This is a genomic window from Kinneretia sp. DJ1R-11, from assembly GCF_025717595.1.
Lineage (GTDB): Bacteria > Pseudomonadota > Gammaproteobacteria > Burkholderiales > Burkholderiaceae_C > Paucibacter_A.
Window position 1 is genome coordinate 455,883 of record NZ_JAJIRR010000001.1, and the last position, 112,486, is coordinate 568,368.

The window sequence follows — 112,486 nt, forward strand, 5'->3', positions numbered from 1 at the left end:
CATGCTGCCGTTCCTCGATCGCGGGGTCAAAAAACTCCTCCACGCGACCACAGGTCAAACAGACCAGATGGTCGTGGTGATGGCCTTCGTTGAGTTCGAACACCGACTTGCCGGATTCGAAATGGTTGCGCGACAAGAGCCCGGCTTGCTCGAATTGGGTGAGTACCCGGTACACCGTGGCCAAGCCGATGTCAGCGTCCTCCACCAGCAAGGCTTTGTAGACGTCTTCAGCCGTCATGTGGCGCTGCGTCGTCTTCTGGAAAATCTCCAGAATCTTGATGCGCGGCAGGGTGGCTTTCAGGCCACTGTTCTTGATCTCGTCGGTGCGGTTCATGACACTGCTGGGGCCGGCGCGGCCCACCATGGGCCTGCCGCTAGAATGGGCCGATCATAGCCAGCTCCGGGCCCAGACCAGCCCAAGCCCCCACAGAATCACGCCATGCGCAGCCCCAAAACACTTGCAATCCCAGCCCGATCCGGTCTTTTGGCGCTGATCGTTGGCGCTGCCAGCGCCCTGAGTGCCTGCTCCAGCATGCCGTCCTTGGACATGCTCAATGCCTCGAATGGCGCGACGGTGCTGGAACGCATCACGCCCTACAAGCTCGAGGTTGTCCAGGGCAATGTGCTGACCAAGGAACTGGTGGCCCGCGTCAAACCCGGCATGCCGCGCGCCCAGGTGCGCGATCTGCTCGGCTCGCCCTTGCTGACCGACCCCTTCCATGCCGAGCGCTGGGACTATGTCTTCACCATCAAGCGTCAAGGCACGATTTACCAGCAGCGCAAGGTCGTGGCACTGTTCGACGGTGAAACCTTGAAGTCACTGGAAGTGCCCGAGGACCTGCCGAGCGAAAACGAATTCGTGGCCGCCATCAGCTCCAAGGCCGAGCGCCGCGAGCCGCCCAAGCTGGAACTCAGCGAGGCCGAGCGCAAGGCCCTGCCAGTGCCGGTCAAGCCGGCCGCCGCTGCCGCCGAAGCCATCGGGCCGGTGCGCGCCTACCCGCCGCTGGAGAACAAGTCTTGACCAGCCGGGCCGCCCCTTTGCGCATCGCCATCGCCGGCAGTTCGGGCCGCATGGGCCGCATGCTGATCGAAGCCGTGGTGCAAGCACCGGATTGCCAACTCAGTGCCGCCCTGGACCGCCCGGGCAGCCCCGCGCTGGGCCAGGATGCCAGCGCTTTCCTGGGCCAGCCCAGCGGTGTTCTGATCAGCGATGACGTGCGCAGCGCGCTGCAGGGCAGCGATGTACTGATCGATTTCACCCGCCCCGAGGGCACCCTGGCCCACCTGGCCATTTGCGCCGAGCTCGGCGTCAAACTGGTGATCGGCACCACCGGCTTCGATGCCCAGCAGAAGGCCCAGATCGGCGCGCTTGCAGGCCGCGTCGGCGTGATGATGGCGCCCAATATGAGCGTCGGCGTCAATGTCGTGCTGGGCCTGCTGGACCGCGCCGCGCGCGCGTTGAACGAAGGATTCGACATCGAGATCATCGAAGCCCACCACCGCCACAAGGTCGATGCCCCCAGCGGCACCGCCCTGGCCATGGGCGAGGCCGTGGCCCACGCTCTGGGTCGCGACCTGAAGGCCTGCGCCGTCTACGGCCGCGAAGGCGTCACCGGCGAGCGGGATCCCTCGACCATCGGCTTCGCCACCGTGCGCGGCGGCGACATCATCGGTGACCACACCGTGCTGTTCGCCGGCATCGGTGAGCGCATCGAAATCAGCCACAAGGCCAGCAGCCGCGCCACTTTTGCCCAGGGCAGCCTGCGCGCCGCGCGCTTCCTGGCCAGCCAAGGCCCGGGCCTCTACGACATGAACGACGTGTTGGGGCTGAAGGGATCATGAGCAATTTCGAAGGTTTCTGGGCCCAGGGCGATGCAGTCACGCGAGGCGTAGCGCTGCTGCTCTTGCTGATGTCGGTCAGCGCCTGGGTGCTGATCCTCTGGAAGAGCTGGACGCTGCGTGGCGCACGCCGCAGCATCGCCCGTGCCGTGCCGGCCTTCTGGGATGCGGCCGACTTGGCCTCGGGCCGTGCTGCCCTGCAGAACTTTGACACCGAAGGCCTGCTCCTGCCCCTGCTGGACGCAGCCACCAGCGACACCCGCAGCGGCACCCTGGACGCCGCCGGCCATGCCCATTCGCGCTTGACCCGCCGCCTGCGCGACGCCTTGCACGGCGTGCTGCAGCGCCTGCAATTCGGCCAGGTGCTGCTGGCCTCGATCGGCAGCACCGCGCCCTTCGTCGGCCTGTTCGGCACCGTCTGGGGCATCTACCACGCTCTGGTCAGCATCTCGGCCAGCGGCAATCTGAGCATGGACCGGGTCTCCGGCCCCGTGGGCGAGGCCTTGATCATGACCGCCGCAGGCCTGGCCGTGGCGATTCCGGCCGTGCTGGCTTACAACGTCTTCGGCAAGCAGGTCGGCGTCTGCGAAGCCGAGCTGGAAGGCTTTGCGCACGACCTGCGCGAGATGTTCAGCGATGCGCCTCAAGCGTCGTGAGCGCCCGCGCGCCACACCCTCCCGGAGCCTGAGATGAGCTTCGGCCGCCTGGAACGACGCGACAGCCCCAAGCCCATGGGCGACATCAACATGACGCCGTTGATCGACGTCATGCTGGTGCTGCTGGTGATCTTCATGATCGCGGCACCGCTGATGAGCAACTCCCTGCGCCTGGACCTGCCCAAGAGCGAGGCCGCCACGCCGGGCGACACGCCGCAGTTCATCGCCCTGGCCGTGGCACCCGACGGCTCGCTCTACCTGGGCGAAGAAAAACTCGACGCCGCCACCTTGCAGCAACGCCTGAAGACCCTGGGCGCCGGCCGGCCCGAGCTGGAGGTGCAGCTGCGTGCCGATCAGGCCGCGCCCTACGGTGCAGTGGCCCAGCTGATCGGCTGGTGCCAAGCCGCCGGCCTGCACCGCATGGCCTTCGTCACCGACGCTGACACCGCCACAGCGCCCACGCACACGCCTACGCCCCTACCGAAGCAGCCCTGAGCGGCAGCCCGGCCCACGACTTTTACAATCGGCGCACTTCGCACCGAGCCCACCATGAACGAAAAGTACACCCCTTCCGAGGTCGAACAGGCCGCACGCTCCCACTGGCAAGCCCGTGACGCTTACCGCGTGGTCGAGGACCAGAGCAAGCCCAAGTTCTACGCCTGCTCCATGCTGCCCTACCCCAGCGGCAAGCTGCACATGGGCCATGTGCGCAACTACACGATCAACGACATGCTCACGCGCCAGCTGCGCATGAAGGGCTACAACGTGCTCATGCCCATGGGCTGGGACGCCTTCGGCCTGCCGGCCGAGAACGCCGCGATGAAGAACAAGGTGCCGCCCGCGCAGTGGACCTACGACAACATCGCGTACATGAAGAAGCAGATGCAGGCCATGGGTCTGGCGATCGACTGGTCGCGCGAAATCGCCACCTGCACGCCCGAGTACTACAAGTGGAACCAGTGGCTGTTCCTGAAGATGCTGGAAGCCGGCATCGCCGAGCGCCGCACCCAGGTCGTGAACTGGGACCCGGTCGACCAGACCGTGCTGGCCAATGAGCAGGTGGTCGACGGCAAGGGCTGGCGCTCGGGCGCCGTGGTCGAGAAGCGCGAGATCCCCGGCTACTACCTGAACATCGTCAAGTACGCCGACGAGCTGCTCTCGGCCGTGGCCAACCCCGAAGACAAGAGCTATCTGAGCGGCTGGCCCGAGCGCGTGCGCCTGATGCAGGAGAACTGGATCGGCAAGAGCGAGGGCGTGCGCTTCGCCTTCCCGCACCAGATCGCCGGCGCCGACGGTCAGCTGATCCAGGACGGCAAGCTCTACGTCTTCACCACCCGTGCTGACACCCTCATGGGCGTGACCTTCTGCGCCGTGGCGCCGGAGCACCCGCTGGCCACGCACGCGGCCGCGTCCAACCCAGAGCTGGCCGCCTTCATCGAAGAGTGCAAGCGCGGCGGCACGACCGAAGCCGAACTGGCCACGCAGGAGAAGAAGGGCAAGCCCACCGGCCTGTTCGTCAACCACCCGCTGACCGGCGCGCAAGTCGAGGTCTGGATCGGCAACTATGTGCTGATCAGCTATGGCGACGGCGCCGTAATGGGGGTGCCGGCGCATGACGAGCGCGATTTCGAATTCGCCAACAAATACGGCCTGGCCATCAAGCAGGTGGTGGCGGTCGAGGGCGAGAGCTTCAACGACAAGGTCTGGGCCGACTGGTACGGCGACAAGCAAAAAGGCGTCTGCATCGCCTCGGGCGAACTCGACGGCCTGGGCCACAAGGTCGCCGTCACCAAGGTCGCCGAGCTGATGGCCGCCCGCGGCCTGGGCGAAAAGAAAACCACCTGGCGCCTGCGTGACTGGGGCATCAGCCGCCAGCGCTACTGGGGCACGCCGATTCCCATCATCCACTGCGATGACTGCGGCGCCGTGCCCGTGCCGACGCAAGACCTGCCCGTGGTGCTGCCGGAAGAGTGCATCCCCGACGGCAGCGGCAACCCACTCAAAAAACACGCCGGTTTCCTGAACGTGGCCTGCCCGAAATGCGGCAAGCCGGCCCAGCGTGAAACCGACACCATGGACACCTTCGTGGATTCGTCCTGGTATTTCATGCGTTATTGCGACGCCAAGAACAGCGAGGCCATGGTCGGCGAAGGCAGCCAGTACTGGATGCCCATGGACCAGTACATCGGCGGCATCGAACACGCGATTCTGCACCTGCTCTACGCCCGCTTCTGGACCAAGGTGATGCGCGACCTGAAGCTGATCAGCTTCGACGAGCCCTTCAAGAACCTGCTGACCCAGGGCATGGTGCTCAAGGGCGCGTTCTCGCACAAGCCCGCAGACGCCGGCAAGAACTACTACTGGGAGCACGAGGTCAAGGTCCAGACCAACGAGCATGGCCAGGTCATCGGCGGCACGCTGAAGGCCGACGGCACGCCGCTCGAGTACGAGATGACGACCATGTCCAAGTCCAAGAACAATGGCGTGGACCCGCAAGAGCTGATCAACCAGTACGGCGCCGACACGGCCCGCCTGTTCGTGATGTTCGCTTCGCCGCCGGAGCAGACCCTGGAGTGGAACGACGCCGGCGTTGAAGGCGCGCACCGCTTCCTCAAGCGCGTCTGGGGCTTTGGCGCCAAGAACGAGGCCGCCATCCAGGTCGGCGGCCGCGACTACGCGGCCCTGAACGGCGACGGCAAGGCCCTGCGTCGCGACGTGCATCTGGTGCTCAAGCAGATCAGCTACGACTACGAGCGCATGCAGTACAACACCGTGGTCTCGGGCGCCATGAAGATGTTGAATGCACTGGAAGGCTTCAAGGCCCAAGGCCAGGACGCGGCCGTGCGTGAAGGCTTCTCGGTGCTGCTGCGCGTGCTCTACCCCGCCTGCCCGCACCTGACCCACGCCCTCTGGCAAGACCTGGGCTATGCCGCCGAGCTGGGTGACCTGCTCGACGCGCCCTGGCCGAGTGTGGACGAGGCCGCCCTGGTGCAGGACGAGATCGAGCTGATGCTGCAAGTCAACGGCAAGCTGCGCGGCGCCATCAAGGTGCCCGCCGCGGCCGACAAGGCGGCCATCGAGGCCCTGGCCCTGGCCAGCGAAGACTTCGCCAAGTTCAGCGAAGGCAAGGCGCCCAAGAAGGTCATCATCGTGCCGGGCCGCCTGGTCAATCTGGTCGTCTGACGATGAGCACCCTGCTGCAGCGCCGCCACCTGCTCCTGGCCGCCGCCACCGCCCCGCTGGTGGGCTGCGGCTTTGAGCTGCGCCGCGAGCCGGAGTTCCTGTTCCGCAGCCTGGCGCTGAGCGGCTTCAAGCCGGGCTCGCCGCTGGCCGCCGACCTGAAGCGGCAGCTCTCGCGCACCGCGCTGCTGCTGGTGGAGGACGCCAACCGCGCCGAGCTCGTGCTGGAGGCGCTGCGCGATGTGCGCGAGCGCTCGGTGGTGGTGTCCACCAGCGCCGGCCAGGTGCGGGAGTGGCAGCTGCGCGTCAACTTCGACTACCTGCTGCGCACGCCCTCGGGTGAGCTGCTGCTGCCACGCACCGAGCTGCGCATGACGCGCGAAATGAACTACACCGAGAGCACGGCCTTGGCCAAAGAGCAGGAAGAAGCGCAGCTCTACCGGGCCATGCAATCCGATGCGGTGGCGCAGATCATGCGCCGCCTCTCGGCCGTGCGCCTGCCTGCCTGACCTCGGCTGACCCAGGCTCTACGCATGCAACTGCGCTCCGACGCCCTCAAGCCCCAGCTCGCCAAAGCGCTGCGGCCGATCTATACCGTCTACGGCGATGAGCCCCTGCTCGCCCAGGAGGCGGCTGACGCCATCCGCGCCGCGGCACGCGCCCAGGGCTATGGCGAGCGCAAGGTCTTCACCGTTGCCGGCGCCTACTTTGACTGGGGCCCAGTGCTGGGTGCAGCCCAGGCCATGAGCTTGTTTGCCGAGCGCCAGCTGATCGAGATCCGCATTCCCAATGGCAAACCGGGCAAGGATGGCTCCGAGGCGCTGCAGCGTTACTGCGCCCAGCTGCCCGAGGATGTGGTGACCCTGGTCACCCTGCCCAAGCTGGACAAGACGCAGATGAACAGCGCCTGGTTCCAAGCCCTGGACGGCGCCGGGGTCTGCGTGCGCGTGGACCCGGTCGAGCGCCGCGCCCTGCCGCAGTGGATCGCCCAGCGCCTGGTCCAGCAAGGCCAGCGCGTCGAGGACGGCGAAGCCGGCCAGCGCACCCTGGCTTTTTTTGCCGACCGGGTCGAGGGCAATCTGCTCGCCGCCCACCAGGAATTGCAGAAACTCGCCCTGCTGCACCCGCCGGGCCTGCTGAGCTTTGAGCAAATCGAGGCGGCCGTGCTCAATGTCGCCCGCTACGATGTGTTCAAGCTCAGCGAAGCCGTGCTGGGCGGCCAGGTCGCCCGCGTGCTGCGCATGCTGGAAGGCCTGGAGGCCGAGGGCGAAGCCGCCGTGCTGGTGCACTGGAGCCTGGCCGAGGACATCCGCGCGCTCAAGCGCGTGCGCGACGCCGTCGATGCCGGCAAGCCTCTGCCCATGGCCATGCGCGAAGCGCGTGTCTGGGGGCCCAAGGAACGCTTGTTCGAGCGCATCGTGCCCAGCCTGCACAGCGGCGACCTGAGCCGGCTGGTGGCCGCCGCACAAATCTGCGACGGACTGGTCAAAGGCCTGCGCCACCCCGACTGGCCGCTGGAGCCCTGGGCCGGCCTGCGCCGCCTGGCCCTGATGCTGGTGGAGACCACGGCCACACGCGCGCCGCGCCTGGCCTTGCGGGGCTGAGCGGCCTACGAAGTTTCAAAACTGCGCCTGCAGCGACAGGTAGCTGCTGCGCTGCGCCGTCTTGTTGGCGATCTGGCCCAGGTCCAGGTAAGCCAGCGTCAAGCTCAGGCCCGGATAGGGCCACCAGGCCAGGAAGACATCGAGGGCGCGCGTTTCAGGCGCCGCGCTGAGCAGGCTGGGCTTGGCTCGCCACTCCACACCCAGGGCCAGCGCATCATGCGGCAGCACGGCCAAGGAGAGCTCGGGCTGCAGGCGCAAGCGATCGCCACGATCGCCGCCAAAACCGAGCAGGCCCATCTGGTTGGCCCGGGTGCCGCGCAGGGTGATATTGCCCAGCAGGTTGTAGCCACCGGCAGCGCCCAACCAGAGCTTGGTGGCTGAGACGTAGGGCTCGATGTCGCTGCCGCGTCTGGCGCCCAGCAGCTCGGGCACCGCCAGGCTGCGGTTGCGCTTGTGCTGCAGACCCAGCGCGATCTGTGGCCAGGGCCGGTCGGCGTCGTAGACGGCGTCGCCGAACACCCGCCATTTGAGACCCAGCACGTCCAGCTTGAGGCTCTGCCCCGGCACCGTGTCCGAAAGGCCAAAGCGCCAACGCGCGGCCGACAGCTCCAGCGTGTCGTACAAGCCCAGGGCCGCACCGGCCGCCTCCAGCACATAGCCGCCCCGGGTCTGCACCCGGGTGGCGAAGGCCGAGGCGCCGATCTCGTCGCGGCTGCCGCCGCCGGCGATCAAGGCCCAGGGGCTGAGGCCACCACCGGCCGCGCCTTCGACCTGGCTGACGCCGGACGTGGCCGGCAGGCGACTGCCCGCGCAGACCGGGTGGGCCGCCGCGGCACCGGCCAAACACAGTGCCAGATGCGCGATCCAAGTGGGGAGCAGTTTTTTCTTCATGAGCAAGCCAGCAATGTTTCAAGTCGGGCCGGGTGGGAGCCGATACAGTCTTTGAGCCGCGAGATCGCAGGCTCGGCCCTGCGCCGACGCAGTGAGTTCTGCTTGTAGACCCAATCGAGAAACCCGGACGCATGAAAACAAGGCTGTTGCGTGGAGTTTTTCTCCTGGCCCTGAGTGCCGCGGGGCTGGCAGCCTGTGCGCCCATGGCCCCCAACAGCAGCTTGTTCGAGCGCCTGGGTGGCACAGCCGGCATCGCCACCGTGGTGGACCGAACCCTGGAGCGCAGCGCCAGCGACCCGCGCACCCGGCGCAGCTTTGCCGGCATCAAGCTGGCCACCATCAAGACCAGCCTGGCCCAGCAGCTCTGCGCGCTCAGCGGCGGCGGCTGCGTCTACGAGGGCGAAACCATGGCCCGCTCGCACCAGGATGCGCGCATCCAGGCCTCGGAATTCGATGTGCTCGTGCAAATCCTTCGCGAAGAGCTGGACCGTGCCGGCGTTTCGGCCGGCGCCAAGAACGAATTGCTGCGCCTGCTGGCGCCGATGAAGCGTGACATCGTCAGCCACGCCGCTCCGACCGCCGCGCCCGGCAACACCCAGGACCGCCCCCGATGAACCCATGCTTCAGTCCGGCCGCCCGGCCCCTCTCCCTCATTCTTTCGGCCCTGAGCGCCCTGTTGTGCGCCACGGCAGCCCAGGCGGCAAGCTGGACCCTCCGGGTGCAGAACGCAGCCGGCCAGCCCCTGGCCGATGCGGTGATCGCCGTCGAAGTGAAAGGGCAGACGGGTCAGGCGCCCGCAGGCACGCTGGCCCAGATGGAGCAACGCTCGCGACAGTTCTCGCCCCCGATCCTGATCGTGCAGACCGGAACAGCCGTCAACTTCCCGAACTTCGACACGGTGCGTCACCATGTCTACTCCTTCTCCGCGACCAAGAAGTTCGACCTCAAGCTCTACACCGGCACCCCGACCGCGCCGGTGCTGTTCGACAAAGCCGGCGTGGCCGCCCTGGGCTGCAATATCCACGACGATATGAGCGCCCACATCATCGTGGTCGACACGCCGCATTTCGCCAAGTCCGACGCCCAAGGCCTGCTGCGCCTGGAGCTGCCGGCCGGCGAGCATGTGCTCAAGGCATGGCACCCCAAGCTGGGCAGCCCGCTGCTGAGCAGCTTCACCCTGCGCCTGGTAGTCGGCAATGAGCCGGCGCCGGTGCAATTGCCGCTGCGCTGAGCCCTCATCATGAAACGACCCGCCTTTCTCAATCTGCGTCGGCTCGAGGGCCGCATCGTCGCGCTCTTTCTGGCCTTGCTGGTGCTGGTGCAGCTGACCAGCTGGCTGATCACCTATGCCAATATCCGTCGCAGCACCGAGGTGGCGGTGGAGGCCGAGTTGAAGACCGGCCAGCGCATGCTCGCTCACCTGCTTGCACAGGGCGCGCTGCAGCAAGTGGCCGTGCTGCGCCAGCTGGAGAACAACCACGGCATTCGCAGCGTGCTGGCCGAGGCCTCCGGCATGGCGCCGACCGAGTTTGCCGAGACTCTGTTCAGCGCCCTCGACTCCAAGAACAACCATCTGGTTGACGCCAGCGTGATCGCCTATGTGGCGGCCGACTTCCACCTGGTCACCGCCACCCGCCCGCAGGCGGAGGCCTTCGCCGCCCTGCTGCCGGCGTTGATCCAGGCCAAGGAAGACGAAGACGCAGGCAACAACGCCGCCGGCCGCTCCAGCCTAGCGCTGGTCGGCGGGCGGGCCTACCAGCTGGTCTTCGTGCCGGTGAAGGCGGCCGGCCTGGGCGGCTGGCTGCTGATGGCCGTGGACCTGCAGGCCGAACCGCTGCGCGAGCTGCAGACCCTATCCGGCCTGAGCAGCGCCTTCCTGCTGCGCCAGGGCCAACAGGCCTGGGCACCGCTGGGCAGCGTGCTGGACCAGAAAGCCGCCGCCACTGTGGCTGGCCAGGTGCAGGTCGGCGAGCCCGCCTTTGCCCTGCAACTGGGCGAGGAAGAAATGCGCGGGCTCTATGTGCCGCTGCTGCGCTCGGGCGAGCAGCAACTGTCGGTGCTGCTGCTGCGTTCCTTCGATCAAGCCTTTGAGTCCTACCGCACCCTGCGCCAGACCCAGGGCTCGCTGACCGTGCTGGGCATCCTGGTCTTTGCCCTGGGCAGCGTGTTGACGGCGCGCCGCATCAGCCGGCCGATCAAGACCCTGGCCGACTCGGCCGAGCGATTGGGCGCCGGCGACTACGACACGCCGGTGGCGCAGGACGGCAACGCCGACGAGGTGGGCGATCTGGCACGCGCCTTTGAGGCCATGCGCCACGGCATTCAGGAGCGCGATGCCAGCCTCAATGAACTCGCCTTCAAAGACCAACTGACCGGTCTGCCCAACCGCGCTGGCTTTGTGCAGCAGCTGGAGCTCTGGCTCAGCGGCCATGCCGAGCAGCCTTGTGCGGTGCTGACCCTGGGCCTGGACCGCTTCAAGCATGTCAACGACGTGCAAGGCCATGAGTTCGGCGACCTGCTGCTGCACAAGGTGGCCCGGCGCCTGCAGGAGCTGCTGCCCTCGACCGAGGACAGCCTGGCCCGCTTGAGCGGCGACGAGTTCGCCGTGCTGCTCAGTGACGCTGACGAGACTTCGGCCCTGGCCCTGGCTGACGCCATCCACCGCGATTTCGAACGCCCCCTGCGCCTCAAGGACCAGACCGTGGACCTGAGCGCCGGCATCGGCATGGCGCTCTCACCACCCCATGGTCGGGACGCCAAGCAGCTGCTGAGCCGCGCCTCCCTCGCCATGTTCGAGGCCAAGAAGCGGCAAAGCGGCAGCGTGCTCTACAGCGCCAGCTTGGACGCGGGCAGCCAGGAATCGCTGTCACTGCTGAGTGAGCTGCGCCACGCTGTGGAGGCCGGCGAACTGCGCCTCTTCCTGCAACCCAAGGTTGACCTGCAAAGCGGCCGCATCATCAGCGCCGAAGCCCTGGTGCGTTGGCAACATCCGCAGCGCGGTCTGGTGCCGCCCATGCTCTTCATTCCTTTTGCCGAGCAGACCGGCTTCATCCGCACGCTGACACGCTGGGTCATCGAGGCCTCTGCCGCCGCCTGGGCGCAAGCGCATGCCCAAGGCCTGGCCTTGCGCATCAGCGTCAATCTGTCGACCCGCGACCTGCTCGACCAGGACCTGCCCGCCAAGATCCAGACCTTGCTCGACGCACATGGCGCGCGCAGCGATGCCCTGTGCCTGGAGATCACCGAGAGCGCCATCATGGACGACCCGCAGCGCGCTCTGCACACCCTGGAACAGTTGCACGCCCGCGGCTTCAAGCTGTCCATCGATGACTTCGGAACCGGCTACTCCTCGCTGGCTTACCTCAAGCGCCTGCCGGTGCATGAACTGAAGATCGACAAGAGCTTCGTCATGGCCATGGAGACCGATCTGGGTGACGCCAAGATCGTGCGATCAACTGTTGAGCTGGCCCACAACCTGGGCCTCAGCGTGGTGGCCGAGGGCGTCGAGACCGCCAAGGCCTGGCGCCTGTTGAGCGCACTCGGCTGCGATGAAGGTCAAGGTTACTTCATTGCCAAGCCCATGCCGCATGAGCAGTTCATCGCCTGGTTGCAGGCCTGGCGCGCGCCGGACCTGAGCGACAGCGACGCCGACACCATGCTGGACCAACTCGGCTGAACAGCAAGGCCCATCAGGGCGCTCGGCGCGGCAGCTCCATCAAGAAACGACTGCCCTGGTCGGGCGTGCTGCTGACGCTGATGCGGCCGCCCAGCAGGGTGCTGACGATGTTGTGGGCAATGCTCAAGCCCAGGCCGCTGCCGCCCCGGCCGAACTTGGTGGTGAAGAAGGGCTCGAAGATGCGAGCGCAGACCTCGGCCACCATGCCCGTGCCATTGTCCTGAACCCAAAGCTGGACACGCTCCCCATCCAAAGCCTGGCCGCCAATCTCGACCTGCCCCCCGGAGCGGCCCTCGAAGGCATGGGCCATGGCATTGTTGACCAGGATGATCAGCACCTGCCCGAGCGGGCCGGGGAAGCTGTCGATGCTCAGTTCGGGGCCCAGCGTCAGCCGCGTCTCCAGCCCGGCCTGACGCAGCTGCATGGCTAGAGTCTGCAAGCATTGTTCGCCCAGCTCGCGCAGACTGAACTCGCGCCGCTGCTCCGAGCTGCGGTCCACCGCCACCTGCTTGAAGCTGCTGACCAGCGAGGCCGCCGTCTGCATGCTGCGGTTGATGACCTCCAGGCCGTCGCGCGTGCGGTCGGCGTACTGCACCCAGTCCGAACGCTTGAGCGCGCGCTGCTCCACCTGTTGGGAGAACTCTTCGGTGGCGCCGAGCAAGGTGCTGGCGATCAAGAGGCTGTTGCCGATCGGCGTGTTCAGCTCATGGGCCACACCGGCCACCATGGCGCCCAGCGCGGCCAGCTTCTCCTGGGCCATCAGCTGGCGCTGCAACTCGCTGACGCGCAGATAGGCACCGGCGTTGTCCAGAGCGATGGCAATGTAGGAACACAGGGTGCGGAAGATCACCTGCTGGCGCTCGCCATAGGCCTCGGCGCGCGGCGACTGGATGGTCATCACGCCGATCGCCCGCTCTCCCACCACCAAGGGCGCGAACAGCAGGCTTTTCAGCTCGCTGGTGCCCGGCACCTGCTCGCCGAGGCTCTCACCGGGCGGCTGATTCATCAGGTACTCGCGCCGCTCACGCAGGCAGCGCACCGTCAGCGAGCGCTCCGAGCTCATGGCAATCGGCGGGTCAATGAAGGGCTGGCCGTCCTCCATGCCGAAAGCGCAGTAGAGCTGCGTGCCCCCTTCGTCGAGCACATAGACCGACATGCAGGGGGCATCCAGCAAGGCATGGATATGGCGCTCCATGACATGGAAGACGCGGTCGGCTTCCAGCTCGTTGGTGATCTCCTGGCCGATGCTGCCCAGGCGCTGCAAGACCTCGTGCGAATCTCGCAACAGCTGGAAACGTGCCGCCTCAGACTCGGCCAGGCGGCGCAGGTGTTCGCTCTCGGCGCGGGCCCGCTCGATCTGATGATGCACCTGCAAGGCACTGGAGCGGCGCGAGGTCTCCTCGCTGAAGCTGCGCTGGCGCAGCTCATTGGCCCGCTGCGCCCAGTGGTAGGCCTGCTCGAAACCACCCTGGGCCGCGCTGGCCTTGGCGGCCGCATCGAGCAGGCGCACCTGGGGCGTGTAAGCCTCAAGGCTGCCAGCGCGCTGCAAGGCGCGCTCGTACCAGGCCAGGGCCGTCCCGGCCTCGCTCGGGCGTTGCAAGGCTTGGTCCTCGGCCTGCTGGATCTCGGCTCGGGCCCAGAGCAGATCCACTTCCTTGTCAGGCTCTTGCTGCTGCATGGCCATGGCCAGGCCAAGCTCGGCCTGGCGCCGCGCGGCGGGCAGATCACCCAGCTGCAGGGCCGCGCGGGCCAGGCCCAAGCGGGCATCGGTGAGCAAGTCTTGCGAACCCGAGGCTTCGGCCAGGGGCTGCAGCTGCGCAAAGGCGGATTGAGCGGCGGCACCCTGCCGGGAATCGAGCTCGGTACGGCCCAGATAGGACAGGGCCAGGGCGCGCGTGCGCGCCTCGGGCGGCAAGGCCGGCAACTGCAGGCATTCCTGCAGCAGCTCACGCGCATCGCCAAGCTGGCCCAGGCGGCGCAGGGCTTCGCCTGTGTGAGCCAAGCAAAGTGCGATCAGATTCGGCCAGCGCGAGGCACGCGCCAGGTCCAGGCCGCGACGCAGCCATTCCATGGCCGTTTGGAAGTCGCTCATCTTGGTGTAAGTGTGGCCAAGATTGGTGGCCAGGGTGATGGCGCGACGGATCTGCCCAGTGTGCAGGGCCAGCTCGAAGGCCTTGGAGTGGGCCTGGATAGAGGCCAGGTAATGCCCGCTCATGGCCGCCAGCAGGCCACGGAAATCTTCCAGCGCCGCGCCCTCCATGCGGGGCATGTCGGCGCTGTCGAGCGGCAGACGCGCACCCCACTCACGCTCGGCCGCCACCGGATCACCGAACACCTCGGCCCGGGCCAGATTGGCCTCCAACAAGGCCAGGCGATGCGGATCGCGGGCCTGGCGGGCGCAGGCAATGGCGCGCCTGAGTTCGTCCTTGAGGCCGCTGGCGTCACCGCGGTCGGCGGCCAGGTAGTGGCGCAGCCAATGCAGATCGGCCAGGCCGCTGCCATCGGCCAGACCCGCGAAGACCTGGCCGGCCTGCTTCATATGCAGTTGCGCCTCGTCCAGTTCGGCGAACAGCAGATGGGCTTCGGCGCGCAGCAGACTGAGCCGGCCGCGCACCGCCATGCGTTGCGGCTCGCGCCAGTCACTGGCGGTGATCAGTCCTTCGACATCCTGGGCCAACTCAAGTGCGCGCAAGGTGTCGCGCTGGCGCAGGGCCCAGGCCAGGAGCAGGCGCTCGGGCAGGGTATCGAGGACCGCGCCCTGCGCCAAGGTCTGCTCCAGGGCAGACACACTGGCATCGGTGGCGAAGAACTCCATGATGGCCCGCGCCTCGCCTCAGTAGCCCTGGCCGCGATCAACGCGGTGCATCAGCGGCTGACCGGCCCGCAGCGCCACCAGATTGGCCCGCACCTGGGGCACGGCCGTGCGCGGGTCGGTCTGCGCCGCGCAATGCGGCAGCACCGTCACGCGCGGATGGCGCCAGAACCCATGCTCGGGCGGCAGCGGCTCCTGCTGGAACACATCGAGCACCGCATGGCGCAGCTGGCCGCGGTCCAGGGCCGCCAGCAGTGCGTCCTCGTCGACATGGGCGCCGCGCGCCAGATTCACCAGGCAGGCCCCGGGCCGCATCTGAGCCAGGCGGGCCGCATCGAAAAATCCGCGTGTTTGCGGCGTCAGCGGCAAAAGGTTGATGACGATATCGGCCGCGGCCAGAGCCGGTGCCAGCTCGACCTCCCCGTGCCAGCGCTGCATGCCGGCCAGCTCACTGGGCCGCCGGCTCCAGCCATGCACGGCGAAGCCCAGGCCGGCCAGGGTCCGGGCCGTGCGCCCGCCCAACTCGCCCAGGCCCAAGACCAGCACCGCGCATTCGGCCGCACGGCGCTGCGGCGGTGCCTGCCAGAGCGCCTCGCGCTGCTGCGCCTGCAGCTCGAAAAACTGTCGGTGCAGAGACAGCACCGCCCACAGCGCCGTGTGCACCATGGCCTCGTTCATGGCCGGGTCCACCATGCGCGCCACGGGCACATCGGCCGGCAGGGTCGGGTCTTGCAGCAGGCGATCGACGCCGGCCCAGAGCGACTGGATCAGGCGCAGATTCGGCAGCCCACTCAAGGCGCCCGGCTCGGGGTTGGCCACCACGGCCACCTCGACCGCGGCCGCCTCCGCGGCATCGCGCGGCGGCTGCAGCAGCCACTGCTCCTCGGGCATGGCCTCGTGCAAGAGCCGCGCCCAGCGCTCGCCCTCGGCGGCCGACCAGCGCCCGCTCAGCAGCACGGTCATTGATCCTTGTCCTCCAGTGCCTCGCACAAGGCCATCAGGCCGGCGCGCAAGGTGGCAATGCGCACGGCATGACGGTCACCTGCGAAATGCTCGCGCCAGACCCGGGTGACGCTGCGGCCATGAACCAAGGCCAGCCAGACCGTGCCGACCGGCTTGTCGGTGCTGCCGCCGGTGGGGCCGGCGATGCCGGTCACGGCCAGGGCCCAGTCGATCGGCGCATGGGCCAGCAGGCCATGCGCCATGTGCAGGGCCACCTCGCCGCTGACAGAGCCATGCAGGCCGATCAAGGCCGCCGGCACGCCGAGCAGCTCGGTCTTCGATTCATTGCTGTAGCTGACCACGCCGCGCTCGAACCACTGGCTGGAGCCCGACAGGCTGGTGCAGGCGGCGGCGATCAAGCCGCCGGTGCAGGACTCGGCCGTGCCCAGGCGCTCACGGCGCTGGATCAGGGCGACGGCAATGCGGTCGATCAGCTCTTGCTCTTCGGGAAACAGCATGGGGGACCTCCGACAGGTTCAAGCCAGACTCAGGCCGAACTCAGGCCATGAGCGCGCGCCACAGCGCAATCACCACAAGCGTACATCCGGCGGCGACGAAATCATCAAACATGATGCCGAAACCCTGGGCCCAGCCGACAGGTTTGCCACGCTCGCCCTTGAACAGTTGGTCGGCCCAGCGCACCGGCCCCGGCTTGGCGGCGTCGAAGTAGCGGAACAGCGCAAAAGCCACGGCCTGGCCCCAGAAGCCGGCCGGCGTCACCAGCCAGAGGATGAGCCAGAAGGCCAGCACCTCGTCCCAGACGATGGCGCCGGGGTCAGGTGTTGCCAGATGGCGCGCGGTCATCGTGCAAGCCCACCAGCCGACCAGGGTGCCGCCGGCCAGCAGCCAGGCCCAGCTGCGGTCCGTCATCCAGGGGTTGAGGGCCAGAAAAGACACCCAGGCCCAGAGCGTGCCGACCGTGCCCGGCGCCTTGGGCGAGAGGCCGCTGCCGAAACCCAGGGCAATCCAATGCGCCGGATGCGGAAACATGAAGCGGGCCGTGGCGCGGCGCGGCACCAAGGGCGCCGTGGTGGGGGGTGAGGCGTCGCTCATGGAGATTTGAAATGGTCAAAACTGTTGAACTGCAGGGCCAGCGCCTGACCGGCGCCGTCATACAGGCGCAGGCCGGGCTCGGCCTCGATGCTGCCGATGCGCTGCACCGGCGTGCCGCTGGCCGCCGCGGCCGCCGCGACCGCCGCGCGCCCGGCCGCATCGCCCGGCGCGCTGAAGACCAGCTCGTAGTCGTCGCCCCCGGCCAGGCCGCATTCGCGCTGCAGGGTCAGGTCTTGCGCTGCCAGCACCGCGCTGCGCGGCAGGGCATCGACATCGAGCCGTGCGCCGACGCCCGAGGCCTTGAGGATGTGGCCCAGGTCACCGAGCAAGCCGTCCGAAACATCGATGGCACTGTGCGCCAAGCCGCGCAAGGCCAGGCCCAGCTGAACACGAGGCTGCGGGCATTCCATGGCCCGGCGCACCCGTTCGAAATCCTGGCCGCTGGCCAGGCTCGCTGTGCCGCGAAAGACCTCGAGCGCCAGGCGCGCATCGCCCAAGGTCTGGCCCGAAACATAGATGTCGTCGCCGACCCGCGCGCCACTGCGCAGCAAGGCCTGACCCCGCGGCACTTCGCCCATCACCGTGATGCAAATATTCATCGGCCCGGCGGTCGTGTCACCACCGACCAGGGCGATGCCATGGGCCTGCGCCAGCGCGAACAAGCCATGGGCGAAGCCGCTCAGAAAGGTTTCGTCCACGCGCGGCAGGCTCAGCGCCAGCGTGAAGGCGCGCGGCGTGGCGCCGCACGCGGCCAGATCACTGAGGTTGACCGCCAAGGCCTTGTGGCCCAGGCGCTCCGGCGCGACCGTGGAGAGGAAATGCCGGCCCTCGACCAGCATGTCGGAGGACACCAGCCATTGCATGCCCGGCGTTGGGTTGATGACGGCGCAGTCATCGCCAATGCCCACGGGTACTGCTTCGGCCGCGGGGTGGCTCTGGCTCTTGAAATAGCGCTGGATCAGATCGAATTCGCCCATGGGGGGAGATTGTGTCAGTGAGCCAGACCGCCGGCACTGCAGGCGCGCGATTCCTAGCGCGCAGCGTGCCCGAGACTCAAGCCCATGGCCGCTCGGACGATAAGATCTTCAGGAGTCGGGTTGATGGGCGTCCCGCCCCAAGCTGTCCCTTTCGTTGGACTCCCTTTGATGCGCGCAATCGAGACCGAAACGCGTGGAGGCCCAGACGCAATGCCTGTGACCGAGGCCGGCGCTGGCCCCGCCGCCCACCTGCCGCTGCAACTACTGCTGCGCTTTGCCGATGCCGCCTTCGAACAGCGCTTCATCGAGCACTACGTCGCTTTCTACTTTCGTTATGCCCAGCTGAGCCTGCTGCTGGGGGCGCTGCTGATCACGGGCGACTACCTGGTCGACCGCTTCGCCCACATCCACGGGCCGGCCAATCTGCTGCGCCTGACGCTGGCCGTGCCGGTGCTGCTGCTGGGCCTGGGCTTTTCGCTGCTGCCCAAGGCGCGCCAGCATTGGCAGCCGGTGATGGCCAGCTTCATCGTCACGGTGGCCCTGTGCCTGATGCTGATCCTGCTGCGCATCGATCAGGAGGGCGGCGCCGGGCTGAAGAGCTGGGTCGGCGTGCTGAACTTCACCTTTCTGGAGTTCTACTGCTTTGTGATCCTGGGCGTGCAGTTTCGCCATGCCCTGGCTTCGGGCGCGCTGATCATGGCGGCCTTTCTCTACGCGCTGGGGTGGCATGCAGGCCTGCCCGCCCAGGAGGCCGGCTACTGGTCCTATCACGTGCTCACGGTCTTCATCCTCGCGGCCGGCATCGGCTGGTGGCGCGAGTACCTGCTGCGCAAGGAGTTCATGGCGCGCGCCGCCCTGGACGACTCCTTGCGCGCGGCCGAACAGCGGGCCCTGCGTCTGGCCCACTATGACGAGGTCACGGGCTTGCCCAACCGCCGCCTGTTCGCCGAGCTGGCCGCGCCGGCGCTGGAACGCGCACGGCACGGCGCCGGCGGCTGCGCCGTGCTGCATGTCGAGATCGACCGCTTCGGCGGCGTCCATGAGCTCTACGGCCATGGCCAGGGCGAGCTGGTGTTGGCCACCATCGCCCGGCGCTTGCGCGCCTGCCTGCGCGGCGGCAGCGACCTGGCGGCCGTACCGGTGGTGGCCCAGGAGCCCAGCCTGCTGGCGCGGTTCGGTGACCAGGCTTTCGCCATCCTGATCCCTGAACTCACGGGTCAGGAGCACGCCTCGGCGGTCGCGCAGAGATTGCTCGCGGCGGTCGCCAAGCCGGTCGCGGTCGACGGCCAGCCACTGCGCTTGTCGGCCAGCATCGGCATCGCGATGTTTCCCGGCGACGCCACGGACCTGCTCCATCTGAGCCGCTGCGCGGAACAGACTGCACGTGTCGCCGCGGAGGCCGGCGGCGCCCGGCACAAGTTCTTCGACGAGGCGCTCAACGCCCGCGCCAGAAAGCGCGTGCTGCTGGAAGCTGAGTTGCGAGAAGCCCTGCAGGCCGGGCAACTGCGTCTGCACTACCAGCCCAAGGTGGACGCGCGCAGCGCCGGACTGGTCGGCGCCGAGGCCTTGCTGCGCTGGCAGCACCCGGAGCGTGGCCTGCTGCCACCCGGCGATTTCATCGCTCTGGCCGAAGAAAGCGGCCTGATCACGCCTCTGACCGACTGGGTGCTGCACACGGCCTGCCAGAGCCTGCGCCGCTGGTCAGACCAGGGGCTGCCGGCCTTGCCGCTGTCGGTGAACCTGCCGGCTTCGAGCCTGGCCGATGCCGGCCTGCCCGAGCAGCTCGAGGGCTTGGTGCGGCAGTACCAGCTCCGTCCTGCCAGCCTGATGCTCGAACTGACCGAGACCATGGTCTTGCGCGATGTGGCCACCGCGGTCGGCGTGCTGGACCGTCTGCGCGCCCTGGGCTTTGGCCTGTCGCTGGACGACTTCGGGACCGGCTACTCCTCGCTGAGCCACCTCAAGCGCCTGCCCATGAGCGAGCTGAAGATCGACCGCGCCTTTATCACCGACGTGGCCCGTGGCGGCCGCGACGCGGCCCTGGCCGCGGCCATCATCACCTTAGGAAACGAGCTCGGCCTGCAAGTGGTGGCCGAGGGGGTTGAGACCGCGGAACAGTCGCAGTTCCTGATCGGCCGAGGCTGCCCGCTGCAGCAAGGCTATCTGTTCTCCAGGCCCGTGCCAGGGGCGGATTTCGAACGCATGCTGCAGTCGGGAACGACCCGACGCTAGCGCCATCAGGGACACTCCTCCAGCGCCACCCCAGTTCACCCGTTCACCGTTCACCTATTCACCCCCACCACCACCCACCCATGCGCCGCCTCCTGCTCCCCCTGCTGCTCGCCAGCGCCTTCACCGCCAGCGCCCGCGACAACCCCCTGCTCCAGCCCTCGACCCTGCCCTTGGGCTACCCGCATTTCGACCAGATCCAGGACAGCGACTTCGCCCCCGCCCTGGAGGCCGGCATGGCCCTGCATTGGCGCGAGGTCGATGCCATCTTGCGCAACCCGGCCGCGCCGAGCTTTGCCAACACGGTGGAAGCGCTGGAGCGGGCCGGTCGCCTGCTGGGCCGCGCACAAAACCTGCTCGGCAGCCTCAGCGGCACCGACAACAACCCGGCGCGCCAGGCCTTGCAACAACGCTTCGCGACCGAGATGGCGGCGCACCGCGACCGCATCGCGCTGGACCCGCGCTTGTTCGCACGCCTGGACGCGCTGCTGGCGGCCAAGCCCAAGCTGGCCGCAGACCAGCAGCGCCTGCTGGAACGCATGCACCGCAATCTGCGCCGCGCCGGCGCCGAGCTGCCGGCCGACAAGCAGCAGCGCCTGCGTGCCATCAACAGCCAGCTCGCGCAGATGGGCGCCGAATTCAACCGCAAAGTGCTGGCGGGCGTGAACGAGGCCGCGCTGTTCGTCAGCGAACGCGCCGAGCTCAAGGGCTTGCCCGAGAGCGAGATCGATGCGCTGAAGCAGCCCAGTGACGGGCGCTACAAGATCGCGCTGCTGAACACCACCGGCCAGCCCCTGCTCGAGCGCTTGCAACACCGCCCCTTGCGTGAGCGGCTCTACAAAGCCTCGATCGCGCGCGGCAGCCTCGGCGACGGCAACGACACCACCGCCCTGGTCAGCCGCTTTGCCGGCCTGCGCGCCGAGCGCGCGGCCTTGCTGGGCTTTGCCACCTATGCCGATTTCGAGTTGCAGGAGCAGACCGCCCGCGAGGTCAAGACGGTCAACACGCTGCTGCGCCAGCTCGCGCCGGCGGCGCTGGCTTCGGCGCGCCAGGAGCAGGCCGCGCTGCAAGGCCTGGCCGACCGCGAGCAGGACGCCGCCGGGCAACCACGCTTCGCCTTGCAGGCCTGGGACTGGGCCTTCTACAGCGAGCGCCTGCGCGCGGTCCAGCATGGCTACGACGGCGAACAGCTGCGCCCCTACCTGGAGCTGCAGAACGTGCTCGAGCGCGGCGTTTTCCACGCCGCCCACGAGCTCTTCGGACTGAGCTTCAAGCGCCGCCACGACCTGCCGGTCTACCACCCCGATGTGCAGGTCTGGGAGGTCTTGGCGCCGAACGGCAAGACGCAAGCCCTGCTGCTGCTCGACCTCTATGCCCGCCCCAGCAAGCGCGGTGGCGCCTGGGCTAACGCTTATGTGCGACAGAGCCAGCTGTTCGGCGAGAAGCCGGTGGTCGGCAACCATCTGAACATCGCCAAGCCGGCGACCGGCCAGCCGACGCTGCTGAGCTGGGACGAGGCCAACACCTTGTTCCATGAGTTTGGCCACAATCTGCACAGCATGCTCAGCGACATCCGCTACCCCGGCCTGGGCGGCACCCCGCGCGACTATGTCGAGTTCCCTTCGCAGGTCAACGAGATGTGGCTGACCTGGCCCTCGGTGTTCAAGAACTACGCCCGCCATCACCAGACCGGCGCACCCATGCCCGAGGCCTTGTTGAACAAGGTGCTCGGTGCCAAGACCTTCAACCAAGGCTTTGCGACCACCGAATACCTGGGCGCCACCCTGCTCGACCAGCGCTGGCACCAGCTCAGTGCCGCCGAGGTGCCCGCGCCTGAGCAGGTGATGGCCTTCGAGGCCCGCGTGCTGCAACAAGAAGGCTTTGGCCCCGAGCAGACCCTGGTCGCGCCGCGCTACCGCACGCCCTACTTCAGCCATATGGTCGGCGGCTACTCAGCTGGCTATTACAGCTATCTGTGGAGCGAGCTGCTCGACGCCACCACGGCCGAGTGGATCGAAAACAAGGGCGGCCTGAACCGAAAGACCGGTGAGCGGCTCAAGCGCCATGTCTTCGCCATTGGCGGCAGCAAGGACATCATGGCCGAGTTCGAGCAGATGGTCGGCTCCAAGCCCAAGCTCGAGCCCTATCTGAAGCGACGCGGTCTGACGCTGAGCCGCTGAATCGGCACAGGCCGGCCTGGGCACGGCGAGAAGCCGAGTCCAGGCCCTATTTGGCTGAGCCTCCAGCCCGCAACACCAGGCGCGTGTCCGCGGCGTCCCAAACGCTCAAATCCCTCGGCACCGATTTGGGTGCCAGATCCCGGGCCTCGACCGCACCGACATAGCCATCGCGCCCCAGGTCCTTGGCGGCATACAGGGCCGAGTCGGCCAAGGCCAACGTAGCCGGCCAGTCCCAGGCACGCGGGCGGCGGGGGTCGAGCGGGAAAGCGGCAAAGCCGATCGACACGGTGACGGCCACGCTCTGACCGAAGCCGATGTCAAAAGGCAGATCGCGCACAGCGGCGCAGGCACGCGCGGCCAGCTCGGCCGCGTCTTCGCGCTGGCTTGCGCGCACCAGCACCAGCACCTCTTCGCCGCCCCAGCGCACCAGGGAATCGGTGGCGCGGAAGACATGGCGCAGGCGATCGGCCAGGGTCACCAGCACGGCATCACCGGCGGCATGACCGTGGACATCATTGACGCGCTTGAAATGGTCGAGATCCAAGAGCATCAAGACCAGATCGCTGTCCGGACCGGGCAGCACATGGCCGGCATCGGCACCGGCCTCGAAACGACGCAGGCACAGAGGCAGGTCGTCCTGCAGACGCAGTTCCAGATAGCGCCGGTTGCGCAGCCCGGTCAGCGCATCGGTGAGGCTGGCTTCGCGCAGCTCGGCCGTGCGTTCGTTGACCAGGGCTTGCAATTCGGCTTCGCGGCGGCGCAGCACGCGGGTGCGCCAGCGCACAAAACCCCAGAGCGCCAGCAGCAGCAAGGCCGCGCCGGCCAGCCGCGCCCAGACGGTCTGCCACCAGACAGGCAGCAGCTCGACGGGCAGCGCCAACTGGACCGGGCCCCAGAGCGTCGGGTGCGCACTGACGCGCACCTGCAAGGCATACAGCCCCGGTTGCAGAGGGCCGAAGCTGGGGCTGCGCGCACCGGGGTCGACGCTGGTCCAGTCGCTGTCCAGGCCGAGCAGCCGGTACTGGTAACGCAGGCGGCTGGGGTCGGCATAGTCCAGACCGGCAAATTCGACGCTGAAGGTGCGCGTGCCGGCCGGCAGGCGCAGGCGCATGGGCTGGTCGGGCCGCTCGGCCTGCGCCGCAGACTCAGGACGGTAGGGCTGGCCGTTGACGCGCAGGGCACTGATGACCAGGGGCAGCGCGCCTGCGCTGGGCTCGAACAGCTCGGGCTGCACCCGCAGAAGGCCGCGGCTGCCGCCAAACAACAGCGCGCCGCCCGGCAGCTCGGAGCTGGCGAAGAACCAGAAGCTGCCGAAGGCCGCGCCCTCGGCCAGGCCGAAGCCGTCGAGGCGATCGGTCTTGGGGTCGTAGACGTAAAGCTGGCTCCAGATGCGGCCGCGGCCATCCTCGTGCAGATTGCCGCCGAACACGCCTTCGGTGCCAAGGCGCTCGCCGATGCGGTCGAAACGGGCCCGGCCCTCGGCATCCCAGCCGCGCAGGCGATGCAGGCCGGCGACCGGCGTGTCCAGCCAGAGCGTGCCGTCACGCGCCAGCAGCAAGCCCATCACCACCGGGCTGGCCAGGGTCTCGCCCGGCGCCTGGGGCACGACCTCCAGCCGGCCCGGCTCCTGTTGGACGCCCGTACTCTCTCGGAAGAGACCTTGCTGCCCACCGGCCCAGAGCCGGCCTGAGTCAGCGGTACCCGGCGGCACCTCGATCAGTGCATGGATGCCTCCGTGCAAGGGCGAGCCATCGGCGCGCAGCACCCGCTGCAGCGCCGGCGCTGTCGGGCCGGCGAGGCGGTACAAGCCCTCCTGCATGCCCAGCCAGACCTCACCGTTGGCACGCAACAGCAGGCGCTGCGCGCGCCCGCCATCCAAAGGCCAGTCGCGCAAGAGGCGGCCCTGAGCCGAACGGTGCTCCAGGCGGCCGGCGGCGGCCATCCACAGACTGCCATCGGGCGCCTCGGCCAGCGAATCGACCACGCTGCTGCGCTCGCGCGGCCACAGGCCGAGCGTGGCCAGGCCCTGACCGGGCCGGCCGTCGAGACGTACCAGCCGGCCGCTCTGCGTGGGGGCCAGCACTTCGCCGCTGCGCAAGCGCAGCAAGGCGCGCACATCGGCGTCGGCCAAGGGGGCGGCCGAATCGGGGTCGGGGCCACGCACGGCCAGCGCCGGATGCTGCTGGTGGCGCTGCAAGCCCAGGCCATAGCCGGTGACCCACATGGCGCCGCTGGCGTCGCGCAGCAGACCACTGATGTCATTGCCGGCCAGGCCGCTCAAGCGGCGCGGATCATGGCGCAGCCGCGCTTCGATCTCACCATTGAGCGGGTTGACCCAGAGCAGGCCCACCTTGCTGCCCACCCAGAGCCGCCCGTCGCTGGCCAGAGCCAGGGCTTGCAGCGGGGTGTGCAGCTCCTGCACCCAGCGCACCCGGCCCTGCTCGACCACGCCCAGCCGGCCGTCCTGCGTGCCCAGCCAGATGCGGCCGGCCCGGTCTTCCGCCAGCGCCAGCACCGGCGAGCCCGATTCAATGCCTGGCAGGGCCAGGGATTCCCAGACCCCGTCGGCCCGCCGGCGCGACAGGCCACGCCAATGGCCGGCCCAGACCGTGCCGTCGCGGGCGATCTGCAAGGCCAGCACACGCGCCTCTGGCGCGCCCTGCCAGCGCAAGTCCTGCGCCTCGAAGCGGCGGGTCACCGGCGTGTAGCGCCACAGACCTTGGCCCAGGGTACCGACCCAGACCTCGCCTTGCGCGTCTTCCGCCAGCGCCCGGATCGGTGCATGGGGGCCGGCGGCACCACGGGCGCTGCCCAGCGATTCGATGCGGTCCTGTGCAGGGTCAAAGGCCATCAAGCCCAGAAATTCGGTGCCGATCCACATGCGGCCGTCGCGGCCGGGGCTCAAGGCGCGGACCCAGCCCAGATTGCGCTGGGCACTGGTCGGGCCCGCCTGTTCAATGGGGCGAAGCCGGTAACCGTCGTAGCGGGTCAGGCCCTTGCTGGTGGCCACCCAGATGAAGCCGGCGCGGTCTTGCGCGATGGCCGGCACCGTGCTCTGCGGCACCGTCACGCTGCGGAACTGCACCTCCATGGCGCTGCCACCTGGACCGGCATGGGCAGGGCGCCAAAGAAGGGGAAGCAGCGCCAGCAGAAGCAGCAGACAGCGCAGGCCTGGCAGGCTGTCGAAGGGAGAGCGCATGGATGAAATTGTAAGCAGCGGCGCCAGCCCAGCCCGGCCGGAACGGCCACCGCCGCCTCACTGATAGCCCACACCCATGACATAGTTGCGCAAGAGCTGCTCTTCCTGATCGCCGGCGGCCAGCAAAGCGCGCAGGCCATCGCGCAGAGTCAACACACCGAGCGGCTTGCGACCGGCGCCGATCAAGAAGGCATGGATCAGGCCGCGCTCATGCATGCGGTTCAAGACCTCGCGCAGCAGGTCATCGGGGGCGCAGGAGGTGAATTCGCGCTGCATGACATCGGCCGCACGGGTGGCGAAGAAGTCGGCGTGCCCCAGGCCCAGTTGCCGGATCAACAGGGTCTCGGTGATGATGCCCTGGGCCACCCCGACGGCATTGCAGACCACCACGGCGCTGATCTGCGCGCTCGACAGCAGGGCTGCCACCTCGACCAGCAAGGCATCCCCGCCCACGGTGCGCAGGCGCGACGCAGCCACATCGGCCATGCAGCCCAGACGCAGCTGCTCGGCACTGGCTTGCTGTTCGGCGGCGGCAACCAGAGGGGTTTCCACGGCCGGGCTCATGACGTCGCCTGCGCCAGCGTGGCTTGCAAACTGATCTCGGCCACGCTGGCCAGGGCCTTGGACAGAGGGCATTCGCGCTTGGCGGTCTCGGCCAGGGCCTGGAAGCGAGCCTCATCGAGGCCGGGCACTTCGGCGCGCAGCTGCAGGGCGATGCGGTCGATCACAAAGCCCTCGCCGGCGGCGCTCAGGCGCACGCTGGCCCGGGTGTCGACCGTGCGGGTGGCAAAACCTGCCTTCTCGCAGGCAAAGGAAAAGGCCATGGTGAAACAGGCGGCATGGGCCGCGCCCAGCAGCTCCTCGGGGTTGGAACCGCGCCGCTCATCACCGAAGCGGCTGGCGAAACCGTAGGGATGGTCCTGCAAAGCGCCAGACTCGGTGCTGATCTGGCCCAGGCCCTGCTTGCCGGCGCCGTTCCATAGAACACTGGCGGTCTTTTCGCTCATGGTGAATCCTTTCGTGGGTGCTGTAGGCAGCGAAGCTTCGATGGCCGCACCGGGCTCGCACTCAGGCGAGGCCGGTGCGGAGGAATCATTTCGGGCGCGGCGGCTGGACCGGGGGGCCGCTCGGCTGCAGCCGCCCAGCGCGCAGGTCCTGAACGGCCTGCAGCAGGGCACGGGCGACATTGCGAACCTCTTCCTGCACGGCGCTGTCCGCGTCCAGCGCTTCATGGCTGTCGCAGTAGGGCTGGTAGTAGCCGATATAACGGTCGAGCTTGGCCGCCGCGCCGGCGTCAAGCAGGCCCATCCACTCGAGCCAGTCACAGAGACCTCGCCGGTGCACCTCGACGCCGGCCACATCGCCATGGACAACCACGCCAAACACCCGGCCAGCCAGATGCTTGGGATAGTCCCAGCCCTGGGCTTCGAGTTGCTTGGCCTCGACCAGGTGCTTGCCATGGGTGGAGCTGGGGTCCGGGTTGCCGCCATCGGCGGCGACCAGGCGGTCCATCATCAGCTTGAGCGGGCTGGGCGACTGGTACCAGTAGGTCGGCGCCAGGATGATGACCCCATGCGCAGCGACCCAGCGCTCGTAGATCTCGGCCATCCAGTCGTCGGCCTGGGCCAGCGCGTGGTTGGGGTAGCAGCTGCAGGGCCAGTGGCACAGTGGCATGGCGCTGGACACGCAGCCCTTGCAGGGGTGGATGGAGCAGCCGTACTCGGAGGTCACCCGACTCAGATCCAGCAAGTCGACCTGCATGCCGGCGGCCTCCAGCACTTCGCGGGCCAAGCCGCTCAAGCGCCAGGTCTTGGATATTTCGCCCGGACAGGTCCCGTCATTGCGCGCGCTGCCGCAGACCAAGAGCACGCGTGAGGGCGTGGCGGCCTCAGCCCAGTGCTGCTGCGCCGCCAGCAGGCGCTCGCGGGTCTCCAGCCACTGCACCGAGATCTCGTAGGCCGGGTCGGCAAAGCCGGGGCCGCCGGGCCGGGTCAAGGGCGCTTTACGGCCCTGCTCCAGGGCGTCCCAAGCGATGGCTTCGAGGCGATCGATGGCGGCCTGCTCGCTGCGGTAAGCCGGGTCATAGAAACGGAGCTGAAAGCGCTGCTGGAACTCCGCGCGCGTCAAGGGCGCGGAAGCCTGTCCGGTGCGGGGAATGCTCATCACATGCGTCCTGGCCAGCAATAGAGATGCCGCATCGTCCAGCGCCGCCGCCCGCGCGTCTGTTCGCTGTCAAACAGTTGGGGCTTGGCGCGGCCTTGGACACGAACCGCCCCGAGGCAACGACACTAGCGGTCTTTCCCCGCCATTCGCCGCCGCCCCTTGAAGCCACACGCCTCGCCCCGCTCCGCCACCCAAGTCAGCAGGCTCGCCAACGACCTGCGCACCGTCGCCATCCCCATGCCCTGGCGCGAAACGATCAGCCTGAGCGTCTTCATACGCACCGGCAGCCTCCATGAAAGCGCGCGCCTGAACGGCATCAGCCATGTGGTCGAGCACATGGCCTTCAAGGGCACGGCCAGCCGCGACTGCCAGCGCATCAACCTCGACGCCGAGGCCCTGGGCGCTGAGCTCAATGCCCACACCGACAAGGACCACACGGCCTTTCACATCGAAGGCCTGCCGAGCGACCTGCCGGCCTTCATCGAGCTGCTGGCCGACATCGTGCTGAACAGCAGCTTCCCGGCCGAGGAGCTGGAGCGCGAGCGCGGCGTCATCGTGCAGGAATTCAGCGAGTTCGAGGACGACCCGACCAGCGCCGCCTTTCAGTTGCTCGACCGCGCCTGCTACGGCGCCGCCCACGCGGCCGGCCGGCCCATCATCGGCACACGCGCCAACATCCTGCGCTTCAGCCGCGACGATCTGCTCGCCTATGTGCGGGCGCAGTACAGCGCCAGCAATGTGGTGGTGGCGGTGGCCGGGCCGATTGACGCCAGCGCCTTCGAGCGCGCGGTGGCCGCGGCCTTTGGCGCCATGCCAGCCGGCAGCCCGCACACCTTGAGCGCACCGAGCTGGCAGGGCGGGCTGAAAACGCGGCGCATGGCCGGCAGCGGCCAATGCCAGATCCTGCTCGGCTTCCCCGCGCCCAGCCTGGGCGATGTGCACAGCAATCAGCACCTGCCCCATGTGCTGGCCGCGGCCCTGCTGGGCGAGGGCATGAGCTCGCCCTTGTTGGATGAGATTCGCGAGCGCCGCGGGCTGGCCTACCACGTGGCTTGTTCGGCCGACATCCTGCCGCTCTACGGCCAGTTCGTGATCGAGGGCGCCACGGCGCCGGCCCAGGCCGAAGAGTTCTTGCAGGCGGTGCATCAGCTCCTGCACCACCAGGCCCAGGGCCCCTTGGACCCGGTGGCCTTGGCGCGCGCCCGCAAGCAGCTGCAGATGCGCGGCCTGCGTGCGCTGGAACAGCCGGCGCGGCGCATGGAAAGCGCGGCCCAGGAGCTGTTCAGCTTCGGCCGCCTGCGCGATGCGCATGAGGCGATGGCGCAGCTGCAGGCCGTCACGGCCGCGCAGGTTCAGGCGGTGTTTGAAACCCTGTTGCAAGCCGGGCAGCGGCCAGCGGTGGCGCTCGCTGGCAGCGTGCCTCAGCGGGTGCGGGCTCGGGCAGCCGAATTGTTCGCCTGAGTCAAAGACTCAGCCGGCCTCGCTCTTGCGCAGCAGATTGCTGAGTTCGACCGCCGACTTGACGTTCATCTTCTCGAACACCCGCGCCCGGTGCACCTCGACCGTGCGCACGCTGATGTGCAGCTGGTCGGCGATCAGCTTGTTGGGCAGGGCCTGGATGACCAGCTGCATGACCTCGCGCTCGCGCTCGGTGAGCTCGGCCACGCGCTGGGCCATCTGGCCGCGCTGCTGGCGCGCCTCGATCGCCTGGCCGCTCAGGGCCAGTGCTTGTTCGATGCGGTCGACCAGGCCGTTGTCGGAAAACGGCTTCTCCACAAAGTCGAATGCCCCGCGTTTCACGGCGGCCACGGCGGTGGGCACATCGCCATGGCCGGTCAGGAAGATCACCGGCAGCAGCGGCGGCTGCACCACCCCCTGATCCAGGCCGCCGCACAGGCCGCGCTGCAGCAGGCGCTCGAACAAAGCCAGGCCACTCATGCCGGGCATGCGCACATCGAGCAGCAGGCAGGACGGTGCGTCGGGCCAGTCGCGCGCCTGCTCGGGCCGCGCGTCCAGCATGGCTTCGAAGGCCTCGGCGCTGGCAAAGCCCTCGGACAGCAACCGCCGCGAGCGCAGCAGCCAGCCCAAGGCGTCGCGCACCACGTCTTCGTCATCGACCAGGTAGACCACGGGCAGTTTTCGGCTGTTGTTCATCTCAGGACTCCGGGCCGGCACTGGCGGCCGGCAAGGTGAAACGGAACTCGGTGCCACCAGGGGCTGCTTCGCGTTTGAAATAGTCCATGGCACCGCCATGTTGCTCCACCACGGTGCGGCACAAGCTCAGGCCCAAGCCCATGCCCTCGGCCCGCGTGGTGAAGAAGGGGGTGTAGAGCTGGCGACCGACCTCGGGCGGAATGCCGGGCCCGCAGTCCAGCACCGAGATGCTGACCCAGCGGCTGTCGACCACGGCGGCGCGCAGGGTCAGCAGGCGCTGCGGCGCGGCTGTGTGCTCTTCCATGGCCTGGATGGCATTGCGCGTCAGGTTCAGCAGCACCTGCTCGACCATGGTGCGGTCACAGCGCACACGCGGGCTGGGCTCGGGCAGCTCCAGGGCGATGCGGGTGCCGCTTTTGCGCGCCTGCAGGCGCACCAGGGGCAGCACGGCCTCGAAGAGCTGGTCCACGGCGATCGTTTCGCGCGATTGCTCGCGCCGGCGCACAAAGCCATGCACGCTCTTGATCACCCGCCCGGCCCGCTCGGCCTGCTCGGCGATACGCAGCGCGGCCTGGCGCACCAGGTCGGGTGTCTGCGGGTCGTCCGGCTCATTGGCGAGCAGATTGACCGAGGCGGTGGCATAGCTGGCGATGGCCGCCAGCGGCTGGTTCAGCTCATGGCTGAGCAGGGACGCCATTTCACCCATGGTGGCCAGGCGGGCCGTGGCCTGCAGACGCTCCTGCTGCTGGCGCGAGAGCTCTTCCATGCGGCGCTGGTCGGAGACATCAAGCACGGCGCTCATCCAGCCGGTCTGCTGGCCCTGCGCATCAAGCAGGGGCGCTTCGAAAATCAGCACCGGAAAGCGCTCGCCATTGCGGCGCATGAAGACGGTCTCGAAGCCCTGGCGCGGGTCCTGGCCGCCGGGGCGGTTGTCGGCGGCCCAACGGGCGCTGCGGTCGGCGTGCCGGCGACGGTATTCCTCGACGAACTCGGGCGGCCAGTAGGGCGGCGTGTCATCGGGCCGGTCGGGCCGAGCGCCGTGACCCAGCAGTTCCTCGGCCTTGAAGCCGACCATGGCGCAGAAGGCCGGGTTGACGTAGCTGATGCTGCCGGCCATGGTGCGGGCGCGCAGTCCGGTGATCAGCGAGTTCTCCATGGCATGGCGGAAGGCCAGCGATTCGGCCAATGCCGATTCGGCCAGCGCGCGGCGCCGGCCATCGCGCGCCAGCAGGATCACCAAGGCGAACAAGCTCAGCGACAGACCCAGCACCAGGGCGGTGGCCAGGTTGGGAATCAGCTTGGGGCGGCCGGTGGAGGCATCGACCTTGAGCTGCAGGGTGAGGCCCGGCAAGTCAACCAGGCGCTCGGCCAGGTAGACACCGGCGCCGCGCGACAGACCGGTCCGCGCCAAGCGGGTGCCATCGCCCTCCACAAAGCTGAGCTCGTGGCCACGGATCAGGTCCTGCGTGACGGCCTCCTCCAGCAGGTGGCGCAGGCTCAGCGTGGCGACCAGATACGAGTCCACCGCCTTGGCGTTCAGCAGCGGCAGACACAGGTCCACCACTTCCAGGCCCTCGCCGCCGGGCAAGGGGATGAAGTAGCTGTGCGAATAGAGCTGGGTGCCTTGGCGCTGAGCGGCGGCACAGGCCAGCTCCGTCTCCACCTGCATCTGGCCGCGCGGCAGCTGCTTGAACAAGGGCGACACATAAGGTGACTCGGCCACGTCCAGCACCTGCAGATGGGCGTCGCGGAACTCGATACGCATGACGGCGCGCAAGCGGCGCAGCAGCTCGGCTTCGTCGCCCATGCGGCGTGGTCGCGTCCGATCCTGCCAGAGCAAGCCCTGAAGGCCTTGCAGGTCCTGTCCCGCCAACTGCCTGACGCGCGCTGCCACCTCGGTGGCCACCTGGTCCACCTGCTCTTGAGCACGTGCGTCCTCATAGCTGAGCGTCAGCGCGACCAGCAGCGACTGCGCCACCACCAGCAGGCCCAGCAGTGCACCCCATAGCAAGGCCCGCCGCCAATTCCAGGGGCGGGCAGGTTCGACACGCGGAGTCGGGAACGGGGCGAAATTCAAATGCAGCTGTCCTTCAGGCCTGAGCGGAGTATCGGGCTGAGGGAGGGGCCGGAAGATGCGCAGTTTCGCGTATCGCAGGGGCAAGTTTTCACGCCACACTCGATGCAGATCCCGCTCCTACAATCGCCGTCCCTTTGGCCGCAGCATGTGGCCAGCCCCGGCGGACTCCTCGCGAATTCCCAAGAGAGACAGCACCATGCCCAATTCCGAACAGAAAACTGCGCAGCTGCGCCAAGCGGCGCTGGAATATCACGAGTTCCCGACGCCGGGCAAGATCGCCATCGCCGCGACCAAGCAGTTGGTCAATCAGCGCGACTTGGCCCTGGCTTACTCGCCCGGTGTGGCTTTTGCCTGCGAAGAAATCGTCGCCGACCCGGCCAACGCTTTCCGCTACACCTCGCGAGGCAATCTGGTCGCCGTGGTCACCAACGGCACGGCCGTGCTGGGCCTGGGCAATATCGGCCCGTTGGCCTCCAAGCCGGTGATGGAAGGCAAGGGCGTGCTGTTCAAGAAGTTCGCCGGCATCGACGTCTTCGACCTGGAAATCCAGGAGAACGACCTGGACAAGCTGGTCGACGTGATCGCCGCATTGGAGCCCACCTTCGGCGGCATCAACCTGGAAGACATCAAGGCGCCCGATTGCTTCTACGTCGAACGCAAGCTGCGCGAGCGCATGAAGATCCCCGTCTTCCACGACGACCAGCACGGCACGGCCATCGTGGTGGGCGCCGCTTTCCTGAACGGTCTCAAGGTGCTGGGCAAGGACATCAAGCAGGTCAAGCTGGTGACCTCGGGCGCCGGCGCGGCGGCCCTGGCCTGCTTGGGCCTCTTGGTCAAGCTGGGCCTGCCCAAGGAAAACATCTGGGTGACCGACCTGGCCGGCCTGGTCTATGAAGGCCGCACCGAGCTGATGGACCCGGACAAGGCCGGTTTCGCACAGAAGACCGAGGCCCGCAGCCTCAGCGAGGCCATCGAAGGCGCGGACATCTTCCTAGGCCTGTCGGCAGGCGGTGTGCTCAAGCCCGCCATGGTCGCCAAGATGGCCGCGCGGCCCATGATCTTTGCCTTGGCCAACCCGACGCCGGAGATCCTGCCCGAGGAAGTAAAGGCGGTGCGCGACGACGCCATCATGGCCACCGGCCGCACCGACTACCCGAATCAGGTCAACAACGTCCTGTGCTTCCCCTACATCTTCCGCGGCGCCCTGGACTGCGGCGCCGTCACCATCAATGACGAGATGGAAATCGCCGCAGTGCGCGCGATTGCCGAACTGGCCCAGGCCGAGCAGAGCGAGGTGGTGGCCGCTGCCTATGCAGGCGCCAACCTGAGTTTTGGCCCCGAGTACCTGATCCCCAAGCCCTTCGACCCGCGCCTGATGATGAAGATCGCGCCGGCCGTGGCGCTGGCGGCGCAAGAGTCGGGTGTGGCCTCGCGCCCCATCACCGACATGGACGCCTACCGAGAGAAGCTGCAGAGCTTTGTCTACGCCTCGGGCACGACCATGAAGCCCATCTTCAATGTGGCCAAGCGGGCGACGAACAAACGCGTGGCCTATGCCGAGGGCGAAGAAGAACGCATCTTGCGCGCCGTGCAAGTGGTGGTGGACGAGGGCCTGGCCCGCCCCACCCTGATCGGGCGCCCGGCCGTGATTGCCGAACGTTGCGAGCGCTTCGGCCTGCGCCTGCAAGAGGGCCGTGACTACGACGTCGTCAATGTCGAAAACGACCACCGCTACCGCGACTTCTGGCAGACCTACCACCAGATGACCGAGCGCAAAGGCGTGACGGTTCAGGTGGCCAAGATCGAAATGCGCCGCCGCCTGACCCTGATCGGCGCCATGCTGCTGCACAAAGGCGAGGTTGACGGCATGCTCTGCGGCACTTGGGGCACCACAGCCAACCACCTGCACTACATCGATCAAGTGATCGGTAAGCACGAAGGCGGCTGCCCGCGCACCCCGCAGGACGTGCCCGTCTATGCCTGCATGAACGGCCTGATGCTGCCGGGTCGCCAGGTGTTTCTGGTCGACACCCACGTCAACTACGACCCCACGGCCGAGCAACTGGCCGAGATCACCGTGATGGCCGCCGAGGAAATGGTGCGATTCGGCATCCAACCCAAGGTGGCCTTGCTTTCGCATTCCAACTTCGGCACCAGCGATCACCCCAGCGCGCTGAAGATGCGCCAGACCCTGGCCCTGTTGCGCGAGCAAGCGCCCTGGTTGGAGGTGGATGGCGAAATGCACGGTGATGTGGCGCTGGATCCCGCCAGCCGTGCGGTGGCCATGCCGCGCTGCACGCTGACCGGCGAAGCCAATCTGCTGGTGCTGCCCAATATCGACGCCGCCAACATCAGCTACAACCTGCTCAAGACGGCGGCTGGCGGCGGCATCGCCATCGGCCCGGTCTTGCTGGGCGCAGCCAAACCGGTCCATGTGCTGACACCCTCGGCGACCGTGCGGCGCATCGTCAACATGACGGCGTTGACCGTGGCGGACGCCAACGCGGCACGCTGAAACCAGCCTGCCAAAGGCTGGTACACACCCGGTAGTTCGCCTCGGCCGAAGGCCAAGGCGGGCCGCCAGAGCGCGAAAATCGGCTCGGTATGCGCCCGCCACAGCGACTATTTACAAAAGTTTGTAAGAACTCACCCGAAGATTTCAGGATGATGAAACGGAGTATTTACGCGGAGTTTTGAGACTGTGTGCGCACACTCACAAATCAATTTCACGCACTGATCCGAGGGGTGGCCGCTTGAGGTTTTCGAGCGGTTTCGGTACCATCATGCTTTCAGGAACAGGGTAAACCCGTGTCTTTGCTCTCTTGGCCGCCTCGGTGGCCCACTTGGCGCAAGTCAGGCCTTGCAGCGATTTTGCTCGCTGCGGCGTCGATCGGCGCGCAAGTGCAGGCCAAAGAATCGGTAACCTCGCCGAATCCGTCACTGGATTCTGTGGCCTTGACGGCCTTGCCGCGCGAAGCCCAAACCACGCATCGTCTGATCCTCGCCGGGGGCCCTTTCCCCTACGGCAAAGACGGCACCGTGTTTGGCAATCGCGAGCGCATCTTGCCGCGCCAGGCCCGAGGCTACTACCACGAGTACACCGTCCGCACGCCCGGAGCCCGCAATCGCGGCGCCAGGCGTTTGGTCTGTGGCGGTTTGCCCCCGACTCGCCCTGATGTTTGCTACTACACCGACGACCACTACAGCAGTTTCAAGCGCGTCCAGCCTTGAAGCCCTGCAGCGAGTCGGCGGCGATAAAAAGTTCTGTGACTATATAGGAGGATCGCGACCATGCTTTTGCAGACCGTCCGTCCCAATATCGTGCAGGCCATAAGGGCCTACCGCGTAGAGGACTTGATGCACGCCGCACAGGATGCTGGCCAGCATTTTCTGTACGCCAATCTGAGCGAGGCACAGTCCAAGCAGGATGTGCTGGAAGCCATCGCCCAGGCCTTCCTGTTCCCCGCCCACTTCGGCAAGAACCTGGACGCCCTGCATGACTGCATGACCGATCTGGTTCACAAGTCCGGTGCTCAACCCGGCTTTGTCGTGGTGCTGGAACAGCTGCCCGACAACAGCAAGTTTGACCGCGAAGCGCGCGAGCAACTGCTCGATGTCTTCCGGGAAGCCGCTGACTACTGGGGCGACCGAAAAGTCCAGTTCAGGTGCTTCTATTCTTTTCAGTAGCCCGCTCCCAAGAAAACGGGTCATGGGAGCGGGCTGCTGAAGAGACCACCAGCGTTGCAGCCAAGCCGGCAGCGAAGAATTCCAAGGCGGCAGCCAATGCCAACTTCGGAACGAATATGCCGATGATGAGCAGCGCCTTCGATACCGCCATGTGGCTGAGCGCCGCTTGAGCCGGTTTTCGAGACCAAGAGAGAAAACAAAAGCGACCTCCGGGTCGCTTTTTTCATGCCCGGAGCACTGCCGCAGGGCTGACGGATTTCTGATATCGCGCAGCCGCCGCCGAAGAGGCAGTCCAGCATGAGGCTCATCCCAAAGGAGATCCCATGCTTGAGCCCACCGTCCACGCCAGCAGCCTGGCCCTTCATATCGGCGGCGGCCTACTGACCGCGGCCATGAGCCTGCAGCAACTGCTGCTCCGCCACAAGGGCGACGCTGCGCATGCACGCCGCGGGCGGCGCGTCCTGCGCCTGGCCACGCTCACGGTCCTGGTCGCAGTACTGGGCACGCTGCTGTATCGCCCCAGGCCCGATCTGCTGACGATCAGCCTGCTGGTCGGCTACCAAATCTACAGTGGCGTTCGCTGCCTAAGATTGGCGAACAACGGCCGCCGGATCGCCGACTGGCTGCCGGCAAGCCTTCTGCTGCTGTCGGCAGCCAGCTTGTTGACCCTGAATGGCAGCCAGCGCATGCAATGGGAGCCGGCCCGTGTCTACGGCACAGCGGGCGCGGCCTTGATCATCGGCAGCTACGATTTGCTGCGCATGAGCTTTCCGCTAGCTTGGCGGCGATTTCTGAACCCAGCCGAGCATGCCTGGCGCCTGAGCAGCATGACTGGTGCCTTCGCCAGCGTGGCCAGCGCCCAGTTGCTGCCGACAGCGGCAGCAGCCTATGTCTCGCTGACAGTGTCTGCGCTGTTTGGTGTGCTGGCACTGAGCCTGGCCTGGCAAGCCGCCCGGAAGGCGCTGGGCGAGCAGCCCTCGGCGGCCTTGAAGGCCCGATTGAAAGCCGAAAGCGAGTTGTAGCCCGCCGCCAAGGCCAGACTCAGCACCGTTTCAGTATCTTGCGCAGGGTCGGCCAACTCGGCCCTGATGGCATCCACCCGCAGTCTGTTCAACTAGGCGCTGAAATGCCCCTGGCCCTCGCCGAGGTGGACCAGGCGGCGCACGCGGTGCTCGGGCAGGTCGAGCCGACGAGCCAATCGAGACAGGCTCAGTTGTGGATCCCGGAACCCCTGCTCATCTCGAACCTGCTGCCGCAGCCGCGCCAATTGCAGCAGCTCTGCCTCACTCAAGCGATCGCCGGGCTCCGATGCTGACGTCGGCGCCTCCTGGGGCCTGAGCTGCGGCGCGAATGGCTCGTCCACCGGCCAGGGGCGCCCGGCCATGGCCAAGCACAACAGCAGAGTAACGCCGGCCGCCGTCGGTGCCGCCCAGCCGCCTTGACCCAGCAGCGCGGCCAGAGCGGTCATCAGCGCCAGTAGCGTGCCCAGCCCCAAAAACCAGGCTCGCCCGATGCGGCGCCGGGCGACCAAATCATCCCCAAGTCCCAGGGCCACGCGCAACGGCGCCTCGGCAAAAATCATCAGCGCCAGCAGGTCAAAGGCCCGCGGCCACAGGCTGCCGAGCAGCAAACTCGCCAGGGCCAGCAGCAGATCGACGCCCCGCGGACGGCCGCAATCATCGAAGGCAGCCAGCAGCGCTCGGTTGAAAGCCAGGGGGCCCAACAGGGCCAGGGGATACAGCCAAGCCAGGCCAGCTTGATGCAGAAAGAAAGCTGCTCCAGCCAACAAACCCAGCCAGAGTGCCGGCACGCCAGCAGGTTGAGGGCGCTGTCGCCACAGCGCCAGGCCCAGCATCAACAGGGCCGCGGCAGCGGCCGGACCCAGCCAAGACATGGCGGCCATGGCCGCTCGCTCAGCCCTTGGGCGAGGCAGCGCTTACCGCTAGGGCCAGATCGACAAACTCCTGCACCGGTACTTCTTCTGCCCGGCGCTGCAAGTCGAAATGGCCGCTAAAACCACGTGCGGTCAACCAAACGCCAAGGCTGTGCCGCAGCAGCTTGCGGCGCTGCGAAAACGCCGCAGCCACCATTTCGCCCATCAAGGCTGAATCAACGGCTGGCGGCTGCGCATAGGGCTGCATGCGCACGATCGCCGACATCACCCGCGGCGGCGGATCGAAAGCCTCAGGCGGTACATCAAACACCGATTCGATCGCATAGCGCCACTGCAGCATGACGGTCAGGCGGCCATAGTCCTTGCAGCAGGGCGAGGCTGCCATGCGGTCCACGACCTCTTTTTGCAGCATAAAGTGCTGGTCGACCACATGGTCCACCGCACCCAACAGATGAAAGAGGATGGGCGTAGAAATGTTGTAGGGCAGATTGCCGACGACACGCAGCTTCTGGCCCTTGGCCGCAGCCAGAGCGGCAAAGTCAACCTTGAGCACATCAGACTCGATCACCTCGAGACCGGGGCGCTGGCGCAGGCGTCCGGCCAGATCACGGTCCAACTCGATCACGCTGAAGGCCGGGATGCGGTTGAGCAAGGGCAGTGTCATGGCGCCCAAACCGGGGCCGATCTCGACCAATGCTTCGCCGGATTGAGGGGCTATCGCGTCGCAAATGGACTCGATGATGTGGACATCGGTCAGGAAATGTTGACCGAAGCGCTTGCGGGCAATGTGTTGAGCCATTGTGTTCGCGGCTCAGTCCAGCCACTCGCGGACTTCAACGTAGGCGCGCGCCCGCAATTCCTTGATCCATTCCTGGTAAGCCTCTTCGTACTTGCTCTCACGCAAGGCCGCCTTGGCCTGCTCGCGCAACTGCTTGGGCTCGATCTCGACCGTGCGGCGCTCCTGGACCTGAATCAGATGCAGGCCGAAACGGGACTGCACCGGCTCGGACAAGCCACCCAGGGGCAAAGCATTCATGGCCTGCTCAAACTCGGGCACCAGCACGCCGGGCGCCATCCAGCCGAGATCGCCGCCTTCGGCAGCACTGCCATCTTCAGAGTTGTCTTTCGCGACCTGTTCAAAGGTGGCACGGCCCGACTCGATGGCGCGCTTGAACTCCGCAAGGCGGCGCGCAGCCACCTCGGGGGTCAGCTGGGCCGAGGGGCGCAACAGCACATGGCGCACACGGGTCTGCACGACCGAGCTCAGCGATTCCGCGCCTTGGCGCTCCACCACCTTGAGCAGATGGAAGCCGGCACCACTGCGCAACAGACTGTCAGCCACCTGGCCCGTCTTCAGACCCTTGACCTGCTGCACAAAGACATCGGGCAGGCGGTCAGCCGGACGCAGACCGATCTCACCACCGAGCTGCTTGTTGCCGTCTTCGGACACTTCCTTGGCCACCTTGGCGAAGTCTTCGCCAGCCTTGATGCGGGCAGCGGCAGCCTCGGCGCGCGCCAGGCGCTCGGCCACGATGGCCTCCGAAGCGCCCTCGGGCACCGACACCAGAATCTGGGCCAGATTGAGTTGACCTGAATTGGTCAGTTGCTCGCGACGATTGTCCAAATAAGTGTCGATGTCACCATCGGTGATGCGGATGCGCGCCGGCACTTCGCGCTCACGCGCGCGCTCGGTCATCATCTGGTCGCGCAACCCTTCCCGGAAGGTGCGGAAGTCCAGGCCGTCGGTCTTCAGCCGTTCCAGCAGCTGCGGCATGGTCAGCTTGTTTTGAGCTGCCACATTGGCCACCACCCGGTCCAGTTCGGCCTCGTCAACCTTGGCGCCGGTTTCACGAGCGAAGGTGACCAGCACGCGATCTTCGATCATGGCCTCAAGCGCCTGCTTGTGCAGCGCCTCCAGGTCGGGCATGCGGTCCCCTCGCTGGCGCGCCTCTTCGCGCAGACGGGCCTTGCGCTGGATGACCTCACTGGCCGCCACCACATCCTGGTTCACCACCACGGCAATGTAGTCACCGGGCTTGAGGTCCGCAGCGCGCGTCTGCGCCAGGGCAAGACCGCTCGTCGACAGCAAGGCCAGCGCAAGAGAGAGGGTACGAATCGACATATCAGTCATAGGGGGCTTCAAGGCTTGCCGAGCGCTCGGAGCTCAGCTGTCGGTAACCAGGGATATTGTCCCTCAAGACCTTGAGCGCATTGGAGCCCAGCTGGGACAAACCCACCAACTCCATTTGCAGCATCAAGCGCGTGTTCGTTTCGGCGCGTCCGGTGGACAAACGCTCGGCGCCGACCCGCAAAACCCAGCAGCCGGCGTCATATTCAAAGCCCAGCACCGAGTCGGTCAGGCGTCGGTCGCGCAGGCTGTACTGCACCCGGCCGGCGCTGTACCAGGCGCCCGAGCAACTGCTGCCACCGCCGCCGCGCGCACTCTTGCCGAACAGTGGCCATTGCCAGGCCAACTCCACCTGTTCGCTCTGCTGGCGCGCCAGGCGGTAGGCCACGCTGACGGTCTGGAAGGTGCCCGGCGAGTAGCGGGCGCGCAGCACAGCGCGCTCGGAGCGGCCGCTGTCGGAGTTGAACTGCAGGGCGCCGTCCAGCCACCAACGGGTGTCCAGATGCGCGGCGCCCAGCAGGAGCAGGTCAGAGAAACGCTGCTTGACCGGCACGTTGTCTGCGGTGATGCGCTGATCGCGGAACTGGAATCGCTGCACCAGACCCAGGCGCAGCACCTCGTCGCCATCATTGGCGTTGACCCAGCGGCTGGTGGCGCCGGCGGTCAACTGGTGGGCATCCGACACGCGGTCGATGCCCGAAAACTGGTTGGCCGTGTAGATCGAGTCGAAATTGAAGTCCTTGGCCGCCGAATCGAAGCGTGGCAGGTTCTCCTGGGCGCGATAGGGCGTGTTGACGTAGAGCAGGCGCGGCTCCAGGGTCTGGGTCAGGGCGCGGCCGAACAGGCGGGTGTCGCGCTCGAAGATCCAGCCATGGTCAAGGCTGAAGGTCGGCACCGTCCGCCCTTTGGAACGCAGGCCGTCCGCGCCGGCCTGGTCGAGCACGTAATGGGCCGCGTTGACCTCGAAGCGCGGAATCAGCCACCAGGCTGCCCCGCCCAAGGGGGCGCTCAGATGCGCCAGCATATGGGTACGCTGCCCTCCGGCCCGCAGCTGACTGGCCGGTGCCGACTCGGGCAGATCGAAGCGGTTGTACTCCAGCTCAATCGATCCTTCCAGGCGGGCCTTGCGGCCCCAGGGCCGGAAGCCGTCCAAGACCGAATCGTCGGCCGAGGTATTCAAACGCAGGCCAATCTGCGGCGAGCGCTGGTAAGGAGAGTCAAATCGGGCCAGCGCATCCTGGCCCTGCAAGGTCTGCCAGCGCTGCAGGCGAACATAGGCATGGCCCTCGCCCCAGGCCCATTCACGTCGACGATCCAGCTGCAGATCGGCCATCAAGAGGCGTTGCGCCTGGCTCTTGACCCGCTCGGGCAAGTCCTTCCAGTAGTCATCGTCCGACACCCGCTCGGCGCGCACGTGGTAGCGCCAGTCCATGCCCAGTTCGCCGTCCTGCAACACGTTCAGGGCCCAGCGCGTGCGCCGTGCGACGCGATCCGAGGGCAGCAAGGCCAGGTTCAGCTCACCGGCATGCTGAGGCTCCAGATAGCGGAACTCGCTGTCCAGGCCGGGGCCGCGGCGCGTCATCAGGAAGGGCGTCAGCGTCGCATCGCGCTGGGGCGCCAGATTCCAGTAGTAAGGCAGGCCGAACTCGACGCCGCTGCGCTTGTCCAGCCGAATATTGGGCGGCAACCAGCCTGACTTGCGCTGCCCCGCCAGCGGAAAGCTCAAGGTGGGCGCCGGCAAGATGGGCACGCCATAGAAACGCAGGACTGCGCCCGTGGCCACGCCCTCGTTGGCGTCGAAATCCATGCTCAGGCTTTGTGCGCTGATTTCCCAGGCCGGTTGCGGCTGCTTCTCGTCGACCGGGCAGCTGCTGTAGGTGCCGCCCTCGGCCACCATGTGTTTGGCGTCGATGAAGCGCAGGCGCGTGGCCTTGCCGCTGCCGCCGGTCTGCGAAAAGAAATAGCTGGGGCTGAGGAACTCACCTTCGAACCGGTTGACGTAGAGGTTCAGCTCCGGACCGCGAAAGACGCTGCCGGCACGACTGATCTCGACCCCGCCGGTGGCGCGGGCGAGGTCATCGACCTGCTGGTAGCCCAAGCGCTGGGCGCGCAGCAGCAGCTCGCCATAGCGCAATTCGGCATCACCCTCCGCCAGCGACTCCTGGTCGATGCGCGTCACCACACTGCGGGCGCTCAGCACCAGGGCCGGCTTGTTCGACTCCTCCGCGCCCAGCTCGCTGCCCGCGACGCGCTTGCTCAGCACCATGGTCGGGCGCAAGCGCGTGCCCACAGGCGGAACCGGCGCCGCGGCTGCGGCCGAGACAGCGGCAGAAGGCGCCGACGGCAGCGAGCCGGCCGGCAGGGTCTGCGCAAGACCCGGCGTGGCACAACAGAGCCACACGCAACAGGGCCAGCAGCGGACAAGCGCCAGGAGGGCAGGGTTCAGGGTCAAGGGGCGCGGCACAGCGTCGGCAGGCGTCGTTAGGTGAGGCAGGATTGGGTGCTGCGGCCGGCGCGGCGCGGCGGCTTGCAAGCTCGGCACCGAGCCAGGGCTCGCGGTTTGTAAAATCCATTATCCATGAGGCTGCGCCAAGCGCGGGCGCGACTCTCGCCCGCTCCGCGCGGCCACGAGCCGGCAAACCCTGTCCTAGAGCCCCGGCCCGCTCCGATCCCCCACACCCAAGAAGCGCTTGACGCTGCCCTCCATGACCTCCATCGCCTGGCCGAATCCGCAGCGTCAACACGCCTTTCAGACCTGGCTGCACAGCCTGCAGCCGAGCTTCGGCCTGCTCGCCGAAACCCTGCGCGAAGCCAATGCCGACGCCAGTTCGCGCCGCTATCTGCGCGTTGCCGATGGCAGCGGCCGCAGCTATATCGTCATGGACGCACCGCCCGAATCGAACGATGTGCGCCCCTTCCTGAAAGTGGGTGCTTTGATGGCCGGCTGCGGCCTTCATGTGCCACAGGTGTTCGCGGCCGATGCCGAGCAGGGCTTCCTGCTCCTGGCCGACCTGGGAAATGAGCCGTACCTCCAGGCGCTGCTGGCAGCACAGCAAAACGACCCCAAAAAAGCGGAACCGCTGATGCGTGCGGCCCTACAAGCCCTGCTTCGGTGGCAGAGCCAGATCGATGCCAGCCAATTGCCGATCTATGACGAGGCCTTTGTGCGCCGAGAGCTGCAGATCTTCGTCGACTGGTGCGTGCAGCGCGAGTTCGGCAAGAGCTGGGACGAGACCCAGCAAAAGTGGTGGGAGCACAGCTGCCAGGTGCTGGTGCGCAATATGGTCGAGCAGCCACAAGTCGCCATGCACCGAGATTTCATGGTGCGCAATCTCATGGTCTGCCCTGAGGGCGAGGTCGGCATTCTGGACTTCCAGGACGCGGTGTGCGGGCCCATCGCCTACGACCTGGCTTCGCTGCTGCGTGACGCCTTCATTTCCTGGGACGAAGAGCAGGAGCTGGACTGGGCGGTTCGCTATTGGGAGCAGGCGCGCAAGGCGGGCCTGCCGGTGGACGAGGATTTCGGTGAGTTCTGGCGCCAGGTCGAGTGGAGCGGCCTGCAGCGCCACCTGAAAATCCTGGGCCTGTTCTGCCGCCTCAAGCACCGTGACGGCAAACCGCGCTATGCCGAGGACCTGCCGCGCCTGTTCGCCTATGCCATCAAGGTCAGCACCCGCTATGTGCAGCTGTCACCGCTGACCCATTTGCTGCAGGACTTGCAGGGCGGCATGGTGGATACGGGGTTTACGTTGCGGTGAGTCGTGAGTCGTGAGTCGTGAGTCGTGATGGTGTCAACACCGCCAGCTCACGATTCACCAATCACCCATCACGATTCACTCTCCACTCACGGATGCGCCGCCATCACCTGCGCCACCGCGGCCGTCAGGCGTTTGCCATAGGGCACATGCAGGAACTCGTTCGGGCCATGGGCATTGCTCTTGGGGCCGAGCACGCCGCAGACCACCATCTGGGCAGCCGGAAAGCCTTTCTGCAACATGCTCATCAGGGGAATGGTGCCGCCCTGGCCGATGTAGCCAACCGGCGCGCCAAAATGGCTTTCGCTGGCCTCGTTGAGGGCGCGGCTGAGCCAGGGTGTCAGGTCAGGCGTGTTCCAGCCGGTGGCGCCATAGGCGCCGGCGCGGCCATCGGGCACAAAGGTGACCTTGGCGTTGTAGGGTGCGCTGTCTTCCAGCAGAGCTTTGAGACGCAGCGCCGCTTCATTGCCGTCGATCAGCGGCGGCAGGCGCAAAGAGAGCTTGAAGGCGGTGTAGGGGCGCAGCACATTGCCGGCGCTCTTCATCTCGGGGAAGCCGTCGACGCCGGTCACCGACAGGGTCGGGCGCCAGGTGCGGTTGAGCAGCACCTCGACCGGCTCGGCCGTCATCGGCAGCACCGGGCCGCCGTCGGCCCCGCAGGCCCAGGGCATGCGCTTGTAGACCTCATCCTTGAGGATGGCAGCCGTGGCCTGCGCCTGCTCGACGCGGTCGGTCGGGATGTCGCAGTGGAAGCTCTCGGGTAGCAGACGGCCTGTCTTGGAGTCTTCCAGGCGATCCAGCACCTGACGCAGGATGCGGAAGCTCGAAGGCACCACGCCCGAGGCATCGCCCGAGTGGATGCCCTCGCTGAGCACCTCGACCTTGAGCACGCCGCTGACCATGCCGCGCAGCGAGGTGGTCAGCCAGAGCTGGTTGTAGTCGCCGGCGCCGGAGTCCAGGCAAACGACCAGGGAGACATTGCCCAGGCGCTCCTTGAGCACGTCGATGTAAGCCGGCAGGTCGTAGGAGCCCGACTCTTCGCAGGTCTCGATGATGCCGACGCAGCGCGGGCGCGGGATGCCCTGCTTGTCCAGCGCCATGATGGCGGTCAGCGAGGCGTAGACGGCGTAGCCGTCATCGGCGCCGCCGCGGCCATAGAGCTTGCCGTCTTCGTACTTGGGGGTCCAGGGGCCGAGGTCGTTGCGCCAGCCATTGAACTCGGGCTGCTTGTCCAGGTGGCCGTAAAGGACGATGGTGTCCTGGCAATCGGCCTTGGTGGCGGGCACCTCGAAAAAGATCACCGGTGTGCGGCCTTCCAGGCGGATCACCTCCAGCTTGAGGCCGGCCACCTTCTTGCTCTCCACCCAGCTGGCGGCGTCGCGCAGCACCTTCTCGATGTACCCGTTGGCGGCCCAGTCGGCGTCGAACATCGGGCTCTTCGCCGGGATGGCGATGTACTGGGTCAGCGCCGGGACGATCTCTTCATCCCAGACGCGCGAGGCGAACTCGCCCAGGGCGCTGGCCTGATCGGGCTGCAGGGGCAAGGAGGGGTCGCGAGCGTTCATGGTGGTTTCCTGCTGCTTGTGGCGGAGAAGCCTGCAAGTTTAGGCCAAGGGCCGTGCGGCCCGCTGCCGCCGGGCGTGCCCTGCGCCCCAAAAAAGAAATGCGCCCGAAGGCGCATTGACTGGGCGAGCGAACCGAACTCAGGCGGGCTGACGACGGCGCCAAGCCACCAGTCCGGCCAGGCCGGCGGCCAGCATCAGATAGGTCGAGGGCTCCGGCACGGCGGCCACGGTGTCCAGGGTGCGGCCGTTCAGCTGCACGGTGATGTCACCCAGATTGGAGTTCAGGAACACGGCGTCCGAGAAGTTCAGCGCGCTGCTGCCCACGGCCGTCACATTGAAATCAATATGTGCCAGCACACCGCCGCCGTTAGCGCCGGGCACGGCGCTCAGCAGGCTGTTGGCGATGTAGCTGATCTGGCCGGCGGTGTTGTCGATGGTGCCGGTGCTGCCGAAGGTGCTGCCGGCGGTGCTCAGGAAGCTGCCTTCCGTCACGCCCAGCACTTGCAGGATGGCCGGATTGAAGTTCAGGCTGAACTGGTAGCCGTAAAGGTCGCTGATGCCAGAGACCAGGATGTCGATGCCGACCGTTGAGCCCTGCACGGCCGGGTCTGGCGTGGCCAGGATGGACACGCTGGGATCAGCCCAGGCCTGCGAGGCCAGGGCGCTCAGCACCAGGGCTGCAGCGGCGCTTTTCTTCAAATTCATCTTCTTCATCAGCATCAATTTCTCCTCGGGCCCGGGGCCCACTGTTCTGGCAGATTCGGTCGGCTCGTGCCCTTGGGCAGGGCGTCCGCTAGCACGAGCGCTCCCTGGCGGAACTGTATTGGGATGAACAGAACGTGACGTTCTTCGTGATCCGAAGTCTTTCATCAGCGCGAGGGCTTCGATACGGGGGGATTCCCCAGCCCCTGTGCGCACACCCCTTGTTCAAGGCTCAGGGTTGAAGTTCAGGCGCGCTTGCAAAGCCTGCACGGCGGCCTCCAGGCGCAACAGGGCCGCGGGCTCCCGGCCGCTGCGGCAGAACACCTGTCTCACTTCGGCACCACGCTCCACCTGCCAGTTCACCCAGGCGCCATCGCGGGTCTCGGGGTCGTCGTAGCTCTCGGCCAGGGCGAAGAAGCCCTGCTGTTCGAGCAGGGCGGCCAGGGCATCGAAGTCGGCGCGTGCCAATGCGGCACGCGAGTGGCGATCGACACCACCCAGCCGGGCCTTGCCGGTGTGCGTCAACAGAGCTGTGCCATTGCGATGCAGGCTCAAACGGCTGCTATTCGCACAAGTGCTGCAGTCACGCTCCAGCGTGATCACCTGAATTGGGGGGACAGCCCCGTCGCGCGGGGCTTCGCTGCCCGTGGCCGGCCCCTCCGCCAGCAGGCTGCAACACAAGGCCAGCAGGCCCCAACGCCAGGGCATACCCGGCCGGCGTGAACGCACAGTCATGAGGATTGACCCTCTATACAGCTCAAGAACTTGTCATCTATCTTCGTGCACTTGTTCACGGGCTGTCGCATGGCCGCTCCTCGGAAATCTTGCGTTACTGAGTCTTCGAGGCCCGCCGCTGCAAGCAACCGCCCCCAACGAACCCAGCCAGTTTGCCCCGAAAAAGGACACCACATGAAACTGCCTCCGTCTTCCCAATTCCACCGCCATAGCGGCAGCATCCTGGCCCTGAGCATGGCCCTGGCCGGCACCATCGCCGCGCCTGCCGCCCTGGCCGCCCCGATTTCCCGTGACAGCGGCCTGAGCGCTGCCGCCCTCCAACCCACCGGCGCCTTCTGGCAAGACGCCAAGCTCGGCAAGGCCAAGGTTTCGGCCAAGGGTGCCGTGCCCTATGTCCAGCCCACCAAGTTCCGCGCCACCACGCTGGACCGCAACGGCATGGCCGCCTTCGCGGCCGGCGCACCGCTGGAGCGCACCGCCGCCGGCCAACTGAGCCCGCTGACCATCTCCCTGCCCCACCCCGACGGTGGCTTCCAGCGCTTCACCCTGGTCGAATCGCCGGTGATGGAACAGGCCCTGGCCGACAAGCACCCCGAGATCAAGACCTACGCCGGCCGTGGCATCGACGATCCCAAAGCCACCGTGCGCATGGACATGACACCTCATGGCCTGCACGCCTCGGTGCGCACACCCAAGGGCAACTGGTACATCGACCCCTACTTCCACCAGGACGACAGCGTCTACGCCAGCTACCACAGCCGTGATCTGCCCAAGCCGAACAGCAGCCTGCGCGAGCCCCTGCTGAATGAAGCCCACATCGACCTGACCCGCGGCTTCTACCACGCCGCCGATGCCGTGGAAGTGCGCGGCTTCGGCTTCGTGCCGGGCGCCACCGTGACCATCACCGTGCGCAACCCCGAAACCGACACCAGCGCCCGCCAGACCGTGACCACTGTGGCCGACCAGGACGGCACCGTGAGCACCTCGGTGCAAGCCGATCCTTCGCGCAACCTCGGCGCCTACGAAGTCAGCGCCAGCGACGGAAACACCACCGCCAGCGCCGCCTACCACGTGGTGGATGATTCGCAGAGCCCCACGGCCGCCTCGGGCACCCAGCTGCGCACCTACCGCCTGGCCTTGCTGTCCGACCCCGGTTATGCCAACTTCCACGGCGCGGCCAATGTGACGGCGGCCAAGGTCACGCTGATCAACCGCGTCACGCAAGTTTACGAAGACGAGACAGCGATCCGTCTGGTGCTGGTCGCCAACAACGACGCGCTGAACCTGAACACTGCGGCACAGTTCTCCCAAGCTGACGGTCCGTGCGGCGGCACGGCCTGCTTCCCGACCGCCAGCGTCAGCTGCAGTGGGACCACCTTGACTCGCACCCGCCAGGTCATCGGTCTGCTCGTGGGTGCCAGCAACTTTGACATCGGCCACATCGGCGTCGGCGCCGGTGGTGGTGGCATCGCCAGCCTCGGCGTGGTCGGCGGCAGCGCCAAGGCCCAGGGTTGCACGGGCCTGCCCACACCCGTGGGCGACCTGTTCGCCGTGGACTATGTGGCCCACGAAATGGGCCACCAGTTCGCCGGCAACCACACCTTCAACGGCGTGAGCGGCAGCTGCACCGGCGGCAACCGCAACCCAGGCACCTCGGTGGAGCCGGGCTCGGGCTCGTCCATCATGGCCTACGCCGGCATCTGCAGCACCGACGATCTGCAGCCGCACAGCGACGCTTACTGGTCGCAGCGCAGCTTCGATGAAATCATGGCCTACACCACAGGCGCAGAAACCTTGATCAACGAAGTGCAGATGGGCGTGCTCAAACGGTTCAACACCAACGGCCAGCAGTTCCAGCTGAGCTACGCCGGCAGCGACTCGGCACCGATCGTGCGTGGCACGAATTTCACCACGGCCGGCATCAAGGCCGCGCTGGAAGCCCTGCCCAGCTGGACCGCGGGCGGCACCGTCACCGTCAGCGCTCTGACCGACACCGCCTTCACCCTGACCTTCGGCGGCACCATGGCCGGCACCAACCTTGACAAGCTGCAACTGGTCAACGCGTCCGCCGGTGTCGAGGGTTATATCGGCGAAATCGCCGCGGGCGGCTCGACCACCCGCCGCGGCAGCACCTTCAGCGCCACCGGCAACACCGCGCCGACCGTGACCGCCCCCACCGGCTACACCATCCCGGTGCGCACGCCCTTCGCCCTGACCGGCAGCGCCATCGATGCCGAAGGCGACACCCTGACCTATATGTGGGAGCAAAACGACCGCGGCGCCGCCACCGGCACCGGCCTGCTGACCAATGGCAAGACCAACGGTCCGCTGTTCCGACAATTCGGCCTGCGCGCCGTGGTCAGCGAAGCCGACACGGTCAAGTACAACTCGCCAGGCGAGAACATCGTGTCGAACAACCCGACCCGCGTGTTCCCGGACCTGGCGCAGATCCTGGCCAACAACACCAATGCCGAGACCGGCGCTTGCCCGACCGTGTCCGGCACCGCCACGGCCGAACAGATCGACTGCTACTCGGAGTACCTGCCGACTGCAGCGTATGTTGGCTTCGCGGGTACCAACGCCAGCCCGGCCTCGTTGAACTTCCGCCTGACGGCACGTGATGGCCGCGGCGGTGTCAACAGCGCCAACACGCAGCTGGTGCTGGCCCCGAACGCCGGCCCCTTCCTGGTGACCTGGCCCAACAGCGCCCTGGTGCTGAACAGCGGCACGGCCTACACCGTGACCTGGAATGTCGCCAACACCAATACAGCACCGGTCAACACCAGCCAGGTGAAGATCAGCCTGTCCACCGATGGCGGCAACAGCTTCGCCCACGTCCTGGCCGCCAGCGTGCCCAACAACGGCAGCGCCTCGGTGACCCTGCCGGTGCTGGCCGCAGACAAGGCCCGCATCAAGGTGGAAGCGGTCGACAACGTCTTCTTCGACGTGTCGAATGCCGACTTCAGCATCAAGCTCTATGGCGACGTCAACGGCGACGGCAGCATCAGCTGCGCCGACCTGTCTATCGTGCGCGCCTCCCTGGGCAAGCGCGCCGGCCAGCCGGGCTTTGACCCACGCGCCGATGTCAACGGTGACGGTGTGGTCGACATCCGCGACATGGCCGCCGTGTCCAAGAACGTGCCGGCCGCGAACACCTGCAACAAGTAAGACGACCCGCGCAAGGCGCCACGAACGCAAGCTCGTGGCGCCAAGGGCCTGTTCACACTGCGGATGCCTGTGCGAGAGGGTTGCCACACAAATCACCGTGCACGTTGTTGCAACGCCTCGCCGGGGCGTGACCCCGGCTTCGTTTTGCGCCTAGTGCACGGTGATTTGTGAGGCCACGCAGCTGGTATCCGCAGTGTGAGCAGGCCCTATCAAAAAGCCCCGCCTGGCAACAGGACGGGGCTTTTTCTATGGGCGCGGCACCTGGACTAAAAGCGGGCCACCAGCCAGCTTTGCAGCGCGGCAAACACTTGCTCGCGCTCGGGCTCATTGAAGATCTCATGGAAGAGCGGGCCGAAGCACTGCGCGCGCAGCACCGCCGGCGGCGCCTCGGCTGCAAACTCGGCGCTGCCGGCGGGCGCGACGCAGCGGTCGCTACCGGCCCACATCAGCAAGGTCGGCACCACCCAGTCGGCGGCATGCTGACGCACCATTTCACCGGCATCGACAATCATGCGTGCCAGGGTCGGCGTCAGACGGTCGTGCACCATGGGGTCATCGACATAGGCTTGCACGACCGAGCGCTGGCGCGAGATCCAGGCCGTCTTCAAGCCATTGCCGACCGCCAAATGCGGCGCCAAGGCCACGCCCAAGCCCAGCTGCAGGCGCTGCCAGGCCGACAGACCCGGATCCAGAGCCGGCGAGGACAGAACCAGGGCATCAACCGGCCGAAACCAGGCCGGCAACTGACCGCCGCTGCTGGCCGCCAAGCCGCCGGCAACAAAGCGCGCGGCCACCAGGCCACCCATGCTGTGCCCCAGCAACAACAGCGGGCCGCGGCCAAGCTGAGGGTCGGCCCGCAGTTCGTCGATGACCAGGGCCAGGTCTTGCAGCAGGCGCTCGGCATCGGGCACATCTCCGCGCGGGCCGCCGGAGGCGCCATGGCCGCGCTGGTCATAGCCGGCGACATGCCAACCCCAGCCGTTCAGTTTGCCGGCCAGGGTCTCGTAGCGGCCGACATGCTCGCCCAGGCCATGCACCAAGAGCACGGTGCCACGCGCCGGCTCCAGGCCCAGCTTGCTCCATTGCCGCCAGTGCAGCGGGACGCCATCTTCTGTTCTCAGGGTTCGCATGCGAGCCAGTGTAGGCAGGCCCGCTCCAGGGCCACCCCAGGGCTTGCCCGGGGCGGTAAAACTACCTGGGCAGCACCTATTCGACAGAGTGCACAGGCCAGGCGAGGCCCATCATCGAAGAACAAGGGTCGGCCCGCAGTTTGCGCAGGATTCCGCAGCCACGTGGGCCCCCTACACTGCAAACTTTTGTTACCACTTGACCTGGGTTCGATGATGAGAAATCTGCTGTCTTTGCTCATCTGTCTGCTGTTGGCGGCCTGTGCCGGACCCAAGTACACAGTCGACGACGGCCGCGCCGTCAACGAAACCCTGCTCGGCCACATCCGCAGCTACGGCATGGGAGAACAGGCGATCCGCCCGGCGATTGCACGCAGCGCGGCGCTCAAGGACCCCGAGTGCGACAAACAGTGGGAGCTGCCCTTTGCCCTGGCCACCAGCAGCGGCTGGTCCGAGACCGACCGGGTCGCTTGGGTACGTGCCCTGCAGGTGGACGAGCGCCTGACCGTGGTGGCCACGGCGCCAGGCTCGCCGCTGCAGCTCGGCGACAAGGTGTCTGTACTGGCCGGGCTGAAGACCGAAGACACCGAGCAGATGCTCAATGGCCTGGCCGAGATCCGCGACCGCGGCCGCCCCTTTTCCATCGTGCTGTCCACCGGCAAACAGCATGTCATCACGCCCTTCGAGGTCTGCCGTGGCTACACCCGCTTGGCCCCGCCGAGCACGCCCGAGGTGCAGGACTACCACTGGCTGCTCAGCATGCACTCGCTGGAAGTGCCCCAGGTCGGGCTCAGTGATGACGAAGCCCTCTGGGTGGTGCTCTGGACCCAGGGCCTGTCGGAAGAAGGCGGCGCCCGCATGAAGACCTTTCACTACGGCAGCAAGATCGTCGGCACGCTCTACAACCTCGTCACCCTGGCCACCGGCCTCAAGGGTGCGGCGCTGGCGGCGGAAGCGGCTGTCACTGCGGCCAAGAGCGCGGCCCAGAGCGTGGTGACCGAAGTGCTCAAGCAGCAGCTGATCGAACAAGGCAAGAGCCTGGCCATCCAGCGCATCCGCGAGGGCATCACCGACGCGGCCGAAAAGCTGACCCGTCAGCAGGTGGTCAACGCCCTGCAGGCGGCTGCTGCCAACCGCGGTTCACTGTCGGGCGTAGCCCGCGTCGGAGCCACCGTGTTCGACCGCGCCGACAGCTGGGCCTTCGAACGCGCGGCCCAGCTCGGCGGCAACCCGCTGGCCGGCTTTCGTTTGCACCAGAAGTTGATCGAACGCAGCTTCACCGCGAATGCCTTCGCTTTCGATGCCGAGCGGCTGGACGCACTGAGTAAGCTGGCCGAAACCAAGGGCCTGGGCTACGAGGTGCAGGCCATCTTGAATGGTTTCAAGCCGGAAGAGCTGCTGTTTGAAATCGGCGCCATGCCCCTGGCCTCGGCGCCGGCTGCCTTTTCATTCTCGGGCCCCGAGGACCCGGGCCAGGGTCGTTTCGCACGCGGCCTGATCGATGCCATGCTGGACATGCCCATGGCCTCCGGCCCGGCCAAAAAGTAACGATGAAAACGAAGGTCTTCTCGATGCGCTTGTCGATCGTTTGTCTGGCACTGACCTTGTCGCTCGCCCTCGCCCCATGCGCTGCGCGTGCACAAAACACGGCCGCACCACCGGCCGCCGCGCCGGTGCTGGCAGCGGCCCCTGCGGCCCCTGCGGCTTCGGCGGCGATTGGCTTGCCGGCGGACGCCGCCTCGGCACCGGACGGAGCTGCGTCCGCGCCAGCAGTCCCTCCGCCGCCACCACCGCCGAGCTGTTCTTCGCTGACCGCCAAGGCCATGAGCAGCGACCTGCGCGCCGCCACGGCCCAGGCCCAGAACAAACCCTTGGAGGAGCTGGCCCGAGCCTACGACGAAGCCGTGTCCCTGTGGACCCAGGCCACCGGCGGCTGCGCGGGTCGGGCCCAGGAACGCGCCCAGCGCGCCCTCGGCGACAACGAACGTCAACGAGCCGCCGTGGCTGAGCGCATGGCGGCCGGCTCACAGTGCGAGCTCTCGCACCGCGATGCGGCCTCACTGCAGGAACTGGCAGCCAAGGCCTTCGGCGAGCGCCGTTTTGGCGACGCGGCCTCGCTCTACAGCAAGGCCGAAACCATGTGGGACCTGGCCGCCGAACACTGCACCGGCAGCCAGCAGCAGATCGCCATGCGACGCCGCGAGCAGACCGAGATCGATGCCCACAATGCCGAGTTCTGCGCCCCCATCTTTGAGAAGGCGCGCGACTTCGCACAGAAATTCCGCACCGCGGCCCCCGGCCTCAATCCGACCGAGCGGCAGGCCCAGTCCATGATTGCCGAGACCGCCTGGCGGCGCGCCGCCACGCTGTGCAAGGACGCCGCCCTCGAGAACGCCAACAGCTTCATCCAGACCCTGGCGCGCGAGCGTGGCACCCCCTGGGCCGCCGTGCCTTTGCCAGACAGCTTCCAGGCGGTTCTGCCCAAGCCGCCAGCGCCACGGCCCAGCGCGGTCGCCAGCGCGCCCGTCATGGCCGCCAAAGCAGCAGGCTCCAGCACGGGAGCGACCCTGGCAGCGGCAGCAACAACAACGACGGCCGCAGCCGGCGTGAAAGCCACCGGCGACAGCGCGGCGAGCGGCCTGGGCTCGCTCGTCAGCGGCGCCCTCGGTGCGGTGAAGAGCGCCACCCAGACCACCGGCAACGAGGCCGCAGCGGCACGCAACAACAGCCAGGCGCGAACGGCCGCCGAGGAGGCGCCCAAGGAGGCCGCCAAGGAGATGGACATTCGCGCCGGCGACACCCGCTACAAAGGCCAATTCGTGCGCGAGGAGGGTCAGGTCGTGAGCGGCACCGGGCGGGTCGAATGGTCGAACGGCGATGTCTACATCGGCAGCCTGATGCGAAGCGTGCGTCAGGGCAAGGGCGAATTCATCTGGGCCAATGGCCAGCGCTATGAAGGCGACTGGGTGGCGGACCGGGCCACCGGCCAGGGCAAGCTCTACTTTGCCAATGGCAATCAGTACGAAGGCAGTGTCGTCGACGGAGGCCCGGAAGGCAGCGGCCAGCTCAGCTTCGCCAGCGGTGATGTCTACAAAGGCCAGATCAGCCAGGGCGTGGCCCATGGCAAGGGCCTGTACCGCTGGGCCAATGGCCAGCAGTATGAGGGTGACTATGTCCGCTCAGAGCCGCAAGGCCGGGGCGTACTTCGTTATGCCAACGGCAACCGCTTTGAGGGCAGCATCCAGGCTGGCCAACCGCATGGCCAAGGCAAGTTGGAACTGGCCTCGGGTGACCGCTATGAAGGCGAGTTCCACATGGGCAAGCCGCATGGCCAGGGCAGCTATTTCTGGAAGAGCGGCGAACGCTATATCGGCGCTTGGTCAGGCGGCGTCAAGCATGGCCAGGGCATTTTCCACTGGCCCACAGGCGACCGTTGGGAAGGTCGATTCCAGGCCGATGAACGCACCGAGGAGGGTGTCTTGCATCGGAAGGAATGAGTGAATCGTGAATCGTGAATCGTGAATCGTGAATCGTGAATCGTGAATCGTGAGTCGTGAGTCGTGAGTCGTGAGTCGTGAGTCGTGAGTCGTGAGTCGTGAGTCGTGAGTGAGGGTGTGGACATGCGGGAAGAGTTAGCTGTTGAACTGAGTCCGCCGGAGATCGGCGCTTACCGGGAGGGTGGCAGCGGCGTGGACTATGTTCATGTGCTGGACTCCGGCCGCCCTGGCCCCACCGTCATGGTGCAGGCCCTGACCCATGGCAATGAGCTCTGCGGCGCCATCGCCCTGGACTGGCTGTTCCAGCAAGGCATGGGTCGCACGCTGCAGCCGCTGCAAGGGCGCTTGATCCTGAGCTTTGCCAATGTCGAGGCCTACACGCGCTTCGACCCGGCCGACCCGAATGCCTCGCGCTGTGTCGATGAAGACTTGAACCGGGTCTGGAGCGACGCGCAGCTGTTTGGCTCGCGCGACTCGCTGGAGCTGCGCCGCGCTCGCGCCTTGCGCCCTTTCGTCGACAGCGCTGATTTCCTCTTCGACATCCACTCGATGCAAGATGCCTGTCGACCGCTGATGGTCTGCGGCTTGCTCGACAAAGGTGCAGCCTTTGCGCGCGAGCTGGGCATGCCCGGTGACTTGCTGATCGACACCGGTCATCCCTCGGGTCTGCGCATGCGCGACCGCGGCGGTTTCGGCGACCCAGCCAGCCCGAAGAACGCCTTGCTGATCGAATGCGGCCAGCATTGGGAGCAGCGCTCGGCCGAGGTGGCCATTGATGGGCTGGTGCGATTCCTGCGCCTGACCGGCATGGTCAGCGCCGACTGGGCCGAAGCCCGCCTGCGCTTGCCTCTGCCGGAGCGCCAGCACACCATCCGGGTGGACGAGGCCATCACCGCCTTGAGCAGCAACTTTCACTTCACCCTGCCAGCGCCCGTGCGCGGCCTCGATGTCATCGCCGAAGCGGGCACTGTGTTCGCAGCCGATGGCGACACCATCTTCAAAACTCGTTATGCCAACACGGTGCTGGTCATGCCCAGCCTCAAGCATGGGCTGCCGGGGAACACCATGGTGCGCTTGGGCAGATTCGAGGACTGAGTACCCAACACGAGCAAGCATCCCTAAGGCGCCACCACCACATCGGCCCGCAAGACTTCCGGCGGGTAGTAGTGCTGCAGCGAGCGCAGCAGACTGCCATCGCGCGCTGACCGGGCCAAGGCTTCGCGCAGCAGGGCCAGGTCAGCGGGCGACAAGGCCTGCGTAGAAAGATAGGCGCCGACCTCGGAGCGAGGCAAGCCAGCCAAGGCCTGAAAGCGCATATCGTCGATGGCTGCCAGCTGCGGCAATGCTTCCTGGTCGGGGCCAGGCGCATGCACGGCGGAGTACAGCAGCGTCGGCGGCAGGATGCTGAACTCCACCCGGCCGCTGCGCAGCATCAGCAGAACGGTGCGCAGGTCAGTCACGTAGTCGACCCGTTTGTCCGCCTCCAGCTGGCGCAGCAAGGCGTCGTATTCATCGCCCCAGGTGTAGGAGCGCACCACGGCCGCGCGCCAGCTGCCGCGCGCCAGCAAGCTGCGCACATCGTTGGGCGGCACCTCCTTGCTCGCCTTCAGCGTGATCAGCGTCGGCGTCAGCTTGAGCATGGGCACGAACACGGCTCTGCGGTCGCGCTCGGCGGTGCGCGAGGCCGGCAGGAAGAGGTCGGCTTCGCGACTGTCGAAGAACATCAACGCCAACCGGGCCCGCGGCACGACAGGAAAGCTGAACTCGCAGCCCAGCCGCTCGCCAATCTGGCGCATCAGGTCTGGGTACACACCTTGGACTTGCTCACCCTTGACCAGGGCATTGAAGCCGGTCGGCGCGACCGGCATGCTGATCGTGCGCGAGCATTGCGCCTGAACGGCCAAGAGCGGGCCGGCCAGCGCGAGACCCAGCAAACAGCCACGCCCACAGTCAAACAGGCGCGCCGCAGCCGGCGTGTTGCTCGGAGCAGGCGCTGCCGTCATGCTGCCATGCCGACTATGGGTTCAAGGACTGTGCTCAGGCCGCTTTGACACAAAAGGCATTGAGCTTGTTGCCGTCCAGATCGCGGAAGTAGGCCGCATAGAAGCCACCACCACGCGGGCCCGGTGCGCCCTCGTCCTGGCCGCCCAGAGCCAGGGCCTTGGCATGCAAGGCCTGGACTTTCTCTTCGCTGTCCACGGCCAGGGCGATCATGACGCCATTGCCGACACTGGCGGCTTGCTCGTCGTAGGGCTTCATGACGGCGAAGCCGGGCTTGTCCATGCTGAGGCCCCATGCGTAGCCGCGGCCAAAATCCATCAGCCGTTTGATACCGAGGACGGCGAACAGCTCGTCATAGAAAGCAGCGGCGCGCGGCAGGTCGTTGGTGCCCAGGGTGGTGTAGCCGATCATGGGTTTCGCTCCTCGGATTGCGGTGCTTGAAGTATCGGCCAGGCTCGCCATGGCTGCGTCAGTTCGGGCCGCTGGCACTGAAAATTTGTGCGATGCTGGCGGCCAAAGCCCCAGCGCAGCACCATGGACGAGCCCCATGCCAACAGTCTTTACAGCGAACAGCTGAAGCGGGGCCTGGGTCGCCTGAATTTCTTACCGCCGCTGGAGCAGGAGTACCGCCGCTACTGTGCCCAGGGCATACGCTGGCGCTTTATCAGCACCTCTTTGCTGGCTCTGCTGATTTGGGCTGTTTTCTGGATGACTGATGGTTGGCGCCAGCAAGCGCTCGCCGAGCCTGCGCAGTTCCAGACCCTGATCGACCGTGTGCAGCAGTTGCGCCTCGGCGTGATGCTGGTGCTCCTGCTGGCCTTGGCCGTGCTGGCCCTGGCGCGCGACATCGAACGGGTGCTGTGGGCCATGTTTCTGATGGGGCTGGCCCTGGCCGACGGAGCGGCCCTGGCCTTGCTCTGCTACCAGCGCATGGGCTTGCCCTCTGAGAGCAGCGTGCTGGTGCTTGCCATGGTGACGCAGTTCATGCCCATCGGCGCGCGCTTTCGCTGGCACCTGGCTCTGGCTCTGAGCTTTCTGAGCTCGGTGCTGCTCATGGCCGTGCTGACACCCGAAGAGGCGCTGCGCGACGCGCTGCTGCGCATCTGGCTGGTGTTGCTGCTGACCTTGCTGGCCTGTGCCTTTGGTGCCTACTGGCGCGAGTACCTGCGGCGCGAGCAGTTCCTGCACCGCGGCCTGGCCCAATGGCTGGCCCTGCATGACGAGCTCACCGGCCTGAGCAACCGCCGCCTGTTCAAGCAGCATTTGCAGACCACCATGGCGCAGGCAGCGCGCGATGAGCGGCCCCTGGCCCTGATGCTGATCGACGTCGACCATTTCAAGCGCTACAACGACCGCTACGGCCACGACGCTGGCGACCGTGCCCTGCAGCGCGTGGCCGCCGTGCTGGCAGGCCAGGCCCAACGCCCGCTGGACTTGGCCGCGCGCATGGGTGGCGAAGAAATGGCACTGCTGCTCTACGACATCCGGCCCGAACACTTGGAAGAACACGCCAAGGCGGTGGTCACAGCCATGGCCGCGGAAGGCCTGGCGCATGAGGACTCCCCGACAGCGCCGGTGCTGACCCTCAGCCTGGGCGCCGCGCTGATGCGGCCGGGCGAGGGGCCGGAGCGCTTGTACCAACGTGCTGATGCCCTTCTGTACCAGGCCAAGAACGCGGGGCGGAACTGTGCATGCGTGGAGGGCGGCACCCGGGGCGGCTGAGCCCAGCCGAACAGGCCAGGCCTGCGGTCGATTCGTCGCCGCTTCTGTCGATCCGTCGCCCAGGCCCGGCAGCGCCGCTCCGCCTTGGCGAGACTGCGTCCATCAACTCCCCCCACTGATGGAGCCACCCATGCCAAGCACCCTGAACCGAGTCACCCTGGCCTTGAGTCTGAGCCTCGCAGCTTCGCTCGCGGCCGCCTACCAACTTGCAGCCGCGCCAGCAGCCGCGGTTTTGGAAGGCGAAGCCCAGATCCTGTCGCTCAGCGGCGCCAAGCCGGGCGAGCGAATCACCCTGCGCCTGAGCCGTCGCGCCGATCTGCCTGGCATGGGCCCCTCGCTGCTGCGCGCCGAAGCCATCTTCCAGGCCGATGCGCAAGGCCGCATTGACACCAGCCGCCAAGCGCCGCTTTCGGGCAGCTACGGCGGCATCGACGCCAGCGGCCTGTTCTGGTCGGCGCTGCCGGTGCGCGGCGAACCAGCGCCCGCCGCCGCGACCGATGCCGATGGCACTCGCTTGCAATTGGAAGCCTGGGGCCAAGACGCAGCCGGTGCGCCCAAGTCCCTGACCGAACAAACGCTGCACTGGCTGCCGGCCCAGGCGCGGATCGAAAGCCGCAGCGCCGAGCCCCTGCCCGGCGCACAGCTCCTGCTGCCGCGGGTACATACGGCCAAGCTACCTGTGGTGATCGTCTTGGGCGGATCGGAAGGCGGATCCCTCATGTCCCGCCGCCTGGCCGAGGCCCTGGCTGCGCGCGGCTTCGCCGCCCTGGCCCTGCCCTACTACTCACCGCCGCGCTGGGGCGCGCAAGGCCCGATGGCGCCGGAACTGCCCGCCTTACCGGCCAGCTTTGCACGCATCGAACTGGGCCAGCTGGAAACGGCACGCGACTGGCTGCGTCAACAGCCCGAGCTGGACGCCAGCCGCATCGCGCTCTGGGGCGCCTCCAAGGGCGCGGAATTCGTGCTGGCCGGCGCCAGCCGCATCGCCGGCTTCAAGGGCGTGGTCGCGGTGGTGCCCAGTGATGTGATCTGGGAAGGCTTCGACATGATGCAGGGCGCCATGGCTCAGCCCTCTTTCAGCTGGCATGGCGAAGCCCTGGCTTTCGTGCCCTACAAGGGCTACCAGGAAGAGGTGGCCGGCTTCATGAGCGGCCAGCCCGTGCACCTGCGCCGCCCGCACGACGCCGGCCGCGCAGCGCAGCCAGAAACTGCCAGCGCGGCACGCATCGAGGTCGAGAAGATCGCCGCGCCGCTGCTGCTGATTGCTGGCAGTGACGACCAAGTCTGGGATTCCGGCGGCATGGCCCGTGCCATCGCGTCCCGCCGGGCAGCCGCTGAACTGCCCACCGAGTTGCTGCTGTTCGAAGGCGCCGGGCACGGCATCATCGGTCTGGGCAAGCTACCCACCACACTGAACAATGCCGGCCCGATGAAGATGGGCGGCCAAGCCGCCGCCGATGCCAAGGCCCAGCGGCAGGGCTGGGTGCGTACTTTGAGTTTCTTGCGTGAGGTATTGAGGTGAGGGTGGGTGAATCGTGAATCGTGAATCGTGAGTCGTGACGGCCGCCCTTGCTCGCGACATTTACCTGTTCACCCAACCATTCACGACTCACCAATCACGATTCACCCTCCCCTCACCCCCGATCAAACTTGAACACCGCCATGCTCGCCAGCAGGTTCGGAAAAGTCCGCACGGTCTGGCCGTTCTGGATGCCAAAGCTGTCCAGCACGCGCAGGCGGTTCTTGCGCGCCAGCACTTCAAAGTCGGCGTAGGTGCCGACGCGGATATTGGGCGTGTCGTACCACTCATAAGGCAGCACGCGCGTCACCGGCATACGGCCCATCAGCACCTGGGCCCGGTTGGCCCAGTGGGCAAAGTTGGGGAAGCTGACGATGCCCATGCGGCCGACACGCGCGGTCTCGCGCAGCATGGCCTCGGTATTGCGCAGATGCTGCAGGGTTTCCAGCTGCAGCACCACGTCGAAGCTCTGGTCCTCGAAGATGGACAAGCCTTCTTCCAGATTGAGCTGGATGACGTTGACGCCGCGCTGGGCGCAGGCCAGCAGATTGGCGTCATCAAGCTCGACGCCGTAGCCGCTGCAGCCTTTGTGGCGGATCAGGTGATCGAGCAGGGCGCCGGTGCCGCAGCCGAGGTCGAGCACGCGCGAGCCTTCGGGCACCAGGGCGGCAATCTGTTGCAGGACCGAGCTCATTGCAGTTCTCCGGCGATGCGTTGGAAGTAGGCGCGCAGCACGCCGTGGTAGCGCGGGTCTTCGAGCAGAAACGCGTCGTGGCCATGCGGCGCGTCGATCTCGGCATAGGAGACATCGCGCTTGTTGTCGAGCAAGGCCTTGACGATCTCGCGCGAGCGGGCTGGTGAGAAGCGCCAGTCGGTGCTGAAGCTGGCCAGCAGGAACTTGCAGCGGGCGCTGGCGAAGGCGCGGCTGAGGTTGCCGCCATGCTCCCGCGCCGGGTCGAAGTAATCGAGCGCGCGCGTGATCAGCAAATAGGTGTTGGCGTCGAAGTAGTCGCTGAACTTGTCGCCCTGGTGGCGCAGATAGCTCTCGATCTGGAACTCGATGTCCTGGGTGCTGTAGCCGAGCTCGGAGGCGCGCAGCTCGCGGCCGAACTTCTGCTCCATCGCATCGTCGGACAGGTAAGTGATGTGGCCGATCATGCGCGCCACACGCAGGCCGCGCTTGGGCACCACGCCGTGCTCGTAGAAATGTCCGCCATGGAAATCGGGGTCGGTGATGATGGCGCGGCGCGCCACCTCGTTGAAGGCAATGTTCTGTGCCGACAGGGCCGGCGCCGTGGCGATCGCGATGCAGTGGCGCATGCGCTCGGGGTAGCGCAGCGACCAGTCCAGGGCCTGCATGCCGCCCAGCGAGCCGCCCAGCACCGCGGCCAGCTGCTGCACGCCCAGCGCATCGAGCACGCGCGCCTGGGCATCGACCCAGTCCTGCACCGTCACCACCGGAAAGTCGGCGCCGTAGACCTTGCCCGTGGCCGGGTTGATGTGCATGGGGCCGGTGGAGCCGAAGCAGGAACCGAGGTTGTTGATGCCGACAACGAAGAACTTGTCGGTGTCCAGGGGCTTGCCGGGGCCGATCAGGTTGTCCCACCAGCCTTCGCTCTTGTCCTGGCCTTCGTAGGTGCCGGCCAGGTGGTGGCTGGCGTTCAGGGCGTGGCAGACCAGCACGGCGTTGTTGCGCTCGGCATTGAGCGTGCCGTAGGTCTCGTAGACCATGTCGTAGTCACGCAGCTCGGCGCCGCTGCGCAAGCGCAAGGGCTGGGCAAACGCCATGCGCTGGGGGGTGACATGGCCTAGCTGTCCTGCATGAGGCATGGAGAGACTCCTGAAAAAACAAAACCGGCGCCGCTGAGAGGAAAGCGGACGCCGGCTGCGCGGAGTCCCTCTTTAGCGGCATTTTTTGAGCGCCCGCAATTCGGAACAAATCGGCGCTGAGCTGCAATTATAGGGAAGCGCCGAGCGGCGCCCCCTCCTTCACATCGCCATCTTCAGGGCGCCGTGCACAGGCAATGGACAAAGGTGCTGAAGGGTCGGCCACCCTCGGCACGCTCGCTGACAAAGGCCAGGTCGCGCTGCAGCTCCTGCGCCGCCTGCGGCAGCAAGGCCGCGCCGGCACTCAGGCCCAGCTCAGCACGCACGGCGGCGGCGATCGAAGGCGCGACGATCTGGTCCAGGCTGGACAGCAGGCGTTCGACACGACCCATCTCGCGCTCGACATAGATCAGCTTGGGCGCGCCCTCAAGCTTGGCCAGGCGCGCGGCCGCGCGCACGGCGTCGTCGAAGCTGCCCAGGCGGTCGATCAGGCCGCGCTGCTTGGCTTGCGCACCGGTCCAGACGCGGCCCTGCGCCACGGCGTCGATCTCGGCCACGCTCTTCTTGCGCGCGGCCGCCGTCTTGGCCGTGAACTCGCCGTAGATGTGGTTGATGCCTTGCTGCACGGTCGCCGCCATGCGCGGGTCCAGAGGGCGGCGCGGGTCGAAGCCGCCGGCCGTCCAGTTCGTGGTGTAGCCGCCGGTGTGGATGGACAGCTTTTCGAGCAGCTTGTCACCCGTGGGCAGCATGCCGAAGACGCCGATGGAGCCGGTGATGGTGGCCGGGTCGGCAATCACCTGGTCGGAAGACATGGAGACCCAGTAGCCGCCCGAGGCCGCCACATCGCCCATGGAAATGACCACCGGCTTGCCGGCCTTCTGCGTCAGCTCCAGCTCGCGGCGGATGATCTCGGACGCGAAGGCACTGCCGCCGGGCGAATTGACGCGCAGCACCACGGCCTTGACCTTGTCGTCCTCGCGCGCCTGACGGATCAGGCGTGCGGTCGAGTCGCCGCCGATGCGGCCGGCCGAGGCGTCGCCGTCGACGATCTCGCCCTCGGCCACGACCACGCCCACCGAGTCGCCCTGAGGGCTCTTGGGCTTGATATAGGCTTGGTAGTCGGACATGGACACCTGGCGGAAGCTCTTGCCCTTGTCGTCCTTGGCGCCGCGCTCCATCAGCAACTCGCGCATCTCGTCGCGGGTCTTGAGGCCATCGACCAGCTTGGCCTGCAAGGCCAGCTGCGCCGTGTCGCCCTTGAGCGCGGTGAGGGTCTCGGGCAAGGTGTCAATGCCTTTGGCGAGGCTGCCCTTGGGCAGCTTGCGCGCCGTTTCGACCGCGCCGGTGTAACGCTCCCAAAGGTCGCCGTAGAGATACGCCTCCGCCTCCAGCGCTTCCTTGGACGGGCCGTTGGCGAAGTAGGGTTCGGCGGCGTTCTTGAAGGCGCCCACACGCAGCACATTGGCGCTGACGCCCAGACGGTCGAGCGCGTCCTTGTAATAGGTCCGGTAGCGACCGAAGCCTTCGATCATCACCATGCCCATGGGGTGCAGATAGACCTCGTTGGCACGCGCGGCCAGGTAGTAGCCGCGCTGGTTGTAGCCGTCGCCATAGGCCAGCACCGGCTTGCCCTTGGCCTTGAAGCGATCGAGAGCCGCCGCCACCTCGCCAAGTCCGGCCAGGCCCGCGCCCGAGAACTCATCCAACTGCAGCAGCACACTGCCGATCTGAGGGTCGAACGCGGCCGCATCCAGGGTGGCCAGCACATCGCGCAAACGGGTCTGTTGCTGATGCTTGCCCTGCAACTGGGCCATGGCCTGGTCGCGCGCCGAGCCCGAGAACTGCTCGACCAAGGGGCCTTGCAGATTCAGCACCAAGGTGGTCTTGTCCTTGAGCGGTGTGGGGCCACGCGAAAACAAACCCACCAGGAGCAGCACGACCAGCAGCAGCAAAAACAAGTTGAGCAAGGCGCGCCGGCTGGCATCGAGCAGCCACCAGAACTTGCCCACCACCCACCACAGACCCGAAAACACTTGCTTGACTGCCATGCCGGCTCTCCCTTTCGAAGGACGTACGCAGTGCCCTCACTGCGATGCCGCCGATTGTGCAGCAGGCCCCGCGGCCCCGCCGGAAGCCACGGCAGCTTCGGTTCAGCTCAGCTCTACGGCCTCGCGCCAGACGGGCTGCTTCACCATCACCGCCTCGAACAGCGGCGTGGCCAGCAAGCGCTGCAGCCAGGCCTGCACGGCGGGCAGCGGCGCCGCCGCAAAAGCCGGTAGGTCTACCGCCGCAAACTGGCGCACAAAAGGCAGCAGCGCCATATCGGCCAGACCACAACGCGGCCCGCAGAGAAAAGCCTGCGCTCGCAAGGCCTGCTCCATGGGACGCAGCTGCAGCGCCAGGGCGGCCTCGAACATGGCCGAAGGTTGGTCGGGCGGGTCCTGGCGCTGCGGGTATTTGTAGCGGTCCAGCAGGCGCTTGAATGGCCCATCGTTGCGCTCGACCCAGGCCAGCTGCTGCTCGATGGGCGCCGCGCTCAGCCAGGCATCCGGGTCGGCCTGCCCCAGGGCCCAGCGCATGATCTCCCAGCTTTGTTCCAAGACCTCACCATCCGGCAGAACCAGCACCGGCACCGTGCCCTTGGGCGAGGCCTGCAGCATGGCAGCGGGCTTGGCGCGCAGCTCGATCTCGCGCGCCTGCACAGCAACCCCGGCCTGCTGCAGGGCCAGGCGAGCCCGGATGGCGTAAGGGCAGCGCCGGAAGGTGTAGAGCACAGGCAGGGGCACGGGCAATGTCTGGGGCTGGGTCATGGTGGCGGCCGATTGTGCGGCAAGTGCATCAATCGACTGCGCGAGGCTGCCAGATGGGTTTCAACACCCCGGATCGCGGGATTGCTGCCCCGGGAGGGCGCTGCACAATGCAGCGCTTGCCCCCTGCCCATGCCCATGTCCTCCGTCTTCCTGCTGCGCCGCGCTGCCAAAACCCTCGAGACTTCGCGCGCTTCCCTGTTGGCAGATGGCCGCTGGGAGCTTGCCGGTAGCAGCGAACGGGCGACCGATTGCATGGCCGCGCTGCACAGCAGCCGCGCGCAGTACCTGGCCTGTGACCTGCGTCTGGCCGACGGCCATGTGCGCCGCCTGCTGCAGCAGCTGCGCCGCTTGCCGCAAGCCCCCAAGGTGCTGCTGCTCAGCTCCTGTGCCCACGACACCATGCTCTTCGACACCCTGGCCGATGGCGCACATGGCTATATGGTCGAGTGCGAGCGCGGCAGCAGCCTGCCTCAGGCCTTGAGCCAGTTGCAGGCCGGCCAAGCCCTGATGTCCCCCGAACTGGCCCGCCAGACCCTGCACAGCATGGGGCTGAGCCGCATCAGCCTGGAGCGCGCCCAGGCCCTGTCTGCCGCGCAAGACCTGAGCCCCGCAATCGGCTCCGCCTGCGAGCCTGAGCAGGCCTTCAACGAACTGACCCGGGCCGAACAACATCTGCTGAGCCTGATCGCCCTGGGCCGCCTGCCCGGCGAAGTCGCGCAGCTCTGGCGCCTCGCCAGTGAAGACGTGGGCCGCCGCATCAGCGCCATCTACGGCAAGCTGCACCGCTGGCAATCGGCTCGCAACCTGGATCTGGCATTGGCCTGATGAAGGGCGGCTGACGGCACAAAGCTGTCGCTCAGATTGGGCGGCGATCGGGCCGACTGGGCACTCTGCTCCGTTCATGTCCCCCGTCGCCCGACTGCATCGGGCGCCTCCTCCTTGACTTCACTTCGCAGAGCACCCAGCCGTCCCGATCCAGCAAGGACTGACCCCTTCGACGAAGGCGCCGACCGTTTGAACTGACAAGGGGTGTCGGGTGAGTGCTGAAGCGAAGTTAAGGAGGAGGTCCGCGCGCAGCGCGGGCCGGGGGACTGAGCCCGGACTCAAACAGTCCTGAGGACTGTTTGAGCCAGGCGAAGGGCTGGGCCGCTGGCCCAGACATGAGCGGAAGCACTCGCCCGGCGCCCCTTGGCACCAGCCCTAGAGTCAAGGTCTGCTATGTGCCAGAAGCGTCCTTCAACCTTCAAAGCCCAAACGAAAAAGGCCTTGCATCTGCAAGGCCTGTTTTGCTGCGACCTAACGATCAGGCTGCAGGTGGCGCGGTGTCGACGAAGCTGGCGCGGGCGCTCAGCTTCTCGAAGTGGCGGGCCAGATTGGCATGTTCGCTGCGCCAGTCCAGTTGCGGAAAGCGGAAGTCAAGGTAGCCGAGGGCGCAACCGACCGCGATATCGGCCAGCGAGAAATGCGTGCCCGAGCACCAGGCACGCTCACCCAGACCCTGGTTCATGGCGACCAAGGCAGCCCCAACCTTGTCCATCTGGCGCTGCACCCAGGCCGCGCTGCGTTGCTCGGGCGTGCGCCCGGCCCAGTGCTCTTCCAGGCGTGCAGCCACGCAGGCATCGAGCACACCGTCGGCCAAGGCTTCCCAGGTGCGCACCTCGGTACGCTCACGGCCGCGCTCAGGGATCAGGCGACCGACCGGCGACAAAGTGTCGACGTACTCGACGATCACCCGCGAGTCGAACACCGCGCCGGTGATGGAGTCCTGGCCTTCCATCACCAGGCAGGGCACCTTGCCCAGAGGATTCATCTTCAGGATGGCATCACTGGCCCAGACGTCTTCCAGCACGAACTGGTAGTCGAGCTTTTTCTCGGCCATCACGATGCGCACTTTGCGAACGTAAGGACTGCTGAGTGAACCGATCAATTTCATAGCGTTTACATCCCTCTTGGATTCATTCTAGCCATGGGACTGTTGCGCCCCAGCCTGTACAAACACCCCGGACTCGGGCAGGCAAGGCTTTCATGCGCGCGACACAGAAAGAAAGAAACACAGCATCGCCGCCACCGGCTCGCGCGCAGCGCAAGAAGTAGCGGTAAAAATGCCGCCACTCACAAAAAGCTGGAGGGATTGCCATGACACACCCGGACGCCCCGCCGCCTGCCGCCGCACAGACGCGCCAGCAAGCCCTGCAGAACAGTTTCAACAGCGAGGCGGGCGGCGTGGCCGCCGTCTTCTCAGGCAAGGCGGCCGACTACCAAGCCGCCCGGCCCGACTACCCCCTGGCCCTGCTGCAGCACTTGCGCCAAGGCTTGCCAGCCTCCGCCCATGTGGTGGATCTGGGTGCGGGCACCGGCTTGCTGAGCGCCGGGCTGCTGCAGCAAGGCCTGCGCGTGACGGCCGTCGAGCCCAGCCCCGCGATGCGCAGCGCGGCTGAGCAGGCACTGGGCCAAGAGCCCCGTTTTGCCAGCAGCGCCGGCAGCGCCGAGGCCACCGACCTCGCCCAGGGCTGTGCTGATCTGATCACCGCGGCCCAGGCCTTCCATTGGTTTGACATCGAAGCTGCACGGCGCGAATGCCTGCGCCTGCTCAAGCCCGGCGCTCAGGTGGCCCTGATTTGGAACGACCGCGAGCGCGAAGACCCGCTGCAGCAAGAACTCGACGCGCTCTTCGATGCCTTCGGCGGCGCACGCCGTGCCGCCCAGAAAGAGCATATGGGCCAGGGCGACGAGGCCGAACGCGCCGGCCTGCCCCTGTTCTTCGGCGGCGTCGTACCGGCCCGCCTGCATTGGCCTCACGAGCATTGGCTGGACGAGGCAGGCCTGGCCAGCTTGGCCTTCTCGCGTTCCTACATTCCGGCGCGCGCCAGCGACGAGGGTCAGGTCTTGCTCGGGCAACTGAAGCGCTTGTTTGCCCGGTTCGCGAATGGCCCAAGGCTGGCGATGCGCTACCGCACGCTGGCCGTGATCGGTCGGCCGGCCGAATGAGGCGGCAAGGGACGCAGCTTGGTCCCTGCGTGCGGGTCCCTTGCCCCATGACCTTCGTGCCAGCGCCCGCCCCGGGGCCAGAATCGCCCACCCTCAACCTCACCCTGGCTGCCGCGCCCCTGCCCCACATGAACACCGCCACCGCACCCCTGAGCCGCACCACCGTCACCCTGCACTGGCTGATGGCGCTGGCCATGATCGGCCTCACATCGGTCGGCCTCTATATGGCCGAGTTCGAAGTCTGGGCCCTCTACCCCATCCACAAATCGGTCGGCATTCTGGTGCTGCTGCTGGCCGTGCTGCGCGCTGCATGGCGGCTCAAGGAAGGCTGGCCGGCCCCCACCGGGCAGGCCTCGGCCCTGCAGCAGACCCTCGCCAAGGCGGTGCACTGGCTGCTGCTGCTCAGCACCCTGGCCATGCCCATCAGCGGCATGATTTTTTCAGGGGCCGGCGGCCATGGCTTCGGCATCTTCGGCCTGACGCTGATGGACCACCGGCTCGACCCGAACAAGCCCGGCGAGGTGCTGCCCCTGAACGCCGGACTGAGCGAGCTGGCGCACAGCCTGCACAGCCTCATCGGCTATGTGCTGATCGCCGCCGTGTTGCTCCATGTGGCCGGGGCGCTCAAGCACCATCTGCTCGACCGCGACGCCAGCCTGCGCCGCATGTTGGGCCGGTCCACGCCCTGAGCCCGGGCATCCTCCCTGGCGGACGCCTTGGAGCCAAGCAGAATAGAGGCTTCATGCTCCTGTCCTGTCCGAGGCTCCACTTGCTGTCCCACGCCGCCCCCTCACCTCGCCCTGAAACGCACTCTGCCTGGCGCCAGCGCAGCGCTCTCGTGCTGCTGAGCCTGATCGCCAGCACCGTCCTCGCCAAATTGCCTGATGCGCCGCTGCAGCTGCCCGTCAATGCCCGCCATGCCCTGGTGCTGGAGAACGGCAGCGGCAAGGTGCTGATGGCCAAGGATGCCGACACCCAGGTGCCGATCGCCTCGCTGACCAAGCTGATGACGGCCATGGTGGTGCTCGATACCAAGGCCGACCTGAAGGCGCGCATCCGCATCCAGCGGGAGGACGTCGACACCCTCAAGCACAGCCCCTCGCGCGTGCCCGTGGGCGCCCAGATGACGCGCGGCGCGGCCCTGCAACTGGCCCTGATGTCCTCGGACAACCGCGCCGCCGCCGCCCTGGCCCGCACCTTGCCCGGTGGCCTGCCGGCCTTCGAGCAGGCGGTGCACGCCAAGATTCGCGCGCTCGGCCTGACGCGCACCGAGATCGCCGAACCCACCGGCTTGTCCTCACGCAACCGCTCCACCGCGGCCGAGATGGCCAAGATTGCCGCAGCGGCCGCGCGTTACCCGCAAATCAGCAAGATCAGCAGCGACGCCAAGGAGAAGGTGCTGATCAACGGCCGGCCGGTCGAGTTCCGCAACACCAACCGCCTGGTCGGCCGCAAGGGCTGGGACATCCGCCTGTCCAAGACCGGCTACACCGAGGAAGCCGGCCGCTGCCTGGCCCTGCGTCTGAAAGACAAGACCGGCCAGGACCTGACCGTGGTGCTGCTCGACGCCGAGGGCTCGGCCGAGCGCCTGGCCGACGCGACCAAGATTCGCAAGACCCTGGAACGCCACCGCAAGCACAGCTGAACTGACTCACCGGAAGCGAGATTGCCGCATGCACCCGACACCATCCTCCAGCCCTATCACGTCCGCACCACGCGTGCTGCTGCGCCCAGTCAGCGAGGACGACCTGCCGCGCCTGGCCGCCCAGGCCGCCGATCTGAGCGAACGCAATGAGTTCGAAGGTTCGATGCTGCGCGGCCCGCAGTTCTTCAAGAAGCGCTTTGCCGAAGACGGCTTCTCCAGCAACGAGGCCGAGCGCCTGGTCGTCTGCGATGCCGACAGCGGTGAGCCGATCGGCTCCGCCTCACATTTCCTGGCCCACCGCTACTCCAGCGCGCGCGAGCTTGGCTGGAAGATCGACGACCCGGCCCGCCGCGGCCAGGGCTGGGGCACGGCGGCCGCGCGCGCCCTGATCGACCATGTGTTTCATAACTTCGAAGTCCACCGTGTCTGCGCGGCCCTGGCGCCGGGCAATCTGGCCTCGCGCCGGGTGGCCGAGAAAGCCGGCCTGCAGTTCGAAGGCCGGCTGCGCGGCGTGATCTTCATCAACGGCCTCTACCTCGACAGCGAGGTCTTCGGCCTGCTGCGGCCGGAGTGGCAGGCCCGCCGTGCCGGACCGACCCGGGCAGACCCTCTCCCCCTGAGGTAGGAGTGCGTTGCCAGCCGCGTCGAGGCTGGGGCACACTGCGCGCCCGTGGCGGCTGCCGATCGCTGCCGCTGCAAAACAACGACGAATGCCTCCGTTCGAGAGGCGCCAAGGGAGAGGACCCCACCATGTACGAACTGCCCGACGCGGGCTGCTACGCCGCGCCCGCGCCCACGGTCCAGACTCTCGCGATCCGCTTCACCGGCTCCGGCAGCGAGTACTTTCGCATATGGATCGTCAATCTCCTGCTGACCTTGCTAACCCTGGGGCTCTACTTGCCTTTCGCCAAGGTGCGGCGCCTGCGCTACTTCTACGCGAACACAAGCGTCGGCGGCCAGGCCTTGAGCTTCCATGGCCGCCCATGGCCCATGTTCCGCGGCTTTGTGCTGCTGCTCCTGCTCGCCGGCGCCTATGGCCTGGCCGGGCGTTTCTCGCCACTGGCGGGCTTTCTGGCCTACCTGCTGCTGTGCGCGCTCTGGCCGGCGCTGTGGCGCTCGGGTCTGCAATTCCGCTTGGGTAACACACGCTGGCGCGGTCTGCGGCTGAGCTTCCAAGGCGATCTGGCTGGCGCCTACAAAGCAGTGGCGTCGCTCTACATCCCCGCCATGATGTTGATGGCCGGCACCGCTTGGCAAGCCTGGAAAGATCCGATGGCCCGCACGGGAGCGGGCGTCATCGTCGGGATGGTGGGCCTAGTCGGCATGGTGCTGCTCAGCCCCTGCTTTCTAGCCTGCATCAAGCGCTACCAGCATGTGGGCTATGGCTATGCCGATCAGCGCGGGCAGTTCCTGGCGGGCACGGGGAAGTTCTACGGCTTGGTGCTCAAAGGGCTGATGGCGTCCTTGCTATTCCTGGCACTGGCAGTTGGCATTGGCGCGGGTCTGACGATGCTGCAGAAACCCGGTGTGACCGTGACTCCAGCCATCGGCGTGGGCATCGGGATGTTCGGCTATCTGCTGTACTTCATGATGGTCGGCCCCTGGATCACCGCGCGCCTGCAGAACCTGGTGTGGTCCGGCACGCGCAGCGAGCAGTTGGAGTTCCATAGCACGCTGAGCTTTCGCCGCCTGCTCTGGTTGACGATGGTCAACTGGCTGCTCACCGCCCTGACGCTGAGCCTGTACCGCCCCTTTGCCGCGATCCGCACAGCGCGCCTGCGCCTGGAAGCGGTGTCATTGACGGTCCATGGCGATATCGAGGCATGGCAGGTGCGGCCCCAGCAAGAAGCCACCGACGCCACCGGCGAGGCGGCCGGCGACTTCTTCGGCTTTGACATGGGATGGTAAGCCCCGACCTTGCATCGCTGCGCTGGCGCGGCGAGCCCCGCCTGCAGGCCCGGTGGTTTGATGGCCGCAGTGCGCAGGCCCAGCCGGTCTGGGCCTGGCTGAGCGAAGACGGGAAGGGGCTGCTTCTGCAGGCCCGGCCCACCGACGGCGGGGATGACGGCGGGGATGACGGCGGTGACGAAGACGGCGACACACACGCGCCGCAACGGGCAGCAGCACCCGTGCTGGCCTGGCATGCCACTCGCCAGGTGGTCTGGCCCGAACGTCTGCGCCACGGCGAACGCCAGGCCTTGTTGCCCGATGGCAGCGTGCTTTGCGAAGACCCGGCGCCCGAGGGCCGCCAACGCTGGGATGACTGGGCCCGTCAATCCGGCCTGCGCGACAGCTTGACCGTGCGCAGCATGCGCAGCTGGCGCCTGGTCGGCGTGAGCGTGCTGCTGACTGCGGGCCTGCTCGCATCGGCCTGGGTCTGGGGCATTCCCTGGGTGGCTCAACAAGGTGCGGCCCTGATCCCCAGCGCGGTGGAGCGGCAGATCGCCAGCGAGGCGCTGGACCAGGTCGACCGCATGTGGCTCAAGCCCAGCACGCTGAGCGAGGCACGGCAGGAGGAAATCACACGGCGCCTGGCCGCAGCCGTGCGCCGCGACGAAATCCTGCGCGCCGGGCTGGAGCCGCAGGCCGCGCCGCTGCCGGCCTACCGCGTGCATTTCCGTGCCGGCCCCAAGGCCCTGGGGCCCAATGCCTTTGCCCTGCCCGGCGGCGATATCGTGCTGACCGATGCCCTGGTCGAGCTGGCCGAGGACGAGCCCGACATCATCACCGGCGTGCTGGCCCATGAGCTGGGCCATGTGCGCCAACGCCACGGCATGCGCCTGGTGCTGCAGGCCGGCATGGTGGCCGGCGTGAGCGGGCTGCTGGTCGGTGATTTCTCGGCCCTGCTGGCCGGGTTGCCGGCTTTGCTGGCGCAGGCCGACTATTCGCGCGAGTTCGAGCGCGATGCCGATCTTCATGCCCGCCAGATGCTGCAGGCGGCCGGCATCTCACCGCGTGTGATGGTGCGCTTCTTCGAACGCCTCGAGGCCCATCAGAAGCGGCAGGGCCAGGACACATCGCCCCTGCCCATGGCCTTCGCCAGCCATCCGGCACATGCCGAACGGATTGCGTTCTTCAACGCGGCGCCTTGACAAAACAGCGCCGCGTTGAAGCGCGGTGGCTCAGGGCCGCACAAACACCACCGCCGTGCGGGCCGGCAGGCTCAGCACACCGCTGCTCGCATCAAAACTGGCCTGGCGCGCGCGGGCATCGGCGGCGCCGGCCGCGCGGTGCACCGGGTGCAGCTGCAAGGCATGGCCGAGCAGACCCGGCACCGTCAGCTGCTTGGCCTGCTTGTCCACATTGATGGCATAGACCAGCTCCTGGAAGCCGGCGCCGGCATAGCCCTGGCCGTCGATCTGGCCGATCAGCACCGTGGCTTCCTGGGCGGAGCCGGTGTTGTGGAACTTGAGCCGGGCCTTGATGTCCGCAGCGCTGCGCAGACGCAAAAGGCTGCTGCTCTTGCGGATGGCCAGCAGGTCGCGGAAGACATCGCGCGTCCAGACGATGTCCGCCGCGGCAGGCTTGATCAGCGGGTCGGCCAGCAACGGGCGCAGCAGCGACCAGTTGTCGCCGTTGTCGCGCTGCGGCGGCAGGCCGACGCCGAAGTTGTTGTCGGCATAGCTCCAGTCCAGGCGGTTGAACCAGTCGCCCGAGTCATAGCTGTTGCGGTCCATGGACTTGCTGCGCAAGGTGTCCACGCCGGCATGGAAGTAGGCCACGCCCTGGCTGAAGGCATTGATGGCCATGCCCAGCGCCTGCACGCGGGCGCGGTCTTCGCGGCTGGTGCCGGCGGGCAGCTTGAAAACGTTGTTGTCGAACAGGCTGGTGTTGTCGTGGTTCTCAACATAATTGACCACTTCTCCGGGCTCCAGCACATAGCCGGCCGGCAGGCCACCAACATTGATCTGCTCCAGGCGCAGGTTCGCATCCCAGCTGGTCTGCAGCTCGTAGCTGCGGATGGAGCCGGCCAGCGAGGCCTTGATCTGGTCGCCATGCCACATCAGGTCGCCCCGGGTCTTGCCGCCGCCGAAGGCATTGGCGTCATAGAACAGGCCGTTGATGAAGCCCTGGTTGGCGAACTGGTTGTTGCCGCTGTCGAAGGAGCTGCCGCCGCGCACGGCGTCGCGGATGAAGGGGTTGAAGCTGCCGATGCCGGTGCCGTTCAGGCCCAACATATCGGCCTGCACAAAGCGCGCGCCATTGGCCACTTCGCCGAAGTTCCAGCCCTCGCCGAGGATCTGCACCGGGCGGCCGCTGGCGCGTTCGACGGCGGCCTTGAGGTCCACCATCACCGAGCGCGGGTGGTGACCCATGATGTCGAAGCGCAGGGAGCTGATGTGATAGTCGCGCACCCAGACGATGGCCGAGTCCATCATCAGCTTGGCCATCATGCTGTTCTCGGCCGCGGTGTTCTCGCAGCAGGTGGAGCGCTCGATGCCGCCGCTGGCATTCAGGCGGTGGTAATAGCCTGGCACCACCTTGTCCAGCACCGAGGCGCTGTTCAGGCCCGAGGCACTGGTGTGGTTGTAGACCATGTCCATGCCCACGCGCAGGCCGGCGGCGTTGAGCGCCTGCACCATGCGGCGGAACTCGACGATGCGCGCGGCCGGGTCGGCCACGCTGCTGGCGTAGCTGCCTTCCGGCGCGGTGAAGTGGTAGGGGTCGTAGCCCCAGTTGAAACAGTCACTGCCGGCTGTGGCGCTGACCAGGGCCTGCTGGGCCTCGCCGTCGGCGCTGCCGCTGGGATTGGGCGTCAGGCAGCCTTTCTCGGGCACGCTGGCGATGTCGAAGACCGGCAGCAGATGCACATCCGTGAGGCCGCTCTGGGCCAGGGCGCGCAGATGCTTCATGCCGTTCGAGTTGCTCTCAGCAAAGGCCAGGTACTTGCCGCGCTTGTCGGCAGGCACGGTCGGGTCGTTGACCGAGAAGTCGCGCACATGCAGCTCGTAGATGCTCATGTCCGGCGTGGCCAGCACGGTGGCGGGCGCTTGGCTGGCGTCCCAACCGGCCGGCTTGAAGCTGGCGCTTTGCAGATCGGCCACCACGCTTTGCTGGCTGCCCAGGGTCAGGGCCAGGGAATAGGGGTCGGTGACCAGGCTGCGCACCAGGCCGACGCCGCGCACGAACACCGTCACGGCATAGCGGTAGCTGCGGCCGTTCAGCTCACCGGCCAGGCTGCTGCTCCAGGCGCCGGTGGCCGGGTCATGCTGCAGGTTCACGGTCTGGCTGCGGCTGAGGAAGGGGTTGCTGCTCGGTGCGGTCACGATCACTTGCACGGCCTGGGCCGTGGGCGCCCAGAGCTTGAACTGGGTGCGGCCGTTCTTGACCGTGGCGCCGTAATCGTTCACCTCGGCGGCGGCGCTGTAGAGATCATCGAGCGCCCCGGCGATCTGCGCGGTGCTGGCGTTCTGCACCTGGCCAGCTGCGTTTTCCTGCACCAGCACCAGCTGCTGGGTGTGCAGCTGCGGCAGGCGCGGGAGATCGGCCTCGCGCACCTGGAACACACCGCCCGCAGCCACGTACTTGAAGCGCAGGGCCTCGGCCGCCGGCACATTGCCGCTGAAGGCATCGAGAGTGATGGCGCCATCGGCGCCGCTGACTGGCGCGTCCTTGGCCACCACGATCTGGCCGGCGGCCGAGTGATAAAGCTTGACCACCGTGCCGGCCGGCGCCGCAGCTGCGAACACGCGCGGCCACTGCAGCAGGCGCTGGTTGAGCCAGACGGCGCGGGCGTCGCTGCTGGAGACCGAGCGCAGATCGGGCTGCGCGGTGTAAACGGTGGCGTCCTGTTGCACCAACCAGATCTCACCGACCTGGTTCTGGATCTTCAAGCCGGCGTAGTCGACGCGGATGTTGTTGTCGCGACCGTCCTTGTCGTTCTGGTTCGGCGCCATGCCGTGGATGATGAATTCCAGGGCCTTGCGGCCGGCATCGTCACGCGGGTTGAGCACGGGGATGTCAAAGACGATCTCGCCCGCGCCGGCTGCATGGCCGGGCATGGCGTTGAAAGCCACGGGCGCACCCCATTGGTCGATGGGCAGGCCGGCAGGCAGGGCCGCGACATTGAGGCCGCTGCCGTTCCACAGATGCAGGCCCCAGCTGCTGTAGCCACCGTCGAAGCGCTGGTAGTGCACGCGCACGGTGTGCAGATTGGGCACGGGCAGGCCCAAGGGGTTGCTGTTGTAGGTGACGCTGTCGCCTTCGACCCGCCAGATCTCATTGGCGCCGGGCTTGAGCACATAGCTCTGGTCCGCACCGCCCCAGTCCTTCCAGTCGCCCTTGTGCAGCAGGTAGCCGACCGTGCCGCTGTCGGCGGCCAGGGGCACGTCGTAGATGGCGCCGAAGTCGTCACTGCCGCTGGCGTTCCAGCCGCCGTTCCAGGCCGGGCTTTGCGCCGCGCCCCAGCTGTGCAGCTGCCAGCCGCTGGTGTCGCCATCGGCGCGGCGGTAGTGCACGCGCAGCGAGCTGCCCGCGGCCGTGGCCACGCGGGCGGCGGCGGCCTTGGCACGGGGGGTGTCGGGCACCGGGACGGCGGGCACGGGCACCAGCACCGTGGTGTTGGCGTCGATCACGCGCGGCCCGGCCACGCTGGCATCCGCCGCTGCCGCCGTGGCCTGGCTCATGGACGCGGCCCCAGGCTGCTCCGTCTGGCCGCCGCCGCAGGCGCTCAGGACCAGCAAGGCCAAGCCCGCCAATGCCCTGCGTACCTGACCACTCCAGCCCCGTGCGGGCGCCGTCTCGATGTGCGTGTTCATGTGCATCCTTGCTTGGTTTCTTCCAGCTGAAGCAGCGCCCGGGCACCCGTCCGCATGCCGCGGTCGGTTCAGGCGAGGCGATGCTAGTGGAGTAAAACTACATTCGATAGATGGTGGTTTCCCGGTAATTTCTCACGATCAATTGCCAATTTGTAGTCAAAGTACCGATCTAAGCGAATGGAGATCCGGGGCAATAGCGCTCCGGTTCGGGCGCCCACCGGCGCTTTTCATCGCCCTGTCATCCGCGGCTAAAATCTGCGGGTTTTTCCCGAGCCGAGGGCCGCTGCGAGAGCAGGGCCAGCCTGGCGGCGCGGGCAATCGCACCTCCCCCTCATCAGCCCTGGCGGCCCGCAGCCGCCCACTGCCATGACCACCCAGTCCACCGCCTCGCTTTCCTCGATCAGCGCCCTCTCGCCCCTGGATGGCCGCTACGCCGCACGCGTGGCGCCGCTGCGCCCGCTGCTGTCCGAGTTCGGCCTGATGCACCGCCGCGTGCAGGTCGAGGTGGAATGGTTCATCGCACTGTCTGACGCCGGCTTTGCCGAGTTCAAGCCCCTGAGCGAAGCCGCGCGCGGCCTGCTGCGCAGCCTGGTGGCGCGCTTCTCGGAAGCTGACGCGCAAGCGATCAAGGACATCGAGAAGACCACCAACCATGACGTCAAGGCGGTCGAGTACTGGCTCAAGGCCCGCTTCGACGCCAGCACCGAGTTGAAGGCGGCCGGCGAGTTCGTGCACTTCGCCTGCACCAGCGAAGACATCAACAACACCAGCCACGGCCTGATGCTCAAGGCCGCACGCCAGGATGTGTTGCTGCCCACCATCGACCGCATCATTGCCAAGCTCGGCGCCATGGCCCACGCCACCGCAGCCACGCCCATGCTCAGCCGCACCCATGGTCAGACTGCCAGCCCCACCACCGTGGGCAAGGAAATCGCCAACGTCGTGGCCCGCCTGCGCACGGCACGCACCCGCATCGCCGAGGTGAAACTGCTGGCCAAGATGAACGGTGCCGTGGGCAACTACAACGCCCACCTGAGCGCTTGGCCCGAGTTCGACTGGGAAAGCTTCAGCCAGCGCGTCATCGAAGGCCAGCTGGGCCTCACCTTCAACCCCTACACCATCCAGATCGAGCCGCATGACTACATGGCCGAGCTGTTCGACGCGACGACGCGCCTGAACACCATCCTGATCGACTGGTCCCGTGATGTCTGGGGTTATGTCTCGCTGGGCTATTTCAAGCAGCGCACGGTGGCCGGCGAGATCGGTTCTTCGACCATGCCGCACAAGGTCAACCCGATCGACTTCGAAAACGCCGAGGGCAATTTCGGCCTGGCCAATGCCTTGCTGACCCACCTGAGCCAAAAGCTGCCGATCAGCCGCTGGCAGCGTGACCTGACCGACTCCACCGTGCTGCGCAATATGGGCGTGGCCATCGGCTACGCCGTGCTGGGATATGAGTCTCTGCTCAAGGGCCTGGACAAGCTGGAGATCAACGAAGCCGCGCTGGCGCAAGACCTGGACAGCGCCTGGGAAGTGCTGGCCGAGCCCATCCAGACCGTGATGCGCCGCTATGCCTTGCCCAACCCCTATGAGCGCCTCAAGGAGCTGACCCGCGGCAAGGCCATCACAGCCGAATCGATCCGAGAGTTCATCAACGGCCTGGAGCTGCCCGAAGCCGAGAAGACCCGCTTGCTGGCCATGACGCCAGGCAGCTACACCGGCAAGGCCGCGGAACTGGCCAAGCGCATCTGACTGCAGAACTTCCGCTGACTTCACAATTCAGCGGATGGGTCGAGGAGGCACCCTGCGGGGTGCTTTTTTTTCGACCACATGCTGAAACAGGGTGACGTGAGCTGGGGATCATCCGAGGTGGTCTTTGGCGCTCCGGCGTGGGACCCTGCAGTTCGTGCCGCCACCGAAGCGAGAATGCCAAGCACGTTCTGCCCGCATGAACGATCCAAAGTTGCGGCAGCCCAAAACAAGACCGCTCCCGAGGAGCCTTCATGGAAATACTTGTTCAACCCTATGACGCCGAATGGCCAGGCCAATTCGAAGCGGAAGCCCTGGGCCTGCGCCAGGCCTTGGGCGACCAGGTGCTGGCCTTGCATCACATCGGCAGCACCGCCATCGTCGGCATCCATGCCAAGCCGGTCATCGACATGCTGCTGGTGGTGGCCGAGCTGAGCGAACTCGACGGCCCCGCCTGCGCGCAAATCCATGCGCTGGGTTACGAGGTCATGGGCGAGTTCGGCATCGCCGGCCGGCGCTATTTCCGCAAGACGCGAGCGGACGGCCGGCGCAGCCATCAGCTGCACAGCTTCGCGCTCGGCAGCGCCCACATCGATCGCCATCTCGCGTTTCGGGACTATATGAACGCACATGGCGACGCGGCCCAGGCCTACAGCGCCTTGAAGCAGCGCCTGGCGGCCGCCCACCCGGACGATATGGCGGCCTATATGGACGGCAAGGACGGTTTCATTCAGGAACAGCAGCGCCTGGCATTGAGCTGGCGCCAGCGCCAGCGCGCACCGGGCCCTCGCCCCTTTGTTGCCTTCTCCTCCATGCCCTTCTCGCAAAACCTCCAACTTCGCTACGAACACGACAGCGACGGCAGCGGCGAGCTATTCGCCGAAGCCCAATGCGGCGCGTTTTCGGGGGCCGGGTCGGCCTGGTTCAAGCAGGCCGAGTTGTTGGCCTTTGGCGAGAGCCTCTACCGCAGCTTCCCCATTCCCACCGGGACCGAGATCCGCCTCGAAGGCGGCGAGTGGAAGCGCGACGGAGATCACTATCGTCTGGCCGATGTCTGGCTGGGCCTGCGGGTCTACCCGCTCGGCCTGACCGGCACGGTCGCCATTCACGTCGAGCTGGCCGCAGTCGACAGCCGAGAGCAGGCCCGCCAAGACAGCCAAAGCCGGGCGCGCTTTGAGATCTGCACGGGCTATGAGGAGATTCGCCGCTTCGGGGGAGAACTCTTGCAGATGATGCGCACATCGACAGGTACAGCCACCCTCTATCGCGACGCGCCATGAGCCACAGCGCAGCGCTTGGCCATCCGGCCTAACATCCAAACCACACAGATCCACCAGAAGCGCGCCATGGCTGCAAAATCGATTGAACACTGGCTCGAAGACATCCGCCTGCTCAACGAAGAGGGCCACAGCCTGGCCGTGGCGCTGCGCGCCTTGCTGCAGCGGCAGTTCCAGCCCCTGGAGGAGGAGATCAAGTACGGCGGCCTGTTGTTTGCCAGCGGCCCGCACTTCTGCGGCGTGTTCGTCTACCGCCAACATGTCTCGCTGGAGTTCGGCCATGGCGCGGCCATCGCCGATGCACTGGGGCTGCTTGAAGGCAGCGGCAAGCTGCGCCGCCATCTGAAGCTGCGCAGCCTGGACGATATCGCCAGCAAGCAGGTGGCGCACTACCTGGCTCTGGGCCTGGCGGCAGCTCAGAGCGCCGAGGGTCCGCCATGAAGGGGCCAGGGCCGCGGCGCGGCCGCTTGCTGTGGCTCGCCCTCTTGCCATTGCTGCTGGCACTGGGTGCCTGTGCCAGCTCGGACCTGGATGCCCGCCTGGCCTATTGGCAACAGGAGACCACCCGCAGCCTGCCCCTGGGCAGCAGCCTGGCCGACGCGCAGGCCTTCTTCAGCGCCCGCGGCGCCACTTTGCTGTGCTGCGTTCGCATGCCGCCCCAGGCCGAGCGGCACTATGTGCTGGAGCGGCGCCTGGGCCAGGGATTCATGAGGGAATACGACGTGGCGGTGCTGGTCGAGCTCTCGCCTGCGGGGCGTGTCGCCTCGCTCAGCGTGCAGCGCTGGGGTGTCGGCTGGTAGGCTGGCAGCCCATCGCCAACGCCATCGCTGGAACCACTGCACAGGATTTGCATCTTGAAGACCCTGCACACCGAACGCCTGAACATCCGCCCCTTGCGCCTCGCCGACGCGGGCTTCATGTTGCGCTTGCTCAACGAGCCCAGCTGGCTGCGCTTCATCGGCGACCGCGGCGTGCGCACGCTGGAAGACGCCGAGCGCTATCTGCAGCAAGGTGCGCTGGAAAACTACGCACGACTGGGCTTTGGTTTTTGTGCGCTTGATTTGCGCTCCGGCGGCGTGACCGTGGGCATGTGCGGCCTGACCCAGCGCGACTATCTGGACAGCCCCGACATCGGCTTTGCCTTCCTGCCCGAACATGCCGGCCAAGGCCTGGCCTTCGAGGCCGCCAGCGCGGTGATGCAGGACGCCCGCGAGGCCTTGGGCCTGCGCCGCATCCTGGCGACCACACGCCTGGACAACCAGGCATCACAGAAACTGCTGCTCAAGCTCGGTCTGCAGTTCGAACGCATCATTCGCAGCCCCGACGGCAGCCGCGATCTGCAGCTCTACGCCTGGCAGGCGAGCGCGTCCTGATGGCGCAGCCCGCCCTCATCAGCTTGCGCTCGGCCGAGCTGGCTCGCGACCGCGCGGCCTTGCTGCAGCTGAACACCGAGTACATGAGCTGGGTGATGGGCCAGCTGCAGCAGCATCTGGGCGTGTCCACCGAACAAGCCCTGGGCATGCCCTTGGCGGACTATGTGGCGAAGCATCTCGATGAGATCTGCCAGCCCCCAGGCGGCCGCTTCTACCTGGCCTACCTGGGCGGCGAGCTGGCCGGCATGGGCGGCTTGCGCGCCTTGACGCCTGGGCTGGGCGACCTCAAACGCATCTACCTGTGCCCGGCCAGGCGCGGCCAGGGCCTAGGCGAAGCCCTGGTGAAGCAGTTGATCGGCGATGCGCGCAGCCTGGGCCTGAAGCAGCTCTGCCTCGATTCCGCGCCTTTCATGACGGCGGCGCATCGCCTGTACCGGGCCCAAGGGTTTCGCGACGCTAGGCCTTACCCCGGTGCCGAAGTGCCCGAGCATCTGCACCCCGGCTGGTGCTTCATGACGCTGGATTTGAGCGGACCGCAAGATGCGGGCTGACGGCGCAATAGGCCGCGGCCTGGCAAGCACTGATGATGAAGTTCCGCGGCCTGTACGGCGGTGAACGCGAAACCCTGCCTTCACGCTTGGCACAGGGGCCCGAGAAGCGCTATGCACCCTGGAATGCCAGGCACCAGGCTTGAGCTCCGCAGCTGCCGTGCAGAATCAGGGCCACACTGCCGATTGAAATCAATTGCCAAGCTCTCATCTCATCAGTCCTGCTCAGCCCCGCCAGGCCACGACGGCCATCCTGACCCTGTGCGGCAGCCTGCGCCAACACTCGCGTTGCAAGGCCTTGCTGGAGGCGAGCCGGCTGCGCGCCGGGCCGGATCTGCGCTTCAGCCACTTTGAGGGTCTGGGTGCGCTGCCGCTGTTCAACCCCGACCTGCTCGAGGCCCAGGCGCCGCCAGCCGTTCAAGCCTTCTGGCGCGCGGTGGACGCGGCCGATGTACTCCTGATCGCCAGCCCAGAGTACGCGCACGGCGTCACGGCCGTCATCAAAAACGCGCTCGATTGGCTGGTCGGCCACATCCCCTTCACCGACAAACCGGTGGCGGTGTTCAACCCCTCGTGCCGCGCCAGCCATGCCGATGCGGCTCTGAAGGAAACCCTGCGCACCATGTCGGCCCGCTTGATCGAGGGCGCCTGCCAGCAGCTGGATGCCACGCGCAGCCGCTTGAGCGCCCAGGACATGGCGGCCAGCCCCGACTTTGCACCCACGCTCGATGCCGCCCTGCAAGCCATGCGCAGCTTCGCGGCCCAACACCTCCACGCCGACACGCAAGCCCCATGCTGATCCCCACCCTGCACACCGAGCGCCTGAGCCTGGAACCGCTGAGCGCCGATTGCGCCGCGCTGTACGAACGCTTCTACACCGACGCCGAGGCCTCGGCCTTCTACAACGGGCCGCTCAGCCCGGCCGCCGCCTGGGCGCGCCTGGCGTCCGATCTGGGCAGCTGGCATCTGCAAGGCTTCGGGGTCTGGGCCATCCGGTTGCGGCTGCCCGACAGCCCGGACAAGTTGGTCGGTGTCTGCGGCTTCTGGCAAGGCCAAGGCTGGCCGCGCGAGCTGACCTGGTGGCTGCTGCCCGAGTTTCGCGGCCGTGGTCTGGCGCAGGAGGCTTCGGTGGCGGCCATCGCTCATGCCTACGAGCAGTTCGGCTGGGAGCAGGTGCAGACCTACACCAAGGATGACAACCACGCGGCGCGCCAGCTGGTGCAGCGGCTCGGGGGTCAGGTCTTGCGCCGCGAGCTCTTTCCGGACGGGGTGGAGCGCCATCTCTATCTGCTGCCCCGGCCCGCGCCTGGCCAGCCCTGTGCGCCCGCACACCTGCAGCTGCTGCTCAGCGAAGAAGCCGAGGAAGCGCTGCGCCAGGCCATCGTCCAGCCCCTGGTGGCCTACAACCAGAGCCACGCAGCGCCCAGCCAAAGCCGGCCGCTGGTGATCAGCGTAAGCGATCCGCGCAGCGGCGCCGTGCTGGGCGGGCTCTGGGGCTACACCTCCTATGGCTGGCTGTTCACCCAGCTGCTGGTGGTGCCGGAGGAGGCGCGCGGCCAGGGCCTGGGCCGGCGCCTGCTACAGATGGCCGAGGCCGAAGCCCAGGCGCGCGGCTGCCACGGCGCCTGGCTGGACACCTTCGAGTTCCAGGCCCGCGGTTTCTACGAGAAGCAGGGCTACCACTGCTTCGGCGAATTGCCGGACTATCCACAAGGCGGCTCGCGCTTCTTCATGCAGAAGGCCTTGCCGCCTGCCATCTGAAGCGCGGCCAGTCCTTTACTTTTTACTTCTTCGCCAGCAGGGTCTCCAGCTGGTCGATCGCCCGGTTCATGCGGCGCAGCAGGGCGCGGTATGGCTCGGGCGTGGCCAGGTCCAGACCGGCGGCTTTGGTCAGTGCGTAGGCATCAGCCGAGCTGCCGGACTTCAGCAAGGTGAAGTAACGCTCACGGAGCGCGGTGTCGCCCTGGCCTATGCCCTCGGCAAAGAAGGCCGCGGCGCTGACGCAGGTGGCGTACTGGTACACGTAGAAATCGCGGTAGAAGTGCGGGATATAGGCCCACTCGATGCCGTAGAGCGGGTCGATCTTGACCACGTTCTGCGCGTCGCCGTGGTAGCGCTTGAGCAGGTCCAGGTAGATCTGGCTCAAGCTTTCGCCGGTGACGGCCTCGCCTTTTTCCACCGCCTCATGCGAGGCCAGCTCGAACTCCGCAAACATGGCCTGGCGGAAGAAGGTGCTGCGGATGTTCTCCAGCTGCTGGCTCAGGGCGAAGATCTTTTCCTCGCGCGTCTTGGCGTTGGCGATCATGTAGTCGGCCAGCAGCAGCTCATTGGCGGTGGACGGGATCTCGGCGATGAAGGTCGAGTAGTCGGCCGTCTCGAAGGGCTGGTTGGCGTTCGAGTAGACCGAGTGCATGGCATGGCCCCACTCATGGGCCAAGGTGGACATGCCCAGGTAGTCGCCGTTGTAGCTCATCAGCAGGAAGGGGTGGACGTCATAGGCCGCGCCGTTCATGTAGGCGCCCGAAACCTTGCCGCGCTGCGGCACCGAGTGCATCCAGTTCTGCTTGAAGGCCGCAGCCAGCTTGCCCGTGTACTCGGCGCCCAGCGGCTGCAGGGCTGCCAGCGTCAAGCGTTCCGCCTCGGCCTGGCTGTACTCACCCGAGGGCTTGGCCAGGGGCACATACATGTCCTGGTAGCCGGGCTTCTTCAGGCCCAGCACCTGGCTGCGCAGCTTCAGATAGCGGTGCAGCGTTGGCAGGCCGGCATTGGCCTCTTGCACCAGGCTGCGGTAGACAGCCTCGGGGATGTTGTCGCTGCCCTGGGCCATGGCCACGCTGCTGGGGTAGTTGCGCGCCCGGGCCATGAAGACGGTGCCGCGCAGATTGGCGGCGTAGACCGCGCCCAGCGTGCGCTCGTACGCTTTGTAAACCGGCCAGAAGGCCTTGAACACCTGCTCGCGCACTTTCGGGTCGGCGTCCGAGCGGTAGGCGGTGTACTGCTCCTGGTCCAGCACCACCTCCTTGCCGCGGATCTTGATCTTGGGCCAGGGCAGATCGGCATTGGTCAAGAGGCCGTAAATGGCGCCGGGCTGCTGCAAGGGATCGGCGGCGCCGGCCAGCAAGGCCTCTTCCTTGGGGCTGAGCGTGTGCTCGGCCAAGCGCAGCATGGTGCGCAAGCCCTGACGGTGCTTGGCCAGGCCCGGCTCGGCAGCCAGATAAGCCTCAACCTTGACGGAAGCCATCGCGCCCACCTCGGCGCTCACGAACGACGCCGCCTCGCCGAACTGGTTGCCCACGGCATCGGCCAGCTGGCGGCGCGCCTGGTTGTCGCTGTGCTGGGTGTTCTCGTCGGCCTTCTGGGCGGCATAGGACTGCAGGCGATTCAGGCGCAGGCGCAGGGCCGAGATCTGGTCCAGGCCAGCGCGCAGGCTTTGCGCGCTCTGGCCCAGGGTGCCCTGCAAGGCCTTGATCTTGGGAAGCTCGGCCAGCAAGGCCAGGCGCTCGGCGTCCCAGGCGGCGTCGCTGGCGTAGAGCTGGCTCAGGTCCCAGACCTGGGTGCCGGCGGCGCTGGCCTGAGCCTGCTTGGCCGCGGGTTTGGCGGCAGCCTGGGCCGGCGCAGTGGTTTGCAGCAGCATCAAGGAGGCGGCGGCGAGAGCAAGAGCGGTACGTTGCATGGCGATGAGTTCCCGGGAGGCGGAGCTGAGGAATATGCGGAGGCAGGCATTGTGCGCGGGCGCGAGCGGCCCAGCCGCTGGTCACGGACGGGTATTCCCTGGGCTGCGGCAGACCGCCGCCGTGACTCGCTCAGGGCGCGCCCAGGCCCGGCGTCGGCACGCGACGCGTCAGGTTGAAAGCGCGCATGGCCGGGCCGTAGAGGCGCTCGACTTCCGGCGTGGTCCAGCGCGATTCCGGCAGTCCGAGGCCGGCCGTGCGCGCCAGTCCAGCCACCACCGCGTCGATGCGCAGGATCGCCTCGCGGCCCCAGGCGGTGCGGGGGCAGAAGGTCGACACCACATTCATCGCGTCATTGCCCTGGATGGGCACGGGCAGCAGATCCTCGTACTTGCGGCCGTCCTGGCGCTGCCGATGCAGGAGCATGAAGTCGTAGTCGATCGTGTAATCGGCGCGGTCCAGACGCAGCATTTCGAAGAAATTGCCGCCCATATTCGTGCCGCCCAGCACCTCCACCGTGGCCTCCGCCGGGCGCTTCGCCAGCTGCGCATCCAGCGCCACGCCGTAGCTGCGCTCGCGCACCAGGAGACCGCGCAAGCCGGGCCGGGCCAGCAGCTCGGGCAAGCGCACCCGCCCCGCACTGTCGCGCGGCAGCTGCTTGAGCGCGCGCCGGTGCGCAATCAGCTGCAGCGGCGGCACCAGCTGCAAGTCGCTGACCCAGTAGCGCTGCTCACGCTCGGGCGTGCGCAGGCCGCCGACATAGCAAAGCGGCTCGCCCGCATCGAGCAAGGCATAGATGCGCGCCGCGCTGGCCACCACATAGCGGTGCTCGATGCCGGGCAGCTCGCGCACGATGGCTTTGAGGATCGCATCGGTGCTGCCCTCGCCCGGCTTGCCATCCACCGGCATCGACACCGGCGCGAAGTCCTGCAAAGCCCAAATCATCACCGGCTGGGCGCGGCAGCAAGCAGCGGCCAGCGCGAGCACCACGGCCAGGGGCCAGAGTCTTGGAGAGGCGATCCGCATGCCCCGATGCTATCCAGATTTCGCAGCTGCGCAGCCATGCTCTTGCACGCAGGCCCGCCGCCATAATTCGCGCCACGCGGGCTTGCGCAGGGTGAGCTCGGTCCACCCAGGCCCAAGGATTGCGCGATGACCCCCCTGTTCAAGAAACTCAACCTGGGCCAGCAGCGCCAGCTCACCGTGCTGAACGCCCCGGCCAGCTTTGAGCCCGAACTGAGCGCCCTGCTGACGCAAGACCCGACCCTGCAGCTGCAGCGCGAAGCCGGCCCGGCGCCGCTGCACTTTGCCCTGGCCTTTGCCATCACCCAGGCCGAGCTGGACCAGGCCTGCCGCGCACTCCTGCCCCTGGCCGAGGGCGACGCCCTGATCTGGATCGCCTACCCCAAGCAAAGCTCCAAACGCCTGCGCGGCGAGTTCAACCGCGACAGCGACTGGGCCCTGCTGCGTGCCGCCGGCTTCGACACCGTGCGCCAGGTCGCCATCGACGAAGACTGGTCGGCGCTGAGGTTCCGGCTGCAGGAATACATCGGCTGAGGCGCAGGCAAGGGAGCAGCGCGCTGCACCGCTCTGCACAAGGCTCCGCTGCGTCTATCATCCCCGCCGACACAGGGACGGAAGAGAGGCGGAACAGCCCATGACGATGCTCCAACAACACCCCCATCAGCAGGCGCTGCTCGGGGCCGACGCGCGCGTGGCCGTGCTGGTCGACTGCGACAACACCACCCCAGACATTCTGGAATTCGCCCTCCGCGTGGTGGCGCAGTTCGGCCGGGTGGTGCTGCGGCGCGGCTACGGCAACCACAGCACCTTGGCCAACAAGTGGCAAGAGGCGCTGGTGCGCCTGGCCTTCACGCCCTGCCTGCAGTACCAGTACGCCGCCGGCAAAAACACCTCGGACATCGCCCTGGCCATGGACGCCATCGAGGCCCTGTTCGACCAGCGCGCCGATGTGTTCTGCCTGGTCACCAGCGACTCCGACTTTGCCGGACTCTGCCGCAAGCTGCGCGAGCGCGGCGCGACGGTGCACATCGTGGGCGAGGCCAAGTCGCCCGATGCGCTGCGCAATGCCAGTGACCAGTTTTTTGAATGGGCCCCGCCAGCGCCGGCGCCTGCACCGGCTGTCGCCGCCAGCACAGCCAGCAGCACGCCAGCGGCCGTGGTGCCGGCTGCCACCGTCGCCGCGCCGGCTGCCAAACCCGCCGCCAAAAAGCGGCCCAAAGCCTTGCTCAGCGCCGTCAGCCTGCTGGCCGCCGACACGCCCGATGGACGGGTCGGCTTGGGCGCCCTGGGCCAGTACCTCAAGCGCACCAACCCCAGCTTCACGCCCAAGATCTACGGCCACACCGCGCTGTCCGATATGGTGCGCTGTTACCCCGAGCTGGCCCTGTCGGTCGAGAACGGCTCGGGCCACTGGGTCAGCCTCAAACCCAAGGCCGAAACGGCCGCCCCTGCAGCCACGGCCTGAGCCTTGCAGGCACCCCGCCCCTTTCCCCGTTCACTTCCCCATGCTCGACGACATCAAGAAAACCCTCTGGGCCACGGCCGACAAGCTGCGCGCCAATATGGACGCGGCCGAATACAAGCACCTGGTGCTGGGCCTGATTTTTGTGAAGTACATCTCCGACACCTTTGCCGCGCGCCGCGCCGAGGTGGTGGCCCGGCTGGCGGACCCGGCCGATGAGTACTTCTACGGCGACGCCAGCCCCGAGGACCTGGCCGCCGAAGCCGATGACCGCGACTACTACACCGCCGTCAACGTCTTCTGGGTGCCCGAAGACGCACGTTGGGAGAGCCTGCGCGCCCAAGCCAAGCGGCCCGAGATCGGCAAGCTGATCGACGAGGCCCTGAGCCTGATCGAGGCGGACAACCCCAAGCTCAAAGGCATTCTGGACAAGCGCTATGCGCGCGCCCAGCTGCCCGACGGCAAGCTGGGCGAGCTGGTCGATCTGGTGTCCACCATCGGCTTCGGCACCGACCCTGGCGCTGCACGCGATGTGCTGGGCCAGGTGTATGAATACTTCCTCGGCATGTTCGCCAGCGCCGAGGGCAAGCGGGGCGGGCAGTTCTACACGCCGGCCAGCATTGTGAAAACGCTGGTCGCCGTGCTGGCGCCGCACCACGGCCAGGTGTATGACCCCTGCTGCGGCTCGGGCGGCATGTTTGTGCAGTCCGAGCGCTTCATCGAGGCGCACGGCGGCAAGCTCGGCGATGTGTCCATCTACGGCCAGGAAGCCAACCCCACCACCTGGCGCCTGGCCGCCATGAACCTCGCCATCCGCGGCATCGACTTCAACCTCGGCCGCGAGCCTGGCGACACCTTCACACGCAACCAGCACCCCGATCTGCGCGCCGATTTCATTCTGGCCAACCCGCCCTTCAACATCAGCGACTGGTGGCATGGCAGCCTGGAGGGCGACCCGCGCTGGCAATACGGCGACCCGCCGCAAGGCAATGCCAACTACGCCTGGCTGCAGCACATGCTGCACCACCTCAAACCCAGCGGCCGCGCCGGCATCGTGCTAGCCAATGGCTCCATGTCCAGCAGCCAGAACAACGAAGGCGTGATTCGCGCCGCCATGGTGGACGCCGATGTGGTGGAGGTGATGATCGCCCTGCCCGGCCAGCTGTTCTTCAACACGCAGATTCCGGCCTGCCTGTGGTTCCTGGCCAAGAGCAAGCCCGCCGCCCGCAAGGGCCAGGTCTTGTTCATCGATGCGCGCAAGCTGGGCCGCATGATTTCTCGCGTGCAGTGCGAGTTTGCTGACGAAGAGATTGAGCGGATTGCGGCGGTGGTGGCGGCGTGGCGCGGTGAAGCACCGGCCGGCGAGGCTGTGGGCCATGAGTACGCCGATGTGCCGGGCTTCTGCCGCAGCGTGCCACTGGCCGAGATTGCGCAGCATGGCCATATGCTGACGCCGGGGCGCTATGTGGGCGCCGAAGCGGTGGAGGACGACGACGAGGCCTTCGCCGAGAAGATGACACGGCTGACTGAGAAGCTGGGCGAGCAGATGGCCAAGGGGGCTGAGCTGGATGCGCTGATCCGGGCGAAGCTGGGGGGGCTGGGGTATGAGTTCTGATTGGCCGCTAGTTCAGCTTGGCGCCCTGCTTAGTATTCGCCATGGGTGGCCATTCAAGAGTGAGTTCTTTCAGCCAGATGACGAGTCAAGTGCCAAACTGCCAATCGTCGTCGCCATCGGGAATTTTGAGTACACGGGCGGGTTCAGATTCGGGTCGACGCAGATCAAGCGATACGCCAGCACCTTTCCGACGGAGTACATCCTCAAGGCTGGCGACATTCTGTTGGTAATGACATGCCAAACCTCTGGTGGCGAAATACTCGGCATTCCCGCACGTGTGCCCGATGACGGCAACGTCTACTTGCATAACCAGCGACTCGGTCGCATCCATATATCGACCACCGCACTCGACACCTCGTTTGCATATTGGCTATGCTTAACGCCGGCCTTCAATAAGCATCTGGTTGACTCAGCCACTGGTACGAAGATTCTTCATACGGCGCCTAGTCGAATCGAGTCGTTCAAGTTTCGGCTGCCTCCCCTTCGGGAGCAAATTGAAGTCGCGGCGACCTTGGATGCCCTCGACTCGCGCATTCGGCTCCTCCGCGAAACCAACGCCACGCTGGAAGCCATCGCCCAGGCGCTGTTCAAGTCCTGGTTCGTGGACTTCGACCCCGTGCGCGCCAAGCTCGCCGGCCGCGCCCCCGAAGGCATGGATGAAGCCACCGCCGCCCTCTTCCCCGACAGCTTCGAGGACTCAGCGTTGGGGGAGGTGCCGAGGGGGTGGCGCGTTCAATCGCTTGACAGCATTGCAACCTACTTGAACGGGCTCGCTCTTCAGAAGTTCCCGCCCGAAAGCGCAGGGGAGTACTTGCCCGTGGTAAAGATCGCACAGCTCCGGGCTGGCAACACGACCGGCGCCGACCGTGCGAGCGCGCGGCTCAAGCCCGAGTACGTAGTTCGCGATGGCGATGTGCTTTTTTCGTGGTCAGGCTCATTGGAAGTTGAGTTCTGGTGCGGCGGTGACGGTGCTTTGAACCAGCACTTGTTCAAGGTGACTTCGAGCACCGTTCCTAAATGGTTCTATTACTTGGCGACTCGGCATTTCCTGCCTAGCTTCCGTGAGATCGCTGCCCACAAGGCCACGACGATGGGACACATCCAGCGCAAACACTTGACCGAGGCCAAACTCGCTTTGCCTTCCGCCAGGAATATCTGGCCCACTCCATCAGTCCCGTTCAAATCATCACAAGCAGAGGAGGACCCCATGGAAGACACCGTTCGAGTGCCATTCAAGGTTGAAGAAAACGGATCGCTCACCTACTTCTTCCCGGATTGCCGCGACAGCAAAGGCTACAAGGTCGGCCCCAAAGAGGCCGCGACGTATCACACCGACTACTGGGCCGCGCTTGCGCATGTCATGAGTTTCGGTCAGCCCGAGTTCAGGCGAAAGAACGCCAATGGGAACCGAGGCCGTGTGGTCTGCAACCCAGGCGATGTACGAGCCTTCCCCAGGAGCCACATTCAGCGGATGTTGTCGAATGACTGAGCGCGCGAGCAACAAGGGTTTCGATTCAAAAGACCGCCAAGAGTTCTGGACGGCCGTCCTGACCCGGTGGCCGCTGCAGGCGCTTGAGCAGCTGACTCTGCAGGACTACACCCAGACCGAAGACCGCGAGAACTGCCGTTCAACCTGGGTGAAGTACGGCTGCGAATCGCTTGGCGCAACTCACACCCGTGGTACTTGGTACGACACCATCGGCATCTTTGCGGTACCTCAAGGCATGGACCTGAGCCGCTACCTTGAAAAAGGCCGGCGGCTGAGGGATGCGCAGGAAATGAGTCAGAACGTCGATCTGCTGCCGGGAGCGCAGGCGCTCAACGAGGAAGCGGTGGCATGAGTCCCGCACAATACGCGTCGGCCGCATTGCCCTGTCTGGGCGCCGCGCCTGCATCCCCCCTGTAGAAAGCCCGACATGCTGCAATCCCTGACCCTGAAAGGCGTTGGACCGGCCAAGCAACTTGGACCGGTGGAGTTCGCGCCTCGCATGAATTTCTTAACCGGCGACAACGGCCTGGGCAAGAGTTTTTTGCTGGATGCCGCCTGGTGGGCCTTGACGCGAACCTGGTCCAGAGGCGTACCAGCGGCCCCTCAGAAAGCGGCCAAGAGTTCCAGCATTGCGTTTCGCTACAGCAAGTCCACACCCGGGGCCTATGACGAGTCGGTCACTTTTGACCACCTTGACGGGGTCTGGCCGCTCAAGCAGGGGCGCCCCCCGATCCCCGGCGTGGTCATCTACGCAGGAGTGGACGGCAGCTTCTCGGCCTGGGACCCCGCCCGCAATTACTGGAAGGACAAAGACGCATCGCCCTCGGTCAAGCCACGCGGCTTCAACTTCTCGCCGGAACAAGTCTGGAAGGGGCTGCAGGGGCCCGATGGGACCTGGTACTGCAAGGGCCTGATTCACGACTGGGTGCTTTGGCAAAAAGGAAAGGACCCTGCGTTCAAGGATCTGGTCACGGTCTTGGATGCCTTGTCCCCTTCAGGGATCGAGAAGCTCACGCCGGGTGACCCGGTGCGCCTGGGTGAAGATGTGACCGACCACCCCTCGCTGCGCATGCCCTACGGCCAGGATGTGGCCCTGGTCCATGCTTCGGCGGGCATGCGGCGTATTGCCGCCCTGGCCTATCTATTGGTGTGGACTTGGCGCGAGCACGAGCGTGCGTGCGAGCGCACGCGGCAGAACAAGGCCAAGGAAGTCATCTTTCTCATCGATGAGATCGAGTGCCATTTGCACCCGCAATGGCAACGCCGCATCGTGCCGGCCTTGCTGCGTGTCATGGAAGCGCTCACAGGCAAGAAGGTGCCGGTGCAACTGATTGTGGCCACGCATTCGCCGCTGGTGCTGGCATCGGTGGAACCCGCGTTCGACATCGAAAAAGACGCCATCTTCAACATCCGTCTGAAAGACCATCAGGCCGTGATCAATGCCGAGCTCTGGGCACCCGAGGGCGACGTGGTCAATTGGCTGGTGTCGCCGGCCTTTGGTTTGCAGCAGGCCCGATCGGTCGAAGCCGAGCAAGCGATTGAGGCTGCCGAGGCCTGGATGCGGGGCGACACGGACAATTTGCCGCAAGAACTCAATACACGGGACAAGATTCACAAGGCGCTGCTCAAGAGCGTGCCGGGGCATGACATCTTTTGGCCGCGTTGGGTGGTGCGGACCGAGCCCAAGGGGCGCAAGGCATGATCCCGGTCTCGCGCAGCGTGCTCAAGAAGGAGCCCGTCGGCTTTGATGAGAAATGCCGAAAAAAGGGTGCCGGCTGGCTGGCCCGTAACCCCAAGGCGACACGCAAAGCCAAACGTCCCAAGGACTTTTGGAGCCCCTTCCGGCCAGCCCTGGCGGAGGCCTTCACAGACCGCTGTGCCTACAGCGCGATGTACGAACCGAATGGCACGGTGGACCATTTCAAGCCTGTCAACACCGATGAGTCGCTGGCCTACGAATGGAGCAACTACCGTTACGTCACAGGCTGGATCAACAGCAGCAAGAACAAGCGGCCCAAGGTGCTGGACGCGTTTCAGGTCAAGGCCGGATGGTTCGAAGTGCTGCTGCCCTCGCTGCAATTGGTAGCCATCAAAGCAAACATCCCGCCCAGGCTCCATGCGCTGGTGGACCGAACACTGAATGATCTGCATCTGGTCGACGACGAGCGCATCGTGCGCCTAAGGCGGGAGTGGTTGCGGATGTATGAAGACCAAGAGATCAACCTCGAAGGCTTGAGGAAAAAGGCCCCGTTGATTGCTGCGGCGATCGAGAAAAGAGATGCCGTGGCCTGATTTGGAACTCTGCGTTTTCTATTCGCATGCCTTGCCGGGTAAGGCGTGCTCGATCCGCTTTGATTGCGCCCACGCTCATTAAAGAGTGCTTTAACAGGCCCGCCCCCATTCAAGACTGCTTTCATACCGACCACCACCAGACCTATCTTCGTGCACCCCTATACCAAGATTCAATTCTTGGTCGATGCGGGCATTGCCAAGCGTCAGACGGCATCCAGCTATTTGCAAACACTGGCAGGTTTGGGACTGCTGCGCGCCAGCAAACAGGGTCGGGAGATGTATTACATCAACGATGCCCTGTTCGCGGAGCTGGTGGCTTAAGGGGGAGCATCTGTCGATGCAATCGACGGATGCGCCAGACATGTCGAAATTCTTGCTAAATTTCGACGCATTCCGGCTTCATGTCGATCACATCGACATGTGAATTCAAACAAGAGCCATCGCCTGGGGAGGCGCGTGTGACCGAAGATCAACTAGAGAAAGAAGCACTGTCATGGCTAGTTGAGACCGGCTACACCCACCGCCATGGCGCCGACATCGCGCCCGATAGCCCGGCTCCCGAGCGCAGCGACTACCGCCAAGTGTTGTTGCGCGGCCGGCTCAGCTCAGCCATCCATCGACTGAACCCCGACATCCCGACCAGCGCCCGCGACGATGCGCTCGCGCAGCTGCTGGACCTGGGCATCCCTGCGCTGCTGTCGGCCAACCGCGCCTTCCACAAGCTGCTGGTGAGCGGCGTGCCGGTGCAGTACCAGAAAGACGGCGAGACGCGCGGCGACTTCGTTCGCTTGATCGACTGGGGTGATGGGGCGGCCAACGAATGGTGGGCGGTCAATCAGTTCACCATCAAGGGCGCACACCACACGCGCCGGCCAGACATCATCTTGTTCGTCAACGGCCTGCCCCTGGTGCTGATCGAGCTGAAGAACCCGGCCGACACGCAGGCCGACATCTGGAAGGCCTTCGATCAGATCCAGACCTACAAGGCGCAGATCCCCGATGTCTTCCAGTACAACGAGCTGCTGGTGATTTCGGACGGCAGCGAGGCGCGCATGGGCTCGCTGTCCAGCGATGAAGAACGCTTTCAGCAGTGGCGCACGATCAGCGGCGTGGACCTGGACCCGCTGGGGCAGTTCAACGAGTTGGAGACGCTGGTGCGCGGCGCCTTGGCTCCGGCGATGCTGCTGGACTACCTGCGCTACTTCGTGCTCTTCGAGGACGACGGGCGGCTGATCAAAAAGGTTGCGGGCTATCACCAGTTCCACGCGGTGCGCGCAGCGATTGAGCACGTGGTCGCAGCCAGCCGGCCAGACAGCAACGCGGCCCAGCGTGGCAAGGGGGGTGTGGTCTGGCACACCCAGGGCAGCGGCAAGAGCATCACCATGACTTGCTTTGCGGCGCGGGTGATGCAAGAGCCGGCGATGGAGAACCCGACCATCGTCGTGATCACCGACCGCAACGACCTAGACGGCCAGCTGTTCGGCGTGTTCAGCCTCGCGCAGGACTTGTTGCGCGAGCAGCCGGTGCAGGCGAGCACGCGGCAGGAGCTGCGCGCGCTGCTGAGCAACCGGCCCTCGGGCGGCATCGTCTTCGCGACCATCCAGAAGTTCATGCCCGGCGAGGATGAGGACCTGTTCCCCATGCTCTCGGACCGGCGCAATATCGTCGTCATCGCCGACGAAGCGCACCGCACGCAGTACGGCTTTGAGGCCAAGTTGAAGGAGGTGAAGGTTCGCGGCGGGCAGGCATCAAGCGCCTTGACCACAGACGGCGCAGCGCCAGCGCACGCGGCGGGGGATTTTGAGTCCCCCGCGTACAAGACCAAGTACCAAGTGGGCTATGCCCAGCATCTGCGTGACGCCCTGCCCCATGCCACCTTCGTGGCCTTCACCGGGACGCCGGTGTCAGCGGCAGACCGCGACACGCGCGCGGTGTTCGGTGACTACATTCATGTCTACGACATGCAGCAGGCCAAGGAAGATGGCGCCACGGTGGCCATCTACTATGAGTCGCGCCTGGCCAAGCTGCGCCTGAAGGACGAAGAACTGCCCACCATCGACGACGAGGTGGACGAGCTGGCCGAGGACGAAGAGGAAAGCACCCAGGCCAAGCTCAAGAGCCGCTGGGCGGCGCTGGAAAAGGTGGTCGGTGCCGGGCCGCGCGTGGCCAGTGTGGCGGCCGATCTGGTGACGCACTTTGAGGCGCGGGACGCGGCCCAGCGCGGCAAGGCCATGCTGGTGGCCATGAGCCGGGACATCTGCGTCCACCTCTACGACGAGATCGTCAAGCTGCGGCCGGGTTGGCATGACGCCGATCCTGAGCGGGGCGCCATCAAGATCATCATGACCGGCTCAGCCAGCGACAAGGCGCTGCTGCGCCCGCACATCTACAGCAGCCAGGTCAAGAAGCGGCTGGAGAAGCGCTTCAAGGACCCGGCCGACCCGCTCAAGCTGGTGATCGTGCGCGATATGTGGCTGACCGGCTTTGATGCGCCTTGCGTGCACACCATGTACGTGGACAAGCCCATGAAGGGCCACAACCTGATGCAGGCCATCGCCCGCGTGAACCGCGTGTTCAAGGACAAGCAGGGCGGCCTGGTGGTGGACTACATCGGCATCGGCAACGAGCTGAAGGCGGCCATGCGCGAGTACACGGCCAGCCACGGGCGCGGCCGGCCGACCGTGGATGCGCATGAGGCCTATGCCGTGCTGGCGGAGAAGCTCGATGTGCTCAGGGCCATGCTGCATGGCTATGACTGGAGCGGCTTCCTGACCGGCGGCCACAAAACTTTGGCGGGCGCAGCCAACCATGTGCTGGGTCTCAAAACAGAAGGCAATCGCGACGGCAAGAAGCGCTTCGCCGACGCAGCCCTGGCGATGAGCAAGGCCTTCACGCTGTGCTGCACGCTGGACGAAGCCAAGGCCGTGCGCGAGGAAGTGGCCTTTCTGCAAGCGGTGAAGGTGATCCTGACCAAGCGTGAGATCTCACAGCAAAAGAAAACCGACGAGCAGCGCGAGCAGGCGATCCGCCAGATCATCAGCCAGGCCGTGGTGTCCGACGCCGTGGTGGACATCTTCGATGCGGTCGGCCTGGACAAGCCCAATATCGGTTTGCTCGATGACGAGTTCCTGGCCCAGGTGAAGAACCTGCCCGAGCGCAATCTGGCGGTGGAGCTGCTGGAGCGGCTGCTGGAAGGCGAGATCAAGTCAAAGTTCGCCAGCAATGTGGTGCAGCAGAAGAAGTTCTCCGAGCTGCTGGGCAATGTGATCACCCGTTACCAAAACCGCTCGATCGAGACGGCGCAGGTGATGGAAGAGCTGGTCGAGATGGCCAAGAAGTTCCGCGACGCGGCCTCACGCGGCGAGGCGCTGGGGTTGAGCGACGATGAGGTGCGCTTCTACGATGCCCTGGCCAACAACGAATCGGCTGTGCGGGAGCTGAGCGACGAAACGCTGAAGAAGATTGCCCACGAGCTGACCGAGAACCTGCGCAAAAACCTGAGTGTGGACTGGTCCGAACGCGAGAGCGTGCGTGCCAGCCTGCGCCTGATGGTCAAGCGCATTCTGCGCAAATACAAATACCCGCCGGATATGCAGGATGCAGCGGTGGAACTGGTGTTGCAGCAAGCTCAAGCCCTCGGGGAAAGCTGGGCCTGATCAAGCCCGCGCAACGCACCTCACGACTCACGACTCACGACTCACGACTCACGACTCACGATTCACCCATTCACCCATTCACGCCCCCCGCCCACCTCCACCGATCCCGACCCGCCGCCTTGGCTTGGTACAGGGCTTCGTCGGCGCGGTGGCAGAGTTCGGCGATGGTGTCGCCGGACCGGGCCAGAGTCAGGCCGGCCGAAGCGGTGTAGCGCATGGCTGCTTGCTCGGGCGCCAGGGGCGCGGCCTGGCGCGTGCGTTCGAGCAGGCGTTCGATCACGGCCTGGGCCTGCTCGGCGCTGACGTCAACCAAGAGCAGCGCGAACTCCTCGCCGCCCATGCGGCCGCAGGCGTCGACGCGGCGGCTGCAGGCTTGCAGCTGGCGGGCGAAGTCGCAGATGACAGCGTCGCCGGCGGCATGGCCGAGGCTGTCGTTGATGCGCTTGAAATGGTCCAGGTCCAGCAGGGCCACGGCCATCTGGCCGGCGCCGATCTGCACACGGCTGAGCTGCTCTTGCATCTGCTGCAGCACATGGGCGCGGTTGCTGATGCCGGTCATGGCGTCGGTCTGGGCGGCACGCAGGGCACGGTCGCGCTCTTGGCGCAGGGTGCGGCCGTCGATCTTGAGCGCCGTGATGTCGCTGGCGCTGCAAAACATCCAGCCGTCCGGCTGCGTGGTTTCGGTCATCCAGATCCAGCGGCCATCAATCAAATCGGCCTCGAAGGCGCGGAAGGGCTGCTTGCCGCGCCGTGAGGCGGCACCGGCCAGCCAGGCCTCGGCATCGGAATCGGCCGCGCTCATGACATTGCCACGGCCGCTGGCGAGGTTGCGCCGCATCATGTCCAGCCAGCGAGTTTGGCCATCGGGCCGCACATCAAAGGTCTGGCAAAACGCTTCGTTGGCGAAACGCAGCACGTCTTGGTCGTCAAACAGGGCCAGCAGCTGCGGGCTGGCTTGGTGCAGGGCCAGGAGCTGGCGCGCCAGCAAGGTCTGCTCGGCATCGGCCTGGCTGAAAGGGGCGGCGTCCATGCTTAGGGTGGGCTATGTGGCACAGCAACTGCAGAGCGCACATCTTCGCCGCAAATGGGCGGCCTTGTGGCGACATTGGGGAGCGGCCGTCGCGTTCCAGCACAGAGAATGTGAGCCTTGCTCGCGACGGTACGTTGCCCCATGACCGAAGAACTCGCCCCGCTGATCCTGCGCCTCGAAACGCAGCGCACCCAGGCCCTGGTCGCCAAGGACCTGGCCACAGCCGAGCGCCTGCATGCACCCGACTACCAGCTCATCACGCCCGGCGGCGGCAGCTTCGACAAGGCCGGCTATTTGCAAGCCGTGGCCAGCGGCGAGCTCAACTATCTGGACTGGCTGATCGAATCGCCGCAGCTGCGGCTGGCGCCCACCATGGCCTTGATCCGCTACCGTGCCACCCTGGAATTTGCCAGCGGCACGGTGCGCTGCTGGCACACCGATGCCTATGAATGGCGCGACGGCCAATGGCAGGCCGTTTGGTCGCAGGCCACCGCCATCAAGTAGTCACGGCCGACACTGCGAGCTTCTCTTCCTCACGCGCCACTTGTTCGGTCAGCCCCAGCGCGAAGGTCTCAAGGCGCGGCAAGGCCGAGTGCGGGAGCACGGTCTGCAAATGCTGGCAGATGCGCAGGGCATAGCGGGGCCGGGTCAACACGGACAGGCGCTCCAGCACCTGCTCCAAGGCCTCCATCAATTCTTCTTCATTGCCGCTGGTGTGCACCAAGGCGGCGAGCGCCTGGGCCTCAGGGCCGCGGATCATCTGCAGGACATCGACGATGTACATCTTGGCGGCAGCCGAGGAGCGCCGCTCGGCCTGGGCGAAGAGACGGGCAGGTGCCGCGCGGGGCGCAGGAGCGGCAGGCCGGTCCAGATTCAGAAAACCCAGGCCGGCCAGGCGCTCCATGGCGGCAGCGCCGCCCACACCCACCATGCCGGCCAGCTCCTGCAAGGCCCGCTCACCATTGGCCAGCACCAGGATCTGGCGGTCACGGGCATTCAGGGCGGGGTCACGCAAGCGCAAGGCCTCGCGCCCGGCCTCGGTCTTGGTGGGGTATTTCATGGCGGCAGCTCCGCAGGAGAGGAATCAGCGCGGCTCAGCCGCTGGAGTCACTTTGTAGCGCCACCCAATGACGCCCATGTGAAGCCCCTCACCCCCTCACCCGTTCACCGATCTCCATTCACCCCCAACACCGCCAACATATCCTGCCCTTCCGCATCCAAGCCCTCTTCGACAAAACCATGGCGGGCATAAAGCCGGCGCGAGCCTTCGTTGTCCAGGTGGTAACAGATCTCCACTTCACGCACCACCGGGTCGGCGGCGATCTCGCGGATGGCGGCTTGCAAAGCCAGACTGCCCAGGCCGCAGCCCTGGTGCGGCAGCGCAATCATGAAGCGCCAGATGGACACGCGGTGCACCGACTGCGGCACCCACATCATGAAACCGACCAGCTCCGTATTGGCATGGATGGCGCGCACCTGGTAGCCGGGGTTGTAGGCGGCCTCCAGCAGCGACCAGGTGTTGCTGGCCAGCATGTCTTTTTGCGGATCGCTCAGGGGCAGGTCGCAGATGGCTTCGTAGTTGTCGCAGGTCACGGGCTGCAGGCTGACTTCGGGTGTCGGGGTGTGCATCAGTTTTGGGGGTAGCTGTCAGGAATGCCCTGCACACCCGTGCCGCGCCGGGCCATGCGCAGCAAGGGCTTGCTGAGGCAGGCATCGGCCAAGCATGCCAGGGCCGACAGGGAGAAGATCAAAGTCACGGTCAGGCCAAAGACCCATGGCACCCAGTTCATGGGCAGCAGCGCCAGCAAAGCCGCAAAGACCCAGGCATTGCGGTAGTAGCCCAGGGTGCGCCGCTGCGTGGGCGTCTTGCGTCGCCACCACAACTGCAGCCACTTCAGCGGCAGGGGCTCGGGCGGCGGCAAGCCGAACTCGCGCCGGCGGGCACGGTCGACAAGGCGCCTGCGGACTGCCACCAAGACGGCGCAGCCGAGCACCACAAAGCCCCAGGAGACCCAACTCCAAGCCCCATGGAACAGAACATGCACAAGGCTGGGGCTGGCAAGCGACCACGCATTTGGCAGCCCCGTCAGCAGGGCCCGCAGCAGCCACGGCCCCTGGCCCTCACGACTGAGGCCGAAGATCACCGCCAGCGCCAGCAAACTCAGGACCGCCTGACGCCCCACCGGCCCCCAGAGCGCCAGCAGGCGCAGAAAACGATGGTGGCCCGCGCGCAACAAGCGCTCGCGGCGACGCATGGCGGCAGGATCGGCGAAAGGCGGCTCATAGGGCGCTGACGGTCCATGCGTCCAGCCGGGGTGATGGGCCAAGGGCGATCCGACCTGCCGCAAGGGCCCCAGGTTCTCTTCGGCCTGCAGATAGCCCTGACGGATCAAGGCCTCGGCCTCCAGATCGCTGAAGGCATCGAGGTCGGTGCGCAGCCGGGCCAGCAGGCGGCGCTCGCGTTCGTCGGCAAGGCGCAGGCGCGTGGCTGGCGGCAAGGTCTGCTCAGCCTCGGGCGAGCGCCCGGCGTGCGCGGTCTCTTCCATCATCTGCCGCCCTCGTTGCCCGGGCACCCCGGATTCGATGCGGAAGTTGATCACGGCCTTGAGCGCGCGCATGTTCAGGAACTCTTGCGCCTGCGGACTGAGCCACTCCAGCGACAGCCGTTCGCTCAGACGCTGGCGCTCGCGCAGCTCATGGCGGAAGAGATTGAGCGGCAGCTCGGACAGGATGGCCGTCAGCCGCGCGCTCAGGCCCAGTCGGCCGACCGAGGCCTCTTGCTGCTCGGTCTCGAAAATGCCGCCGGGGTCGCTGGCGATGATGAGGTTGCATTGCTCATCCAGCAGCGCCATCGTGCCCATATTGTCGAAAACACCCCCATCGGTCAGGCCCAGGGTGCGCACGCGGCGGTCGTCGTAGAAATCGGACAGCAAATAGGGCGGGAACACCGGCGGAAACGCCGCCGAAGCTGTCACGGCCTGGGCCAGGGGCAGCGCATCCCACTCGGACTCCGCTCGGGGCGAAACCATCCAGGCGCCACGGAGCTTGTAGACCTCCAGAACGAGGCGACACAACTGCTCCAGCGCCATCGTTTGCAGGGGGCGCTGGCTGAACTCATTGCCGCGCCCCACCAGGGCCACTCGGACGCGCGCGCCCAGCTCCTGGTCAAGCCCTGCGAGCGCCTCCCAAAACCGCTCCCGATGCTGCTCACGAGACAAGCCGTCATCCACCCGGGGCTCACGCTTCGCGCCCACGGTCAAGAACCAAGCGGCCGTCTTGAGCAACCGCAAGCGCCCTGCCTCGGCATCGCTGAAGGCCTGCACCAGCGCCAAGGTCTGGGCAGGTGCATCGTGACCTCGCCCTTGCAAGCACCAGCTCAAAGCCGGGACCAGACCACTCAGCGGCGCGACATCGCCCTGGCCCCAGCAGGCGAGCACGGCATCGGCCCAGGCTCGATCGCCCGGCTGCAGCGTTGGCTGCGGCAGGTCCGGATCATCGGGATAGAGCAAGCGCTTGCGTTTCAGCAGTTGGTCGCCAATCTCCTCATAACGGAGATGGCCAACGTACCACTCACCCAGCTCCGCATGCGAGAACCAGAAGCGCGCGCCGGAATTGAGCGAGGTGGCGTTGATGATCAATCGCGTCAATGCCGAGCCCGGAGGACGCCATGGAGAGGGCGCCCACAAGGCCTGGTGGTTGTAGTTTTCCGAGCCGCCCGCCCGAGCCGAAGCGGGTGCACGCAGGCGCAGGGCACGAATGGAAATGCCCACATCCGGATCTCCGGGCAGCTGTCCAACAGCGCGCGCGACAGAGGCGCGCATCTGAAGCCAAAGGCTCCGGAACGTCGAGCGCGCTCGTTTCAGTACCTGCCACCATGCGAGGCTCACGACCGGCGGCGCCGGATCCAGGTAGCCCCTGGCTCGGACCCGTTGCACCGCGCCTGCCAAGAGCTCTCGCTCATAGACTTTGGCCATGGCGGTCGCCAGGGATGAAGGACCGAGCACAACCCAGGCCAGTTTGAACGGGTGCATCAACAAGCGCGTGCGCAGATTGCGCTGCGCCGCACGACGCATGTCTTGCTCCACCCGCAGCACCAGCTGCAGATATTCCGCACGGCTCAGACCGGCCTGACGCGCTGGCAGGTTGGCCAGCATGGGCTGCTCCAGCTCCGCCTTCAGATGCATCAGGTACAGCGCCCCCACCACCGAGCCGCCTGACACGGTAGACAGCACCTCGACATAACGCAGCAGGTCCAGCTCGGCCAGGCGGCGCAGCACGCCGACATGGAACAGCGAGGCGCGAAAGCCTCCGCCGGCCAGGGCCAGGCCGAGCTTGTGGCGGGAGGCAGACTGGCTGGCGCAGGACGCAGCAGGCGCAATGGTGGGGGCGGGAGAGCTCATGAACAAAGGAACCGACAGTTCGGGCGCTGACTGTACGCGCTGCAGAGGCTGCGGGCGCTCGGTGGATGCACCGAGCGAGGCTGCGCTGCTCGATCTTGGTGTTAGCCCTCTCACGGCGCTCCCACAGGCGGTGCCAGCATGCCAGCCGCTGGCAGCTTCTGCGTCGTGAGCCGAGTTGAAGGCGGCCGCACCACCACCACAACACCGCCAGCACTGCAGCCGGCTGAACCCACAAGGAGACAGACCTTGCCCATGCCAAACACATCGCTGACCCGGCCGACGCGCTTCGCAGCGGACCGCGGAGCTTGGGTCCTGCTCGCGGCCCTGACGATGAGCGCCTGCGGTGGCGGCGGTGGCGGTGCGGGCAACAGCACCCCGCCTTCGCCAAGCACGCCGAGCACACCCGCCACGCCCAGCCTGCCCGACCCGGCCACCCTGTGGCCCACACCCGGAAAATTCGGCCAGCTGCAGCTGGAGCGCATGGCCGCCTTGGCCGAGATTGCCGCCAATGTGCAGTACTTCCACCCCTCCGACGGCGTGGCGCAGACCGACTGGGACGCTTTCCTGCAGTACGCCATGTTGCGCAGCTCCCAGGTCGGCACCGATGCCGAATTCCTGGCCCTGCTGCGCAGCTTGTTCGCGCCGCTGGCGCCCGATTTGCGCTTCAACGAACCCACGGCCGAATACAAAGTCTCACCCCAGGACGAGCTGAACTACTGGTACCAGAACGGCTACATCGAAGGCGGCATCAACGACACCAAGGATGTGTACGAGCGACGCCGCAAGTCCTTGCGTGCCGCCGAGCTGGGCAGCGCCCCCGGCCTGCCCGGCGAGGCGGCGGCGCGCTACAAGGCGGCCGGCATCGAGGTGCTGCAGCCCCTGGTTCAGCCCGTGGTGCTGGGCAAGACCAGCCCGGCGAGCCAAGGCTTCAAGCCCCTCCCTGCAGGCTGGTCACCGGATCAGGACTTCAACCAGCCCGCCGCCTGCCTGGCCGCCATGGCCAAGGCCTGGGGCGTGATCCAGAACTTCTTTCCCTACAAAGAGAGCCTGCAGCTGAACTGGCCGGCCGAACTGCGCCCCATGCTGAGCAGCTGCGACCCGGCACAGGGTGCCGACCGCGTGCCGGCCGTCAACGCCCAGTTGCGCCGCAGCCTGACCCTGCTGCGCGACAACCATGTCGGCCTGAGCGCCAAGAGCCTGGAGCGGCGGCGCTGGTTCATGCCATTCTCGGTGCAGCTGGTGCAAGGCAAGCCGCTGCTGGTGGAGCCCACCGCCTCGGTTGCCGGCCTGCAAAAGTACGACGAGCTGCTCAGCATCGACGGCCGAACGCCACAGCAGTGGGTCGAAGGCTTGCTGCCCCTGAGTCTGTCCAACGAGCACACCCGCATGGGCTGGACCCTGTACCAGGACCTGATGTACAGCTCCGCGCCGCAGAGCTACAGCCTGAACGTGCGCCACGCCGACGGCTCAGAAGCCACGGTGAGCGTGCCCAGCATCAACTCTGCGCCAGGCGGCCAGCCGGCCGACGCCTATATGGCCTGGCACGACGTGGCAGGCCAGTTGCCCCTGCTGGACCCCAAACCCGACGGCACCCTCTACCTCAACCTGTCCAAGATGACCAAGGCCGACCTGCCTCGCGCGCGCGAAGCGCTGGCCCAGGCCAAGGCCTTGGTGCTGGACCTGCGCACTTACCCGGTCGAGTTCAGCGCCTGGTACAGCCTGCTCGGTCATCTGGTGGACAAGCCCATTCAGTCCCTACCGCTTTACCACCACCAGCCCTATGCGCCTGGGCCCAAGGTCTACCGACAGCGGGTGCAGCAAGCCATCCAGCCGGCCACGCCCTATTTCAAGCTACCCATGGTGGCGATCTACAGCCGCTTCAGCCAGAGCCAGAACGAACATGCGCTGGGCTTTCTGCAATCAGCCGGTGTGCCGCTGATGGGCGAGGCCAGTTCGGGTGCCAACGGCAACATCACCGAGATGCGCTTGCTGCCCGACGCGCAAGGCAAGAACCCACTCGCCACCATCACCTTCACGGGCATGGAGGTCACGCAGCACGACGGCAGCCGCTTCATGGATGTGGGCATCCTGCCGGACATCCAGCAAGGCCGCAGCGTGGCCGGCGTGCGCGAGCAGCGCGACGAGGTGCTGGAGGCTGCGCTGGCCTGGCTGCGCAAGCCGCGCTGAAGCAGGGGCGCTGAAAAAGGGGCGAAACTGGCGGCTCAAGGCCTGCGCTATATTGCGCCGCACCCCGCCGTCACTTTTTTCTCGGATTCGCCTTCCCCGCCCCTGCCCATGGATTCCGCCTGGATCGCCCTGGCCCTGTCGCTCAAAGTGGCGGGCTGGGCCACGGCCGTGAATCTGCTGCTGGGTACGTCGGCCGGCTACGGCCTGGCGCGCTGGCGGCGCTTTCCCGGGCGCGAGCTGCTGGACGCGCTGCTGACCCTGCCCATGGTGCTGCCGCCCACCGTGCTGGGCTACTACCTGCTGGTGCTGCTGGGCCGGCGCGGGCCCATCGGCCACTGGCTGGACACAAATCTGGGCATCCAGCTGGTCTTCACCTGGCAGGGCGCGGTGATCGCCGCGGCCCTGGTGTCCTTCCCGCTGGTGATGAAGTCGGCGCGGGCCGGCTTCGAAGGTGTGGACGCGCAGCTGGAGCAGGTCGGCCGGGTGCTGGGCCTGGGGCCCTGGGCCCTGTTCTTTCGCGTCAGCCTGCCGCTGGCACGGCGCAGCCTGATGGCCGGCCTGCTGCTGGCGTTTGCGCGGGCGCTGGGCGAGTTTGGCGCCACGCTGATGTTGGCCGGCAGCATTCCGGGCCAAACCCAAACCCTGTCGATCGCCATCTACGAGGCGGTGCAAGCCGGCCAGGACGAGAGCGCCAATTTCCTGGTGGCCCTGAGCTCCATCGTTTGCGTGGTGGTGCTGCTGGTGGCCGGCCGCCTGATGCCGGCACGGAGCCCGACATGACGCGGGAGACTTTCTTCGAAGTGCAAATCGAGCAGCAGCTGCACAGCCGCCGCGGCGCCGCGGCATTCCGCCTGGAGCTGGCCTTCGAAAGCCAGCAGGCGCGCACCGTGCTCTGCGGCCCCTCGGGCGCCGGCAAGAGCCTGACTCTGCAAGCGATTGCCGGACTGAACCGACCCGACCGGGGCCGCATCCGCTGCCGGGGTCAGGTCTTGTTCGACAGCGTGCGCGGCATCGACCTGCCCGCCGCGCAGCGCGGTTTCGGCTATCTGTTCCAGGACTACGCCCTGTTCCCGCAGCTCGATGTGCGACAGAACATCGCCTTCGGCCTGAGCAAGGGTTGGCTCAACCCATCACGGCGCGCACGCGACCCGCGCGTCGAGCACTGGTTGCAGGTGTTCGAGCTGGAGCACGTGGCAGGCCAACGGCCCGAGCAACTTTCGGGCGGCCAGCGCCAACGCACGGCCCTGGCGCGCGCCCTGGTTGGCGAGCCGCAGGCCCTGCTGCTGGACGAGCCGTTTTCGGCGCTCGACCCGGCCCTGCGCGGCCGCCTGCGCGAGGAGTTGGATGCGCTGCTGAAACGTTTGCAGATCCCCATGCTGATGATCACCCACGACCCCGAAGACCTGGCCTTCTTCGGTGGCCTGGCGTTGCAGCTGCAGGGCGGCAGCCTGGTGGGCCGCCCGGTAGGCGGCGAAGCGCAGCCATGAACCTGTTCGTCTCGCTGAAGTACCTGGTCGCGCTGGACGACCACAAGCATTTCGGCCGCGCCGCCCTGGCCTGCCACGTCACCCAACCGGCGCTCTCCAACGCCTTGAGGGCGCTGGAGGAAAGCTACGGCACGGCCATCGTCAAACGCGGCCGCAGCTTCGCCGGCTTCACCGAAGAAGGCGAGCGCGTACTGGCCAGCGCACGCCGCACCCTGCGCGAGCAAGAGCTGCTGCAACAGGAGCTGGACAGCCGCAGCGGCTCGCCCAGCGGCCACCTGCTGATCGGCTCCGTGCCCACGGCCATGCCCATCGCTGCCCGCTTCGTGGCGCGGCTGCAGGCGCGCCACCCGGGCATACGGCCGACGCTGCGCTCGATGAGCTCGGTCGAGCTGGAGACCGGCCTGGAGAACCTGGCCCTGGACCTGGCCCTGGGCTACACCGAGCGCATGGAGCAAAGCCGAGCTCAGCTGCGCGTGCTGCCCCAGTACACCGAGCACTACTTTCTGCTGCAACAAGCCCAGGCAGAGCCAAGCGCTGCGGGCCTGCAGATCGGCGCTGAGATGCGCTGGCAGGACGCCGCCGCCCAGCCGCTGTGCCTGCTCAGCGCCGAGATGCACAACCGCCGCATCGTCGACCGCGCTTTTGCCGAGGCCGGCGTGACAAAGGTGCAAGCGGCGATCGAATCCAACTCCACCGGCGCCTTGGTCGCCTGTGTGGTCGCCGGCCAGGTCAGCAGCGTGCTGCCCGGCGCCCTGCTCGGCGAACTCCAAGCTTACGGCCCGGCCCGCTGCGGCTTGCAAGCGCGACCCCTGGTGGCGCCCCAGGTGGCCGTGCCCATCGCCCTGATACTGCACCAGGGCAGCCGCCCCTCACGCACGCTGGAAGCCGCCCTGGCGCTGGCCGAAGACCCGGCTTGGCTGGCGGAGGCGGCGCAGCACAGCGGCTTGTTGCAGGGGCGGTGAAGCCTTCAGTTTGGGGCGGTCGGCCGGAGCATCTCGCGGTGCAAGCCCCAATGTTCAACTGCGGCGACGAGCACGGTCGATTCGCCCTCGTCGACATGGGCGTCGGCCTCTGCAAGTGCAACGCAAATGCGCAACAAGGTCAGCCGCAACGCGGGGTCCTGGATCTCGCCCATCAGGTCTGCCAGCGTGCGTTCGTCCACCGGGCAGGCGCCGGCCCATTGCAACTGGCCGCTTGAAAGCAAGTCTTCGCAGAAGGTGTCCATCAGTGCGTGCAACTCATGCCGCTCCAGGCCCAGTTGCTCATGCACGGCCAGACGGTCCAGCCACTCGATTTCGGCGGCACCAATGTCGCCGTCGGCCACCACCGTCAGGGCGACGATTCGAGCGGCGGCTTGTGGGCTGTTCGCGGGATAAATGCGCATGATGGGTCTCCCTTAGATGCTGTCGGTCGCGGGTCAGTCGAAGATATTGCTCAGCCAGGATTTATTCCGGCCGCCCTGCGGGCTTCGGCCATGCTCGTAGTCGGAATCCTGGAACTGGGGCTGTGATCGGGCCGCACTGCCGCCGGAAGGCGTCGACGCTGCTGCCGTGGCCGTGGCCGCGGTCGAGCGCTCGATCAGCTTGTCGAGTTCGCCTCGGTCCAGCCAGACGCCGCGGCATTGCGGGCAGTAGTCGATCTCGACGCCCTGGCGATCGCTCATCACGAGTGCGGTGTCGGTACAGCTGGGGCATTTCATGGTGTGCTCCTGGTGAAGGTTATTCGTCTGAGCCGCCGAAGCCGAACAGGCTCAACAGGCTCGTGAACAGGTTGAAGATCGATACGTACAGCCCGACGGTGGCCAGCACATAGTTGCTTTCACCGCCGGTGACGATGCGACTGGTCTCGAACAGGATCAAGCCCGCCGACAGCAGTGCGACCATCGCGGCGACGGCCAGGCCCAGCGCCGGAATCTGCAGGAACACGGCGCCCAGGCCGGCAATCAACGCGATGACCATGCCGGCGAACAGGAAGCCGCCCATGAAGCTGAAGTCGCGCCGGGTCGACAAGACCCAGGCCGACAAGGCCAGGAAGGTGGCGCCCGTGGCCGCCAGGGCCAGGGTCACGACTTGTGCTCCGCCGGGCAGCGCCAGAGATTGGGTCAGCACCGGCCCGAGGGAATAGCCCATGAAGCCCGTCAGCGCAAACACCGCCGGCAGGGCCCAGCCGCTGTTCTTGAACTTGTAGACAGCAAAGAGCAGGCCGAAGTAGCCGCCCAGAGTGAGCAAGAGGCCCGGCGCCGGCAACTGGAACGCCACGCTGGCAGCGGCGACGGCTGCGCTGAACAGCAAGGTCATCGACAGCAAGGCATAGGTGTTGCGCAGCACACGGCTCGCAGCGGCGACATCTGTGGGTGTCGCGCTGCCTGCGGCGATTGGCGCCATATGCGTAGCCTGCTGTGCCTGCGAGGCCTGCGCGGGAACGGTCGAGGGGATGGGTAGTTTGGTGTTCATGGTTGTGAGTCCTGAGGTCGTTCGAGTTCAGCGTTCGTACTTGAAGAGCACTTACATCGCATATCTCCACCGCTTGACGGACAGACCGAATATGGGGCGCCAGGGGGTTCTGAAAAAGCAGGCTTTCAAGGATGCGAACATCGGATAAACCTGAACACAGACGGGCGCTTCGGTCGCACACTCCGGGGTTCGGCGGCTCGTTCCTGCGCGCTTTACAGCTCGCGAGCCTTCTGACCCGTCAACCTTTGAGAATCACCCGATGCCCAACGCTCGAATTGCCAATGCTGCCCGTCTGGAGTTCACTCCTGACTCCCTGGTTCAATCCAATCTGTCCGGCGCGGCCTTCACCGGCGACTGGCTCTGGGTGGCGGGCGACGAAGCCTGCGGCCTGGACCGCCTTCGCCGGCTCAACCCGGTGGGGGGTGAGGCTTTGCGCTTCGGCGAGGTGCGCGACTTCCCGCTCGCCGACCTGCTGGACCTGCCCGGCGCGCCCGAGGAAGAGGCCGACCTGGAAGGCATGGCCGTGGCCGATGGCTTCCTCTGGGTGGTCGGCTCGCACGGCCTGAAGCGCAAGAACACCAAAGCGGAGCGGGACCATGCCGACAACGCCAAGCGCCTGGCGAAGCTGGCGCTGGACGGCAACCGCCGCCTGCTGGCCTGCCTGCCCATCGAGCCCGACGCCAAGGGCGAGCCCTGCCTGGTGCGGCAGGCCCAGGACGGCCGTCGGGCACTGCGCCTGAAGGGCGATGCGCAAACCAATCTGCTCACGCGTGCGCTCGCCGATGACCCCCACTTCGGCCCCTATATGGCCATCCCTGGCAAAGACAACGGCTTCGACATCGAAGGCCTGGCCGTGGACGGCTGCCGCATGCTGTTGGGCCTGCGCGGCCCGGTGCTGCGCGGATGGTCGGCGCTGCTAGAGATCGCGATCGAAACCCGCGGTGAACACCTGCGCCTGGCGCCCCTGGACGACAGTGGCACCCTGATCCGCAAGCACTTTCTGCAACTCGACGGCCTGGGCGTGCGGGACCTGCACTTCTCGGGCGACGACCTCTACATCCTGGCCGGCCCGACCATGGTGCTGAACGGCGACATTCGCGTCTTCAAATGGCCTGGCGCCCGGCCCTTGCTGGCTGCCAACCGCGAGCCGGTGCGCTTCGAGTCGGCATTGACCGAGTCGGCGCCACTGCCACACGCTCGCGGCAGCAACCGCGCCGAGGCCATCTGCCATCTGCCGGCTGAACTGTCCGACAGCAGCAAGGCGAGCTGGCTCGTCCTGTACGACGCACCCGGCGCCGATCGCAAGGAAGGCGATCACACCGTCTTCGGTGACTTGCTTCGCCGCGTTTGAGATCGTCCGCCACGGTCTTACTCAGCTTGTCCTCCGGATGATCTGGATCGAGCAGGCACTGAAGCTGCGGTCAGATCGTTGCTTGAATTCAATGTCAGCTCTATTTAAACGTTACCAATAATGGAAAAACTACTCTCAGGGGTCGGTTCGCTGCTCTACGGCATGCGATTCACCATGCTGTTCTTCTATGTGGGTCTGGTGGCGATCATCTTCGGCATCCTGGGCAAGTTCCTGCTGGAGACCTACAAGCTGATGAGCACCTTGCTCTTTGGCGACCTTGCAAAGATCGACCTGATCATCAAGGTGCTTGAGCTGGTGGACATGACGATGGTGGCGCAGCTGGTCTGGGTGGTGGCGCTCGCCGGTGTGTCGCTGTTCGTGACCACGGGGCACTTCGACAAAAAGGACATGAAAAAGCCCGACTGGCTGGACCACGTCAACACCTACAACCTCAAGTTGAAGCTGGCCTTCGCCATCATCTCGATCTCAGGCGTGCATGCCTTGAAGACCTATCTGAGTGGCGACTTGAGCTTGGAGAATGTCCAGGTCATAACGATGGTGGCCGTCATCCACTTCACCTTCGTGCTCTCTGCCATCGGCATCTCCTTTGCTGAACGTTTGACGCGGGAGAAGACCTGAGCGAGCCTAGAGCCATGGCCGCGCTCCCCGAGATCGACCTCGCGTCACCGCTGCAGTTCGTCATCAACGCGGCAGCGGGCAGCAGCGATGCACGGGCGAAGCGCGAGGTCGTCGAGGCCGCGCTGCAGGCAGGCGGACGGCGAGGTGACTTGCTGTTCTGCAGCCCTGCCGAGTTGAGTTGCGTGTCGCACCAGGCTGCGGCGAAGGCGATCGCTACCCACACAGCCGTGGTCGCCATCGGTGGCGACGGCACACTCAACACCGTGGCGCAGGCTGCACACGCCGCGGGCTGCGCCATGGGCGTGGTGCCACAGGGCACGTTCAACTACTTTGCCCGCACGCACGGCATAGCCGAGAACCCGGCCGATGCCGTCCGCCAACTGCTGCGTTCGGTGCCAAGGCCGGTTCAAGTGGCCGGCATCAACGAACGGGTGTTTCTTGTCAACACCAGCCTCGGGCTCTACCCCGACCTTCTGCAAGACCGGGAAGCCTTCAAGGCCCGCTTCGGTCGCAGCCGCTGGGTCGCTTTCTTGGCAGCCTGTGCGACTTTGCTGCGTGCGCAGCGCCGTTTGCGACTGCACATCGAGATGGGTGGCCAGGCGCGCGAGGTGCAAACCCTGACGCTCTTCGTGGGCAACAACCGCCTGCAGCTGCAGCAGTTCGGCGCGGAGCCCGATGACACCCTGGCGGGCACGCCAGGCGAGGGCAGCATGGCCGCGCTCGTGCTGCGGCCTATCGGAACACTGTCAATGCTGGGCCTGATGTTGCATGGCGCCATGGGCAGGCTGGGTGAAGCCGCAGGGGTGGAGCGCTTCGAGTTCGAGCACTTGGTGGTGCGGCCAACGCTGCCGCAAGGCCGCCGCGGGGTGAAGGTGGCCTTCGATGGCGAGGTGACCATGATGCGCGCGCCGCTCGACATCAGGGTGCTCGCCAAGCCCCTCTATCTGCTGAAGCCACAGCTCGACGCTGCCCTCATCGATGCACAGGCCTGTGCCGAAGGGGTGGCGCCTTGAGCGTTCTGCTGCAGATTTCCGACACGCACTTTGGCACCGAGCAGGGCGCGGTCGTAGAGGCCCTGGGCACGCTGACCCAGCGGCAGCGACCTGATGCTCTGGTGCTGTCGGGGGACATCACGCAGCGCGCTCGTCCAGCCCAGTTCCGCGCGGCACGTGCGTTCGTGGACCGCCTGGGGGCGCCGGTTCTGGCCGTACCAGGCAACCACGACATCCCACTCTTCGATCTGTGGGCGCGGCTGCGCAGACCCTATGGACGGTACAGCGCCGCCTTCGGCACCGATCTCGAGCCGGTGCATCGCTCTGCGGAACTCCTGGTCGTGGGCGTCAACACCACGCGACCATGGCGACACAAAGATGGCGAGCTGTCTGCGCTGCAGATCGACCGTGTGACCCGACTTCTGAAACAAGCCGAGCCTGAGCAGCTGCGCGTGGTCGTGGTGCACCAGCCTATCGCCGTCACGCGCGCCGAGGATGAGCCCGACCGACTGCGCGGGCATGCGGCCGCTCTGCAGCGTTGGGCTGAAGCCGGCGCCGACCTCGTCATGGGCGGGCACATCCACCTCCCCTACGTCATGCCACTGCCAGGCCTGGTGCGTCCGCTGTGGGTTGTGCAGGCGGGCACCGCCGTGTCGTCCCGGGTGCGTGACGGCTCACCCAACTCGGTGAACCTTCTGCGCTGGGGTGCGGATGCGGCGCCGGGATGCTGCCGGATCGAGCAGTGGGACTACGAGGCCGACGACCGGGCCTTCCGGCTCACCAAGATCAGCGAGGTCCGGCCAGACCGGTCATGAGTGCGGCTTTGCGCCCGTCGCATCATGTTTCGGCGAATTCGCATTTTACTGAGTTGGAGTCTCGGAAATATCGGTTCTTCCGAACTTTGATTGGATGCATATTCCAGTCTTTCATCACATCCGAGCTCATCACCATGAAGCCTTCTCTGCGTTTTCCGTCCCTCATGCTTGCCTGGATCAGGGAGAACCTTCACTTGCTGAAGGAGGAACTCAGGCAGTGGGTGCCTCAGCCAGCGCCGGTGCTCGTGCCCATCCCGATCCCGGCCGCGCGTCGTACACGCCAGTTTGACCGGCGGCATCCAGCCCGAGTCGACTGAACTCAGAACACAAAACAAAGAACAAAGAACACAGCTTGTCAGCCCAAGCTTCGGTTCTTCAAGGGAGACCCATCGTGCGTAGCTACCCCCGTAACAGCCCAGAAGCTGCCGCGCGCATCGTCGCGTTGGTGCTCATCTCCGACGGTCAGGTGTGCAGCTACGAGTTCGAGATCCTCAAGAAGTTGGGCGCTGAGCGCGAACTCGGGCTGGATCCGCAGCTGCTGCCACACATCGTTTACACCTTGCGTGAAGAGCTGCTGGCGGGTGGCTACGAGACAGACTCGCTCATCGGTCAGGTCGATAGCAGCGAGATGACGTCATTGATGGCCGAGATCTCCGATCCGGTGCTGCAAAGGACGGTGTTGCGTCTATCCCTGGCCGCGGCGCGAGCCGATGGCCACCTGGCCGATGGTGAAGCCAAGGTCGTGGAGGCCGCGCGGCACCATTGGAAGCTGATCGACGGAGAGGAGCCGCTCTCCAAGAAGGCGGCCCGTGGCAACGCTCGCTGATGGGGGTCGAGCAAGACGCGTTCAGGGGCGAGCCGCCTTGCCACTGGCCGCTTCGCGCACCTCATCCGGGATGCCCTGGCCCTGCTGAAAGATCAGCTCGGCGCGCGCGAAGGCGTCCTGGGTGACGACACAGAAGTCACTGCGAAGACGGCCGCTCAGCATCTGCACTCCGATTCTGAAAAACCGAAGTTGAATTGCGCATCGGCGTGGTTTATTCGAATCGCATAGATCCCCACACTCCGACTCACCCGAACGCCTCGGCGAGCCCGATCATGTTCCACGCCCTAAGCGGCCTGTCGCTTGCCGCCGTTGCCGCAATCCCTTGAGGTGAATCATGGACTTCCTGCATCCCTTCCTCACAGCCGACTTCATGGGCACGCCGACCTGGGTCTGGCTCACCTTCGTCGGCATCGTCATCGCGCTGCTGGCCTTTGATCTGGGCGTCCTGCACAAGGACGACAAGGAAATCGGCGTTCGCGAGAGTCTGCTGCTGTCGGCCGGCTACATCAGCGTGGCGCTGTTGTTCGGTGCCTGGGTCTGGTGGTATCTGGGCGCACAGAGCGGCATGGACTACTACACCGGCTTCATGATCGAGAAGTCGCTGTCGATGGACAACGTCTTCGTCATCGCCCTGATCTTCAGCTTCTTCGCCATCCCGCGGCAGTACCAGCACCGGGTGCTGTTCTGGGGCATTCTGGGCGTGATCTTGCTGCGCGCACTCATGATCGGCCTGGGGGCAACGCTGGTGAGCCAGTTCAGCTGGGTGCTCTACCTGTTCGGTGCCTTCCTGATTTTCACAGGCATCAAGATGTGGATCATTGCCGACCACATGCCCGACATCGCCAAGAACCCACTGCTGAAATTCCTCAAGCGCCATGTGCGCGTGACTGAGGGCTTGCGCGGCAATGCCTTCTGGGTGCGCGAGACCGAC

General features: G+C 66.5%; 98 protein-coding genes and 2 pseudogenes (2 of these 100 only partly in view). 59 read left to right on the plus strand and 41 right to left on the minus strand.

Annotation, left to right across the window (positions count from 1 at the left end; translation table 11 throughout):
- A protein-coding gene (gene fur / locus LNV23_RS01910) for a ferric iron uptake transcriptional regulator (protein WP_263561393.1) crosses the window boundary here: on the minus strand, window positions 1-334 show its 5' portion. It extends 95 nt beyond the left edge of the window; only the first 334 of its 429 coding nucleotides appear in the window; it begins with the start codon at window positions 332-334; its stop codon lies off the left edge, out of view.
- Between the two features lie 105 nt (window positions 335-439).
- Here fur and LNV23_RS01915 point away from each other — a divergent pair, with 105 nt between their 5' ends.
- The 7 genes from LNV23_RS01915 to holA are packed head-to-tail and all read left to right on the plus strand — an operon-like array spanning window position 440 to window position 7,279.
- The gene (locus LNV23_RS01915) at window positions 440-1,021 is read left to right on the plus strand and encodes an outer membrane protein assembly factor BamE (RefSeq protein ID WP_263561394.1); all 582 of its coding nucleotides are present in this window, start codon (window positions 440-442) and stop codon (window positions 1,019-1,021) included.
- Window positions 1,018-1,842, plus strand: a complete 825-nt coding sequence (dapB, locus tag LNV23_RS01920; protein WP_263561395.1) for a 4-hydroxy-tetrahydrodipicolinate reductase — start codon at window positions 1,018-1,020, stop codon at window positions 1,840-1,842. Before LNV23_RS01915 ends, dapB begins: the two co-directional genes overlap by 4 nt.
- Window positions 1,839-2,495, plus strand: coding sequence for a MotA/TolQ/ExbB proton channel family protein (locus LNV23_RS01925; RefSeq protein ID WP_263561396.1), 657 nt, complete (start codon window positions 1,839-1,841; stop codon window positions 2,493-2,495). The genes dapB and LNV23_RS01925 overlap by 4 nt, the downstream gene beginning before the upstream one ends.
- A gap of 33 nt (window positions 2,496-2,528) precedes the next feature.
- Complete coding sequence (locus LNV23_RS01930; protein ID WP_263561397.1) at window positions 2,529-2,990, plus strand: ExbD/TolR family protein; 462 nt, start codon at window positions 2,529-2,531, stop codon at window positions 2,988-2,990.
- 54 nt (window positions 2,991-3,044) lie between these two features.
- The gene (gene leuS, locus LNV23_RS01935) at window positions 3,045-5,678 is read left to right on the plus strand and encodes a leucine--tRNA ligase (RefSeq protein ID WP_263561398.1); all 2,634 of its coding nucleotides are present in this window, start codon (window positions 3,045-3,047) and stop codon (window positions 5,676-5,678) included.
- A 2-nt stretch (window positions 5,679-5,680) separates the two neighbouring features.
- Window positions 5,681-6,184: an LPS-assembly lipoprotein LptE gene (locus LNV23_RS01940; protein ID WP_263561399.1), complete on the plus strand. Its 504-nt coding sequence runs from the start codon at window positions 5,681-5,683 to the stop codon at window positions 6,182-6,184.
- A gap of 24 nt (window positions 6,185-6,208) precedes the next feature.
- Window positions 6,209-7,279, plus strand: coding sequence for a DNA polymerase III subunit delta (holA, locus tag LNV23_RS01945; RefSeq protein ID WP_263561400.1), 1,071 nt, complete (start codon window positions 6,209-6,211; stop codon window positions 7,277-7,279).
- 15 nt (window positions 7,280-7,294) lie between these two features.
- On the opposite strand, the gene LNV23_RS01950 is transcribed toward holA, so the two are convergent.
- The gene (locus LNV23_RS01950) at window positions 7,295-8,170 is read right to left on the minus strand and encodes a DUF3034 family protein (RefSeq protein ID WP_263561401.1); all 876 of its coding nucleotides are present in this window, start codon (window positions 8,168-8,170) and stop codon (window positions 7,295-7,297) included.
- 131 nt (window positions 8,171-8,301) lie between these two features.
- On the opposite strand from LNV23_RS01950, the gene LNV23_RS01955 reads away from it, so the two are divergent.
- From LNV23_RS01955 to LNV23_RS01965, 3 genes are read left to right on the plus strand one after another with little or no spacing between them, the layout of a single operon-like run.
- On the plus strand, window positions 8,302-8,784 hold the full coding sequence (locus LNV23_RS01955) for a group I truncated hemoglobin (RefSeq protein ID WP_263561402.1): 483 nt from the start codon (window positions 8,302-8,304) through the stop codon (window positions 8,782-8,784).
- Window positions 8,781-9,401, plus strand: coding sequence for a methylamine utilization protein (locus LNV23_RS01960; protein WP_263561403.1), 621 nt, complete (start codon window positions 8,781-8,783; stop codon window positions 9,399-9,401). The genes LNV23_RS01955 and LNV23_RS01960 overlap by 4 nt, the downstream gene beginning before the upstream one ends.
- A gap of 9 nt (window positions 9,402-9,410) precedes the next feature.
- Window positions 9,411-11,846, plus strand: coding sequence for a putative bifunctional diguanylate cyclase/phosphodiesterase (locus LNV23_RS01965; RefSeq protein WP_263561404.1), 2,436 nt, complete (start codon window positions 9,411-9,413; stop codon window positions 11,844-11,846).
- A gap of 13 nt (window positions 11,847-11,859) precedes the next feature.
- On the opposite strand, the gene LNV23_RS01970 is transcribed toward LNV23_RS01965, so the two are convergent.
- The 5 genes from LNV23_RS01970 to thiL are packed head-to-tail and all read right to left on the minus strand — an operon-like array spanning window position 11,860 to window position 17,690.
- Window positions 11,860-14,661, minus strand: a complete 2,802-nt coding sequence (locus LNV23_RS01970; protein WP_263561405.1) for an ATP-binding protein — start codon at window positions 14,659-14,661, stop codon at window positions 11,860-11,862.
- 18 nt (window positions 14,662-14,679) lie between these two features.
- Window positions 14,680-15,621, minus strand: coding sequence for a 2-hydroxyacid dehydrogenase (locus tag LNV23_RS01975; protein WP_263561406.1), 942 nt, complete (start codon window positions 15,619-15,621; stop codon window positions 14,680-14,682).
- On the minus strand, window positions 15,618-16,118 hold the full coding sequence (locus LNV23_RS01980; protein ID WP_263516413.1) for a CinA family protein: 501 nt from the start codon (window positions 16,116-16,118) through the stop codon (window positions 15,618-15,620). Before LNV23_RS01980 ends, LNV23_RS01975 begins: the two co-directional genes overlap by 4 nt.
- 40 nt (window positions 16,119-16,158) lie before the next feature.
- Complete coding sequence (locus LNV23_RS01985) at window positions 16,159-16,713, minus strand: phosphatidylglycerophosphatase A family protein (RefSeq protein WP_263561407.1); 555 nt, start codon at window positions 16,711-16,713, stop codon at window positions 16,159-16,161.
- Window positions 16,710-17,690, minus strand: coding sequence for a thiamine-phosphate kinase (gene thiL, locus LNV23_RS01990; protein WP_263561408.1), 981 nt, complete (start codon window positions 17,688-17,690; stop codon window positions 16,710-16,712). Before thiL ends, LNV23_RS01985 begins: the two co-directional genes overlap by 4 nt.
- 210 nt (window positions 17,691-17,900) lie before the next feature.
- Between thiL and LNV23_RS01995 the strand changes: the two genes are divergently transcribed.
- Together LNV23_RS01995 and LNV23_RS02000 are read left to right on the plus strand one after the other, a co-directional pair.
- Entirely contained in the window at window positions 17,901-19,922 is a 2,022-nt protein-coding gene (locus LNV23_RS01995; RefSeq protein WP_263561409.1) for a putative bifunctional diguanylate cyclase/phosphodiesterase, read from the plus strand.
- Window positions 19,923-20,002: 80 nt separating this feature from the next.
- The gene (locus LNV23_RS02000; RefSeq protein ID WP_263561410.1) at window positions 20,003-22,099 is read left to right on the plus strand and encodes a M3 family metallopeptidase; all 2,097 of its coding nucleotides are present in this window, start codon (window positions 20,003-20,005) and stop codon (window positions 22,097-22,099) included.
- A gap of 46 nt (window positions 22,100-22,145) precedes the next feature.
- Here LNV23_RS02000 and LNV23_RS23935 read toward each other — a convergent pair whose 3' ends face one another.
- The 4 genes from LNV23_RS23935 to LNV23_RS02025 all read right to left on the minus strand — a co-directional run bounded on the left by LNV23_RS23935 (window position 22,146) and on the right by LNV23_RS02025 (window position 27,461).
- Window positions 22,146-25,298 (minus strand): ligand-binding sensor domain-containing diguanylate cyclase, encoded by a 3,153-nt coding sequence (locus LNV23_RS23935; RefSeq protein WP_318023200.1) that lies wholly within the window; start codon window positions 25,296-25,298, stop codon window positions 22,146-22,148.
- Window positions 25,299-25,355: 57 nt separating this feature from the next.
- Window positions 25,356-25,850, minus strand: coding sequence for a CBS domain-containing protein (locus LNV23_RS02015; protein WP_263561411.1), 495 nt, complete (start codon window positions 25,848-25,850; stop codon window positions 25,356-25,358).
- Between the two features lie 8 nt (window positions 25,851-25,858).
- Window positions 25,859-26,305, minus strand: coding sequence for an OsmC family protein (locus LNV23_RS02020; RefSeq protein WP_263561412.1), 447 nt, complete (start codon window positions 26,303-26,305; stop codon window positions 25,859-25,861).
- A gap of 85 nt (window positions 26,306-26,390) precedes the next feature.
- Complete coding sequence (locus LNV23_RS02025) at window positions 26,391-27,461, minus strand: flavodoxin family protein (protein WP_263561413.1); 1,071 nt, start codon at window positions 27,459-27,461, stop codon at window positions 26,391-26,393.
- Between the two features lie 159 nt (window positions 27,462-27,620).
- Between LNV23_RS02025 and LNV23_RS02030 the strand changes: the two genes are divergently transcribed.
- Window positions 27,621-28,922 (plus strand): M16 family metallopeptidase, encoded by a 1,302-nt coding sequence (locus tag LNV23_RS02030; RefSeq protein ID WP_263561414.1) that lies wholly within the window; start codon window positions 27,621-27,623, stop codon window positions 28,920-28,922.
- 9 nt (window positions 28,923-28,931) lie between these two features.
- On the opposite strand, the gene LNV23_RS02035 is transcribed toward LNV23_RS02030, so the two are convergent.
- Window positions 28,932-29,615: a response regulator transcription factor gene (locus LNV23_RS02035; RefSeq protein ID WP_263561415.1), complete on the minus strand. Its 684-nt coding sequence runs from the start codon at window positions 29,613-29,615 to the stop codon at window positions 28,932-28,934.
- 1 nt (window position 29,616) lies between these two features.
- On the minus strand, window positions 29,617-31,692 hold the full coding sequence (locus LNV23_RS02040; RefSeq protein ID WP_263561416.1) for a sensor histidine kinase: 2,076 nt from the start codon (window positions 31,690-31,692) through the stop codon (window positions 29,617-29,619).
- A gap of 196 nt (window positions 31,693-31,888) precedes the next feature.
- Between LNV23_RS02040 and LNV23_RS02045 the strand changes: the two genes are divergently transcribed.
- From LNV23_RS02045 to LNV23_RS02055, 3 genes are all read left to right on the plus strand, one after another.
- Window positions 31,889-34,207 (plus strand): NADP-dependent malic enzyme, encoded by a 2,319-nt coding sequence (locus tag LNV23_RS02045; protein ID WP_263561417.1) that lies wholly within the window; start codon window positions 31,889-31,891, stop codon window positions 34,205-34,207.
- 386 nt (window positions 34,208-34,593) lie between these two features.
- On the plus strand, window positions 34,594-34,923 hold the full coding sequence (locus LNV23_RS02050; protein ID WP_411910524.1) for a guanyl-specific ribonuclease: 330 nt from the start codon (window positions 34,594-34,596) through the stop codon (window positions 34,921-34,923).
- Between the two features lie 60 nt (window positions 34,924-34,983).
- Entirely contained in the window at window positions 34,984-35,379 is a 396-nt protein-coding gene (locus LNV23_RS02055) for a barstar family protein (protein WP_102768452.1), read from the plus strand.
- Here LNV23_RS02055 and LNV23_RS02060 read toward each other — a convergent pair.
- From LNV23_RS02060 to LNV23_RS02085, 6 genes are all read right to left on the minus strand, one after another.
- On the minus strand, window positions 35,354-35,530 hold the full coding sequence (locus LNV23_RS02060) for a hypothetical protein (RefSeq protein WP_263561418.1): 177 nt from the start codon (window positions 35,528-35,530) through the stop codon (window positions 35,354-35,356). The two genes, LNV23_RS02055 and LNV23_RS02060, sit on opposite strands and share 26 nt — an antisense overlap.
- Before the next feature lie 735 nt (window positions 35,531-36,265).
- Window positions 36,266-36,478: a helix-turn-helix domain-containing protein gene (locus tag LNV23_RS24035; RefSeq protein WP_411910534.1), complete on the minus strand. Its 213-nt coding sequence runs from the start codon at window positions 36,476-36,478 to the stop codon at window positions 36,266-36,268.
- 15 nt (window positions 36,479-36,493) lie between these two features.
- Window positions 36,494-37,282, minus strand: a complete 789-nt coding sequence (locus LNV23_RS02070) for a hypothetical protein (RefSeq protein ID WP_263561420.1) — start codon at window positions 37,280-37,282, stop codon at window positions 36,494-36,496.
- Window positions 37,283-37,292: 10 nt separating this feature from the next.
- Window positions 37,293-38,072, minus strand: a complete 780-nt coding sequence (gene rsmA, locus LNV23_RS02075) for a 16S rRNA (adenine(1518)-N(6)/adenine(1519)-N(6))-dimethyltransferase RsmA (protein WP_263561421.1) — start codon at window positions 38,070-38,072, stop codon at window positions 37,293-37,295.
- 12 nt (window positions 38,073-38,084) lie between these two features.
- Complete coding sequence (locus LNV23_RS02080; protein WP_263561422.1) at window positions 38,085-39,395, minus strand: peptidylprolyl isomerase; 1,311 nt, start codon at window positions 39,393-39,395, stop codon at window positions 38,085-38,087.
- Window position 39,396: 1 nt separating this feature from the next.
- Window positions 39,397-41,802: an LPS-assembly protein LptD gene (locus LNV23_RS02085; protein WP_263561423.1), complete on the minus strand. Its 2,406-nt coding sequence runs from the start codon at window positions 41,800-41,802 to the stop codon at window positions 39,397-39,399.
- Window positions 41,803-42,097: 295 nt separating this feature from the next.
- Between LNV23_RS02085 and LNV23_RS02090 the strand changes: the two genes are divergently transcribed.
- Entirely contained in the window at window positions 42,098-43,159 is a 1,062-nt protein-coding gene (locus LNV23_RS02090) for an aminoglycoside phosphotransferase family protein (protein WP_411910535.1), read from the plus strand.
- Window positions 43,160-43,245: 86 nt separating this feature from the next.
- Here LNV23_RS02090 and LNV23_RS02095 read toward each other — a convergent pair whose 3' ends face one another.
- The 3 genes from LNV23_RS02095 to LNV23_RS02105 form a co-directional block, all read right to left on the minus strand.
- On the minus strand, window positions 43,246-44,721 hold the full coding sequence (locus LNV23_RS02095) for a M20 family metallopeptidase (protein WP_263561425.1): 1,476 nt from the start codon (window positions 44,719-44,721) through the stop codon (window positions 43,246-43,248).
- Window positions 44,722-44,859: 138 nt separating this feature from the next.
- Window positions 44,860-45,441 (minus strand): cohesin domain-containing protein, encoded by a 582-nt coding sequence (locus LNV23_RS02100; RefSeq protein WP_263561426.1) that lies wholly within the window; start codon window positions 45,439-45,441, stop codon window positions 44,860-44,862.
- 207 nt (window positions 45,442-45,648) lie between these two features.
- Window positions 45,649-46,158 carry a hypothetical protein gene (locus tag LNV23_RS02105; RefSeq protein WP_263561427.1) on the minus strand — a complete coding sequence of 170 codons (510 nt, stop codon included), beginning with the start codon at window positions 46,156-46,158 and terminating at the stop codon, window positions 45,649-45,651.
- A 174-nt stretch (window positions 46,159-46,332) separates the two neighbouring features.
- On the opposite strand from LNV23_RS02105, the gene LNV23_RS02110 reads away from it, so the two are divergent.
- Window positions 46,333-49,326, plus strand: a complete 2,994-nt coding sequence (locus LNV23_RS02110) for a reprolysin-like metallopeptidase (RefSeq protein WP_263561428.1) — start codon at window positions 46,333-46,335, stop codon at window positions 49,324-49,326.
- A gap of 266 nt (window positions 49,327-49,592) precedes the next feature.
- Here LNV23_RS02110 and LNV23_RS02115 read toward each other — a convergent pair whose 3' ends face one another.
- Complete coding sequence (locus LNV23_RS02115) at window positions 49,593-50,456, minus strand: alpha/beta hydrolase (protein ID WP_263561429.1); 864 nt, start codon at window positions 50,454-50,456, stop codon at window positions 49,593-49,595.
- 210 nt (window positions 50,457-50,666) lie between these two features.
- On the opposite strand from LNV23_RS02115, the gene LNV23_RS02120 reads away from it, so the two are divergent.
- The 3 genes from LNV23_RS02120 to LNV23_RS02130 all read left to right on the plus strand — a co-directional run bounded on the left by LNV23_RS02120 (window position 50,667) and on the right by LNV23_RS02130 (window position 55,045).
- Entirely contained in the window at window positions 50,667-52,001 is a 1,335-nt protein-coding gene (locus LNV23_RS02120) for a hypothetical protein (protein WP_263561430.1), read from the plus strand.
- A 275-nt stretch (window positions 52,002-52,276) separates the two neighbouring features.
- Window positions 52,277-53,950: an MORN repeat-containing protein gene (locus tag LNV23_RS02125; RefSeq protein WP_263561431.1), complete on the plus strand. Its 1,674-nt coding sequence runs from the start codon at window positions 52,277-52,279 to the stop codon at window positions 53,948-53,950.
- A gap of 123 nt (window positions 53,951-54,073) precedes the next feature.
- Entirely contained in the window at window positions 54,074-55,045 is a 972-nt protein-coding gene (locus tag LNV23_RS02130; protein ID WP_263561432.1) for a M14 family metallopeptidase, read from the plus strand.
- A 23-nt stretch (window positions 55,046-55,068) separates the two neighbouring features.
- On the opposite strand, the gene LNV23_RS02135 is transcribed toward LNV23_RS02130, so the two are convergent.
- Together LNV23_RS02135 and LNV23_RS02140 are read right to left on the minus strand one after the other, a co-directional pair.
- Window positions 55,069-55,953: a substrate-binding periplasmic protein gene (locus tag LNV23_RS02135; RefSeq protein WP_263561433.1), complete on the minus strand. Its 885-nt coding sequence runs from the start codon at window positions 55,951-55,953 to the stop codon at window positions 55,069-55,071.
- 34 nt (window positions 55,954-55,987) lie between these two features.
- A complete protein-coding gene (locus LNV23_RS02140; protein ID WP_263561434.1) occupies window positions 55,988-56,362 on the minus strand; it encodes a VOC family protein in 375 nt (124 codons plus the stop codon).
- Window positions 56,363-56,485: 123 nt separating this feature from the next.
- Between LNV23_RS02140 and LNV23_RS02145 the strand changes: the two genes are divergently transcribed.
- Window positions 56,486-57,673, plus strand: a complete 1,188-nt coding sequence (locus LNV23_RS02145; protein WP_263561435.1) for a GGDEF domain-containing protein — start codon at window positions 56,486-56,488, stop codon at window positions 57,671-57,673.
- 130 nt (window positions 57,674-57,803) lie between these two features.
- Window positions 57,804-59,195: an acyl-CoA thioesterase/bile acid-CoA:amino acid N-acyltransferase family protein gene (locus LNV23_RS02150; RefSeq protein ID WP_263561436.1), complete on the plus strand. Its 1,392-nt coding sequence runs from the start codon at window positions 57,804-57,806 to the stop codon at window positions 59,193-59,195.
- Window positions 59,196-59,307: 112 nt separating this feature from the next.
- On the opposite strand, the gene metW is transcribed toward LNV23_RS02150, so the two are convergent.
- The 4 genes from metW to LNV23_RS02170 all read right to left on the minus strand — a co-directional run bounded on the left by metW (window position 59,308) and on the right by LNV23_RS02170 (window position 63,829).
- Entirely contained in the window at window positions 59,308-59,886 is a 579-nt protein-coding gene (metW, locus tag LNV23_RS02155; RefSeq protein WP_263516384.1) for a methionine biosynthesis protein MetW, read from the minus strand.
- Window positions 59,883-61,022: a homoserine O-succinyltransferase MetX gene (gene metX, locus LNV23_RS02160; protein ID WP_263561437.1), complete on the minus strand. Its 1,140-nt coding sequence runs from the start codon at window positions 61,020-61,022 to the stop codon at window positions 59,883-59,885. The genes metW and metX overlap by 4 nt, the downstream gene beginning before the upstream one ends.
- A gap of 173 nt (window positions 61,023-61,195) precedes the next feature.
- Window positions 61,196-63,067, minus strand: coding sequence for a signal peptide peptidase SppA (gene sppA / locus LNV23_RS02165; RefSeq protein ID WP_263561438.1), 1,872 nt, complete (start codon window positions 63,065-63,067; stop codon window positions 61,196-61,198).
- A gap of 102 nt (window positions 63,068-63,169) precedes the next feature.
- Window positions 63,170-63,829: a glutathione S-transferase N-terminal domain-containing protein gene (locus LNV23_RS02170; RefSeq protein WP_263561439.1), complete on the minus strand. Its 660-nt coding sequence runs from the start codon at window positions 63,827-63,829 to the stop codon at window positions 63,170-63,172.
- A 135-nt stretch (window positions 63,830-63,964) separates the two neighbouring features.
- On the opposite strand from LNV23_RS02170, the gene LNV23_RS02175 reads away from it, so the two are divergent.
- Window positions 63,965-64,654 carry a hypothetical protein gene (locus LNV23_RS02175; RefSeq protein ID WP_263561440.1) on the plus strand — a complete coding sequence of 230 codons (690 nt, stop codon included), beginning with the start codon at window positions 63,965-63,967 and terminating at the stop codon, window positions 64,652-64,654.
- A 478-nt stretch (window positions 64,655-65,132) separates the two neighbouring features.
- Here the strand turns inward: LNV23_RS02175 and LNV23_RS02180 are convergent, their stop codons facing one another.
- Window positions 65,133-65,762, minus strand: a complete 630-nt coding sequence (locus LNV23_RS02180) for a glutathione S-transferase family protein (protein WP_263561441.1) — start codon at window positions 65,760-65,762, stop codon at window positions 65,133-65,135.
- 203 nt (window positions 65,763-65,965) lie between these two features.
- On the opposite strand from LNV23_RS02180, the gene LNV23_RS02185 reads away from it, so the two are divergent.
- The 6 genes from LNV23_RS02185 (at window position 65,966) to LNV23_RS02210 (ending at window position 71,554) form a co-directional block, all read left to right on the plus strand.
- Window positions 65,966-66,817, plus strand: a complete 852-nt coding sequence (locus LNV23_RS02185; RefSeq protein ID WP_263561442.1) for a class I SAM-dependent methyltransferase — start codon at window positions 65,966-65,968, stop codon at window positions 66,815-66,817.
- A 128-nt stretch (window positions 66,818-66,945) separates the two neighbouring features.
- The gene (locus LNV23_RS02190; RefSeq protein WP_263561443.1) at window positions 66,946-67,506 is read left to right on the plus strand and encodes a cytochrome b; all 561 of its coding nucleotides are present in this window, start codon (window positions 66,946-66,948) and stop codon (window positions 67,504-67,506) included.
- A gap of 149 nt (window positions 67,507-67,655) precedes the next feature.
- Window positions 67,656-68,462, plus strand: a complete 807-nt coding sequence (locus LNV23_RS02195) for a serine hydrolase (protein WP_263561444.1) — start codon at window positions 67,656-67,658, stop codon at window positions 68,460-68,462.
- A gap of 28 nt (window positions 68,463-68,490) precedes the next feature.
- Window positions 68,491-69,087, plus strand: a complete 597-nt coding sequence (locus LNV23_RS02200; protein WP_263561445.1) for a GNAT family N-acetyltransferase — start codon at window positions 68,491-68,493, stop codon at window positions 69,085-69,087.
- A 125-nt stretch (window positions 69,088-69,212) separates the two neighbouring features.
- Window positions 69,213-70,370: a YjgN family protein gene (locus tag LNV23_RS02205; RefSeq protein ID WP_263561446.1), complete on the plus strand. Its 1,158-nt coding sequence runs from the start codon at window positions 69,213-69,215 to the stop codon at window positions 70,368-70,370.
- Entirely contained in the window at window positions 70,364-71,554 is a 1,191-nt protein-coding gene (locus LNV23_RS02210) for a M48 family metallopeptidase (RefSeq protein WP_263561447.1), read from the plus strand. Before LNV23_RS02205 ends, LNV23_RS02210 begins: the two co-directional genes overlap by 7 nt.
- A 30-nt stretch (window positions 71,555-71,584) precedes the next feature.
- On the opposite strand, the gene LNV23_RS02215 is transcribed toward LNV23_RS02210, so the two are convergent.
- Window positions 71,585-75,220: an alpha-1,6-glucosidase domain-containing protein gene (locus LNV23_RS02215; RefSeq protein WP_263561448.1), complete on the minus strand. Its 3,636-nt coding sequence runs from the start codon at window positions 75,218-75,220 to the stop codon at window positions 71,585-71,587.
- A 366-nt stretch (window positions 75,221-75,586) separates the two neighbouring features.
- Between LNV23_RS02215 and purB the strand changes: the two genes are divergently transcribed.
- From purB to LNV23_RS02260, 9 genes and pseudogenes are all read left to right on the plus strand, one after another.
- Entirely contained in the window at window positions 75,587-76,972 is a 1,386-nt protein-coding gene (gene purB, locus LNV23_RS02220) for an adenylosuccinate lyase (protein ID WP_263561449.1), read from the plus strand.
- Between the two features lie 251 nt (window positions 76,973-77,223).
- Window positions 77,224-78,249, plus strand: coding sequence for a GrpB family protein (locus tag LNV23_RS02225; RefSeq protein ID WP_263561450.1), 1,026 nt, complete (start codon window positions 77,224-77,226; stop codon window positions 78,247-78,249).
- A 66-nt stretch (window positions 78,250-78,315) separates the two neighbouring features.
- The gene (locus tag LNV23_RS02230; protein WP_263561451.1) at window positions 78,316-78,687 is read left to right on the plus strand and encodes a DUF1801 domain-containing protein; all 372 of its coding nucleotides are present in this window, start codon (window positions 78,316-78,318) and stop codon (window positions 78,685-78,687) included.
- Window positions 78,684-79,046: a hypothetical protein gene (locus LNV23_RS02235; protein ID WP_263561452.1), complete on the plus strand. Its 363-nt coding sequence runs from the start codon at window positions 78,684-78,686 to the stop codon at window positions 79,044-79,046. The genes LNV23_RS02230 and LNV23_RS02235 overlap by 4 nt, the downstream gene beginning before the upstream one ends.
- Window positions 79,047-79,100: 54 nt before the next feature.
- Window positions 79,101-79,619 carry a GNAT family N-acetyltransferase gene (locus LNV23_RS02240; RefSeq protein ID WP_263561453.1) on the plus strand — a complete coding sequence of 173 codons (519 nt, stop codon included), beginning with the start codon at window positions 79,101-79,103 and terminating at the stop codon, window positions 79,617-79,619.
- Complete coding sequence (locus tag LNV23_RS02245) at window positions 79,619-80,170, plus strand: GNAT family N-acetyltransferase (RefSeq protein ID WP_263561454.1); 552 nt, start codon at window positions 79,619-79,621, stop codon at window positions 80,168-80,170. Before LNV23_RS02240 ends, LNV23_RS02245 begins: the two co-directional genes overlap by 1 nt.
- A gap of 193 nt (window positions 80,171-80,363) precedes the next feature.
- Entirely contained in the window at window positions 80,364-80,966 is a 603-nt protein-coding gene (locus tag LNV23_RS02250) for an NADPH-dependent FMN reductase (RefSeq protein WP_263561455.1), read from the plus strand.
- Window positions 80,960-81,391 (plus strand): annotated as a pseudogene (locus tag LNV23_RS02255) (GNAT family N-acetyltransferase); the annotation flags it as partial. The gene LNV23_RS02250 and the pseudogene LNV23_RS02255, both read left to right, overlap by 7 nt.
- 108 nt (window positions 81,392-81,499) lie before the next feature.
- Window positions 81,500-81,928, plus strand: coding sequence for a GNAT family N-acetyltransferase (locus LNV23_RS02260; RefSeq protein ID WP_263561778.1), 429 nt, complete (start codon window positions 81,500-81,502; stop codon window positions 81,926-81,928).
- A 22-nt stretch (window positions 81,929-81,950) separates the two neighbouring features.
- Here LNV23_RS02260 and pepF read toward each other — a convergent pair whose 3' ends face one another.
- Both pepF and LNV23_RS02270 read right to left on the minus strand, forming a co-directional pair.
- Window positions 81,951-83,840 carry an oligoendopeptidase F gene (gene pepF, locus LNV23_RS02265; RefSeq protein ID WP_263561456.1) on the minus strand — a complete coding sequence of 630 codons (1,890 nt, stop codon included), beginning with the start codon at window positions 83,838-83,840 and terminating at the stop codon, window positions 81,951-81,953.
- 130 nt (window positions 83,841-83,970) lie between these two features.
- Window positions 83,971-84,864 (minus strand): TIGR02285 family protein, encoded by an 894-nt coding sequence (locus LNV23_RS02270; protein ID WP_263561457.1) that lies wholly within the window; start codon window positions 84,862-84,864, stop codon window positions 83,971-83,973.
- Window positions 84,865-84,990: 126 nt separating this feature from the next.
- Between LNV23_RS02270 and LNV23_RS02275 the strand changes: the two genes are divergently transcribed.
- The 9 genes from LNV23_RS02275 to LNV23_RS02315 all read left to right on the plus strand — a co-directional run bounded on the left by LNV23_RS02275 (window position 84,991) and on the right by LNV23_RS02315 (window position 95,375).
- Entirely contained in the window at window positions 84,991-85,395 is a 405-nt protein-coding gene (locus LNV23_RS02275) for a hypothetical protein (RefSeq protein ID WP_263561458.1), read from the plus strand.
- A 100-nt stretch (window positions 85,396-85,495) separates the two neighbouring features.
- Window positions 85,496-86,326, plus strand: coding sequence for an NYN domain-containing protein (locus tag LNV23_RS02280; RefSeq protein WP_263561459.1), 831 nt, complete (start codon window positions 85,496-85,498; stop codon window positions 86,324-86,326).
- 40 nt (window positions 86,327-86,366) lie between these two features.
- Window positions 86,367-87,938 (plus strand): class I SAM-dependent DNA methyltransferase, encoded by a 1,572-nt coding sequence (locus LNV23_RS02285; RefSeq protein ID WP_263561460.1) that lies wholly within the window; start codon window positions 86,367-86,369, stop codon window positions 87,936-87,938.
- Window positions 87,928-89,427 carry a restriction endonuclease subunit S gene (locus LNV23_RS02290; protein ID WP_263561461.1) on the plus strand — a complete coding sequence of 500 codons (1,500 nt, stop codon included), beginning with the start codon at window positions 87,928-87,930 and terminating at the stop codon, window positions 89,425-89,427. Before LNV23_RS02285 ends, LNV23_RS02290 begins: the two co-directional genes overlap by 11 nt.
- The gene (locus tag LNV23_RS02295; RefSeq protein ID WP_263561462.1) at window positions 89,420-89,779 is read left to right on the plus strand and encodes a hypothetical protein; all 360 of its coding nucleotides are present in this window, start codon (window positions 89,420-89,422) and stop codon (window positions 89,777-89,779) included. The genes LNV23_RS02290 and LNV23_RS02295 overlap by 8 nt, the downstream gene beginning before the upstream one ends.
- A 75-nt stretch (window positions 89,780-89,854) precedes the next feature.
- Window positions 89,855-91,129 (plus strand): AAA family ATPase, encoded by a 1,275-nt coding sequence (locus tag LNV23_RS02300; RefSeq protein ID WP_263561463.1) that lies wholly within the window; start codon window positions 89,855-89,857, stop codon window positions 91,127-91,129.
- On the plus strand, window positions 91,126-91,719 hold the full coding sequence (locus tag LNV23_RS02305) for a hypothetical protein (RefSeq protein ID WP_263561464.1): 594 nt from the start codon (window positions 91,126-91,128) through the stop codon (window positions 91,717-91,719). The genes LNV23_RS02300 and LNV23_RS02305 overlap by 4 nt, the downstream gene beginning before the upstream one ends.
- Before the next feature lie 150 nt (window positions 91,720-91,869).
- Window positions 91,870-92,040, plus strand: a complete 171-nt coding sequence (locus LNV23_RS02310) for a hypothetical protein (RefSeq protein ID WP_263561465.1) — start codon at window positions 91,870-91,872, stop codon at window positions 92,038-92,040.
- Window positions 92,041-92,177: 137 nt separating this feature from the next.
- Window positions 92,178-95,375: a type I restriction endonuclease subunit R gene (locus LNV23_RS02315; protein ID WP_263561466.1), complete on the plus strand. Its 3,198-nt coding sequence runs from the start codon at window positions 92,178-92,180 to the stop codon at window positions 95,373-95,375.
- A gap of 70 nt (window positions 95,376-95,445) precedes the next feature.
- On the opposite strand, the gene LNV23_RS02320 is transcribed toward LNV23_RS02315, so the two are convergent.
- Complete coding sequence (locus LNV23_RS02320) at window positions 95,446-96,405, minus strand: sensor domain-containing diguanylate cyclase (RefSeq protein WP_263561467.1); 960 nt, start codon at window positions 96,403-96,405, stop codon at window positions 95,446-95,448.
- A gap of 141 nt (window positions 96,406-96,546) precedes the next feature.
- On the opposite strand from LNV23_RS02320, the gene LNV23_RS02325 reads away from it, so the two are divergent.
- A complete protein-coding gene (locus LNV23_RS02325) occupies window positions 96,547-96,909 on the plus strand; it encodes a nuclear transport factor 2 family protein (RefSeq protein ID WP_263561468.1) in 363 nt (120 codons plus the stop codon).
- Here LNV23_RS02325 and LNV23_RS02330 read toward each other — a convergent pair.
- From LNV23_RS02330 to LNV23_RS02340, 3 genes are all read right to left on the minus strand, one after another.
- A complete protein-coding gene (locus LNV23_RS02330) occupies window positions 96,902-97,465 on the minus strand; it encodes a hypothetical protein (RefSeq protein ID WP_263561469.1) in 564 nt (187 codons plus the stop codon). The two genes, LNV23_RS02325 and LNV23_RS02330, sit on opposite strands and share 8 nt — an antisense overlap.
- A 104-nt stretch (window positions 97,466-97,569) precedes the next feature.
- On the minus strand, window positions 97,570-98,034 hold the full coding sequence (locus LNV23_RS02335; protein WP_263561470.1) for a GNAT family N-acetyltransferase: 465 nt from the start codon (window positions 98,032-98,034) through the stop codon (window positions 97,570-97,572).
- The gene (locus tag LNV23_RS02340) at window positions 98,034-100,805 is read right to left on the minus strand and encodes a patatin-like phospholipase family protein (RefSeq protein WP_263561471.1); all 2,772 of its coding nucleotides are present in this window, start codon (window positions 100,803-100,805) and stop codon (window positions 98,034-98,036) included. Before LNV23_RS02340 ends, LNV23_RS02335 begins: the two co-directional genes overlap by 1 nt.
- 252 nt (window positions 100,806-101,057) lie before the next feature.
- Between LNV23_RS02340 and LNV23_RS02345 the strand changes: the two genes are divergently transcribed.
- The 4 genes from LNV23_RS02345 to LNV23_RS02360 all read left to right on the plus strand — a co-directional run bounded on the left by LNV23_RS02345 (window position 101,058) and on the right by LNV23_RS02360 (window position 105,441).
- Window positions 101,058-102,992, plus strand: a complete 1,935-nt coding sequence (locus LNV23_RS02345) for a S41 family peptidase (RefSeq protein ID WP_263561779.1) — start codon at window positions 101,058-101,060, stop codon at window positions 102,990-102,992.
- A 108-nt stretch (window positions 102,993-103,100) separates the two neighbouring features.
- The gene (modB, locus tag LNV23_RS02350) at window positions 103,101-103,772 is read left to right on the plus strand and encodes a molybdate ABC transporter permease subunit (protein WP_263561472.1); all 672 of its coding nucleotides are present in this window, start codon (window positions 103,101-103,103) and stop codon (window positions 103,770-103,772) included.
- Window positions 103,769-104,479: an ABC transporter ATP-binding protein gene (locus tag LNV23_RS02355; RefSeq protein WP_263561473.1), complete on the plus strand. Its 711-nt coding sequence runs from the start codon at window positions 103,769-103,771 to the stop codon at window positions 104,477-104,479. Before modB ends, LNV23_RS02355 begins: the two co-directional genes overlap by 4 nt.
- Window positions 104,476-105,441 carry a LysR family transcriptional regulator gene (locus LNV23_RS02360; RefSeq protein WP_263561474.1) on the plus strand — a complete coding sequence of 322 codons (966 nt, stop codon included), beginning with the start codon at window positions 104,476-104,478 and terminating at the stop codon, window positions 105,439-105,441. The genes LNV23_RS02355 and LNV23_RS02360 overlap by 4 nt, the downstream gene beginning before the upstream one ends.
- A 5-nt stretch (window positions 105,442-105,446) precedes the next feature.
- Here the strand turns inward: LNV23_RS02360 and LNV23_RS02365 are convergent, their stop codons facing one another.
- The 3 genes from LNV23_RS02365 to LNV23_RS02375 are packed head-to-tail and all read right to left on the minus strand — an operon-like array spanning window position 105,447 to window position 106,932.
- On the minus strand, window positions 105,447-105,863 hold the full coding sequence (locus tag LNV23_RS02365) for a TerB family tellurite resistance protein (protein ID WP_263516343.1): 417 nt from the start codon (window positions 105,861-105,863) through the stop codon (window positions 105,447-105,449).
- A 33-nt stretch (window positions 105,864-105,896) separates the two neighbouring features.
- Window positions 105,897-106,178, minus strand: a complete 282-nt coding sequence (locus LNV23_RS02370; protein WP_263561475.1) for a TFIIB-type zinc ribbon-containing protein — start codon at window positions 106,176-106,178, stop codon at window positions 105,897-105,899.
- A gap of 19 nt (window positions 106,179-106,197) precedes the next feature.
- Window positions 106,198-106,932: a Bax inhibitor-1/YccA family protein gene (locus tag LNV23_RS02375; RefSeq protein WP_263561476.1), complete on the minus strand. Its 735-nt coding sequence runs from the start codon at window positions 106,930-106,932 to the stop codon at window positions 106,198-106,200.
- A gap of 259 nt (window positions 106,933-107,191) precedes the next feature.
- Here LNV23_RS02375 and LNV23_RS02380 point away from each other — a divergent pair, with 259 nt between their 5' ends.
- The 5 genes from LNV23_RS02380 (at window position 107,192) to LNV23_RS02400 (ending at window position 111,555) form a co-directional block, all read left to right on the plus strand.
- Entirely contained in the window at window positions 107,192-108,283 is a 1,092-nt protein-coding gene (locus LNV23_RS02380; protein ID WP_263561477.1) for a DUF3616 domain-containing protein, read from the plus strand.
- A gap of 120 nt (window positions 108,284-108,403) precedes the next feature.
- Window positions 108,404-108,922, plus strand: coding sequence for a YqhA family protein (locus LNV23_RS02385; RefSeq protein ID WP_263561478.1), 519 nt, complete (start codon window positions 108,404-108,406; stop codon window positions 108,920-108,922).
- Window positions 108,923-108,936: 14 nt separating this feature from the next.
- Complete coding sequence (locus tag LNV23_RS02390) at window positions 108,937-109,935, plus strand: diacylglycerol/lipid kinase family protein (RefSeq protein WP_263561479.1); 999 nt, start codon at window positions 108,937-108,939, stop codon at window positions 109,933-109,935.
- The gene (locus tag LNV23_RS02395; protein WP_263561480.1) at window positions 109,932-110,729 is read left to right on the plus strand and encodes a metallophosphoesterase family protein; all 798 of its coding nucleotides are present in this window, start codon (window positions 109,932-109,934) and stop codon (window positions 110,727-110,729) included. The genes LNV23_RS02390 and LNV23_RS02395 overlap by 4 nt, the downstream gene beginning before the upstream one ends.
- A gap of 391 nt (window positions 110,730-111,120) precedes the next feature.
- Window positions 111,121-111,555 (plus strand): tellurite resistance TerB family protein, encoded by a 435-nt coding sequence (locus LNV23_RS02400; protein WP_263561481.1) that lies wholly within the window; start codon window positions 111,121-111,123, stop codon window positions 111,553-111,555.
- A gap of 27 nt (window positions 111,556-111,582) precedes the next feature.
- Here the strand turns inward: LNV23_RS02400 and LNV23_RS02405 are convergent.
- Window positions 111,583-111,675, minus strand: a pseudogene (locus LNV23_RS02405) (LysR family transcriptional regulator); the annotation flags it as partial.
- 214 nt (window positions 111,676-111,889) lie between these two features.
- On the opposite strand from LNV23_RS02405, the gene LNV23_RS02410 reads away from it, so the two are divergent.
- Window positions 111,890-112,486, plus strand: the 5' portion of a protein-coding gene (locus LNV23_RS02410; RefSeq protein ID WP_263561482.1) for a TerC family protein. The gene runs 396 nt beyond the window's last position; the window shows 597 of its 993 coding nt (coding positions 1-597); its start codon is at window positions 111,890-111,892; its stop codon lies beyond the right edge, outside the window.

What these genes read in the sequence shown, in the direction of transcription:
- LNV23_RS01915 (WP_263561394.1), top strand. Translation starts at nt 440, where the DNA reads ATGCGCAGCCCCAAAACACTTGCAATCCCAGCCCGATCCGGTCTTTTG.
- LNV23_RS01925 (WP_263561396.1), top strand. Translation starts at nt 1,839, where the DNA reads ATGAGCAATTTCGAAGGTTTCTGGGCCCAGGGCGATGCAGTCACGCGA.
- LNV23_RS01930 (WP_263561397.1), top strand. Translation starts at nt 2,529, where the DNA reads ATGAGCTTCGGCCGCCTGGAACGACGCGACAGCCCCAAGCCCATGGGC.
- leuS (WP_263561398.1), top strand. Translation starts at nt 3,045, where the DNA reads ATGAACGAAAAGTACACCCCTTCCGAGGTCGAACAGGCCGCACGCTCC.
- LNV23_RS01940 (WP_263561399.1), top strand. Translation starts at nt 5,681, where the DNA reads ATGAGCACCCTGCTGCAGCGCCGCCACCTGCTCCTGGCCGCCGCCACC.
- holA (WP_263561400.1), top strand. Translation starts at nt 6,209, where the DNA reads ATGCAACTGCGCTCCGACGCCCTCAAGCCCCAGCTCGCCAAAGCGCTG.
- LNV23_RS01950 (WP_263561401.1), bottom strand. Translation starts at nt 8,170, where the DNA reads ATGAAGAAAAAACTGCTCCCCACTTGGATCGCGCATCTGGCACTGTGT.
- LNV23_RS01955 (WP_263561402.1), top strand. Translation starts at nt 8,302, where the DNA reads ATGAAAACAAGGCTGTTGCGTGGAGTTTTTCTCCTGGCCCTGAGTGCC.
- LNV23_RS01960 (WP_263561403.1), top strand. Translation starts at nt 8,781, where the DNA reads ATGAACCCATGCTTCAGTCCGGCCGCCCGGCCCCTCTCCCTCATTCTT.
- LNV23_RS01965 (WP_263561404.1), top strand. Translation starts at nt 9,411, where the DNA reads ATGAAACGACCCGCCTTTCTCAATCTGCGTCGGCTCGAGGGCCGCATC.
- LNV23_RS01970 (WP_263561405.1), bottom strand. Translation starts at nt 14,661, where the DNA reads ATGGAGTTCTTCGCCACCGATGCCAGTGTGTCTGCCCTGGAGCAGACC.
- LNV23_RS01975 (WP_263561406.1), bottom strand. Translation starts at nt 15,621, where the DNA reads ATGACCGTGCTGCTGAGCGGGCGCTGGTCGGCCGCCGAGGGCGAGCGC.
- LNV23_RS01980 (WP_263516413.1), bottom strand. Translation starts at nt 16,118, where the DNA reads ATGCTGTTTCCCGAAGAGCAAGAGCTGATCGACCGCATTGCCGTCGCC.
- LNV23_RS01985 (WP_263561407.1), bottom strand. Translation starts at nt 16,713, where the DNA reads ATGAGCGACGCCTCACCCCCCACCACGGCGCCCTTGGTGCCGCGCCGC.
- thiL (WP_263561408.1), bottom strand. Translation starts at nt 17,690, where the DNA reads ATGGGCGAATTCGATCTGATCCAGCGCTATTTCAAGAGCCAGAGCCAC.
- LNV23_RS01995 (WP_263561409.1), top strand. Translation starts at nt 17,901, where the DNA reads ATGCCTGTGACCGAGGCCGGCGCTGGCCCCGCCGCCCACCTGCCGCTG.
- LNV23_RS02000 (WP_263561410.1), top strand. Translation starts at nt 20,003, where the DNA reads ATGCGCCGCCTCCTGCTCCCCCTGCTGCTCGCCAGCGCCTTCACCGCC.
- LNV23_RS23935 (WP_318023200.1), bottom strand. Translation starts at nt 25,298, where the DNA reads ATGCGCTCTCCCTTCGACAGCCTGCCAGGCCTGCGCTGTCTGCTGCTT.
- LNV23_RS02020 (WP_263561412.1), bottom strand. Translation starts at nt 26,305, where the DNA reads ATGAGCGAAAAGACCGCCAGTGTTCTATGGAACGGCGCCGGCAAGCAG.
- LNV23_RS02025 (WP_263561413.1), bottom strand. Translation starts at nt 27,461, where the DNA reads ATGAGCATTCCCCGCACCGGACAGGCTTCCGCGCCCTTGACGCGCGCG.
- LNV23_RS02035 (WP_263561415.1), bottom strand. Translation starts at nt 29,615, where the DNA reads ATGAACAACAGCCGAAAACTGCCCGTGGTCTACCTGGTCGATGACGAA.
- LNV23_RS02045 (WP_263561417.1), top strand. Translation starts at nt 31,889, where the DNA reads ATGCCCAATTCCGAACAGAAAACTGCGCAGCTGCGCCAAGCGGCGCTG.
- LNV23_RS02055 (WP_102768452.1), top strand. Translation starts at nt 34,984, where the DNA reads ATGCTTTTGCAGACCGTCCGTCCCAATATCGTGCAGGCCATAAGGGCC.
- LNV23_RS02060 (WP_263561418.1), bottom strand. Translation starts at nt 35,530, where the DNA reads ATGGCGGTATCGAAGGCGCTGCTCATCATCGGCATATTCGTTCCGAAG.
- LNV23_RS02070 (WP_263561420.1), bottom strand. Translation starts at nt 37,282, where the DNA reads ATGGCCGCCATGTCTTGGCTGGGTCCGGCCGCTGCCGCGGCCCTGTTG.
- rsmA (WP_263561421.1), bottom strand. Translation starts at nt 38,072, where the DNA reads ATGGCTCAACACATTGCCCGCAAGCGCTTCGGTCAACATTTCCTGACC.
- LNV23_RS02080 (WP_263561422.1), bottom strand. Translation starts at nt 39,395, where the DNA reads ATGTCGATTCGTACCCTCTCTCTTGCGCTGGCCTTGCTGTCGACGAGC.
- LNV23_RS02095 (WP_263561425.1), bottom strand. Translation starts at nt 44,721, where the DNA reads ATGAACGCTCGCGACCCCTCCTTGCCCCTGCAGCCCGATCAGGCCAGC.
- LNV23_RS02100 (WP_263561426.1), bottom strand. Translation starts at nt 45,441, where the DNA reads ATGCTGATGAAGAAGATGAATTTGAAGAAAAGCGCCGCTGCAGCCCTG.
- LNV23_RS02105 (WP_263561427.1), bottom strand. Translation starts at nt 46,158, where the DNA reads ATGACTGTGCGTTCACGCCGGCCGGGTATGCCCTGGCGTTGGGGCCTG.
- LNV23_RS02110 (WP_263561428.1), top strand. Translation starts at nt 46,333, where the DNA reads ATGAAACTGCCTCCGTCTTCCCAATTCCACCGCCATAGCGGCAGCATC.
- LNV23_RS02115 (WP_263561429.1), bottom strand. Translation starts at nt 50,456, where the DNA reads ATGCGAACCCTGAGAACAGAAGATGGCGTCCCGCTGCACTGGCGGCAA.
- LNV23_RS02120 (WP_263561430.1), top strand. Translation starts at nt 50,667, where the DNA reads ATGATGAGAAATCTGCTGTCTTTGCTCATCTGTCTGCTGTTGGCGGCC.
- LNV23_RS02125 (WP_263561431.1), top strand. Translation starts at nt 52,277, where the DNA reads ATGAGCAGCGACCTGCGCGCCGCCACGGCCCAGGCCCAGAACAAACCC.
- LNV23_RS02130 (WP_263561432.1), top strand. Translation starts at nt 54,074, where the DNA reads ATGCGGGAAGAGTTAGCTGTTGAACTGAGTCCGCCGGAGATCGGCGCT.
- LNV23_RS02135 (WP_263561433.1), bottom strand. Translation starts at nt 55,953, where the DNA reads ATGACGGCAGCGCCTGCTCCGAGCAACACGCCGGCTGCGGCGCGCCTG.
- LNV23_RS02140 (WP_263561434.1), bottom strand. Translation starts at nt 56,362, where the DNA reads ATGATCGGCTACACCACCCTGGGCACCAACGACCTGCCGCGCGCCGCT.
- LNV23_RS02145 (WP_263561435.1), top strand. Translation starts at nt 56,486, where the DNA reads ATGGACGAGCCCCATGCCAACAGTCTTTACAGCGAACAGCTGAAGCGG.
- LNV23_RS02150 (WP_263561436.1), top strand. Translation starts at nt 57,804, where the DNA reads ATGCCAAGCACCCTGAACCGAGTCACCCTGGCCTTGAGTCTGAGCCTC.
- metW (WP_263516384.1), bottom strand. Translation starts at nt 59,886, where the DNA reads ATGAGCTCGGTCCTGCAACAGATTGCCGCCCTGGTGCCCGAAGGCTCG.
- metX (WP_263561437.1), bottom strand. Translation starts at nt 61,022, where the DNA reads ATGCCTCATGCAGGACAGCTAGGCCATGTCACCCCCCAGCGCATGGCG.
- sppA (WP_263561438.1), bottom strand. Translation starts at nt 63,067, where the DNA reads ATGGCAGTCAAGCAAGTGTTTTCGGGTCTGTGGTGGGTGGTGGGCAAG.
- LNV23_RS02170 (WP_263561439.1), bottom strand. Translation starts at nt 63,829, where the DNA reads ATGACCCAGCCCCAGACATTGCCCGTGCCCCTGCCTGTGCTCTACACC.
- LNV23_RS02175 (WP_263561440.1), top strand. Translation starts at nt 63,965, where the DNA reads ATGTCCTCCGTCTTCCTGCTGCGCCGCGCTGCCAAAACCCTCGAGACT.
- LNV23_RS02180 (WP_263561441.1), bottom strand. Translation starts at nt 65,762, where the DNA reads ATGAAATTGATCGGTTCACTCAGCAGTCCTTACGTTCGCAAAGTGCGC.
- LNV23_RS02185 (WP_263561442.1), top strand. Translation starts at nt 65,966, where the DNA reads ATGACACACCCGGACGCCCCGCCGCCTGCCGCCGCACAGACGCGCCAG.
- LNV23_RS02190 (WP_263561443.1), top strand. Translation starts at nt 66,946, where the DNA reads ATGAACACCGCCACCGCACCCCTGAGCCGCACCACCGTCACCCTGCAC.
- LNV23_RS02200 (WP_263561445.1), top strand. Translation starts at nt 68,491, where the DNA reads ATGCACCCGACACCATCCTCCAGCCCTATCACGTCCGCACCACGCGTG.
- LNV23_RS02205 (WP_263561446.1), top strand. Translation starts at nt 69,213, where the DNA reads ATGTACGAACTGCCCGACGCGGGCTGCTACGCCGCGCCCGCGCCCACG.
- LNV23_RS02210 (WP_263561447.1), top strand. Translation starts at nt 70,364, where the DNA reads ATGGTAAGCCCCGACCTTGCATCGCTGCGCTGGCGCGGCGAGCCCCGC.
- LNV23_RS02215 (WP_263561448.1), bottom strand. Translation starts at nt 75,220, where the DNA reads ATGAACACGCACATCGAGACGGCGCCCGCACGGGGCTGGAGTGGTCAG.
- purB (WP_263561449.1), top strand. Translation starts at nt 75,587, where the DNA reads ATGACCACCCAGTCCACCGCCTCGCTTTCCTCGATCAGCGCCCTCTCG.
- LNV23_RS02225 (WP_263561450.1), top strand. Translation starts at nt 77,224, where the DNA reads ATGGAAATACTTGTTCAACCCTATGACGCCGAATGGCCAGGCCAATTC.
- LNV23_RS02230 (WP_263561451.1), top strand. Translation starts at nt 78,316, where the DNA reads ATGGCTGCAAAATCGATTGAACACTGGCTCGAAGACATCCGCCTGCTC.
- LNV23_RS02235 (WP_263561452.1), top strand. Translation starts at nt 78,684, where the DNA reads ATGAAGGGGCCAGGGCCGCGGCGCGGCCGCTTGCTGTGGCTCGCCCTC.
- LNV23_RS02245 (WP_263561454.1), top strand. Translation starts at nt 79,619, where the DNA reads ATGGCGCAGCCCGCCCTCATCAGCTTGCGCTCGGCCGAGCTGGCTCGC.
- pepF (WP_263561456.1), bottom strand. Translation starts at nt 83,840, where the DNA reads ATGCAACGTACCGCTCTTGCTCTCGCCGCCGCCTCCTTGATGCTGCTG.
- LNV23_RS02270 (WP_263561457.1), bottom strand. Translation starts at nt 84,864, where the DNA reads ATGCGGATCGCCTCTCCAAGACTCTGGCCCCTGGCCGTGGTGCTCGCG.
- LNV23_RS02275 (WP_263561458.1), top strand. Translation starts at nt 84,991, where the DNA reads ATGACCCCCCTGTTCAAGAAACTCAACCTGGGCCAGCAGCGCCAGCTC.
- LNV23_RS02280 (WP_263561459.1), top strand. Translation starts at nt 85,496, where the DNA reads ATGACGATGCTCCAACAACACCCCCATCAGCAGGCGCTGCTCGGGGCC.
- LNV23_RS02285 (WP_263561460.1), top strand. Translation starts at nt 86,367, where the DNA reads ATGCTCGACGACATCAAGAAAACCCTCTGGGCCACGGCCGACAAGCTG.
- LNV23_RS02290 (WP_263561461.1), top strand. Translation starts at nt 87,928, where the DNA reads ATGAGTTCTGATTGGCCGCTAGTTCAGCTTGGCGCCCTGCTTAGTATT.
- LNV23_RS02295 (WP_263561462.1), top strand. Translation starts at nt 89,420, where the DNA reads ATGACTGAGCGCGCGAGCAACAAGGGTTTCGATTCAAAAGACCGCCAA.
- LNV23_RS02300 (WP_263561463.1), top strand. Translation starts at nt 89,855, where the DNA reads ATGCTGCAATCCCTGACCCTGAAAGGCGTTGGACCGGCCAAGCAACTT.
- LNV23_RS02305 (WP_263561464.1), top strand. Translation starts at nt 91,126, where the DNA reads ATGATCCCGGTCTCGCGCAGCGTGCTCAAGAAGGAGCCCGTCGGCTTT.
- LNV23_RS02320 (WP_263561467.1), bottom strand. Translation starts at nt 96,405, where the DNA reads ATGGACGCCGCCCCTTTCAGCCAGGCCGATGCCGAGCAGACCTTGCTG.
- LNV23_RS02325 (WP_263561468.1), top strand. Translation starts at nt 96,547, where the DNA reads ATGACCGAAGAACTCGCCCCGCTGATCCTGCGCCTCGAAACGCAGCGC.
- LNV23_RS02330 (WP_263561469.1), bottom strand. Translation starts at nt 97,465, where the DNA reads ATGAAATACCCCACCAAGACCGAGGCCGGGCGCGAGGCCTTGCGCTTG.
- LNV23_RS02335 (WP_263561470.1), bottom strand. Translation starts at nt 98,034, where the DNA reads ATGCACACCCCGACACCCGAAGTCAGCCTGCAGCCCGTGACCTGCGAC.
- LNV23_RS02340 (WP_263561471.1), bottom strand. Translation starts at nt 100,805, where the DNA reads ATGAGCTCTCCCGCCCCCACCATTGCGCCTGCTGCGTCCTGCGCCAGC.
- LNV23_RS02345 (WP_263561779.1), top strand. Translation starts at nt 101,058, where the DNA reads ATGCCAAACACATCGCTGACCCGGCCGACGCGCTTCGCAGCGGACCGC.
- modB (WP_263561472.1), top strand. Translation starts at nt 103,101, where the DNA reads ATGGATTCCGCCTGGATCGCCCTGGCCCTGTCGCTCAAAGTGGCGGGC.
- LNV23_RS02355 (WP_263561473.1), top strand. Translation starts at nt 103,769, where the DNA reads ATGACGCGGGAGACTTTCTTCGAAGTGCAAATCGAGCAGCAGCTGCAC.
- LNV23_RS02360 (WP_263561474.1), top strand. Translation starts at nt 104,476, where the DNA reads ATGAACCTGTTCGTCTCGCTGAAGTACCTGGTCGCGCTGGACGACCAC.
- LNV23_RS02365 (WP_263516343.1), bottom strand. Translation starts at nt 105,863, where the DNA reads ATGCGCATTTATCCCGCGAACAGCCCACAAGCCGCCGCTCGAATCGTC.
- LNV23_RS02370 (WP_263561475.1), bottom strand. Translation starts at nt 106,178, where the DNA reads ATGAAATGCCCCAGCTGTACCGACACCGCACTCGTGATGAGCGATCGC.
- LNV23_RS02375 (WP_263561476.1), bottom strand. Translation starts at nt 106,932, where the DNA reads ATGAACACCAAACTACCCATCCCCTCGACCGTTCCCGCGCAGGCCTCG.
- LNV23_RS02380 (WP_263561477.1), top strand. Translation starts at nt 107,192, where the DNA reads ATGCCCAACGCTCGAATTGCCAATGCTGCCCGTCTGGAGTTCACTCCT.
- LNV23_RS02385 (WP_263561478.1), top strand. Translation starts at nt 108,404, where the DNA reads ATGGAAAAACTACTCTCAGGGGTCGGTTCGCTGCTCTACGGCATGCGA.
- LNV23_RS02390 (WP_263561479.1), top strand. Translation starts at nt 108,937, where the DNA reads ATGGCCGCGCTCCCCGAGATCGACCTCGCGTCACCGCTGCAGTTCGTC.